General features: G+C 37.1%; 100 protein-coding genes, 1 tRNA gene, 1 other RNA gene and 1 pseudogene. 58 read left to right on the top strand and 45 right to left on the bottom strand.

From position 1 onward, the window contains the following. On the bottom strand, positions 1–501 hold a 501-nt coding region (locus DET49_RS07935; protein ID WP_133547558.1), incomplete at its 3' end, for a VIT1/CCC1 transporter family protein. 625 nt (positions 502–1,126) lie between these two features. Here DET49_RS07935 and DET49_RS07930 point away from each other — a divergent pair. Beyond that, positions 1,127–2,362: an APC family permease gene (locus DET49_RS07930; protein WP_133547557.1), complete on the top strand. Its 1,236-nt coding sequence runs from the start codon at positions 1,127–1,129 to the stop codon at positions 2,360–2,362. A gap of 711 nt (positions 2,363–3,073) precedes the next feature. On the opposite strand, the gene DET49_RS07925 is transcribed toward DET49_RS07930, so the two are convergent. Both DET49_RS07925 and DET49_RS18885 read right to left on the bottom strand, forming a co-directional pair. Next, on the bottom strand, positions 3,074–3,826 hold the full coding sequence (locus DET49_RS07925) for a DUF5995 family protein (protein WP_133547556.1): 753 nt from the start codon (positions 3,824–3,826) through the stop codon (positions 3,074–3,076). A 32-nt stretch (positions 3,827–3,858) separates the two neighbouring features. Beyond that, positions 3,859–4,527, bottom strand: a complete 669-nt coding sequence (locus DET49_RS18885) for a TIGR02594 family protein (protein ID WP_133547555.1) — start codon at positions 4,525–4,527, stop codon at positions 3,859–3,861. A gap of 163 nt (positions 4,528–4,690) precedes the next feature. On the opposite strand from DET49_RS18885, the gene DET49_RS07915 reads away from it, so the two are divergent. The 7 genes from DET49_RS07915 to DET49_RS07885 all read left to right on the top strand — a co-directional run bounded on the left by DET49_RS07915 (position 4,691) and on the right by DET49_RS07885 (position 13,833). Beyond that, positions 4,691–5,362 (top strand): hypothetical protein, encoded by a 672-nt coding sequence (locus tag DET49_RS07915; RefSeq protein WP_133547554.1) that lies wholly within the window; start codon positions 4,691–4,693, stop codon positions 5,360–5,362. Continuing rightward, positions 5,362–5,658 (top strand): hypothetical protein, encoded by a 297-nt coding sequence (locus tag DET49_RS07910; protein ID WP_133547553.1) that lies wholly within the window; start codon positions 5,362–5,364, stop codon positions 5,656–5,658. Before DET49_RS07915 ends, DET49_RS07910 begins: the two co-directional genes overlap by 1 nt. A gap of 1 nt (position 5,659) precedes the next feature. Beyond that, positions 5,660–6,883: a patatin-like phospholipase family protein gene (locus DET49_RS07905; RefSeq protein ID WP_133547552.1), complete on the top strand. Its 1,224-nt coding sequence runs from the start codon at positions 5,660–5,662 to the stop codon at positions 6,881–6,883. A 681-nt stretch (positions 6,884–7,564) separates the two neighbouring features. Continuing rightward, the gene (locus tag DET49_RS07900) at positions 7,565–11,632 is read left to right on the top strand and encodes a LamG-like jellyroll fold domain-containing protein (protein ID WP_133547551.1); all 4,068 of its coding nucleotides are present in this window, start codon (positions 7,565–7,567) and stop codon (positions 11,630–11,632) included. A gap of 379 nt (positions 11,633–12,011) precedes the next feature. Further along, positions 12,012–12,269, top strand: a complete 258-nt coding sequence (locus tag DET49_RS07895) for a hypothetical protein (RefSeq protein ID WP_133547550.1) — start codon at positions 12,012–12,014, stop codon at positions 12,267–12,269. A 428-nt stretch (positions 12,270–12,697) separates the two neighbouring features. After that, entirely contained in the window at positions 12,698–13,243 is a 546-nt protein-coding gene (locus DET49_RS07890) for a DUF3347 domain-containing protein (protein WP_133547549.1), read from the top strand. A gap of 98 nt (positions 13,244–13,341) precedes the next feature. Further along, on the top strand, positions 13,342–13,833 hold the full coding sequence (locus DET49_RS07885; RefSeq protein ID WP_133547548.1) for a DUF305 domain-containing protein: 492 nt from the start codon (positions 13,342–13,344) through the stop codon (positions 13,831–13,833). 533 nt (positions 13,834–14,366) lie between these two features. Here the strand turns inward: DET49_RS07885 and DET49_RS07880 are convergent. Continuing rightward, complete coding sequence (locus DET49_RS07880; RefSeq protein WP_133547547.1) at positions 14,367–15,161, bottom strand: GLPGLI family protein; 795 nt, start codon at positions 15,159–15,161, stop codon at positions 14,367–14,369. A gap of 306 nt (positions 15,162–15,467) precedes the next feature. Next, positions 15,468–15,686: pseudogene (locus tag DET49_RS07875) on the bottom strand (transposase); the annotation flags it as partial. 149 nt (positions 15,687–15,835) lie between these two features. On the opposite strand from DET49_RS07875, the gene DET49_RS18675 reads away from it, so the two are divergent. Then, positions 15,836–15,928, top strand: coding sequence for a hypothetical protein (locus tag DET49_RS18675; protein ID WP_243729576.1), 93 nt, complete (start codon positions 15,836–15,838; stop codon positions 15,926–15,928). Between the two features lie 94 nt (positions 15,929–16,022). On the opposite strand, the gene DET49_RS07865 is transcribed toward DET49_RS18675, so the two are convergent. Further along, positions 16,023–16,107 (bottom strand) — tRNA-Ser (locus tag DET49_RS07865). A gap of 255 nt (positions 16,108–16,362) precedes the next feature. Between DET49_RS07865 and DET49_RS07860 the strand changes: the two genes are divergently transcribed. The 3 genes from DET49_RS07860 (at position 16,363) to DET49_RS07850 (ending at position 18,869) form a co-directional block, all read left to right on the top strand. After that, the gene (locus DET49_RS07860; RefSeq protein ID WP_133547546.1) at positions 16,363–16,932 is read left to right on the top strand and encodes a hypothetical protein; all 570 of its coding nucleotides are present in this window, start codon (positions 16,363–16,365) and stop codon (positions 16,930–16,932) included. Positions 16,933–17,039: 107 nt separating this feature from the next. Then, positions 17,040–17,744 (top strand): SGNH/GDSL hydrolase family protein, encoded by a 705-nt coding sequence (locus DET49_RS07855; RefSeq protein WP_133547545.1) that lies wholly within the window; start codon positions 17,040–17,042, stop codon positions 17,742–17,744. Between the two features lie 120 nt (positions 17,745–17,864). Beyond that, a complete protein-coding gene (locus tag DET49_RS07850; RefSeq protein WP_133547544.1) occupies positions 17,865–18,869 on the top strand; it encodes a M28 family metallopeptidase in 1,005 nt (334 codons plus the stop codon). 206 nt (positions 18,870–19,075) lie between these two features. Here DET49_RS07850 and DET49_RS07845 read toward each other — a convergent pair whose 3' ends face one another. After that, positions 19,076–20,926, bottom strand: a complete 1,851-nt coding sequence (locus DET49_RS07845; RefSeq protein ID WP_133547543.1) for a fasciclin domain-containing protein — start codon at positions 20,924–20,926, stop codon at positions 19,076–19,078. Between the two features lie 230 nt (positions 20,927–21,156). On the opposite strand from DET49_RS07845, the gene DET49_RS07840 reads away from it, so the two are divergent. From DET49_RS07840 to DET49_RS07830, 3 genes are all read left to right on the top strand, one after another. Then, the gene (locus tag DET49_RS07840; protein WP_133547542.1) at positions 21,157–21,558 is read left to right on the top strand and encodes a lipocalin family protein; all 402 of its coding nucleotides are present in this window, start codon (positions 21,157–21,159) and stop codon (positions 21,556–21,558) included. 158 nt (positions 21,559–21,716) lie between these two features. Next, on the top strand, positions 21,717–22,907 hold the full coding sequence (gene mnmA, locus DET49_RS07835; protein ID WP_133547541.1) for a tRNA 2-thiouridine(34) synthase MnmA: 1,191 nt from the start codon (positions 21,717–21,719) through the stop codon (positions 22,905–22,907). Between the two features lie 20 nt (positions 22,908–22,927). Further along, positions 22,928–23,872 (top strand): NAD(P)H-dependent flavin oxidoreductase, encoded by a 945-nt coding sequence (locus tag DET49_RS07830; RefSeq protein WP_133547540.1) that lies wholly within the window; start codon positions 22,928–22,930, stop codon positions 23,870–23,872. A 136-nt stretch (positions 23,873–24,008) separates the two neighbouring features. Here DET49_RS07830 and DET49_RS07825 read toward each other — a convergent pair whose 3' ends face one another. From DET49_RS07825 to guaA, 3 genes are read right to left on the bottom strand one after another with little or no spacing between them, the layout of a single operon-like run. Next, positions 24,009–24,410 carry an OsmC family protein gene (locus tag DET49_RS07825; protein ID WP_133547539.1) on the bottom strand — a complete coding sequence of 134 codons (402 nt, stop codon included), beginning with the start codon at positions 24,408–24,410 and terminating at the stop codon, positions 24,009–24,011. After that, positions 24,400–26,382: a LysM peptidoglycan-binding domain-containing protein gene (locus DET49_RS07820; protein ID WP_133547538.1), complete on the bottom strand. Its 1,983-nt coding sequence runs from the start codon at positions 26,380–26,382 to the stop codon at positions 24,400–24,402. Before DET49_RS07820 ends, DET49_RS07825 begins: the two co-directional genes overlap by 11 nt. Positions 26,383–26,409: 27 nt before the next feature. After that, positions 26,410–27,942 carry a glutamine-hydrolyzing GMP synthase gene (guaA, locus tag DET49_RS07815; protein WP_133547537.1) on the bottom strand — a complete coding sequence of 511 codons (1,533 nt, stop codon included), beginning with the start codon at positions 27,940–27,942 and terminating at the stop codon, positions 26,410–26,412. A gap of 82 nt (positions 27,943–28,024) precedes the next feature. On the opposite strand from guaA, the gene DET49_RS07810 reads away from it, so the two are divergent. Beyond that, positions 28,025–28,750, top strand: a complete 726-nt coding sequence (locus DET49_RS07810) for an SIMPL domain-containing protein (protein WP_133547536.1) — start codon at positions 28,025–28,027, stop codon at positions 28,748–28,750. Positions 28,751–28,766: 16 nt separating this feature from the next. Here the strand turns inward: DET49_RS07810 and DET49_RS07805 are convergent, their stop codons facing one another. Both DET49_RS07805 and bshC read right to left on the bottom strand, forming a co-directional pair. Continuing rightward, positions 28,767–30,131, bottom strand: a complete 1,365-nt coding sequence (locus tag DET49_RS07805) for a pyridoxal phosphate-dependent decarboxylase family protein (protein ID WP_133547567.1) — start codon at positions 30,129–30,131, stop codon at positions 28,767–28,769. A 1-nt stretch (position 30,132) separates the two neighbouring features. Continuing rightward, a complete protein-coding gene (gene bshC, locus DET49_RS07800; protein WP_133547535.1) occupies positions 30,133–31,746 on the bottom strand; it encodes a bacillithiol biosynthesis cysteine-adding enzyme BshC in 1,614 nt (537 codons plus the stop codon). Positions 31,747–32,035: 289 nt separating this feature from the next. On the opposite strand from bshC, the gene DET49_RS07795 reads away from it, so the two are divergent. The 5 genes from DET49_RS07795 to DET49_RS07775 all read left to right on the top strand — a co-directional run bounded on the left by DET49_RS07795 (position 32,036) and on the right by DET49_RS07775 (position 40,045). Next, the gene (locus DET49_RS07795) at positions 32,036–34,516 is read left to right on the top strand and encodes a M14 family metallopeptidase (RefSeq protein WP_133547534.1); all 2,481 of its coding nucleotides are present in this window, start codon (positions 32,036–32,038) and stop codon (positions 34,514–34,516) included. A 316-nt stretch (positions 34,517–34,832) separates the two neighbouring features. Beyond that, the gene (locus DET49_RS07790) at positions 34,833–37,649 is read left to right on the top strand and encodes a M16 family metallopeptidase (RefSeq protein WP_133547533.1); all 2,817 of its coding nucleotides are present in this window, start codon (positions 34,833–34,835) and stop codon (positions 37,647–37,649) included. 2 nt (positions 37,650–37,651) lie between these two features. Continuing rightward, positions 37,652–38,617, top strand: coding sequence for a calcium/sodium antiporter (locus tag DET49_RS07785; RefSeq protein ID WP_133547532.1), 966 nt, complete (start codon positions 37,652–37,654; stop codon positions 38,615–38,617). A 106-nt stretch (positions 38,618–38,723) separates the two neighbouring features. After that, the gene (locus DET49_RS07780; RefSeq protein ID WP_133547531.1) at positions 38,724–39,158 is read left to right on the top strand and encodes a hypothetical protein; all 435 of its coding nucleotides are present in this window, start codon (positions 38,724–38,726) and stop codon (positions 39,156–39,158) included. Positions 39,159–39,367: 209 nt separating this feature from the next. After that, complete coding sequence (locus tag DET49_RS07775; RefSeq protein WP_133547530.1) at positions 39,368–40,045, top strand: TIGR02117 family protein; 678 nt, start codon at positions 39,368–39,370, stop codon at positions 40,043–40,045. 9 nt (positions 40,046–40,054) lie between these two features. On the opposite strand, the gene rimO is transcribed toward DET49_RS07775, so the two are convergent. After that, positions 40,055–41,404 (bottom strand): 30S ribosomal protein S12 methylthiotransferase RimO, encoded by a 1,350-nt coding sequence (gene rimO / locus DET49_RS07770; protein ID WP_133547529.1) that lies wholly within the window; start codon positions 41,402–41,404, stop codon positions 40,055–40,057. 368 nt (positions 41,405–41,772) lie between these two features. Between rimO and DET49_RS07765 the strand changes: the two genes are divergently transcribed. From DET49_RS07765 to DET49_RS07745, 5 genes are all read left to right on the top strand, one after another. Further along, entirely contained in the window at positions 41,773–42,939 is a 1,167-nt protein-coding gene (locus tag DET49_RS07765) for an IS4 family transposase (protein WP_133547528.1), read from the top strand. A 231-nt stretch (positions 42,940–43,170) separates the two neighbouring features. Further along, positions 43,171–44,310, top strand: a complete 1,140-nt coding sequence (locus tag DET49_RS07760; protein WP_133547527.1) for a P1 family peptidase — start codon at positions 43,171–43,173, stop codon at positions 44,308–44,310. Positions 44,311–44,521: 211 nt separating this feature from the next. Further along, the gene (locus tag DET49_RS07755; RefSeq protein ID WP_133547526.1) at positions 44,522–45,025 is read left to right on the top strand and encodes a YkgJ family cysteine cluster protein; all 504 of its coding nucleotides are present in this window, start codon (positions 44,522–44,524) and stop codon (positions 45,023–45,025) included. 169 nt (positions 45,026–45,194) lie between these two features. Beyond that, a complete protein-coding gene (locus DET49_RS07750; protein WP_133547525.1) occupies positions 45,195–46,037 on the top strand; it encodes an aldo/keto reductase in 843 nt (280 codons plus the stop codon). Positions 46,038–46,257: 220 nt separating this feature from the next. Beyond that, positions 46,258–47,712 carry a transporter substrate-binding domain-containing protein gene (locus DET49_RS07745; RefSeq protein ID WP_133547524.1) on the top strand — a complete coding sequence of 485 codons (1,455 nt, stop codon included), beginning with the start codon at positions 46,258–46,260 and terminating at the stop codon, positions 47,710–47,712. 86 nt (positions 47,713–47,798) lie between these two features. On the opposite strand, the gene DET49_RS07740 is transcribed toward DET49_RS07745, so the two are convergent. The 12 genes from DET49_RS07740 to DET49_RS07685 all read right to left on the bottom strand — a co-directional run bounded on the left by DET49_RS07740 (position 47,799) and on the right by DET49_RS07685 (position 56,652). After that, on the bottom strand, positions 47,799–48,659 hold the full coding sequence (locus DET49_RS07740; RefSeq protein ID WP_133547523.1) for an aminotransferase class IV: 861 nt from the start codon (positions 48,657–48,659) through the stop codon (positions 47,799–47,801). Between the two features lie 11 nt (positions 48,660–48,670). After that, positions 48,671–48,952 carry a hypothetical protein gene (locus tag DET49_RS07735; protein ID WP_133547522.1) on the bottom strand — a complete coding sequence of 94 codons (282 nt, stop codon included), beginning with the start codon at positions 48,950–48,952 and terminating at the stop codon, positions 48,671–48,673. Beyond that, the gene (locus tag DET49_RS07730; protein WP_133547521.1) at positions 48,953–50,566 is read right to left on the bottom strand and encodes an amidase family protein; all 1,614 of its coding nucleotides are present in this window, start codon (positions 50,564–50,566) and stop codon (positions 48,953–48,955) included. It lies immediately after the preceding gene. Positions 50,567–50,659: 93 nt separating this feature from the next. Beyond that, the gene (gene ftsY / locus DET49_RS07725; protein WP_133547520.1) at positions 50,660–51,613 is read right to left on the bottom strand and encodes a signal recognition particle-docking protein FtsY; all 954 of its coding nucleotides are present in this window, start codon (positions 51,611–51,613) and stop codon (positions 50,660–50,662) included. A gap of 137 nt (positions 51,614–51,750) precedes the next feature. Then, positions 51,751–51,903 carry a DUF4295 domain-containing protein gene (locus tag DET49_RS07720; protein WP_070054108.1) on the bottom strand — a complete coding sequence of 51 codons (153 nt, stop codon included), beginning with the start codon at positions 51,901–51,903 and terminating at the stop codon, positions 51,751–51,753. Positions 51,904–51,910: 7 nt separating this feature from the next. Further along, complete coding sequence (gene rpmG / locus DET49_RS07715) at positions 51,911–52,093, bottom strand: 50S ribosomal protein L33 (RefSeq protein WP_117160486.1); 183 nt, start codon at positions 52,091–52,093, stop codon at positions 51,911–51,913. A 25-nt stretch (positions 52,094–52,118) separates the two neighbouring features. After that, entirely contained in the window at positions 52,119–52,358 is a 240-nt protein-coding gene (rpmB, locus tag DET49_RS07710) for a 50S ribosomal protein L28 (protein ID WP_057480126.1), read from the bottom strand. 334 nt (positions 52,359–52,692) lie between these two features. Further along, a complete protein-coding gene (locus DET49_RS07705; RefSeq protein ID WP_133547519.1) occupies positions 52,693–53,946 on the bottom strand; it encodes a competence/damage-inducible protein A in 1,254 nt (417 codons plus the stop codon). Then, on the bottom strand, positions 53,943–54,284 hold the full coding sequence (locus tag DET49_RS07700; RefSeq protein WP_133547518.1) for an Hpt domain-containing protein: 342 nt from the start codon (positions 54,282–54,284) through the stop codon (positions 53,943–53,945). The genes DET49_RS07705 and DET49_RS07700 overlap by 4 nt, the downstream gene beginning before the upstream one ends. Before the next feature lie 4 nt (positions 54,285–54,288). Beyond that, entirely contained in the window at positions 54,289–54,903 is a 615-nt protein-coding gene (locus DET49_RS07695; RefSeq protein WP_133547517.1) for a fumarylacetoacetate hydrolase family protein, read from the bottom strand. Between the two features lie 10 nt (positions 54,904–54,913). Beyond that, the gene (locus tag DET49_RS07690) at positions 54,914–55,870 is read right to left on the bottom strand and encodes a carboxypeptidase-like regulatory domain-containing protein (protein ID WP_133547516.1); all 957 of its coding nucleotides are present in this window, start codon (positions 55,868–55,870) and stop codon (positions 54,914–54,916) included. Between the two features lie 5 nt (positions 55,871–55,875). Further along, complete coding sequence (locus DET49_RS07685) at positions 55,876–56,652, bottom strand: 3'-5' exonuclease (RefSeq protein WP_133547515.1); 777 nt, start codon at positions 56,650–56,652, stop codon at positions 55,876–55,878. Between the two features lie 133 nt (positions 56,653–56,785). Here DET49_RS07685 and DET49_RS07680 point away from each other — a divergent pair, with 133 nt between their 5' ends. Beyond that, on the top strand, positions 56,786–57,205 hold the full coding sequence (locus tag DET49_RS07680; RefSeq protein ID WP_133547514.1) for a BLUF domain-containing protein: 420 nt from the start codon (positions 56,786–56,788) through the stop codon (positions 57,203–57,205). Positions 57,206–57,327: 122 nt separating this feature from the next. Here the strand turns inward: DET49_RS07680 and DET49_RS07675 are convergent, their stop codons facing one another. Together DET49_RS07675 and recR are read right to left on the bottom strand one after the other, a co-directional pair. Continuing rightward, positions 57,328–58,665: a dihydrolipoamide acetyltransferase family protein gene (locus DET49_RS07675; protein ID WP_133547513.1), complete on the bottom strand. Its 1,338-nt coding sequence runs from the start codon at positions 58,663–58,665 to the stop codon at positions 57,328–57,330. A 261-nt stretch (positions 58,666–58,926) separates the two neighbouring features. After that, positions 58,927–59,544, bottom strand: a complete 618-nt coding sequence (gene recR, locus DET49_RS07670; RefSeq protein WP_133547512.1) for a recombination mediator RecR — start codon at positions 59,542–59,544, stop codon at positions 58,927–58,929. A 93-nt stretch (positions 59,545–59,637) separates the two neighbouring features. Here recR and DET49_RS07665 point away from each other — a divergent pair, with 93 nt between their 5' ends. After that, entirely contained in the window at positions 59,638–61,083 is a 1,446-nt protein-coding gene (locus DET49_RS07665; protein WP_133547511.1) for a sodium:solute symporter, read from the top strand. Here the strand turns inward: DET49_RS07665 and DET49_RS07660 are convergent. Beyond that, a complete protein-coding gene (locus DET49_RS07660) occupies positions 61,054–61,416 on the bottom strand; it encodes a CoA-binding protein (protein WP_133547510.1) in 363 nt (120 codons plus the stop codon). The two genes, DET49_RS07665 and DET49_RS07660, sit on opposite strands and share 30 nt — an antisense overlap. A gap of 469 nt (positions 61,417–61,885) precedes the next feature. Between DET49_RS07660 and DET49_RS07655 the strand changes: the two genes are divergently transcribed. Beyond that, positions 61,886–64,243 carry a TonB-dependent receptor domain-containing protein gene (locus DET49_RS07655; RefSeq protein ID WP_133547509.1) on the top strand — a complete coding sequence of 786 codons (2,358 nt, stop codon included), beginning with the start codon at positions 61,886–61,888 and terminating at the stop codon, positions 64,241–64,243. Positions 64,244–64,328: 85 nt separating this feature from the next. Here DET49_RS07655 and DET49_RS07650 read toward each other — a convergent pair whose 3' ends face one another. Next, positions 64,329–65,960: an ABC-F family ATP-binding cassette domain-containing protein gene (locus DET49_RS07650; protein WP_133547508.1), complete on the bottom strand. Its 1,632-nt coding sequence runs from the start codon at positions 65,958–65,960 to the stop codon at positions 64,329–64,331. A gap of 177 nt (positions 65,961–66,137) precedes the next feature. Here DET49_RS07650 and DET49_RS07645 point away from each other — a divergent pair, with 177 nt between their 5' ends. Further along, positions 66,138–67,556: a hypothetical protein gene (locus DET49_RS07645; protein ID WP_133547507.1), complete on the top strand. Its 1,419-nt coding sequence runs from the start codon at positions 66,138–66,140 to the stop codon at positions 67,554–67,556. A 339-nt stretch (positions 67,557–67,895) separates the two neighbouring features. Here the strand turns inward: DET49_RS07645 and fsa are convergent, their stop codons facing one another. The 3 genes from fsa to ffs all read right to left on the bottom strand — a co-directional run bounded on the left by fsa (position 67,896) and on the right by ffs (position 69,554). Then, a complete protein-coding gene (gene fsa, locus DET49_RS07640) occupies positions 67,896–68,552 on the bottom strand; it encodes a fructose-6-phosphate aldolase (protein ID WP_133547506.1) in 657 nt (218 codons plus the stop codon). Positions 68,553–68,590: 38 nt separating this feature from the next. Next, positions 68,591–69,412, bottom strand: coding sequence for an SDR family oxidoreductase (locus DET49_RS07635; protein ID WP_133547505.1), 822 nt, complete (start codon positions 69,410–69,412; stop codon positions 68,591–68,593). A gap of 43 nt (positions 69,413–69,455) precedes the next feature. Further along, positions 69,456–69,554, bottom strand: an RNA gene (gene ffs / locus DET49_RS07630) — signal recognition particle sRNA small type. 87 nt (positions 69,555–69,641) lie between these two features. Here ffs and DET49_RS07625 point away from each other — a divergent pair. Together DET49_RS07625 and DET49_RS07620 are read left to right on the top strand one after the other, a co-directional pair. Further along, positions 69,642–70,709 (top strand): glutaminyl-peptide cyclotransferase, encoded by a 1,068-nt coding sequence (locus DET49_RS07625; RefSeq protein ID WP_133547504.1) that lies wholly within the window; start codon positions 69,642–69,644, stop codon positions 70,707–70,709. Continuing rightward, positions 70,709–71,113, top strand: a complete 405-nt coding sequence (locus DET49_RS07620) for an acyl-CoA thioesterase (protein ID WP_133547503.1) — start codon at positions 70,709–70,711, stop codon at positions 71,111–71,113. The genes DET49_RS07625 and DET49_RS07620 overlap by 1 nt, the downstream gene beginning before the upstream one ends. Positions 71,114–71,200: 87 nt before the next feature. Here DET49_RS07620 and glyA read toward each other — a convergent pair whose 3' ends face one another. Further along, on the bottom strand, positions 71,201–72,475 hold the full coding sequence (gene glyA, locus DET49_RS07615; RefSeq protein WP_133547502.1) for a serine hydroxymethyltransferase: 1,275 nt from the start codon (positions 72,473–72,475) through the stop codon (positions 71,201–71,203). 110 nt (positions 72,476–72,585) lie between these two features. On the opposite strand from glyA, the gene fahA reads away from it, so the two are divergent. Further along, the gene (gene fahA / locus DET49_RS07610; RefSeq protein ID WP_133547501.1) at positions 72,586–73,875 is read left to right on the top strand and encodes a fumarylacetoacetase; all 1,290 of its coding nucleotides are present in this window, start codon (positions 72,586–72,588) and stop codon (positions 73,873–73,875) included. A gap of 103 nt (positions 73,876–73,978) precedes the next feature. On the opposite strand, the gene DET49_RS07605 is transcribed toward fahA, so the two are convergent. Together DET49_RS07605 and ytxJ are read right to left on the bottom strand one after the other, a co-directional pair. Beyond that, complete coding sequence (locus DET49_RS07605; protein ID WP_133547500.1) at positions 73,979–74,215, bottom strand: hypothetical protein; 237 nt, start codon at positions 74,213–74,215, stop codon at positions 73,979–73,981. 92 nt (positions 74,216–74,307) lie between these two features. Continuing rightward, positions 74,308–74,697 (bottom strand): bacillithiol system redox-active protein YtxJ, encoded by a 390-nt coding sequence (gene ytxJ, locus DET49_RS07600; RefSeq protein WP_133547499.1) that lies wholly within the window; start codon positions 74,695–74,697, stop codon positions 74,308–74,310. 183 nt (positions 74,698–74,880) lie between these two features. Between ytxJ and clpB the strand changes: the two genes are divergently transcribed. Next, the gene (gene clpB, locus DET49_RS07595) at positions 74,881–77,487 is read left to right on the top strand and encodes an ATP-dependent chaperone ClpB (RefSeq protein WP_133547498.1); all 2,607 of its coding nucleotides are present in this window, start codon (positions 74,881–74,883) and stop codon (positions 77,485–77,487) included. 76 nt (positions 77,488–77,563) lie between these two features. On the opposite strand, the gene DET49_RS07590 is transcribed toward clpB, so the two are convergent. Then, the gene (locus DET49_RS07590; RefSeq protein ID WP_133547497.1) at positions 77,564–77,749 is read right to left on the bottom strand and encodes a CsbD family protein; all 186 of its coding nucleotides are present in this window, start codon (positions 77,747–77,749) and stop codon (positions 77,564–77,566) included. 121 nt (positions 77,750–77,870) lie between these two features. Between DET49_RS07590 and DET49_RS07585 the strand changes: the two genes are divergently transcribed. Together DET49_RS07585 and DET49_RS07580 are read left to right on the top strand one after the other, a co-directional pair. Beyond that, positions 77,871–78,956 (top strand): esterase-like activity of phytase family protein, encoded by a 1,086-nt coding sequence (locus DET49_RS07585; RefSeq protein WP_133547496.1) that lies wholly within the window; start codon positions 77,871–77,873, stop codon positions 78,954–78,956. Then, positions 78,957–79,502, top strand: a complete 546-nt coding sequence (locus DET49_RS07580) for a phosphoglycerate mutase family protein (RefSeq protein WP_243729575.1) — start codon at positions 78,957–78,959, stop codon at positions 79,500–79,502. Between the two features lie 91 nt (positions 79,503–79,593). Here the strand turns inward: DET49_RS07580 and DET49_RS07575 are convergent, their stop codons facing one another. Both DET49_RS07575 and DET49_RS07570 read right to left on the bottom strand, forming a co-directional pair. Then, the gene (locus DET49_RS07575) at positions 79,594–80,979 is read right to left on the bottom strand and encodes an NAD-dependent succinate-semialdehyde dehydrogenase (protein WP_133547495.1); all 1,386 of its coding nucleotides are present in this window, start codon (positions 80,977–80,979) and stop codon (positions 79,594–79,596) included. 130 nt (positions 80,980–81,109) lie between these two features. After that, on the bottom strand, positions 81,110–81,853 hold the full coding sequence (locus DET49_RS07570; protein WP_133547494.1) for a DUF6503 family protein: 744 nt from the start codon (positions 81,851–81,853) through the stop codon (positions 81,110–81,112). Between the two features lie 490 nt (positions 81,854–82,343). Between DET49_RS07570 and smpB the strand changes: the two genes are divergently transcribed. The 3 genes from smpB (at position 82,344) to DET49_RS07555 (ending at position 86,545) form a co-directional block, all read left to right on the top strand. Continuing rightward, the gene (smpB, locus tag DET49_RS07565; RefSeq protein WP_133547493.1) at positions 82,344–82,808 is read left to right on the top strand and encodes an SsrA-binding protein SmpB; all 465 of its coding nucleotides are present in this window, start codon (positions 82,344–82,346) and stop codon (positions 82,806–82,808) included. Positions 82,809–82,815: 7 nt separating this feature from the next. Further along, positions 82,816–83,982 (top strand): MFS transporter, encoded by a 1,167-nt coding sequence (locus tag DET49_RS07560; RefSeq protein WP_133547492.1) that lies wholly within the window; start codon positions 82,816–82,818, stop codon positions 83,980–83,982. Positions 83,983–84,061: 79 nt separating this feature from the next. Next, complete coding sequence (locus DET49_RS07555) at positions 84,062–86,545, top strand: DUF5686 and carboxypeptidase regulatory-like domain-containing protein (RefSeq protein ID WP_133547491.1); 2,484 nt, start codon at positions 84,062–84,064, stop codon at positions 86,543–86,545. A gap of 103 nt (positions 86,546–86,648) precedes the next feature. On the opposite strand, the gene DET49_RS07550 is transcribed toward DET49_RS07555, so the two are convergent. From DET49_RS07550 to ruvX, 3 genes are all read right to left on the bottom strand, one after another. After that, on the bottom strand, positions 86,649–87,086 hold the full coding sequence (locus DET49_RS07550; RefSeq protein ID WP_133547490.1) for a DUF5606 domain-containing protein: 438 nt from the start codon (positions 87,084–87,086) through the stop codon (positions 86,649–86,651). Positions 87,087–87,213: 127 nt separating this feature from the next. Further along, positions 87,214–87,804 carry a peptide deformylase gene (gene def / locus DET49_RS07545; protein ID WP_133547489.1) on the bottom strand — a complete coding sequence of 197 codons (591 nt, stop codon included), beginning with the start codon at positions 87,802–87,804 and terminating at the stop codon, positions 87,214–87,216. Positions 87,805–87,906: 102 nt separating this feature from the next. Further along, complete coding sequence (ruvX, locus tag DET49_RS07540) at positions 87,907–88,314, bottom strand: Holliday junction resolvase RuvX (protein ID WP_133547488.1); 408 nt, start codon at positions 88,312–88,314, stop codon at positions 87,907–87,909. An 88-nt stretch (positions 88,315–88,402) separates the two neighbouring features. Between ruvX and DET49_RS07535 the strand changes: the two genes are divergently transcribed. Genes DET49_RS07535 through DET49_RS07515 form a run of 5 tightly spaced genes read left to right on the top strand, consistent with a single transcriptional unit; the run spans position 88,403 to position 93,591 of the window. Next, complete coding sequence (locus DET49_RS07535; RefSeq protein WP_133547487.1) at positions 88,403–89,218, top strand: 2,3,4,5-tetrahydropyridine-2,6-dicarboxylate N-succinyltransferase; 816 nt, start codon at positions 88,403–88,405, stop codon at positions 89,216–89,218. Between the two features lie 44 nt (positions 89,219–89,262). Further along, on the top strand, positions 89,263–90,336 hold the full coding sequence (locus DET49_RS07530) for a glycosyltransferase family 9 protein (RefSeq protein WP_133547486.1): 1,074 nt from the start codon (positions 89,263–89,265) through the stop codon (positions 90,334–90,336). Between the two features lie 2 nt (positions 90,337–90,338). Continuing rightward, positions 90,339–91,454 (top strand): glycosyltransferase family 4 protein, encoded by a 1,116-nt coding sequence (locus tag DET49_RS07525; RefSeq protein WP_133547485.1) that lies wholly within the window; start codon positions 90,339–90,341, stop codon positions 91,452–91,454. Continuing rightward, on the top strand, positions 91,451–92,524 hold the full coding sequence (locus tag DET49_RS07520; RefSeq protein WP_133547484.1) for a glycosyltransferase: 1,074 nt from the start codon (positions 91,451–91,453) through the stop codon (positions 92,522–92,524). Before DET49_RS07525 ends, DET49_RS07520 begins: the two co-directional genes overlap by 4 nt. Continuing rightward, positions 92,521–93,591 carry a glycosyltransferase gene (locus tag DET49_RS07515; RefSeq protein WP_133547483.1) on the top strand — a complete coding sequence of 357 codons (1,071 nt, stop codon included), beginning with the start codon at positions 92,521–92,523 and terminating at the stop codon, positions 93,589–93,591. Before DET49_RS07520 ends, DET49_RS07515 begins: the two co-directional genes overlap by 4 nt. A 78-nt stretch (positions 93,592–93,669) precedes the next feature. On the opposite strand, the gene DET49_RS07510 is transcribed toward DET49_RS07515, so the two are convergent. Then, complete coding sequence (locus DET49_RS07510) at positions 93,670–94,641, bottom strand: glycosyl transferase family 90 (protein WP_133547482.1); 972 nt, start codon at positions 94,639–94,641, stop codon at positions 93,670–93,672. Between the two features lie 6 nt (positions 94,642–94,647). Continuing rightward, positions 94,648–95,415 (bottom strand): lipopolysaccharide kinase InaA family protein, encoded by a 768-nt coding sequence (locus tag DET49_RS07505; protein ID WP_133547481.1) that lies wholly within the window; start codon positions 95,413–95,415, stop codon positions 94,648–94,650. A gap of 184 nt (positions 95,416–95,599) precedes the next feature. Between DET49_RS07505 and DET49_RS07500 the strand changes: the two genes are divergently transcribed. The 6 genes from DET49_RS07500 (at position 95,600) to DET49_RS07475 (ending at position 101,850) form a co-directional block, all read left to right on the top strand. Further along, positions 95,600–96,715, top strand: a complete 1,116-nt coding sequence (locus DET49_RS07500; RefSeq protein ID WP_133547480.1) for a glycosyltransferase family 4 protein — start codon at positions 95,600–95,602, stop codon at positions 96,713–96,715. Further along, entirely contained in the window at positions 96,702–97,271 is a 570-nt protein-coding gene (locus DET49_RS07495) for an L-threonylcarbamoyladenylate synthase (protein ID WP_133547479.1), read from the top strand. Before DET49_RS07500 ends, DET49_RS07495 begins: the two co-directional genes overlap by 14 nt. Before the next feature lie 202 nt (positions 97,272–97,473). Beyond that, entirely contained in the window at positions 97,474–98,928 is a 1,455-nt protein-coding gene (locus DET49_RS07490; RefSeq protein WP_243729574.1) for a CCA tRNA nucleotidyltransferase, read from the top strand. Positions 98,929–98,969: 41 nt separating this feature from the next. Beyond that, positions 98,970–99,995 carry a COX15/CtaA family protein gene (locus tag DET49_RS07485; protein WP_133547477.1) on the top strand — a complete coding sequence of 342 codons (1,026 nt, stop codon included), beginning with the start codon at positions 98,970–98,972 and terminating at the stop codon, positions 99,993–99,995. A 23-nt stretch (positions 99,996–100,018) separates the two neighbouring features. Next, a complete protein-coding gene (locus tag DET49_RS07480; protein ID WP_133547476.1) occupies positions 100,019–100,528 on the top strand; it encodes an IS1096 element passenger TnpR family protein in 510 nt (169 codons plus the stop codon). Positions 100,529–100,791: 263 nt separating this feature from the next. After that, complete coding sequence (locus DET49_RS07475; RefSeq protein WP_133547475.1) at positions 100,792–101,850, top strand: nucleoid-associated protein; 1,059 nt, start codon at positions 100,792–100,794, stop codon at positions 101,848–101,850. A gap of 64 nt (positions 101,851–101,914) precedes the next feature. Here DET49_RS07475 and DET49_RS07470 read toward each other — a convergent pair whose 3' ends face one another. Beyond that, positions 101,915–102,985 (bottom strand): hypothetical protein, encoded by a 1,071-nt coding sequence (locus tag DET49_RS07470; RefSeq protein WP_133547565.1) that lies wholly within the window; start codon positions 102,983–102,985, stop codon positions 101,915–101,917. 94 nt (positions 102,986–103,079) lie between these two features. Here DET49_RS07470 and DET49_RS07465 point away from each other — a divergent pair, with 94 nt between their 5' ends. From DET49_RS07465 to uvrB, 4 genes are all read left to right on the top strand, one after another. After that, positions 103,080–103,985: an ABC transporter ATP-binding protein gene (locus tag DET49_RS07465; protein ID WP_133547474.1), complete on the top strand. Its 906-nt coding sequence runs from the start codon at positions 103,080–103,082 to the stop codon at positions 103,983–103,985. Next, the gene (locus DET49_RS07460) at positions 103,985–104,821 is read left to right on the top strand and encodes an ABC transporter permease (RefSeq protein ID WP_133547473.1); all 837 of its coding nucleotides are present in this window, start codon (positions 103,985–103,987) and stop codon (positions 104,819–104,821) included. Before DET49_RS07465 ends, DET49_RS07460 begins: the two co-directional genes overlap by 1 nt. Before the next feature lie 23 nt (positions 104,822–104,844). After that, a complete protein-coding gene (locus DET49_RS07455; protein WP_133547472.1) occupies positions 104,845–107,610 on the top strand; it encodes a T9SS type B sorting domain-containing protein in 2,766 nt (921 codons plus the stop codon). 69 nt (positions 107,611–107,679) lie between these two features. Next, positions 107,680–109,689, top strand: a complete 2,010-nt coding sequence (gene uvrB / locus DET49_RS07450; protein WP_133547471.1) for an excinuclease ABC subunit UvrB — start codon at positions 107,680–107,682, stop codon at positions 109,687–109,689. 165 nt (positions 109,690–109,854) lie between these two features. On the opposite strand, the gene DET49_RS07445 is transcribed toward uvrB, so the two are convergent. After that, a complete protein-coding gene (locus tag DET49_RS07445) occupies positions 109,855–110,169 on the bottom strand; it encodes a rhodanese-like domain-containing protein (RefSeq protein WP_133547470.1) in 315 nt (104 codons plus the stop codon). 195 nt (positions 110,170–110,364) lie between these two features. Between DET49_RS07445 and DET49_RS07440 the strand changes: the two genes are divergently transcribed. Genes DET49_RS07440 through DET49_RS07425 form a run of 4 tightly spaced genes read left to right on the top strand, consistent with a single transcriptional unit; the run spans position 110,365 to position 112,624 of the window. Then, entirely contained in the window at positions 110,365–110,814 is a 450-nt protein-coding gene (locus DET49_RS07440) for a MarR family winged helix-turn-helix transcriptional regulator (protein WP_133547469.1), read from the top strand. 2 nt (positions 110,815–110,816) lie between these two features. After that, positions 110,817–111,449 carry an NAD(P)H-dependent oxidoreductase gene (locus tag DET49_RS07435; protein WP_133547468.1) on the top strand — a complete coding sequence of 211 codons (633 nt, stop codon included), beginning with the start codon at positions 110,817–110,819 and terminating at the stop codon, positions 111,447–111,449. A gap of 35 nt (positions 111,450–111,484) precedes the next feature. Further along, the gene (locus DET49_RS07430; protein ID WP_133547467.1) at positions 111,485–112,063 is read left to right on the top strand and encodes a YceI family protein; all 579 of its coding nucleotides are present in this window, start codon (positions 111,485–111,487) and stop codon (positions 112,061–112,063) included. Positions 112,064–112,123: 60 nt separating this feature from the next. Further along, positions 112,124–112,624 (top strand): YceI family protein, encoded by a 501-nt coding sequence (locus tag DET49_RS07425; protein ID WP_317130304.1) that lies wholly within the window; start codon positions 112,124–112,126, stop codon positions 112,622–112,624. Positions 112,625–112,743: the final 119 nt, after the last annotated feature.

Genomic DNA, 112,743 nt, shown 5'->3' with positions numbered 1-112,743 from the left:
AAAACTGAAAAAGGTCACAGCAGCTGTTTTATAGGGTGTTTTCAATCCTTTTACCATTTCAAGTTCTTCCTTCATCATAGTGTCTACCCAAACCTTTTTATTGCTTGTTATTACCATCACTACTTCTTCCAGAAGTTTACCCGTAAACCCTTTACTTCTATAAATCTCCCTGATTTCTTCAATCTCCTGATCCTTAAGATTTTCTATTTCCCAGTATTCAATCTGTCTGTGCTTTTCAAAATTATCCCGTTCGGATTTGACAGAGAAAAAATTCCCAACTGACATTGAAAAACCATCGGCTATTAAATTGGTTAACCCCAGAATAAGCACTACAGTAATCCCCAAATTTGCACCTTCAGCACCTGCCACTATTGCAAATGTTGTTATGGCACCATCAATTCCTCCATATACAAATTCACCTATATATTCCTTTCCTCCAAAAAACCAATTCTTACCGTAATGATTATTTAGTTCCGCTATTTTTTCAGCTTTTTTTTGCATTTTATATCCTTTAAATAATTCTGCAAATGGAAAAGAGAACAGAGATGGGCTTTGCAAAATTCATATAAAATTAGATTCTTCTAGCTTAGAAAAGAATGATTGATATCATTGTATTATAAAAAAAACAAGGAATTTATTCATTTATAAAACAACTCCAAAGGCAAGTTTATAGCCTTATTATAAAATGTATTGCCTGCATACCCATAAACAATTTAGAATACGGCCTTTACCCCTTTTCGATGAATAATCGTTTGAACTTAGATTATCTGAAATCAATTTCAAATTTTTTTATGCCCAGCCTGGATTTTTTCTATAACTGAATCAGGTCCCATAAAACACCTAGTGCTACACTGGTAAATTTCATGGACAACCATCTGTTTTTTAATTGGATAAAGACGGAGAAGATCTTTAAACTAGGAAAAACCTTTCACCAGGCATCTAAAAAGAAAAGTCACAGGGGTATTTAAATTCATTCCGGATTTTAACAATTAGCACTGAATTCATTTAGAGTTCCAGTAATTCTAACAACAAATTTCCCTGTAATTAATCAAAATAGAATGTTATTTTTTTCTTACAAGTCGTTAAAAGTTTTAGCTTTTTCTCTGATAAAAATTATATTCCGATTATGGGAAAAGATAAACAGTTAAAAAGAAGCTTAGGATTATGGGATATTTTAATGTTTGGAGTAGGTGGGATAGTTGGGGCTGGAATTTATGCTATTATTGGAGAAGCGGCAGCTTTGGGTGGTAATATGCTGTGGTTAAGCTTTGTTATTGCTTCCTTGGTAGCACTTTTAACCGCGCTTTCTTATGCAGAGTTTGTTAGCAGATTTCCGGACTCAGGTGGTAGTTTTGAATATATAAAACAAAGCTTGGGTAAAAAACCGGCTTTCATCATGTCAGGTTTTATGGTCCTTACCGGGGTTGTAGCCGCTGCTGCTATTGCTATTAGTTTTGCTAGTTATCTGAATAGGTTATGGGAGATTCCAGCCTGGATAATCGTTATTGGAATCGTAGCTTTGATGGCATTTTTCAACATTATCGGAGCCAAATATAGCTCTTATTACAACTCCTTTGCTACTATTGTGACCCTAAGTGGTCTTGCAGTGGTAATAGCTGTTGCCATACCTGAAATTGGCACTGTAGATCTCACTAAATTAAATAATGCTGGCTGGAATGGAATTCTGGCCGGGGGTGCTCTAATTTTCTTTAGTTATATCGGATTTGAAGATTTAGTAAAAATGGCAGAAGAGACTAAAAATCCAGAAAAGAATATGCCAAAGGGGGTTCTTCTAAGCGGAATTGCAGTATTGGTGATCTACGTTTTAATCGCTATTAGCTCAGTGAGCGTTTTAGACTGGAATAAACTCGCACAGTCTGAAGGGCCTTTAGCAGCTGTAATAGAGACGAAATTGGGAACTATTGGTGCAACCGGTTTGGTGGTGGTTGCGTTATTTGCTACCAGCAAGACTATTTTAAGTAATATTCTTGGAACTTCCCGCCTGCTCTATGATATAGCGAGGGATAGCGAGGTGAAATGGCTAAAAAAGTTCACTACTATCTCTGGTATAGGAAATGCTCCTAACTACGCAATTATCGCTATTACAGTTCTTGCTATTGGATTCGGATTACTGGGGAATTTAAAATTGGTAGCTAGTATCAGTAACATATTTATTTTTATAGTGTTTGGAATGGTAAATTTTTCCCTTTTAATATTTCGCTATAAGAATAGAGACAAAGAAAAAGCTCCTTTTCATATCCCGTTGAATATAAAAAATATACCTATACCCACTATTTTAGCTTTAATCACCATCCTGATATTATTCGGATATAACATTTATAATTTAACTCAAGGGAGTTAAATTATAAATCGTAAAATTTCACCGCCAATGAATTTTTCTAATTTTCTGTATATTGGTATCCAATTGAACTAAAAAATTAAAGATCATTTAAGCTTGTGATATGTTATTTTATATTCCAAACAAGTCTGCTTACAAATATAAAATCGTAATAGCCACAAGTAGGAAAACCATCACCCGACTTTATTAAAGAAGCAGCTATAAGGATATTAGCAGCGGTACACCTACATTTTGTTTTTGTACTCAAATCATGAAGTCGGGAAAACTTTAGTTGAATTTGATTCCCTATCTAAATTTAAATACCTGGAAGCCTATCAGAGATACCTGCATAATTACATGATGAATTACCTGCATTGCCAAAAGAATTTAAATGGCAACTAACCTCTCAAGACATATTTTTTTTACCATAGTCATTCTGGTGATGACCAGAATTATTTCTTTTTTATGGTATACCTCAAGGACTAACTGGCAACAGCCATATCCCATTTCCTACTGACTTTTTCTCCAAAGAAATTAAAAGAACCTTAATGATTTACAAATGTCCAAAGTAACAGCAATAACAGAACTGAATTTGTATTCACAAAGATAGCGACAAGCCAGGTTCATCAATACTTGGCGTGAAAATTTTGGTTATTCCCCTGGTCTTCTTTTTTCTATATCCGGTGGAGGTATACCCTATCGAGGAAGTGTTTTTTAAACTCCGATTTTAGAATATCAGGTTTTAATGGATTTAAGCTTATAAATCTTACTTCTAACTGAACCTACTTCTCCCAGCCTAATAATTCCTAGCAATAATCTTATATCCGGTTTATGATTTGTAATTATATCCGCCACTTTAGCTACAGCAATATCTCTTTCTTTTATACACTCTTGATAGCCTTTCTCACCATGCTTATGTAAAGTTTGTACAAATCTCCATGCGCCATCCCTGGCCAGTTTCAAGCTGAAATTCGTCATTAGATTATCCAGCTGCCCGGTATGTTTTAAAACGTATCGAAGAGGGGGCCAGATAGTTGCCAAATTATACTGTACCTCTTCCACGAGGTTTGCCAGGATCTGATTAATTCTATAGAAATCATCGCTTAATTCCTCAATACTTCCTCCTTCGGAAACTTTCGCAGCAGCGATTCCCAGGTCAAGGTTTATATGGGCATTGATACCTATGAACAAATGTTGAATGGTAATGGGCCAGAAATTGGATGCCAGATTGAAAGCTTTCTGCCAGGATTTAGTTACCGGTAGGTTTTCTTGATAGTTGTAATAAGCATCGATATATCTTTCAGCGAAGATCACATCGAGCTTCTCCATTCGTTTGGCATCATCGAAATAGCCTGTTTCAATACCCTCCTTTACTTTCCAGGTCACCCGACGGTATAATACTGCGAAATATCCAAGTACACTATTGTTCTTCTCTGCTTCAAGTATTATCTCATCCAGGCTTTCTAAAACCTGTTCTATAGTTTCCATAAAATAACCGATTGGTTAATCAAAATAAGTATTTAATCAGAATTTATAACAGTAATCATATATTCCCGGCTCGCTTTATCAAAAATTCCAGTGATTGCAAGATCGAGATTAGTAGCCTGAAATTCTTTGAGAGCACCTTCTGTCTTAGGGCCAAATTTCCCGTCAGAAGTTCCGCAATCAAAACCAAGCAGTTTTAATGCATCCTGAAGATTTACCACATCTTGACCGGTATCTCCTATCTTCAATATTTTTTTACCAAAATTTATTTTTGTATTGGGCACCAGTCTTCTGAAGCCTAATAACTGGCTAACAGGATAAGCTGTTACGGAAACCTGGTTTCCCTGGTTACCACCAAGGCAGTAAATGCGAGAAGCATTTTTTGAAAAGCCCATAAAAACACCTACATGACCTTTCCAGGAATCTATACTTTCCCTCCAAAAGACAACGATATCACCAGGTTCAGGATGATTCGTAGTCACTCCTTCAAGTAACCAGGACCTTGCAGCCAAACTATTAGAGCGTTTCTTCCCTGCTTTATCTGCAACCCAATTAATAAATAAACTACACCAGGCAGTTTCATCCGAAGTATAATCTTTAAATCCGCAATCTTTAGCATATGCCAATATTTTTTCATTGGTCTTAGCTCCGGAAATTTCCTTTACTCCTATTTCACCAGTGGCGATCGCTAATAAATTTTTCATGTTTTTAATTTTAAAAATTAATTAACCGATTTTACATTTTTGTTCACGAAAAATAAACTTGTTCAAATTTGCCATATAAAAATTTATGAAAAAAGGGTGCTTTTCCCCTATCTTTAATTTACAAATTAACATAAATTTATATGAATTTATAATCTAAGCGATTATGAGAAAGTCATTTTTCCTTATTTATCCTATAATTCTGACATTTTTCCTTAATTCTTGCGCTAGTGTACCTAAAGAGGCACCCGTACTGTCACAACAACTTAAAAATGAAATTCAGGAATTGGAAAATTCCCATCTAAGCTTAGTTCATACATTTTTCGAGTTAAAAAGAAAAAATGCTAAAGAATATATAAATACTTCTTGGTTACCCTTGTTTGCCGAAAACTATTTTAAACAAAAAGATATAAGTGAGATGTGGGATTTAGTAGTTGAGCAAGGTAGCGCTAAAGACCGACTGAATTTCATCCTAGTAACAGCTCCAACCCTACTAGAGGAGATTAATCTCCGGTATGAAACCATGATAGAACCTTTAGACAAATTAGAGTACCAATTGACACAAGCACTAAAAGAAAAATACGTAAATGCAAAGAGCATCAATAATACTATCACTTCATTTCTTATGTCGGCCTCTGAAATTGATGAAAATCGCCAGCGTTACCTGGATATAGTCGGTATTACCGATGATAAAATATCAACAGCCATTAACCATACTGAAATGATTACTGGAAGAATGCTCAATACGGCTAATTCCGTGGATTTCAAGTACGATGAAATCCAGGAAAATATTGAAGAATATAAGGAACAGCTTAATATTATTCTAAATCAGTTATAATGGGAAATAGTACTAAAATAGACTGGGAGGAATTTCGTAAGAAAGCTCAAAAAGCGGCCTCCCAGGCGGCTGAAGAAACAAATGAAGAATTAGCCGGCGAAATGGCTTCTTTTACACATCTTACAAAGAAGGAAATCCAAGAAATATTTCCTGAAAAGAGCGAAATGGAAGATTTTTCCGAACTAATGGAGATTGTTAAATCCAGTACTTCAAGAAACAACAAAGTGAATAAGATTGTAGAAAACTCTGAAAAATTCGGTAAGGTCATGGTTTCACTTTTAAGCAAAATCATTTAGTATGAGTAAAAATAGATTTTTAGATAGCCAGGAAATTAAAAAACTTGTGCAGGAAGCTGTTTCTTTAAAAGAAAAGAATATACACTATTCCGATATAGTTGACGATAAAGGCAATCAATATGTAGATCTGGTTCAAGAAGGAGGTGGTGTTTTAGGAATCGCCTTAGTGGGATATACCTACATTATGGAGCAAGCAGGGATACGATTTTATAGTCTTGCAGGAACCTCAGCGGGATCCATCAATACCCTTTTAATGGCTGCAGTGGGAAAACCGGGAGAACCTACTTCTGAAAAAATAATTAAAATTATCGGAGATAAAAATTTTTTCGATTTCGTAGATGGCCCCTCAGGAATAAAAAAACTTGTACAGAAAAAAATCGAAAATGAAGGAAGTATTTTCTGGAATGTTGTCTGGAATGCTCGTAAAATATTCAAACTTTTGAAATATAAGCTAGGAGTTAATCCGGGTGACCATTTTGAAAAATGGCTAACGGAAGCTCTTCAAAAAAATGATATTCATAGCCTGGCGGATCTTGATAAATGTAGAGCAGACCTTCCTAATTTAAAAAATTTGGAGAATGACCAATATGAGTTTAAAAAACCAGGTCTCGCTATTATCACTTCAGAAATTACCACACACAGCAAAGTAGAATTTCCCAAAATGCGTGAACTCTATTGGCACGAATCCGAAAACATTCATCCGGCCAAATTTGTTAGGGCCTCCATGTCAATACCGTTCTTTTTCTATCCTTTTACGGTGAAAAATATTCCGGACGCAGGGAATACTAATGTTAAAAAATGGGAGGAATTTGTAAGCTACGGTGGTCCAGTCCCGAGTGCTGTTAAATTTGTTGATGGAGGAATGCTCTCCAACTTTCCAATCAATACTTTTCATATTCCAAAAGGTCAGCCTTCAAGGCCCACATTCGGAGTGCGTCTAAGTACCTATCGTGAATCATATGCAAGTACCGACAGTACTTTTGAATACTGTGGAGCTATGATCAGTACGATGCGACAGATCCATGACTATGATTTTATCCTTAAAAACCCTGATTACGAAAAACTTATATGTAGAATTGATGCAGATCAAGAGTATAACTGGCTAAATTTTGGAATGACAGAGGAAATGCAGGAGAAATTATTTCTGTTAGGGGCAAAAAAAGGCTTAGAATTTCTTCAGTCATTTGACTGGAAGAAATACAAAGAGATTCGTGCTAATTGCTAGAATAAAATTTTTGAGGTAAATTACTTGGAAATCATCTTCCAAGGTTTATTTATTGATTTTATCCTCACCTTTGTGGTCTGATTATTTGTTTGAAAAAAGTAATTCTCAAAAACTTATCCTGGATATATTTAGATTATTATAATAAATTGAGACTTCTCTTAGGCTTTAAGCGAATATAATTAATAATCAGATGTTTATTTCCACCTAGTCTTCATTAAAACAGAACCCTCTGTGAATAAGTACACAAATTCTTCCTGTTATTCTTTTAAACAATAATCATCTTAAGACGAATTAAACTAATGAGCAATCATTTTTTAATTTTTCAGTTCTATTAAAATTCTCCAAAAAGAACAATATATCAGCATAAAATTACTCTTATCGGTTGCTATATCACTAACGGGGGAAAATTCCCTTTTTTTCCTCCAAATAAATTATATATATTTACCTTAATATCAGACTCTTATGTATTAATATGCATTTTTGAACAATAAACAACTAGCTATTAAAATGGCAATGTTCAATCCTGCCTTTAGAATAATATGTTTTGATCCTGGACCCCACTCCTTCCCTATTATAGAGATTGCTAAAAGTTTTTGGTAGATCTCTTTATATAGTTATACCCCCGCAGAATTTGGTGCCTACACCATCAATTATCCCTATTAACTAACTTAAATTTTAACTATGAAAAATTCAAAAACTTTATTCTATCTGGGAACGGATAGAACCGGAATTTTTGACGGCTCCCTTTTAGGGCAGAAAGTCTCCAGTAATTCAAAAGTAAAAAACTTAAAAAGAGAGGGTGCAATCCAATTTAACCAGGGAGGAACTGTATCGCTGGATGGAAGCAAAGAACTTGAAAATTTGAGTTCATTTACCATAGAAACCACTATCAGACCGAAATCACTTGGACAGCGTATGAATATAACGGAAGCTCAAAAACCAGCTATTGCTTTTTTTATTGAAGATTCCGGAAAACTTGTAGGTTCCATACACACAAAAGACGGCTGGCAAAGTGTGGATAGTAATCAGGTGAAAATTTCAACAAGTAAAGAGCAACATGTTAAATTAATAAAGGACAAAACCTTATTAACCCTAGAAATCGATGGGAAGGAAGTAGGAAAGAGGAATATTGATGATCCAATAAAACCAGTTGGTGAGAAGAGTTTTTTTATTGGATCCTGGATAGATGGGAAAAGACATTCATTCTCCGGGACAATGGCTCATTTCAGAATTCAAAAAGGGGCCATTACAAACAAAACGGAAAAACAATTACTTTCAAAACAAAATCAATTACAAGCTAAGTTTAAAAACAAGTTTCGTTTACCTAATCTCAATGTCTTTATCAATCCGGATGAAAGTTATGCAAGATTACGGACGATTAAAAATATCCTGACCGCGGTTGGGGTCATACATCTTTCGGATTTGTCTTCTTTAAATATCACATCAAAGACGGTGATGACACGGGGAAAAGTACTTATTGCTCCAAAAATAAAAGATAATGAGCTAAAAATAGACTGGAGTAAGTTGGCAAAGAATATTTCTTCCATTTCTACAAAAGAAAAACAACTGGTACTAGCTAAAAATCTCCTTAATAACAATAGTGTAAAATTTATTAAAAATAAAGTTAATTTAAATAACGGTTCTGATGATAGAGGTAACATTATTAGAACTGGCAGGACTGTCAGGAATATTGGTCCTTTCGAGAGAAGAGTAATAGGGAGAGTTAGTCGGGAATCACAACCATTCATTAGAGCGGAAAACATCAATCTATCTCATGCTGTTAATCTATCGGAAAATAATTTCACTTTAAAAGACAGGAATATTTTATCCTCCTTAAAAAAAATAAAACCGGAAACCTGGCCATCCACGGCAGGAAATAGTATGAAACTACTTTCGATGACCACCCTTCCTATTGATACTGCAGTTATCATCGCAGGTACTTTTAATCTAAAAGACACGGAACTGGTAATAGAACCAGAAGTGGAAACTTTATATATCATTGCGGAAAAGATCGAATGCAGTCCCTCCTCCAAAATAACCTGGCGAAGACCTGGAGGAACCACACCTTCCAGAGCAAATAACCCAGATCTTAATGGTAGAGGATATTCAGGAGTTCACCAGAAACCAAATTCTTATGATGGTTTAGACGGAGAAAATGGTCGGTCGGGCCAATCTGGAATTAATGGGGCTGCTGGAATCTCAGCGCCAAAACTGGAAATCTGGGTCAAAGACATGAATGCTATGCCTAATCTTGACCTAAATGGAGAAGATGGAATCAAAGGTGGGCGCGGTCAGAAAGGAGGAAATGGAGGAAACGGAGCGGATGGTCGTGTCGGGAGAATTAGAGATGCATGGGTTCATAAATGGTGCTATAAAGATCCTGGCGACGGAGGTGACGGTGGAAATGGCGGTCGTGGTGGCGACGGTGGCCGCGGAGGCAGCGGTGGTGACGGAGGTAATATTACTATAGGCGTTTTAGAGGGTACTTTAGAAGCTGCGGTGACAAGTCAATCCTTCAGGATTAAAAACCAAGGAGGCCAAAAAGGTCGCGGAGGAGACGGTGGAACTCCAGGTAACGGAGGACGAGGTGGAAGAAGTGGTGTGGGACAATATTGTACAGATGCGGATGATGGACACAATGGTTCCACAGGTCAACCAGGAAACTCTGGACAAGACGGTTTTGATACGGGAGGAGATGGTAAAATAGATTTTGTGGAATTCTCTGAGGATGCCTGGGAAGATATCCTTACCCAACCTTTTATTTCAGATATAGAACCTGATTACATTTTTCCTTCTGATACTCTTAATATAAAAGGAACTCGATTCACTTCTAATGACAAAGTTTTCTTAGATAGCCATCTCCTTGCCCCTACTGTTAATGCCGATGAGAGCTTGACAATAACGGTTCCAGCTGGAATCAGCGGTGGAGAAAAAATTGTTTATATAAAACGCCAGGATGGCACCGAGAGTAATCGACTTCGAATATGGATAAAACCGCAACTTAATATCTTTACTGGAGTTTTAATGCCTGGAAATCAAATTAATATTTCCGGAAAAGCTTTTTTAAATGGAGCATTGGTAATTGTCAATGCTGAAGCTGTACCAGCAAACTACATTAATGCAAACACCCTGAGCTTTCAAATGCCTGGAACCGGAGGGGCAGGAAATACCCAAAGTCTGAAATCATTACAGGTAAAAAATCCTGATGGAATGATGAGCAATATTAGAACAGCATATAGTCCAGATATTTTGGAAATCCCATTCCAATTTCCGCTACATTCATTTGAATTTAAAAATTTTGATGATGGATCTCCTTCCTGGAATACTTATTTAAAAACTTTTGGCGAAGTAGAAGTCTGGCATGAACAATTGGATCCTATTTTCGGTCATCCTGTTTTAACAACAGCATTCTATGGGTTCTACAATTATTTCTTGAAAGGTGAATCTAATGGCGGGCTTGCTACCGGTTTCTGTACAGCACTGTCTGCAATTGTGCTGGATGAACTTTGGCAAGGAAGTACGAATACTTTTTCTAAATACGGAACAAATCCGAGCGCTGAAATGAAAAAAATGTTCACGGCAATCCATGGAAAACTTCTTAGCCGAGAGTCATTAATAGAATTTCACGATCAAGGAAGGCAGGGTAACGCCAGGGTGATTCAGACATATAGGGAAATTGAACATGTATTTTTCAATGGCTGCGATAGAAATAACGCCCCAATGTTATTTTTCATTCCTTCCGGGGCAATATGGGATGCCGGATATATAGATAAATTAGGTGAAACCCATTGTATCGTACCTATTAGATTTGTATATCCCGAAGGTCACAGCGGTCCTCGACCCGATGGCACCACAGATCCGGACAGAGTAAGACTTTATTGCTGGGATTGTAATCATCCGTATGACCCAGATCCAACTGTAAACGATTATGAAAATTGTTATGTAGAGTTTAGAAGAACAGATGGTGAAATTAGATTCGATTATTATGATGGTGGTACAACAAGAAAATTCTGCAGTGAGGAAGGAATAACTTTAGGAATTATGTCTAACGGGGATTTTCATATTGCCGATCATGATTTACCTTTCAGTGGTCCGCTTGGCTTAACCAGTTTTGTTATTGATTTCTTACTATCTCCTGCCGACCTACAGGTTACGGACGAATTTGGTTTAAGAACCGGACTATTCGGTAACCAGATAATTGCTGAAATTCCGGAAAGCAAGCCATGCTTTTTGGCAAAAGGTGCTTATCTATTACCCTCAGATACAGCCTTGACCCGTAAAATTACTGGAAATGGATCGGGCATTTACACCTATAACTCCATTACTCCTAACGGAACTTCACTGGTTATCGAAGATATGGAAACTACTATAGGTCAGGAAGATATTTTGGCAGTCAATTCAGATGGTACCCAAGTAAGGTTTACCCCAGGAGCCCATAAGAACTTCAAACTGACCGTAGCTAGAAAAGTTAATGACCAGATCAGAGCAGTTGCCATAGAAGGAATTGGCGGGGGGCCTTCTGCCGATGTTGATATTACCCTATCTCCCGAATTATCCTTATGCAGAATAGGTAATCAAAGCTCTAACAAAACAATTAACGTTAGAGCATTCACTATGAATAGTTTAACTCAGGCCCACTCAAAACTTGACCGAGGAGGTGTGGGATTACCAAGTAATCACGACCTTGTATTGGCCATAACTGACTGGGAAAATATTGAGATGTCCGTAGAGTCAGTACCTTTTGAGTAATTTTTCATTATTAAAAACTGTTCTGAATGAGTAATGCATCTGTTTTTTGCTCATTCGGAACAGTTTAATATGGAAAGTTTTTTGCCAACATATTTTAAATTCTACCCACAAAGGATGGTGGACGGATAGCACATTAAGAAAGCCTCATTTGGACAGTTTAATATTTTTGAAATGTGGATGCAGGGTGTAAAAAAAAATCTCGGTTGGAATTGAATTACTTATTAATTTTATCCAGGCCAGACCATGACAAAAAAAAGAAAAATAGAATTCGGGAAAAAAGTGATTGACAAGTTTATATCAAACAAAAGCATTTTTGATTCGGACTGAGTTTTTGCTCCAATGTTAGAAACCTAACTGAGAAAGACCTTAAGGAAGAAATGTGGGGAATAAGCCAAATGACAATGGGATAAATTATAAGTGTCCTTTTTCCTTTGATATTGGAACCCCTGAAATCGCCCAAAGCAGTTTCGACCCGGAATTGGTTATAAAGGGAAAAGCCATTCTAGTGAATAATTTTTATAAAAAAATCATCGGTCTTTATCGCCTTAAGATAAGTTATCAGGATATATTCGGTCATATCCAGAAAATGTGTGATACCGACATTTCCCATACAGGTTTAAGGCAGACCACCTATTAAATCATACCTAATATAAAGACATATTTTAAAACCGCTCTACTGTATTGCAAGTTTGATGCAATGCATTATAAGGTTAAGGTGGAGGAAAGATCACCCTTAAAACACCCTATAATTCAGGGCATTACAAAGAAAGAAAAAAGAAAGTCCCTGGTATGTCGATCTTGGGAAGCGAAGACGCTAATTTTCTGGCTAATAATTTGAAATTGTAATTCAACCGCGATTCGGTTATTACTTCGTGGAATTTGCGCAAAATACAGATAGAAAATCTTCTTTTTATTTACTGATAATTCCGGCTTGGAAATTCAGGGAGAATTTTACCGGCCTTTTTAACTTCATAAAATTTGGGCACGCTGGCTCAGCACAAATTAATTTTAATGATTAATTTTAAAGTTCAGGAACTAAATTTACAAACATTTAAAATTATAAAAATGAGAACAATTTATAAGACAAACTTTATCGTCTTGTTACTTGCCGTATTTGTGAGTTGTAAGGAAAAGCAATCGGTAGAAATAAATACTCCAGCCGAAATTAAGCAAAAAACAGAAAAGACTGCTGATATTGCAGATGTAGAATTTATGGACGGGTTAACCGGTAAGTTATGGCACAATTATCTGCAAATTAAAATGGCTTTAACTGAATCTGATTCAGATCAGGTGCAACAAACAGCCGATAGTATGACAGAAACATTAACTGAAGAACTAGTAGTATTGAAATCTCTTACCCTTGAAATTTCAGAGACTGATAACATCGAAGCTCAACGAGAATTATTTGCCCGATTGACAGAAGAAATTGGACCATTGTTTGAAGATGCTCTTTCGGGCGGTACGATCTATAAAAAGCGTTGTCCAATGGCTTTTGACAATAAAGGAGCTTTCTGGTATGCCGATATAGAAGAAATATCCAATCCGTATTTCGGTGAAAAAATGCCCAATTGCGGTTCTGTGGTAAAAACCATTTCAAAAGAACAAGAATAAACCAACGATTGATGGTTTTGTCATAAGCACTTGCTTAGTATTTTATAATTAAAAATTAGACGGACACCAAAAACATTAATCACCATAAACTTATAAATATGAATTCAGCAGCCAAAAAAACCAGCGGAGTTAAAACCGGAATGTATACCAAATTTATAATTATGCTAGCCCTTTCATTTATAGCAATGTACATAACGATGTATATGAACACTTATGAATGGGACCACGTTTGGTTTAGTCTAACAAGGTTCTATATGGTTTGTCTGGGTATTGCCGCGATGGCAGTAATTATGCTAACCACGATGTTGGGAATGTATAAAAATCGAAAAAAAAATATTGCCATATACATAGGCAGCCTGTTGCTTTTTGTTAGTGCACTGGGTTTGGTAAGGGCACAAATTCCAGTTGGTGATGTTTTGTGGATGAAAGCAATGATACCGCATCACTCCATTGCTATCTTAACCAGTAAAAGAGCAGATATCAAGGATCCCGAAGCCCAAAAACTTGCCAAAGAAATTATTGAAGCACAGAAAAGAGAAATTGCAGAAATGAAAAAAATAATTTATAGACTTGAAAACAAGGGAGACTAAAATGCTACCCTATTTATAAAATAGGAAATTGTGATTATATTTTTTAACTGTGAGTTTTCAGGAAGCTGTGGGATTTTTCTTGCGGATTTCACTGGCCGGTTCTGGGAATAAAATAAAGGATACTATTTCAGTTCGTGTAGAGGTCCTGGTTATAAAAGAGCCTTAGTAACTAATCTAGAAGAATCTTTGAAGATTAAAGAATTCCATCATTTTCAAAAGGCACATAGCAATATTTGAAATTAAATAATAGAGGTTAACGAACATTTTTGCCTTAACACAACAATTAGGCTTTAGGCCAATTAGACTAAATAATTTTTTGATATGGCGAAAAACTAAAAAGCCCAAAAACGGTAGTTTGTGGAGCTATTTGAGATATTTTAAAAGTTAACAAGCGGAGCGATTATCGCTTTGAAAACTTGTTTTTTTTTCTCCGCATAATACTAGTGAAATTTAGCTATTTTGTTCCCCAAGTAATATACTCAATCTGCTGGTTTTTTTGAATTATCCTGAGCTGAAGATAACTTTATAATTGACTAATTTTTCTCGATAGGGTTGTTTTCAGACTCTAGCATCTTGGTGAATCTTTCAACATATTTTTTATGGGTCTCAGGACTAATAGTTATGTTTGGGTTATTCACATATTTAAATGGGTCTCGCCTGTAGCGGTATCTGAGCTCAAACAGTTCATTCTTGGTGGTCTTGATATATCTATTCAATTTTAGCTTAAAAGACTGTGGAGGTTCAAGTCTTTCCAGAGAAGCAAACTTAAATTTGTAATGATTACGCCTGTCGGCAATCTCCAGGATCAGACCTGGAAGACCGTTGAACTTGAATGGCCCGTCCGAAACTGGTACGTCCTCTGTGAACCAGGCGATGTAATCTCTGCCCGCGTAGCTCGTAGTGGCTTTCTGAACCTTGTAATCCCCTATCATCTTAGTCTCATTATGGAGCTGCCATTTGAATAGATCTAATTCCTGCTCGTAATAGAAAAAGTCTTTAGCAATTCTCATTGTATAAAAGAGCTTGTTGTCCTCTGGACTCTTGATAATGGTATATGGAAAGTCAGTCTGACCTTCTTTTGCTGTGGAACCCGAGTTACCCTTAACGATAAGTTCTCCCCTGAAAAATTTCGCCCTACTTGAGAAGGCCGAATGATCATCGCCTACAAGCAATATCATCATATCCTTCTTTTTGCTATCCAGCTTGGTACTGTCCAAGGCATAGGTAAGCTCATAGGTCACCTTGTATTTAAAGTCGGCTATTATTTTTTGAGAGAAGGAATATATAGGAATCAATAAAATAAATAATTGCAAAAATCTTAAAATCATTGAAAAGAATTATTTAAGGTTAATGGCCTTCCTAAAAAGAAGGCAAGTTCGATTTGTTAGTTTAACTAGCCAAGTTGATTTTAGTCTTTCTACTGTCCTAATGTAGCGAAACTTTCTTACTCTCCGGTTTTTGATTAAATTTTCTATTTAAGAACAGTTACTAAACATATTCCAAGTTCATCCGGACTTCATTTATTTTTTAAAATTCTCCTATTCTTCAGCTATCTATTGAATTGAGCAATTTTTTGATTAAAAAAATAATAAACAAACCTATAAGCAGGTTATCACGGACTTTCGAAATTAATACAGGGTAGTGATCTCTTTTTGTTCATCGGTCATCTTTGGTTTACCCCGACCCGGAAAACTGTTCTTTCCAAAATCCTTTTGTTCTTTACGTTCGCGGTAAAGTACAGCAGGGAGAATACCTAACTCCTCTCATACTTGGGAAACACTGCCTTTAGAATAACTTAACTTTACTGTATTTTTTTAAAATTCTAAAGTGTAATATTTTGGTTTTGGTTTCATCACTGTAAATATAATAACCAACAGCTTTTAACTCAACTTACCGTCCAAGCTAATGTATTAAGTCCACAATACTATAGCTAACACCATAACCCTACAGGTCTATTCTCAATTACATTATAAATAGAAGTACGAACGCTTCAGCAGAATCCTTGAATGCAAAAATAAAAGCGTTTAGAGCTCAGTTTAGAGGAGTGAAAAATGTAGAATTCTTTCTATATAGATTAACCACAATTTTTGCCTAAACACAACAATTGGCTTAATCCATATAAACAGGCACCTCTTCTGGCACCTAAAAATATAAAACCCCGTAAACACTGGTGTTTCGGGGCTTTTCAGCGGAGGAAGAGGGATTCGAACCCCCGGACCTGTTACAGTCAACAGTTTTCAAGACTGCCGCAATCGACCACTCTGCCATTCCTCCAATAAAGAACTAAGCTTTTCTGCTTAGCGGATGCAAATATAATAAGGTTTTACAATTACACACAATCTTTCCTGGAAGTTTTTTAGTCTATTTTGAAATTACCTAATTATCAGTGACTAGCATATTAAAAAAAAATTAAGAGTTCCCCTTTCTAAAAATTAATATCTTTCTAACAATTTAGTTTTAGAAAGAATTTTTAAAATATTATCCAATTTATCGAAATGCTTTGCTGCATTCTAAAATACAAGTCCTATTATGAATAAAATCCCATTTTTTACTTATTCTTTTGGTTTCATCCTATTTTTATTAAGTTTTTCTTCTCTAATAGGCCAGGAAACAAATGAGAATTTAAATGAGAACATTAGTCCAGAGGAACAACCTGTACACTTCTATACTTCATATTCTAAGCCTCAGAATGCTATTGATGGTTTTGGTTACTATAAATTATATAACAACACATTGAACTACGAGACCAATAATTGGTATATTTCCTTGGGTGCAGGGCTTTTAGAACAGAACACAATTTTTAATAATAAAGCTCCTGCATTTTCAGGCAGCCTTAATGCTTATTTTGAGTATAAAATTAACAACACCTTCAGTTTTTATTTATCCGGGCAATATTTAACACCTTCCTTTAATGAAGAAATTAATTTGCAGGATATTTATATGCATCCTCTATTTCCCCAAACTGAATTAGGCACAGGATTAAAAGGTAATTTTAATAATGTGACTTTAGATGTGGGGGCAAGGACCATTTTTAACACACAGCTTAATTCACAAGGACCTAGCACTATATTAAATTCTAAACTTTCTATTGGATTTTAGAATATATAACAAAAAATAGTGATAATCCGCTATGAAATATTTTTTAAGCCAATACCTAATAATGAATCCAGTATGCAATCGAATCACTTTTAAAATTTTAAAACCTAATGAAAAAAATATTAGCGACTTCAATATTCATCCTTTTAAGCAACCTATTGTGTGCGCAAAAACCAGATTATAGTGAACTTATGAAACAGGATTGGGCCAATCTTAAAAAATATAATGCCGAAAATAAAAAAATAATCGAATCTCAAATTTATCCTGATGTAGTTTTTATCGGAAACTCAATTACGGAAGGCTGGGTAGCCTCACAACCAGAATTTTTTAAAAATAATAATTATGAAGGACGCGGTATTGGAGGTCAAACCACTCCTCAAATGCTCATCCGTTTTATACCAGATGTCGTTAATCTACAACCGAAAGCAGTTGTAATTCTTGCTGGTACTAATGACATTGCTGGCAACACCGGATTTTCGTCAGTAGAAATGATTACAAATAATATTCAAGCAATGGCTCAACTGGCTAGAGCAAATAATATTAAAGTAATCCTCGTCTCTATCCTACCCGTTTATGATTATCCATGGCGTCCAGGTTTGAAACCGGTTAAAAAAATTGCACAAATCAATAAATGGATAAAGGACTACGCCAGGAAGAACGCTCATACTTATCTCGATCTTTTTACTCCTCTAAAGGATAAAAACCAAGGTTTGCCCAAAAAATACTCTGACGATGGAGTTCATCCAAATCTTGCTGGATATAGGATTATGGCTCCTCTCACCAAAGAAACTATTGAAAGAATATTGCAGCTTTAAAATAAAGAAAGTTTTGCAGAATTCTCTGAAATTTAAACCTAAACTATTATCTTGCTGCGACTTTAATAAAAACTTCAAAAATATTTTAGGAAGTATTAATTGCACAAATTTAGATAAACTATGAAGAAAATGCTTTTAGTGGCCCTTTCTGCCGGCATGGTAGCCTGTGGCACACAAAAAAATGTTGAGAATGCAAACCCGATGGAGTATGCTGAAACCATTACTGTACCTGAATTAAAAGATCATCTCTATACCTTTGCCAGCGATGAATTTGAAGGACGTAATACAGGAGAACCAGGACAAAAAAAAGCAGCGCAATACATTGTTGATGAGTATGAGGAAATAGGGATTGAAGCTCCCGAAGGTTATGATGATTATTTTCAAGAAATCCCAACCGAATTCTTTGATGGAAAACTTAAAGATTCTGAAAACGTACTAGGTTTTATTAAGGGAAGCGAAAAACCAGAAGAAATATTGGTGATAACCTCTCATTATGATCACGTAGGTGTTGATGAAGAGGGTAATATATTTAACGGTGCCGATGATGGTGGTTCAGGTCCTGTTGCTATTTTGGAAATTGCAGAGGCTTTTAAAAAAGCACAAAAAGATGGTTACACCCCTAAACGATCTATCCTGTTTATTCACTTGACTGCTGAAGAAAAAGGACTTTTAGGCTCTAAATATTATGTTGAAAACCCTGTATTTCCTTTAGAAAATACCGTTGCTAATCTTAATATGGATATGATAGGCCGCATAGATAAGAAGCACAAGGGTAATGATAACTATATCTATCTTATTGGGAGCGATAAATTAAGTACCGATCTTCACGAACTTAGTGAAAATGTGAATTCGGAATATATGAATATGGATCTTGATTATACTTATAACGATGAAAATGATCCAAACCGCTTTTATTATAGAAGTGACCATTACAACTTTGCAAAGAACAACATACCTGTGATTTTTTATTTTAACGGAGTTCATCCAGATTATCATAAACCAACGGATACTGTTGAAAAGATTGAATATGAAGCCTTAATGAAAAGAGCTAAATTAGTTTTTCTCACTGCTTGGGAAATAGCTAACCGTGATGAAAGACTGGTAGTAGATAAAGCTTCAGAATAAGCGGTCGAAAATTTATTTATTTCTCCGCTGATCTTTTAGTTTCTATTTTGTAGGATACCACTTAAATCCTAAAATAAGTAGTCCATTAAATAAATGGGAACACGCTCCGATTGAAACCATTATAGCTGTGCATAAAGCTAATTTTGAAATAAAACAAAAAATCCCCGGAACTTGCCGGGGATTTTTACATTTATAATAAATACTTATTATTCTGGAAGCAATACGCTATCTATTGCGTGAATCACTCCGTTCACAGCTTGCACATCAGCAGCTATAACGGTAGAAGTTCTACCATTTGCATCGGTAATTATTACACTTCCATCTACAATATTAACAACAAATTCCCCTCCTTGTAAAGTTTCAACTACAAGATCATCAGACAAATCTTCTGATCTTACGTTATCTCCGGCAACTACGTGATAACCTAAGGTCGCTTCTAAAGTTTCAGCAGGAATATCGGCAAGGGCATCTAATTCCAGTTCATCCAGCAGAGCTACAAAAGCTTCGTTGGTTGGAGCAAATACCGTAAATGGTGCTGGATCTTCTGTCATCATTAAAGTTTCTACAAAAGTAAAAGAATCCTCCCTGGTAAGTGCCTGTACAAGAACGTCAAAATTTGGGTCGGCAGTTGCAAAAGTTGTTATATCCGGCAAACCTATTACAGTATCTACCGCGTGGATAATACCATTATCTACTTCTATATCAGCCGAAGTTACTGTAGACATTCCATTAATGCTAACTCCATCATCAGTATTAATATACAGGCTCAAAGGTTCTTCAGAAACTCCCCATACAGCCATACTAGGTATATAACCTGTACTTAAATCCGTGGACATAATTTCTCCCGTTTGAACATGATTTAATAGAACCTGGGTTAATAAATCTACTGGAACATCATCGAGGGTATTGAACCCATTGTCATTTAAAAAAGCAGTAAAAGCAGCATTATTAGGGGCAAACACCGTGTAATTATCGGTTCCGGTAAATGTTGAAGTCAAACCGGTAGCTTCTAAAGCAGCCAATAAAGCAGAATAATCTTCGTTTCCAGCTACAAAATCGGCTATTGTATTTGTTTCAATTTCAATTGCTTCATTTTCCGGAAGAAGTACCGTATCTATTGCATGGATTACCCCATTATTTGCCTGAACATCGGTTGCTACTATTGTGGCAGTTCTTCCATTTTCATCTGTAATTGTCACATTTTCTCCAATATTAATCGTGAAACTTCCGGTTTCAAGAGTTTCTACTACCATTTCATCAGTGAGTTCCCCAGAGCGAACATTAGCCCCAGTCACCACGTGATAACTTAAAATACTCGATAAAAGATCGGCGGGAATTTCGCCAAGGCCAGCTAATTCAAGCTCTTCAAGGACACTTTGAAAAGCCGCATTTGTTGGTGCGAATACTGTAAATGGAGCTGGAGCATCTGTCATCATTAAGGTTTCAACAAAAGCAAAAGATTCATCTGCAGTAAGTGCCTGTACTAAAATATCAAAATTAGGGTCGGCGGTTGCGAAAGTAGTTATATTAGGCAAGCCTATAACTGCGTCTACTGCGTGAATTACACCGTTATCTACCTCAACATCGGCGGTAGTAACTGAAGAAACTCCATTAATAGTTACTCCATCCGATGTATTAACATATAAGCTTAATGGAGCTTCAGATGCCATTCCAGTGGCCATACTTTCAATATAACCAGTGGTTAGAGCACTAGACATAATTTCACCCTCTTGAACGTGGTTAAGAAGAATTTGAGTTAAAATATCTACAGGAACTTCTTCAAGACTGCTGAATCCGTTAGATGACAAGAAAGTATTAAACGCGGCATTATTAGGAGCAAATACCGTGAAATTTGCAGAACTGTTTAAAGTCTCATCTAATCCGGTTACTTCTAAGGCAGCTTCCAGAGAGGAATAATCATCGTTTTCTGCTACAAAATCAACAATGGTATTACTAGGCATTATTACATCACCTCCATCATCGTCATCACTGCAGGAAAATAGGCCCAGAACCATAAAGGTCAATAAGGCTAGTTTAGTAAATTTAAAAGTTTTCATAATTCTAAGTTTTTGTTACGGGTTAAAAGTAAATCAGAAGTAGTATATTTTTTGTTTATTGTTTGTTAATTATTTTCAAACAATAGTTAATTGTTTAATTTTATTTAATTACTATTAAACAATAAATTGTAATTCACCTACCCGCCAACACAATAAATAATGCGTCTCTACGCTTTATTACAGTACCTATTTAAAATTGAATATATTTACAACAAATTAATATACACGTTATGAAAAAACTTTTTTTAATGCTTTTCAGTATTGCACTACTAGTATCTTGTAGTGAGGATGATGATGCAAATGGTGAGGATGATATTTTAGGAACATGGTATGCTGTAGAAATCACAAACCCCCCAATTGAAGGATTTGTGCTTAGTGAATGCAATCAAAATTCAAATATAACTTTTAATCCAGATTTTTCTACTTACTCTGAGTTTTACTCTGAAACTGATGGAAGCTGTGAAATAGAAGACAGCTCTGAAAGTACCTGGAGTAAAGATGGTGAAATATACACCTTCACAATTCCGTTTGAAGGTATTGGTCAGTTGAATGGTAGAGCCGATTTCAATGGCGACACTTTTATTTTCACACCTATAGCTTCTCCTGAAACCAGTATTGTTTTTGAAAAATAATTAAAATTTATTCTTTTACAAAAAAGCGATCCAGGATTTAACTTCTGGATCGCTTACTTTTTATACTCCATCCTCTTAATTCAAGCTTTCTTATAAAATTTCGTAATTTCGCAAGCGCTTTTCCGACTTTAAACGGAGAGGATTTCAATTTTATTTTTATGAGCAAGAAAGTAGTTGTGGGTTTGTCAGGTGGAGTAGATTCGAGTGTTTCAGCATATCTTTTGCAGAAACAGGGCTATGATGTAATTGGACTTTTTATGAAAAACTGGCATGACGATTCGGTAACCATTTCGGATGAATGCCCCTGGCTGGATGACAGCAACGATGCAATGATGGTAGCTGATAATCTTGGGATTCCTTTTCAAACAGTGGATCTTAGTGAGCAGTATAAAGAGCGTATCGTAGATTACATGTTCAACGAATATGAACGTGGTCGTACCCCAAATCCGGATGTGCTTTGCAACCGGGAAATAAAGTTTGATGTTTTTATGAAAATTGCGCTTTCCTTGGGAGCCGATTACGTAGCTACGGGACATTATTGTCGAAAAGATGAAATCCAAAAAGACAAGGAGACTATCTATAGGTTACTTTCGGGAAAAGACAATAATAAAGACCAATCTTATTTTTTATGCCAGCTTACTCAAAAGCAGCTTTCTAAAACCTTGTTCCCAATTGGTGAATTGCAAAAATCCGAAGTGCGTAAAATTGCAGCGGAACAAAAATTAGTAACGGCAGAAAAAAAAGATTCACAAGGTCTTTGCTTTATAGGGAAAGTAAGATTACCAGATTTTCTTCAACAGAAATTACAACCTAAAGAAGGCGAAATCATTGAGATTCAAGCCGAAAAGCATATATTTTCTACTGATATTCCCAAGTTTAGTAATAAGAAAGAGGAGCTGGATTTTCTTGCAAGAAAATATGAATATTCAACTAATGATGGAAAAGTTGTTGGAAAACATCAAGGCGCTCATTACTTTACAAAAGGTCAGCGCAAAGGTCTTGCTGTTGGTGGTACGCCGGAACCATTATTTGTTATTGATACCGATGTTGTAGAAAATATCATTTATACCGGACAAGGAAAAAATCACCCAGGAATTTATAGGAAGGCGCTGTTTATTAATAAAGACGAAGTTCATTGGGTCAGAAAGGATCTTACAATACATACAGATGAAACCTTAGAAGTAAAAGCTAGAATCCGATATCGCCAACCTCTACAGGATGCAACCTTGCACCAAACTGAAAATGGAATGTACGTGGTTTTTAAGGAAGCGCAAGCCTCAATTACTGAAGGACAATTTGTTGCTTGGTATGATAATGAAGAATTATTAGGTTCAGGCGTTATTTCTTAAATTGGGAAAAATAGAAGCAAATGTCCAAAAATAAGATCACTCAGCTCTTTAAAATTAATTATCCCATTATCCAGGCCGGAATGGTTTGGGCTAGCGGTTGGAAACTCGCTAGTGCTGTAAGTAATGCCGGAGGACTCGGTATTATAGGAGCAGGCTCTATGTATCCAGAAATTTTAAAAGAGCATATTGAAAAGTGTAAAAAAGCAACGAATAATCCTTTTGCAGTAAATGTACCCCTTCTCTATCCTGATATCGATAAAATCATGGAAATTATTATTCAGGAAAAAGTTGAGATCGTTTTTACTTCTGCCGGAAATCCTAAAACCTGGACAAAATATTTACAGAAACACAATATTAAGGTGGTGCACGTAGTGAGTGGTGTAAAGTTTGCTCTGAAGTCTCAGGAAGCCGGTGTGGATGCTGTTGTTGCTGAAGGATTTGAAGCAGGTGGACATAATGGTAGAGATGAAACCACCACTTTTACCCTAATACCGATGGTCAAGGAAAAGATTACCATACCATTAATTGCTGCAGGTGGAATTGCCACAGGCCATGGAATGCTTGCCGCAATGGTTTTAGGGGCTGATGCAGTACAGGTAGGTAGTCGTTTTGTAGCCTCTTCTGAAGCTTCATCACATAAGAATTTTAAAGAAATGATAATAAAGGCACAGGAAGGAGATACTCAGTTAACCTTAAAAGAATTAGCCCCAGTAAGATTGTTGAAAAATAAATTTTTTGAGGAGGTCCAAAAATTATATGCTAAAAATCCGTCTAGAGAACAGCTTATTGAACTTTTGGGCCGTGCACGGGCTAAAAAAGGCATGTTTGAGGGAGATCTTGAAAATGGTGAATTAGAAATCGGACAGATTTCCGGATTAATTCATGAGATTAAACCTGCTGCTGAAATTGTAAAAGAAATGATGGAAGAATTTGAAATTGCCAGGAAAGAAGTTTTAGATTTTTAACCAGGGAATATATTGCTATTAGTACGCCCTTATAAATCGTACCAGCTTAGAGAATTATTTTGAATCCAGTTTATTTTTTCAATTTCCAGACCCAAACCTGAACAGCAAAACAAAAATTCACAAAAAAACAAGCGGTTTATAAATATTTAAAATGAATAACCTTCTCCATTTCCGGATGAAGACTCTCCAGTACAGGACAGGTTCTTGCAGTATGTTCCAGAATTTTTTGTGATTTTCCTGAATAAGCTTCAGGAAAAGTAATGGTGATCTCCACTCTAGAAATCCGTCTCGGATTGGCAGCCATAGTTTTGGTTACCTCGGCTGAAGTGCCCTTTAAATTCAACTGAAGATCTTTAGCCTTAATTCCCATCACAGTAAGCATACAACTTGCTAGAGCCGTTGCCACCGTATCGGTTGGGGAAAATGCCTCACCTTTGCCATGGTTATCAATGGGAGCATCTGTAATTATTGTAGAGCCACTTTTAAGATGCATGGCTTCGGTTCTTAAACTTCCGGTATAAATTACTTTACTGGTCATTAGCCACTTCTAAATTAAGTTCTTCATCTAAACTCATAATATAGACTGCGTTATTATAAAAACCTCCATCCCGCTTGGGTGTATAATGAAACTTATTCTCGTGATATTCCGTAAAACCTGAATATTTTTCAAAAGAATCATAGAGATTTTCAGCCGAAGCCAATCGCAATAATACATCTAAAGTAAGATCATAGCCTCTTACTACATATTGATTAGGGATCATTCCAAATTCTTCGGTATATTCTGCAATAAACTCTTCTGAAGAGGCAGTATCATACTCTTTATCTACAGAGGGATAATGAAAATTAAGACGGCCCAAATGCTCATTATCCACAATATCATCCTCAAAAGCGCTATTTTTGTTAGTTGTGAATAATTTAATTTGATGTTCTCTTGCTAAACGGTTTAATGCCGAAGTTGCACTACTTATCAAACCTATATTTGAAGACTCAAGAATCACCCAGTTTTCCTTAGTTTTAGAAAGGTGTGCTTTAATTTTTTCTGCACTTATATAGGCATCAGTAGGAAGAATTGTTTTGGAATTTGGAATTAATTGGATGAGTTCATTTTTCACCTGATTACTAGCGCCATCGGCAATAATAATTACATTTTTACCTAAGGCATTTTTTTCTAAATAATCGAACATTGCGCTTTTTAAAATCTCATCGGTGGGACGTGATTGAAACAGATTAGAATAAGATCGCATCTCTCGATTAGACAAGGGACTTATAACAGGAATATTATATCTGCTTAATTTTGAAGCAGCGGTTTCAATGGTATTTTGTACCAATGGACCAATTACAGCATCTACATTACTAAAATCATTGGTATTGATAATATTGATAACCTCCTGCACGTTTCGGCGTGTATCATAAGTTCTAACTCGGGTTGAAATTCCCATTTCCTGTGCATCTTCTATCGCCATAAGTACTCCTCTATAAAAATCTAAGGAAATACGCATAACACGATTATCCAAAATGGCATCTTTATAAGCTGAAAGAGAATCCTGCTTGATGTCATTGAGATGATAAGGCAACAGAACCACGAGTTCTTTGGTTTGGTAATTGCTTATTTTATTAGAAAGATCTAATTTATTATTTGTATTTGCGCCTTGCGTAGCACTGGTCATTTCTTCATATTCACCTTCCGAAAAGTTGCCCTCATTTAAGTCCGTATTAGGAACTTTTAGGACCATTCCTATCTTTAACCCATCTTCCAAAGCCGGATTTAAAGATAATAATGAATCCTGTGGAACGTCAAACTTCCGGGAAAGACCGAATAAGGTTTCTTTTGGTTTTACTTCATAAAATTGAAAAACCTCGTCTGTTAAAATAACAGGTTCATCTAGAACATTGGTTCCCACACGGATCATTACACCAGGATGTAAAACGTCCACTTTTGGATTTAATTCTTCAAGTTCTTTAACGGTTAGTCCATATTTACGGGCAATCCCATATTTGGTTTCTTTTGGTAAAACTACGTGCTCTCGAGTATCAGGGGTTTGTTGGTTTGAAGGAATAGATGCCTGAGAATCTACAGCAGAAGATACTTCCGCAATAATATTAGATGCTTTTTGCTTTTGGGGAATTAAAATATCTTCTCCTAATTGTAATTCCTCAGCATAAAGATGTTTATTAAACCTTTTAATTTCATCAATTTCAACATTGTAATCCTTTGAAAGTCGGTACAAAGTTTCCTTTCGTTTTACCTTATGAGTAATAAACTGAATATCTTCACTTACTGAGGGAAGCTCTTCTTTTTCACTTATCGGGATCACCAATTTCGAAGATATCTCTAATTTGCCTTTGGCATCTGGATTGTATTTATAAATCGCTTCTTCTGAAACATTGTAGGATTTGGCGATACTATATACAGTTTCCCCTGCTTTCACCGTATGGTATTTAAATTCCTGAGCCGAGGCTGCCAGGCTTGACAACTGAAATAAAAAGCAAAATATTAAAAGGTATTTCATATTCTTTGGTTTAATTAAGCGCAAAAATTATTCCCATTCAATAGTAGCCGGTGGTTTTGAACTTATATCATACACTACTCTATTAACGCCTTTAACCCGATTTATTATAGTATTCGAAGTTTTTTGCAGAAACTCGTAGGGCAAATTAACCCAGTCTGCAGTCATCCCGTCGGTAGATTCTACGGCTCTTAAAGCTACAACTTTTTCGTAAGTGCGCTCATCTCCCATAACTCCAACAGAACTTACCGGAAGTAAAATAGCTCCTGCTTGCCATACTTTATCATATAACATCCAGTCTCTTAGTCCCTGGATAAAAATATGGTCTACTTCCTGAAGGATTCTCACCTTTTCCGCGGTAATATCTCCAAGAATTCTGATAGCCAATCCCGGACCTGGAAAAGGATGCCTTCCTAATAATTCTTTATCAATTCCCATTTCGGCACCCACTCTGCGCACTTCATCTTTAAACAGCATTTTTAAAGGCTCTACAATTTTCAGCTTCATAAAATCTGGTAACCCCCCCACATTGTGGTGTGATTTTATCGTTGCCGAAGGTCCTCCATTGACCGAAACTGATTCAATTACATCAGGATAAATAGTTCCCTGTGCTAAATAAGTGACATCTTTTATCTGGTGAGCCTCATCATCAAATACTTCTATAAAGGCATTACCAATTGCCTTCCTTTTTTCTTCAGGATCGCTTATTCCAGCTAAGGCATCCAGAAATCGTGCCGAAGCATCAACCCCCTTAACGTTTAGGCCCATATCTTTATATTGATGCAAAACACTTTCAAATTCTCCTTTCCGAAGTAACCCGTTATTCACAAAAATACAATAGAGGTTTTTTCCGATAGCCTTATGCAATAAAACAGCAGCTACACTGGAATCAACACCTCCACTTAAACCTAGAACTACTTTATCATCACCTATTTTTTCTTTTAGTTCTGAAACCGTTAAATCAACAAATTTACCCGGGGTCCAGGTTTGCGCCACTCCTGCTATATTTACCAAAAAATTTTCTAACAGCTGCTTACCATCAGTAGAATGATAAACTTCAGGATGAAACTGTATTGCAAAGGTTTGTTCTCCTTCAATTCTATAAGCTGCGTTTAAAACATCCGTAGTACTAGCTATTCTCACACTATTTGTTGGTAACTCTTTGATAGTATCACTGTGGCTCATCCAAACCTGAGAATTCTCCATGATTCCTTCAAAAAGCGGTTCGGCATCCTTAATTACTGAAAGATTTGCCCTTCCATACTCACGGGTTTCCGAGGCTTCTACTTTTCCGCCATGGAAATGGGCAAAATATTGTGCACCGTAACAAACTGCTAAAATTGGAAGTTTACCGCGAATTTTGGATAGATCGGGATGCGGTGCATCCTCTCCTCTAACAGAAAACGGGCTCCCAGAGAGGATGACCGCCTTAAAACTTGAAATATCCTCTGGGATTTTGTTGAAAGGATAAATTTCGCAGTAAATATTGAGCTCTCTTACACGCCTTGCGATTAGTTGCGTGTACTGCGAACCAAAGTCTAAAATGAGTACGTTTTTTTGCATAGACAAAAGTAAGAATTTGAGGCAAAAATAAAATAACCAGCGGGTTTATTTTCTATCTTTATTCAGAACAAACTTTTTATATATGAAATATTTGAGTGCCATAATTTTTGCCATTGCAATTGTATTAGCTGCCTGGTTTCTGGGAGAGTCTTATGTCAGTAGAGCTAATCCAGACGGAGTAATCTCTGTAACCGGTTCTGGAAGCGAGAACTTCATATCAGACCTAATTGTATGGGAAGGCAGTTTTAGTCGTATGAGTCCAAACCTAGAACAAGCTTATAAAGATTTAAACCGTGACAAGGAAACTGTAAGTAAATATCTGATTGAAAAAGGAATCGACCACGAAAACATTGTATTTAATTCGGTACAAACTACAGAGCAAAGGGAAAATCAATATCAGAACGGAAATTATATTGGAAGTATCTTTCAGGGTTATCAACTTACCCAAAATGTAAAAATCGAGTCCAGCGAGGTGGAACTAGCAGAATCCGTAGCCCGTGAAATTACTGAATTGCTTAATAAAGGCGTGCAATTTAATTCGACGCCACCAAGATATTATTACACCAAACTCGCTGATTTAAAGATTGAGATGATTTCCAAAGCTACGGAGGATGCTAGATTAAGAGCAGAGCGAATTGCCGTAAATAGCGGTGGCAATTTAGGTGAATTGAAAAATGCGAATATGGGTGTTTTCCAGATCACCGGCCAAAATAGCGGAGAAGATTATAGCTGGAGTGGTGCCTACAATACAGCCGATAAAAGAAAAACCGCATCTATTACAATGCGGTTGGATTATGAGATTGATTAATAAAATTGCTGAAATTTTAATTCAAAGTATCCAAAATAATATCAATATCTTCATCGGTAGTATCCGGATTTATAAAGCAAAACCTCACTACCGTTTCCTTTTTCCAGGTGGTAGGAGTAACCAGTGCCAAACCATCACGATGATTTTTATAAGTCCAGTCCCTGTATTGTTCCGGACTCCAACCTTTTCTTCGGAATAAAACCACTGATAAACTCGCGGGTCTTACCAGTTCGAGGTTCTCCCGTTTTTCAATCTTACGGGCAGCAATTTGGGCCAGGGAAATTCCGGTCTCGATTGCCTGACGGTATTTATTGGTCCCGTGCATTGCCAAGGAAAACCAAAGAGGCATTCCTCGAATTCTTCGTGTTAACTGAATTTGATAATCGGCTGGATTAAATCCCTGGGCTCCTTCGTCTTTAAAAATTTCGAGGTAGGCACCCTTTTGAGAATGAGCATTTTTAGCCAACTCTAAATCCTTATAAATCACCGCCCCACAATCATAAGGAGAAAACAGCCATTTATGGGGGTCAATGGTAATACTATCCGCTTTTTCAATCCCATTGAATAAATGCCTTACGGATGGTGCAGCCAAGGCTCCACCTCCATAGGCGCAATCAACGTGAAACCATACCTTTTCCTTTTCACAAACTTCGGCAATAGTATCTAACTGATCAATAATGCCGGCATTGGTAGTTCCTCCTGTAGCTACTACTGCAAAGAGCCGGTTCCTGTCTTTGGCTTCAAGTTCGTTTATGCCGTTTTGCAATTCCTGGCCAGTAAGGTTTTCTTTCTGGCAATCTATCATAACCACATCAGCATCAATTACTTTGGCCATGGCCTGTATGGAACTATGTGCACCATTGGAAGTAAGCAGCAGAGCTTTTTTTCCTACGTTCTGGCTATCACGGTTACGCCATTCTTCACGTGCTGCAACCATTGCCGAAAGATTTGCCGCCGTACCACCACTTGTAAAAACACCAAAAGCGCCTTCAGGTAAACCAGTAAGTGAAACCAACCATTTCATTGCCTGATTTTCACAAAAAATACCACCTGCACCTTCCATCCAGTAAGCACCATGAATGCTGGAAGCCGAAGTTACCAAATCGAACATAATTGCAGCCCGGGTTGGTGCAGCAGGTACGAAAGCCAAATGTCTGGGATGATCAATTGGCACGGTTGCCTTTACAAGGACATCACGAAACAATTGAAAGGCATTTTCGCCCCCAATTCCTTCCGGGGTTACCGTTTCACCAACAATTCGAAATAATTCGTCCTCCTTTTTAGGAGCTCCCATTTCAGGTGTAATATTCGAGATACGGTCTATGGTATACTTCATAACATCTAAAGTCATTTCAACCAAATCCATATCTATGGTATGCATTTTATTCTTTTCCAAAAGTCAAAATTTTAAAATCCGCCTCTAGCGGGTTTAATTCTTTTAATAATACTGTAAATAATTCCTTACCATATTCGGCATAAATCTCCGAAAAATTGGTTTGTCTTTCCTGCAAACTTTTATTCGGAAAAAGCTCATTCTGCAGCTCGGCAATTCTATTTACCTCATCTTCCAGTTTTCGTTTTTGTGCTTTTAAAAGGCGCTTTTCCAAATTATCGAGGCCCTTTAACTGTTTAACTTCCTGAGCTTTTACTGCACCGAGAAAAGATTTATCGGTGTGCTCAGCCAGCTCGTACATTTGCTGAAATTGCTGGACTAAATGTTCTTTCTGCCTAGAAAAATCGATATCAATATTGGAAATTTGTCGAACTTTTCTATTGATAAGTTCGTGCTGTTTTAAAAACAGTTCTTTTTTTGAAATATTAAGCCTGGCACATTTTTTTTCTAATTTTTTCGACTGAATCAATACCGAATTCCGAAGTAACAGAACCGGAAAAACTACCTGTTCGGACTCGAAATATTCTTTCAGTTCCAACCAGTAAGCCAATTCCCCGCCGCCCCCTATGTAACATAGATTAGGCAAAATCACCTCCTGGTATAAAGGTCGCAACACCACGTTCGGACTGAATCGTTCAGGGAAATTCATTAATTCCTTCTGTATATCGGCCCTACTCCAATGAATTTCCGTTTCGTGAACAAAATATTCATCATCCCGTTCCAGAATCCGTTCCCGAAGGCCGTTTTTTAAATAAAACAAATTGATCTCCCGTGGATTCACCTGGACTTTATAACCAAGCTGGTTTAGTTTTTCTGCTGTGGTCTTGGTTGTCTTATGTGAAATTTGCTTTAAAAGTTCATTTTTCGCATATGGGATAAATAATTCTTTTAGTTCTTTCTGCTGTGCATCCAGAATAACCAAACCTTCTTCTCTAAATAGCTTATTTGCAAGATGCAAAGTAGCTTCTGTTAGATTATCGTGCTCCAGGTAAGAACTTTTAAATAATTCCCTTAAAAAATCTGAATTTTTTCCTCCACCAATTTCAGCCGAAAAAAGTTTGAATACATCCTTAAGACCTGCCGTAGATAGTTTTCCCACTGCAGCATTACCGGCATCCCTGGGTGCATTGGCCCACTGAAACTTTTTTCCATTCAGATTGAAGAAATTAATTTCCTCAAAATCGTGATCTTCCGTGGCCATCCAGTAGACAGGAACAAAGTCATTTTCAGGATATTTTTTCTTTAAATTTCGGGTAAGGTTTATCGTAGAAACAATTTTATATAAAAAATAAAGCGGCCCGGTAAACAGATTAAGCTGATGCCCTGTTACCACCGTAAAAGTTTTAGTCCTTCCAAGCGCTTCAATATTCTTTCGTGTAGCCTCGGAAGTATCCAGCCCTGAATATTGCTCTTTTAATACTTTCACTAGAATTTCCCTATTTTTCCTAGGAAAAGAAGATTTTTCTTCCATTTGTGCCTTGAAATTCTCCAGTTTAGGAAAACGATTATAAAAGGCTTTTAATTCCTCTTTTTCGGAGAGATAATCTAAAATAAGATCGGTAAAATAATTGGTTTCTTTGTACGGAATACAGTCGGTTGGCATTAGCAATTTTTTGGATGGTAAAGATACCGAAGTTAGAAATTTTATTCACTAAATTTTAGTTAATTTGCCCCTAGACACTATTTTTACTCATAAAGCAGGATTTTCATAATTCTAATCTAAAATTCCTTCTACATTAATATGGTTATTAGATAAGTCATTGTGTATCTTTTTTGGGAGCAAAGATTTTGGTTATTGACAGCCATTAGATGCTAAAACATGTGCTACTCGATAAAGAAAGAACTTTTAAGGCATTTTACCTCAATTCATATTCAACCTTTAAAATCAATTAATGAAATCAATTTTACTTTCTGTCATATTTCTATTTTTAGGTTTACAAATCCATGCACAATTACAAAGCCCGGAAGAATTTCTTGGTTATGAAATTGGCCAACAGTTCTCTAGGCATGCCGATGTGGTGAATTATTTTGAACACCTGGCAAACAATTCTTCATTGGTAAATTACATTAACTATGGTGAAACCAATGAACGACGTCCGCTTACCTATGCTGTTATATCTTCCGAGGAAAACTTAAAAAAATTGGAAGAAATTAGAAATAAGCATCTAAGTAACACCAGAATTACGGAAGCTACAGGAGAAAGTGATAAAGCCATTGTATGGCTGAGTTATAATGTTCACGGAAATGAGGCATCAGGCACCGAGGCGGCAATGAAAACCATATTTAAATTGATTACCGAAAAAAAGGATTGGCTGGAAAATACAGTGGTAATTATAGATCCCTGTGTTAATCCTGATGGCAGAGATCGTTACGTTAACTGGTACAACCAGGTAAAGGCAGAACCTTACAATCCGCTTTCGGCTGCAGCAGAACATCACGAACCATGGCCGGGGGGAAGACCAAATCATTACCTTTTCGATCTTAATCGTGATTGGGCCTGGGCGACACAAGTTGAGACACAGCAACGACTTAAAGTTTATAATAAGTGGATGCCACATATTCACGTAGATTTTCATGAACAGGGCATTAATGAACCATATTATTTTGCTCCGGCCGCAGAACCTTTCCACGAAATTATCACTCCATTTCAAAGGAAATTTCAAACCCAGATCGGAAAAAACCATGCTGAATATTTTGATAAGGAAGGCTGGTTATTTTTCACTAAAGAACGTTTTGATTTGTTATATCCGAGTTACGGCGACACATATCCAACCTATATGGGAGCCATTGGAATGACTTACGAACAGGCAGGCCATGGCCGTGCAGGATTGGGTATTTATACCGAGGAAGGCTATGAACTCACTTTAAAAGACCGTGTGGCCCATCATTATACTACGGGACTCTCCACTATTGAAGTTGCAATGAAAAATGTCGCTGCCTTGAATTCAGAATTCAAAAAATACTTTAATAACTCAGATTTAGAATATAAATCTTATGTCTTAAAGGGAAATCCTGATAAAATCGCGTCGCTAAAAAAACTACTCGATCTGCATGAAATTCAGTTTGAAAAGGCGGTCTCAGAAAATGTGAAAGGATATAATTATACTGAAGGAAAAAAAGGTGATCTCCACGTTGATGAAAATACGCTTGTCGTCCATACAAGCCAACCTAAAGGGAAGATGGTAAAAGTACTTTTTGAGCCTTCCACGTCTCTAACCGATTCTTTAACTTATGATATTACCGCCTGGAGTTTACCCTATGCCTACGGTTTGGAAGCCATAGCAAGTAAAGGTAGAGTTGATTCTGAAGAATCAATAGTTGCTTCAGAAATTAAAAATACAGCAAACCCCTCAGGCGCTGGTTATGTCATGAAATGGAATGCCTTAATTGACGCCCGGTTTTTAGTAGCATTATTAAAAGCAAATATCAAAGTTCGTTTCACTGAAATTCCTTTTAAAATTGAAGGAAAACATTTTGATCGTGGAAGTTTAGTCATTACAAAAAGCGATAATATTCATATTAAAGATTTTGATCAAATCGTAATCAAAATCGGTAATAAATACCAACGTCAACTAATTGCGGCTCATTCTAGTTTTGCAGGAAGCGGACCTGATTTTGGTTCTCCAGAGGTAAAACTTATCAACCCGCCAAAAGTGGCTGTCTTAAAAGGAGAAAGCACTTCTTCTTTAAACTATGGAGAAATCTGGTACTTTTTTGAGCAGGATCTCCATTATCCCCTGACCTCCCTAAATGTGAATTATTTTAAAAATGTAGATTTATCGCAGTTCGATGTTTTAATATTACCTGAAGGTGATTATTCTAATATTCTGGATGAAGATACCTGGAAGAAGGTGAAAAACTGGGTGCGTAGTGGCGGGAAACTTATCGCAATAGGCAGCGCTGTTGGAACTTTTGCTGGTAAAAAGGATTTCAATCTTAAAGAAAACAAATCAGAAACCACAGATTCCACCACAGTCGGAAATTTAATTCCTTATGCCCAAAGAGAGCGTGAAAGGGCTAAAGATATGATCACTGGGAGTATCTTAAAAACTAAGCTTGACCACACCCACCCGATGGCTTTTGGATACGGCGACACCTATTACAGCCTAAAATTGAGCAGTGACAGTTATAAGCTATTGGAAGAAGACTACAATATTTCCTACATTCAAAAACCGGAAATAGTAGCGGGTTTTGCCGGCAGTTCCGCTATAAAGAACCTTGAAAACTCACTGGTTTTTGGGGAAGAAAGAATGGATAAGGGAAGTATTATCTATATGGTAGATAATCCATTATTCCGTGCTTTTTGGGAAAATGGGAAGTTGTTCTTTGCGAATTCGATTTTCTTTGTAAACAATGACAAATACAGGATGTAATTTGCTTTGTAATTAATAAAAAGCCGCAAATCATTTACACAGAAGCCAAACTGTCTTAATTTCTCCTTGTTTAAGCATTTCAATAATAACAGATTTCGCGAATTGGAAGAGAATTAAGAAAAAATTTAAAACAGTTACCAAAATCCTACCACTCCCTGATAATGCAATTCTTAAAAAAATAGACCTTTTAATTTTGCGTCAGTAATTTTTAAAACCCTTTAAGTATCGTTTGGTGTCCAGCTTTAGCTTGTGTGCAGTATTAATTCTGAAATAATCGAAATAAACACTAATTTTGGATAGTTAAAAAATTAGCTTGATGAAATTCAGAATAATACTTTTACTGCTTTGCAGTTTTGCAAGTTCTCAGAATATCCAATCTCAGGAATCCACTGACTTCAATGTGGATTTTGAAACTTTCACCTTACAAAATGGCTTAAACGTTATTTTTCATTTGGATAAATCTGATCCTGTGGTTGCAGTGGCCTTAACTGCTCACGTTGGCTCTGCACGTGAAAAGGAAGGCCGTACCGGTTTCGCGCATCTTTTTGAGCATCTATTGTTTCTGGAATCGGAAAATCTTGGAAAGGGCGGTCTCGATAAACTGAGTGCGAAAATAGGTGGCTCTGGGGCTAACGGCTCTACCAGCCGCGATCGTACGAATTATTTTCAAACAATTCCCAAAGATGCGCTGGAGAAAATGATCTGGGCCGAAGCCGATAAACTAGGTTATTTCATCAATACGGTCACCAAACCCGTACTTGCTAAAGAGAAACAAGTCGTTAAAAATGAAAAAAGACAAGCTGTTGATAACCGTCCATATGGTCATACAATGTATGTTATCGATAAAAACCTTTATCCCGAAGATCATCCCTATAATTGGCAGGTCATTGGCTCCCTGGAAGATCTCCAGAATGCAACCCTGGAAGATGTAAAGGAATTTTATAACAACTGGTATGTTCCCAACAACGTCACCCTCACAATCTCAGGCGATTTTAATAAGGAACAAGCCAAAGAATGGGTGCATAAATATTTTGATGAAATTCCACGTGGGCCGGAAATTAAGCGACAAGAAAAGCAACTTGTAGATCTTTCTGAAACAAAAAAATTGGTTTATGAAGATAATTTCGCCCAACTCCCCGAATTAACTATAGCCTGGCCATCAGTCTATTCTTACCATGAAGACACCTATGCTTTAGAGGTACTAGCCAGGTATTTAAGTGAAGGAAAAAATGCTCCTTTATACCAAAATTTAGTTGCAGAAAAAGAGCTTACCGGCAATGTACAAATGTTCAATTACACTTCTGAACTAGCGGGTCAATTGATGCTTCAGGTTAGAGCATATAATGAAATCGATCTGGATTCCGTAGAAGCAGAAATCTTTAAAACCTTTGAAGAATTCGAAGCTAAAGGTATTCCTAAGAGCGATTTAAAACGTATTAAAGCACAACAGGAAACCGAATTTTATAACAGTCTTTCCAGTGTTTTAGGCAAAGGATTTCAATTGGCACAATATCAAATTTTCGCCAACGATCCGAATTACATTAATAGAGATGTCGAAAAAATACTTGCAGTGACCCCTAAGGATGTAAACCGTGTTTACGATAAATACATAAAAGGCAAACATTTTGTGGCGACCAGTTTTGTACCCCAAGGCCAAACCGAACTCGCCTTAGCACATTCTCAGGAGGCCGAAGTATTTGAAGAAAAGATTGTAGAAAATGCGGAAGAAGAAATTTTTTCTTCCGGAGAAGCTTCTTACCAAAAAACACCTTCGAGTTTTGACCGTAGTGTGGAACCGCCTTATAGTAGTGCACCAGAATTAAAATTACCAAAAATTTGGATGGATACACTTCCCTCGGGTCTGCAGGTTTATGGAATAACCAATAAAGAAGTTCCCTTGATTAAATTCAGTTTAGAGATGCAGGGTGGCCTAATGTTAGAGGATCCCGATAAAGTTGGGGTTTCCAACCTTCTTACGGAACTGATGACAAAAGGAACAAAAAACAAAACTCCTCAGGAATTGGAAGAAGCCATACAATTATTGGGTGTTGATATTCGTATAAATGCAGGCGAGGAAAAAATTGTTTTAAGCGGAAGTACGCTGGCAAAAAATTATAGCCAAACTATAGACTTGGTTCAGGAAATATTACTGGAACCTCGGTGGGATTCTACCGAATTTAGATTGGCAAAACAACAAGTCCTTAGCCGAATCCAGCAGCAAAAGGCCGATCCTAATACTATTGCAAACAACGAATTCAGAAAGCTGATTTATGGCCAAGATCATATTTTAGGACAAAATAAGTTAGGAACCAAAAAATCGGTTACTAACATTACATTAAAAGATCTTAAGGACTATTACTCAAAAAACCTTAGTCCCAAAAGAAGTGCTTTTCATGTAGTTGGCGCCATAGAAAAACAAGAAGCCTTGAAGGGAATTCGCGGTCTATCGGTTGATTGGCCACCAAAATCGGTAGAAATGCCGGAAATTGCACAGCCCCAGCTCCCAGAGGAATCACAACTGTTTTTTTATGATGTCCCTGGTGCCAAACAATCGGTCTTACGATTTGGGACTCCAGCCCTCTCGGCTACCAATAATGATTTTTATCCGGCAGAAGTCATGAATTACCGTTTAGGCGGTGGTGGATTTGCATCACAACTTACACAGGAATTACGGGAAGGAAAAGGATATACATACGGAATTCGTTCCGGATTTGAAGGAGGAATAAATAAAGGATCTTTTCTAATTTCCAGCGGGGTTAGAACAAATATCACTTACGATGCTGTAAGGCTTATAAAAGAAATCATTGAAAATTATTCTAAGAATTTTGACGGGGAAGATATGGAAATTACCCGCGGATTTATGGTGAAAAGTAACGCCAGAAAATTCGAAACACTGAATTCCAAACTGGAGATGCTTAGTGAAATTAGCTCCTTTGATCGGGACCAGGATTATATAAAACAACGGGAAGAAATGGTTAACGAACTAACTGTGATGGACATAAGGGAACTTGCTGAAAAATACATAAATCCTAATAAGATGTATTATTTAATTGTAGGAGATGCAGCAACCCAATTGGAAAAACTGGAAGATCTCGAGTTGGGAAAACCTATTTTATTAAACGAAACTAAATAGTCATGATACTGGCATCTTCCCTTCTGGTTTTAGGTTTAATAGTCCTAATTTTTGGCGCAAATTATATGGTTGAAGGCGCTTCAGCCCTTGCTAAAAAGTTTAATATTTCTAATCTCGCCATTGGATTAACCATTGTAGCTTTCGGAACTTCCGCACCGGAATTGGTAGTAAATACATTTGCTGCGGCTGATGGTTATTCCGATATAGTTTTTGGAAATGTCATTGGCAGCAATAACTTTAACCTGTTCATTATTCTTGGTATAACGGGACTTATCACTCCATTAGCAGTGCAATCCAGCACCGCATGGAAAGAAATTCCTATTTCGCTTCTTGCTGTCATTATTCTTTATATGATGGTAAACGACCAGGTGATCTTCACAGAGCAACCAAGTATCCTGAGTACTCTAGACGGGTTTCTACTACTATTGTGTTTTCTGGCCTTCCTGTTCTACGTCTACAAACAGCTCAAGAGTGATGAAGAAGTAATCGAAGATGATAACGTCCAGCTACTTTCTCCCTTAAAAACAACGCTTTTTATTATCGGAGGTTTAATAGGATTGGTTTGGGGAGGTCAATTAGTGGTCAACAATGCCATAGAAATTGCAGAAAGTATGGGTATTAGTCAGAAAATTATCGGACTTACCGTGGTGGCAGCGGGGACATCCTTACCGGAACTTGCAACTTCTGTGGTAGCCGCTGCAAAAAAGAATGCTGATATCGCTGTGGGCAATATCATTGGATCCAATATATTTAATATTTTCCTTATATTATCTGCCGCTTCACTTATTAAACCGATAGATTTTAATCTGAATTTCAATCAGGATTTATATATTCTTGCTGGAGGAACCATTTTTCTACTTCTGGCTATGTTTACAGGCAAAAGAAAACGTCTAGACCGCTGGGAAGCTTTAATTCTATTATTGGCTTATCTTGGATACACAACCTATCTGGTGATGCAGGAATTATAATTATTTAATCAAATGCTATCGGATCGAGCCCAGTTCAGAGCCGGTAAAATTTGACTTTATTTCTTATATTTTTATATTCTGTAGTAAATTCTTTTAATTTAAGTGAATGAAAAAGAAATACCTGATCCCTGTTCTAGCCCTTTTGTTAGGTTGTACTAGCGATATTGAAAAGAAAAAATTGGATTTGCGCATCGATCATCTTGAGGCTGATCTAAAACGGATAAAATTTGAAAACGATTCGCTGAAAAAAGAGTTGCAATTGTTAGAGAACAAGAGTTCGGTGGTTTTTACACCCGAAATTGATTCCCTAAATAATCCTGAAAAATTTATATTGGAGTCTTTGGAACGAAATCAGGAGCTTATTCCTTTAAAATCTGTGTTGGGCGGCACAATGCGATTTGTAGATACCGAAATTTTAAACGAGCGATTTATTTGGGCAGCATATGAAGATGGCCACGTAGGTGGTGAGGCAATTTTTCAATATAAATTAACTAAAACCGACAGTATTGAATTCCACCTTATTTCAAAAATAAAGAATTAATCAAGAGACTTTTCGACAAATTTACCTCGAAGTAATTCCACATCTTCTTTTGTGAACTTTTGAATCCTGAAGAAATTAAAATACGGTTCCCTTTTTTCGAATAAAATCGCTTTTATCCAAAATTGGATGTCCTGGACCTTTCCTCGATAGGATGTTTTTCAGCTATCCCTTCGAAATCCTACTGATGAAAAAATCAATATCTTGAACTTATGAAACAAGGTTTACGCTATTTTCTGATGATTTTCCTAATCCTGGGTGCATTGCCCTTAGTCTATCTGGGCCTGGCTTTAATTGGGTCTGTAATCCCAGTTAATATTAAGCCAGAAACGGAAAACGCTGAAATTGAAATTTATCTTTCGAAGCAGGGTATGCACACCGATATTGTACTGCCCGTTTATTCTGAAATTATTTTTTGGGATAGCATCTTTAAACCTGAGCACGCTATAGCACCACCAGAAAATTTAAAGTTTATCGGGTTTGGTTGGGGAGATCTTAATTTTTATAGGAATACACCGCAATGGGAGGATCTCAAACCAGACGTAGCATTTAAAGCCCTTTTTCTGAAATCGCAAAGTGCCCTCCATACGCAGTTTTACCAAAAAATACCAATTTCTAATAAACTTATAAAACTTTCAATCACTAAAAAGCAATATAATAAGCTTAGTGAATATATTTTAGAAACTGTAAATGCGGAAAATACAGGAAAAATTAAGCCAGTACCAGATTTACATTATTATCGCAACGATGCCTTCTATTTAGCCGAGTCTTCCTTTCATCTTTTTAAAACCTGTAATACCTGGACCAATTCGGCACTAAAAGTCTCCGGACTTAGAGGCTGTTGGTGGACACCTTTTCCACAGGGAATATTTTATCATTACAGCTATTGATCTCCGCCATTACATACTTTTAACTTTCAACTCTTTCCTTACCGGTTTTGGAGCTGCCTCTATTGGTTCAGCATATAGGTCGAAATCGGCAGCATCGGTTACTTTTATTTGATAGAATTCTCCAGTTTTCAGATAAATCGAAGTAGCATCGATTAGCACTTCATTATCTACATCGGGGGAATCAAATTCGGTTCTACCCACAAAATAATTCCCTTCTTTTCTATCGATTACAACTTTAAAAATCTTTCCAATTTTCTCCTGGTTCAATTCCCAGGAAATCTGGCTCTGTATTTCCATAATCTGGTTGGCGCGATCTTGTTTTACTTCCTGCGGTACGTTATCCTCTAGATGATAAGCGTGTGTATTTTCCTCGTGAGAATAAGTAAAACAACCCAAACGTTCAAAACGCATCTCCTCAACCCAGGTCTTTAATTCCTGAAATTGCTCTTCGGTCTCGCCCGGATAACCCACTATTAATGTTGTTCTAATAGTCATTTCGGGGACAAATTTTCTAAAATCCCTAAGAAGTTTTGTTGTTTTTTCGTGAGTGGTTCCACGGCGCATTGATTTCAATAATTCGGTATTGATATGTTGCAGCGGAATGTCGATATAATTACAAACTTTAGGTTCACGATTCATCACCTCCAGTACATCCATAGGGAAACCCGTTGGGAAGGCGTAATGCAAACGTATCCACTCGATACCTTCAACCTTAGCAAGATTTTCCAGCAATTCAGCAAGATTTCGTTTTTTATATAGGTCAAGTCCATAATAGGTTAAATCCTGCGCGATAAGTATCAATTCCTTGACACCATTGGCAGCAAGGTTTTTCGCCTCTTTTACCAAATCTTCGATTGGAGTTGACTTATGCCCTCCCCGCATTAAAGGGATAGCACAAAAAGAACAGGGACGATCGCAACCTTCAGCAATTTTAAGGTATGCGTAATTTTTCGGAGTCGTTGTTAAACGTTCTCCCAGCAATTCGTGCTTATAATCGGCTTCCAGGGCTTTTAATAATCCGGGGAGTTCTGTAGTTCCAAAATACTGGTCAACATCAGGAATTTCCTTTTGAAGGTCGGGTTTGTAGCGCTCACTCAGACAACCAGTTACAAAAACCTTATCAACTTCGCCCTGCTGCTTTTGCTCTACATATTCCAAAATGGTATTCACCGATTCTTCCTTAGCATTGTCTATGAATCCGCAGGTATTGATCACCACAATATTCCCGTCCTGCTCGTGCACCACGTCTTTATTGTTGCCCTTGAGCTGGCCCATCAACACTTCACTGTCATACACATTCTTGCTGCAGCCCAGGGTTACCACATTAATACGGTTCTTCTTTATCGACTTTGTCCTCATATAATTCTATTTTTCAAAGCAATACCTAAATATCTTCTTTTGGTCAAGCTGAACAGGGCTTAGGTTATTTTTTTAAGATCCATATTACACATAACATAGATCCGGAAACAAACTTAGTGATGACGCTTTACAAAAATTAGACAGCTTCTTAAAATCGGGTGCAAAGATACAATCTATAATTTGAACTACAGCAGGTTAATGCAGAAAGGACTAACATCTTCAAGCGCATTTATTTCATATCAAGCCTTACTAGTGATGCGTTTATTTTTTAAAAAATCTTATAATTAACTGATATTAAAATACTTATACACGTTCTTTGATTTTTTGATTTGAATTGATATGTAGCTTTGCCCTTTTTAAGGCAAGCTATGAATACAGGTAAATATATTTTCGCTCAACTTTTGCAGTTTATCAACCGCTATGAGTTTGAAAAGTGCGTTTCCAAATACAATGGAGACCACGGAACAAGGGAGTTTAATTGTTGGAACCAATTTATTCAATTATTCTTTGGTCAACTAACAGCACGAAATTCCTTACGTGATATTTGTACTTGCCTGAAAGCCCATCAAAACAAACTGTACCACCTCGGAATCAGAAAGCGAGTGAATCAATCAAGTATATCACGAGCCAATGAGCGCAGGGATTGGAAAATATTTGCAGACTTTGGTCAATATTTGATAGAGCAAGTCCGGCCAATGTACGCTGATTTTCCAATTCCTAACATCGATCTTAAAAATGAGGTATTTGCATTAGATTCAACGACAATCTCCTTGAGCTTAAAACTTTTTAGCTGGGCTCCAGGAAAATATTCTCGAGGTGCTATAAAAATGCACACCTTATTGGATCTAAGAGGCAGTATTCCCTCTTTTATAATGATTACCGATGGTAAATATCACGATAGCAACATATTGGATGTATTAGTTCCTGTAACTGGAGCAATATATCTTATGGATAAAGCTTATATAGATTTTGCAGCATTATACCATATGCATGAAATGGGTTCCTTTTTCGTTTCCAGAGCCAAGACTACGATGGATTATACTGTTATTGAACATAATTACAACATCGATCTAAGATTTGGATTGAGAAGCGATAAGACGATCCTTTTAGCCGGCTATAAATCAAGTAAACTTTATCCAGACCCGCTAAGGTTAGTTGAATACTATGATGATCAAAACGATATCCTGCTTACTTTTGTGTCCAACAATCATGAAGTATCAGCTTTAGAAATAGCCAAACTTTACCGTAACAGATGGCAAATAGAGACTTTCTTCAAATGGATAAAACAGAATTTAACCATAAAAAAATTATGGGGACAGTCTGAAAATGCAGTCAATATCCACATCTGGGTTGCTATATGTACCTACCTTATTGTGGCGCGGGTCAAACATGAAATGAAAAGCAACCTCTCAATTTATGAAATCGTGCAAATATTAGGGATCTCAGTATTCGATAAAACACCTTTGAACGAGATCTTAACCGAATATCAAACAAATCAAAATGACAAAGAACAACTGGACTTATTTAACAACTAAAAATTAACGCATCAGTACTAATCAAGCCTTATAAATAATTTACTATAATTTTAAATTGACCTTCCCTTATTGTGCTCCTCCAAAGGTAAACAAACTAAAAAAGACGCCTTTATCAAGAAATAATTTGAATAGCCTCGAAATCGAAATAAAATTAGAACGTACTACGGATGAAATGTCATTAAAACTATTTTGTAACTTCCCATTTTCCAATACTCAAGAAACTTTTTATCTATGAAAGAATCCTTCCTCTTTGCTTCGTTTTTATTTTTTCTTTTGAATACGCTAAACGCACAGCAAGGCTTATCTGAATTACCCCTGAAAATTGGTGTGATACCAAGAGGTGAATTGAATGCGATTACCGATGTAAAAGGTGTGAAAGTGGGACATACTACTCTGATAAAAGGAGATTCCATTCGAACGGGTGTTACTGCTGTTCTTCCACATGGAGGGAATATATTTCAACAGAAAGTACCCGCGGCGGTTTTTGTAGGAAATGGATTCGGAAAATTAGCCGGTAGCACCCAGATTAATGAACTCGGTAATATTGAAACTCCTATAATTCTCACTAATACCCTGAATGTTCCAACAGCAATGGATGCGGTAATAAAATATACTCTTAAACTACCAGGAAATGAAAACGTTCGTTCGGTCAATGCGGTGGTAGGGGAAACCAATGATGGTTATTTAAATGATATCCGAGGACAACATGTGAAAATCCAAGATGTACTTTCCGCAATAAAAAAAGCGAAAACAGGTAAAGTTGCAGAAGGAAATATTGGTGCCGGTACAGGCACGATTGCTTTCGGTTATAAAGGTGGGATTGGTACTTCTTCCCGAAAATTACCCAAAAGCCTGGGTGGCTACACAGTAGGGGTTTTGGTGCAAAGTAATTTTGGTGGGGTATTGCAGATAAACGGTGTTCCGGTTGGGCAAAAGCTGGGAAATTATAGTTTTAACAATGATCTTTTGAACAATGTGGATGGGTCTTGTATGATGGTGGTGGCTACTGATGCCCCGCTAAACAACCGGAACCTGGAACGACTGGCAAAACGGGCCTTTCTGGGACTTGCTAAAACCGGCGGAATTGCTTCTAACGGCAGTGGCGATTACGTGATCGCTTTTTCTACTGCGGAAGGGATTAGGGTTCCGTATAAAATAGAAACCGAGACCTTACAGCAGGAAGTTGTTCCCAACGATTTAATGTCACCGCTGTTTATGGCTGCCATTGAAGCTACTGAAGAAGCGATCTTAAACTCGCTCTTTATGGCTGAAACTACGACGGGCTTTAAAGGCCGAACTATAAAAGCTTTACCTAGAGAAGAAGTATTAAAGCACTTAAAAGATGCTGGGGTTTTAGAAGATAAGCACTAAGACTATTTTAATTATTCCAGCCTTCCCAACTTAATTCCTGGTTTTATTAATAAAAAAGTTAAAAACCTGTTGGCAAATAGTCCGAAATTCACGGTTTTCCGCAGTTTTAAGCCTTGACAATAATTTATATTTGAAAAGCTTAAGAATATCCCGGGGGCCTTTTATGATATTAAAAAGAAATTTATATTAAACACCTTAAAATTCAGGAAACATGAGTGAACCAATAAATATCTGTTTGTCTTGTGGTTTATGTTGTGATGGTACTTTAATTGGTTTTGTACAGCTCGATAATGAAGAGCTGTCACCATTAAGGCAGTTGATGGATATTCAAGAAACGGATGGAAATGGAATGTTTTTTCTACCCTGTAATAAATTTGGCTGCAATGGTTGTAATATTTATTCTCAAAGACCGAATGCATGTAGCAATTTTGAGTGTGGCGTTTTGAAATCTTTCGAAAAAAAGGAGTTGAGTTTTGATAAGGCCACTGAAGTGATTGATATAGTTAAACAAAAAAAGATAGCCATTGAAAAACACGTAGCAACCCTACAGATTGAACTACAATCCAAATCATTTCACTTTAAAATGCTCGAATTGAAAAAGTTGCTTCGGAAAGATAAGTCTCAATTATCCTTATCACAACTCCAACAGGAATTAATAGTGGAGCTCAAGGAACTTGAGAAGTTATTATCAAAGAGTTTTGGTGTTTCGTTTTAGTAAACCACTACGGAGCAAGCTCACGAAGCATTATTATTAGAAAATATCACTTGATTTCGAGGCATCCCGATGCTTTGGGATGGAACATTTAATCTCGATTATCGAGTAAAATAACCAGTGGTAACATCGGCTTATTAAAAAACACGTTTAAGAATTTAATGAAAGAATTATGAAGAAATTAAACTTAAATGATGGACAAAAAATACCAAATGTAGGCTTTGGCACCTACAAAGCTACAGATCAGGAGGGAATTGAAGCAGTCTCCACTGCTATTTCCAGTGGCTATTCGCTAATAGATACGGCCGCCATTTATGGAAATGAAGAGGCTGTTGGAAAAGGAATAAAAGCTAGCGGAGTTGCAAGAGAAGACTTTTGTGTAACTACAAAATTATGGCGTGAAAGTTTAGGTTATGAATCAACCAAAAAAGAATTTGAGAAATCCCTAAAAAGACTTGACCTAGACTACATTGATCTTTATTTGATTCACTGGCCTGCTAATGCTAAAAATTATACCAATTGGCAAAAAACCAATGCTGATACCTGGCGGGCAATGGAAGAATTACAAGCTGAAGGCAAAATAAAATCGATAGGTGTAAGTAATTTTTTTCAGGAACATTTAGAAGCTTTATTTCAAACAGCCAATATTATTCCGGCAATTAACCAAATAGAATTTCATCCAGGCTATTGGCAACAGGAATTAACGGAATACTGTAAAAAACAAAATATAGTAGTTGAGTCCTGGTCCCCCTTGGCAAGAGGAAAGGTATTTGAAAATGAAGTCCTGAAAGCAATCGCCAAAAAGCACGACAAATCTGTTTCACAAGTTTGTTTGCGATGGATTATTCAACACGATGTAATTGCGATCCCAAAATCTACATCGCCCAGGAGAATTCAAGAAAATATAGATCTATTCGATTTTGAACTGACTTCAGTAGAAATGGAAAAAATTAATAAACTTCCTCAAATGGGCTTTAGTGGAGAATTGCCTAACATCTGGCCAGACAGAGTTTAAGAAAAAATTGGCTTAGCTCTAAGCAAAGCCAAAGTAAACACCAACTTACGGCCTAAAATCGCAAATAATTGTTTTTTCCAGTAACAATTGTTAACAGAGACCATTAAGGGTTTTGCTAATGGTCATTACAGGAAACAACTCACCTATATAGAGGTATCGAATATTTAACTATTTAACAAAGATTTGTATAGTTCATCTGTTTATTTGTATTTTGTAGGCTATGAATTTAAAAAGGAGCGCTTTTTTCATTGTTGCTTTAATAATTTTTTCAAGTTGTTCTAAAGGGGATAGGGATTCCGGTGATGGAATGATTGGAGCCAAACTGGATACTAAACCTTATAAAACTTTTAAAGATTTAGAAGCCATAAAAGAAGATGGCGTTTTACATGCGATAACCATATACAATTCCACGAGCTATTTTTTGTACAAAGGAGTGCCTATGGGCTTTGAGTATGAATTATTATCCCGCCTGGCCAAAAACTTAGACTTAAAACTGAAAATCACAATAGCTGAAGATATCGATGACCTATTTGAGATGCTCAACAATGGTAAAGGTGATCTAATTGCCTATGGTTTGACAATTACTGAACCCAGAAAAAAACTCGTAAGTTTTACAAAAAACCATTACGTAACACACCAGGCTCTTGTACAGCGAATGCCTGATAATTGGCGCTCACTACCCGGCTACAAAATCGATAAACAATTAATTTCAAATACACTTGAATTAATAAACGATACCGTGTGGGTTAGAGAGAATTCATCCTATGCTGAAAGACTTAAAAACTTACAGGATGAGATTGGTGCCGACATTCCGATAGAACATATTAAAGGAAATGTTCCTACAGATGAAATAATTAGAATGGTAGTGGATGGGGAAATTGAAAGGACCATTGCTGATTACAATATAGCCTCCATAAATAAAACTTACTATCCCATACTAAACATTGAAACCAGAGTTTCGTTTTCTCAACGTATAGCCTGGGCAGTAAGAAAGAATTCACCGGACTTACTTAAGGCGATAAACAAATGGATAGAAAAAGAAAAAAATCTCGACGATTATTATGTTATTTATAATAAATATTTTAAAAACACCAGATCTAACAGGAGCAGGATTAAAAGCGATTTTTATAGCAAAAACAGTAATAAAATAAGTAAATACGATGGTATTATTAAAGAAAATGCCTCTAAAATAGGATGGGATTGGCGTTTTCTTTCTTCCCAGGTATATCAGGAATCCAGATTTGATCCCAATGCGGAGTCCTGGGCGGGTGCCTCCGGACTTATACAACTGATGCCTGATACGGCAAAAGAAGTTAAGGTTAGCAACAATTACAATCCGGCGGAGAATTTAAGGGGAGGCGTAAAGTATTTAGATAAAATGCGTGATAATTTTGAAGCCGTAAAAGATTCAATCCAAAAAGTAAAATTCACTTTAGCGGCATTCAACTGCGGCGCCGGTCATGTGTTTGATGCTATGCGATTGGCCGAAAAGAATGGTAAAAACCCGAATATTTGGGATGGCAATGTAGAAGAATATATACTGAAATTAAAAGATAAGAAATACTATCTTGATGAGGTGGTTAAATATGGTTTTGTGAGAGGCACAGAACCATACAACTACGTAAAAGATATATTTTTACGCTACGAGCATTACAAAAAATTTATTAAAGAATAATTTCAAAAAAACACATAGTAGCACACACTGCCTTAAGAAAGCAATTTTATTAAATTATATAGTTTTTATACCGATAAGTAAGATTTTTAGCCCCTCGTTCTCTTAATAAAAACCTCTTGTAATTTTTTGGTGACGCTGTCTTTTCGGGCGGAGTAAACTTTTTTATCCTGATGGGTCACGGAGCTTATAGGAATAATTTGCGTAGTGGTGCCTGTGACAAAAATTTCTTCTACTTCTACCAGTTCATCTATATGGACGGCTTTTTCAACAAGCTTGATCTTTAAATCAGCACAGATGTTGATCACTTCGGTCCGGGTAATTCCAGAGAGGATCTTATGGCCTTCAGGATGAGTATGTACCACACCATATTTGACAAAAAACAGGCTGGAATGAGAACCTTCGGTAAAATAACCTTTGCGCACCAGGAGGTTTTCAGCAAAACCTGCAGCTATAGCCTCTTCGTTTGCCATAACATTGGCTAAAAGCGCTGTCGATTTAATATCGCAACGATGCCAGCGCTTATCTTCCGTGGCAATTACTTTCCAGGTTTTCTTTTCAAAACCTTCTAAGGTCACTGGAAAGGCATACAGCAAGACAGTAGTTTGTATATTTTCGGGAACAAAATGGCTCCTTGCTGCAACTCCCCTGCTGACCTGGATATAAACCGCCGCATCAGCATCATTCAATTTAGTGCGGTCTATGGCCTCGTACATCAATTGTTCCAGGGTAAATGCATCAAAAGCAACCTGTATCTGGTCCAGACAATACTGTAAGCGCTTGAGGTGTTCTTTCTGTTTGAAAGCTTTTCCTTTATAAAATGGAGTTACTTCATAAATTCCGTCACCGAACATAAATGCCCGGTCAAATACTGAAATAAAAGCCTCATCGGGTTTTAGCCATTTTCCATTTAAATAAACTTCCGAAGGATACTTTTTTTCAGGTTTCATAACAGCAAAATTTAACTAAAATACTGGTGCAATTGCTGCACCCACTGCATTTCAAAATAGCGAACAATACTTATTACAATTACCCCGGCGCCCACATAAATCCAGGAATAGGTATCTTGTTTAAGCATTATGCCACCAATCACAGCAAAGATCACGAACGGAATGGCCAAAATAAGATTAGGCAAGGCCCAGGCATCCTGAAATAATACGGCAATGATCTTCATCGCGCCGTAAAATATGCTGTAAAAGAAAATGATCTTGCTTATGAGGGCTTTCAAATTCCGTTGTTTCATTTACTTATATTTTTTTGGAGATTTTCGGCGGATAGAAGCTTGCTCATAGACATAGGCCCATTGATAAAGTTTATCTTCTTGAGAGGATTTTGCGAAGAAAGTCAAGCCCTTTGGTGCGCCTTGATCATCATATCCCATAGGCACGGTAATCGCAGGGTAATGGGCCACCGCCGCAAAACCGGCATGATAATTATTAATAGATAAAATCCCATCTAATTGATACTCCCGCATAGGTAGGTCAAAATACGCCTTTCCTTTTTCCCTTAAGTTGCTTTTTAAGGAAGCTAGGTAGCTGGAGTCAGCAGATTCCCGTAAAATTCCTTCAAAAAGGGCCTGGCCGTAAGGCATTCTGGTAATAGAATCTTCAATATTGAAATTCACAATATCCTTTACAGAAGTAAATCGGGTTTCGTCTCCATAATTTTCAAAATATTCCGGCAGATCATTTTTCATATCCAGGCTTAACAAACGCAGAAAATTCTCCAGCTGAATGTCCGCGGCTTCAAACTCCACGATTTCGGCTCCGGCATTTTTAAGATCATTTATTGCGCGCTTGTATAAAGAATCAGCTTCCATCAATTGCTTAAAGGCACCAAAGCGTTTTCCTACCAGGTTTGTACTTTCAAAATTAAAGTCAGTATTCTTTACTTCTACGGAAAGTGGATCTTCAGGATCCTCACCGGTCATTGCCGAATATAAGATCGCGTTGTCGATCACCGATTTTGTAATAGGCCCGGGGGTATCGAGAAAACTCGAAATGGGAACTATTCCACCCCGGCTTAAATTCCCGATAGTTGGTTTTAATCCCACTACCGAGTTCTGACTGGAAGGAGAAAGAATGGAACCTGAGGTCTCTGAACCTACCGCTACCGGAGCAAGATTAGCCGCCACGGCAACCGCACTACCGGAACTGGAACCGCCAGTATCAAAAATCATTCTTCCGTAAGGATTTAAGGTTTGCCCGCCAATGGCCGAATATCCGCTGGGGCATTCGCTGCAAAAGAAATAGGCCCATTCGCTGAGATTGGCCTTACCTAATATTAACGCGCCGTTTTCTTTTAATTTCTCAACGATAAAAGCATCCTCAGTTCGATTGTTCTGCAAGGCAATCGCGCCGGCGGTAGTCGCCATATTTTGCGTGTTGATATTATCCTTTAGCAAAACAGGAATTCCAGTGATCAAATGGTTCTCTTCGAAATTATTTATTCGCTCATCTTTTTCCCGAGCTTCTTTTAGTAAGTTTGGATTGAGAGAAATGACCGAATTTAGCGAGAGTTCATTTTCACGATCAAATTCCTTGATGCGGTAAAGGTAAAACAAGGAAAGTTCCTCGTAAGTAAGATCGCCACTTTTTATGACTTTTTGGATTTCAGGAATATTTTTATCGAAAATAAGCGGTTTTATTGCTTCGTATTTTTTTTCAGAAAACTCGGCCAAATCCCTTTCAAAAGGAGCCCAAAGAGAATCTTGCGAGATATTTTCAGAATCTAAAACTTTAAACTTTTCTTCTGTTTTAAGAGAATCAAGGGTTCCAGTATTTTTTTCTTTAGAATTTTTATCATTCCCACAGGAAAATATAGCAGGAAGTAAGAAAAGTAAAAAAAATCTTTTCATTTATCTATATATTTTAAGCTATAGTGTACTATATCGCTAACTATAAATCTTAACCAGCATCTTACAAATTCTTATTTCCGTGATTCGGCCAGTTTATTGTTTAAAGAAAGAATCTACAAATTCGTATTTATTGAATACCTGCAAATCTTCTACGCCCTCACCTACTCCTATATATTTTACAGGAATTTTAAATTGATCGCTGATGCCAATGACCACCCCTCCTTTGGCGGTACCGTCAAGTTTTGTCACGGCAAGTGAAGTTACTTCTGTAGCCGCAGTAAACTGTTTGGCTTGCTCAAAAGCATTTTGACCGGTAGAACCATCCAGTACCAGCAAAACCTCATGAGGAGCACCAGGAATCACCTTTTGCATTACGCGCTTCACTTTTGTCAGTTCGTTCATTAAATTCACTTTGTTATGCAATCTTCCTGCAGTATCGATTAGTACAACATCAGCCTCTTGCTTTACAGCACTTTGCACGGTATCAAAAGCAACGGAAGCAGGATCACTACCCATACTTTGCCTTACAATCGGCACATCGGTTCTATCGGCCCAAATCTGTAATTGATCTATAGCTGCAGCCCTAAAAGTATCGGCCGCACCTAAAACCACCTTTTTTCCGGCGTTTTTGAACTGGTGAGCTAGTTTCCCAATAGTTGTGGTTTTACCCACACCATTTACGCCAACTACCATTATAACGTATGGTTTTACATCCGGCAATTGAATATTTGCTGCTTCACCTGTTTCAGACTCAGATAATAGTCCGGCAATCTCTTCGCGAAGTATCCTATTAAGCTCATCAGTACCCAGGTATTTATCGCGGGCAACTCGATCTTCAATTCGATTAATAATTTTAATGGTTGTTGCCACTCCCACATCGCTACTAACCAGCACGTTTTCAAGATCATCTAAAACCTCTTCATCTACTTTGGTTTTTCCGGCTACAGCCTTACTCATTTTAGACATAAAGCTGGTTGTGGTTTTCTCCAGCCCTTTATCAAGGTTTTCCTTTTTGTCTTTTGAAAATATCTTTTTAAATAAACTCATTTATTGGAAGGTTTAAAATCAACAAATTCCGGAACTGTTTATCCGAAATTTTCAGTTGTAAATATACATAAAAAGAAAAAGCCGTCCAGAGGTTATCCAGACGGCTTCGTAAATGTTTTCAAGGAAGTTTGTTCGAATTACTTTTTCTTCAAAAAGTCATTCACGTCTTCCGGAGCCATTATTTGTTCAACAAAAGTATAGGCACCAGACTTTGGAGATTTAACCATTTTTATTGCTTTGGTCAATCTCTTAGACCCTGTTTGTATCGATGCTACTGATTTCTTAGCCATAACTTAATTATTTTATCTCTTTATGAACCGTCATTTTCTTAAGGATTGGATTAAATTTCTTTAGCTCCAATCTATCCGGTGTATTCTTTTTATTCTTGGTAGATATGTAACGTGAAGTTCCCGGTTTTCCGGTTGCTTTATGCTCTGTACACTCTAGTATAACCTGTACCCTGTTTCCTTTCTTTGCCATTGTAATGTGTTTTTATGCTTAAGGATTACTTCTTCAAAAATCCTTTTTCTCTTGCTTCTTTAATTACAGCAGAGATGCCTTTTTTATTAATATCTTTAAGTGCAGATGTAGATACCTTTAAAGTGACCCATTTATCTTCCTCAGGAATAAAAAAACGTTTCTTTACCAAATTGGCATTAAATCTACGTTTGGTTTTGTTCATAGCGTGAGAAACATTGTTCCCAACCATTGCTCTTTTACCAGTAAGTTCACAAACTCTTGACATTGCTCTATTCTTTTCTCGTTATTTCAAAACAGGCTGCAAATTAACGATTTTTTCACCTAACAAACAATATAAATTTAGAAAAATATTCAGGGTTTTTTTAATTTTAATACCTAAGTTGCTTTTTAGCAGAAAACTCAGTGTTTTCCTTTAATAATAATGCTGCCGGGTCATATTTATAAGGAAATTAAAAGGATTGCAATTGATAAAATATTGGAACTTCTGAAATTCAAAACTTCAAAAAAGCACGGTTAACCTCTTAGAAATAAATTTTAAGGCATTAAAAATAGCCTTTCTAAACGAAATGACCAGATATTGTCAGATCTTTCCTCCAAGCTTATTTATTTCGTCGAAACAGTTCTTCTCGAATCAATTCCATACTTTTATTCACTGCTTTGCCAATAACTTTCTCGCGATGGTTCCCAAAAATAAATTTTTTAGCATAAACTCCATCCGGAGTTGCAACTCCAATAAATACCGTCCCAATCTCAGCCTCGCTATCTCCTTTTGAAGGACCGGCATTTCCCGTTGTGGAAATTGCATAATCGCTTTTAAAAAGATCTTTTACATTTTTAGCCATCGCAATGGCCACTTCTTCACTTACCACTGAATGTTCTTCGATAAGTTTTTTATCTATTTTTAGAATCTCCTCCTTAGAAGTGGTAGCGTAGCTCACCACACTTCCCTTAAAATAGGTGGAAGCACCCGGAGGAGTTGCAAATAAACTGGCTATTTTACCCCCGGTACAACTCTCCGCCGTAGCAATAGTTGCATTCTGTTGTTTTAGCATTCGGGAAATTTGAACTTCTATAGGATCCTCATCCTCAAAACCCACAATAATATCACCTATAAGTCCGTGAAGATCCGTTATTAGACTTTCCACGCTGTTTTTAAGATGCTCTTCATTATCACCTTTGGCTGTTAAACGCAAACGTACGCGCCCAAGATTCGGTAAATAAGCAAGCCTAATATATGGTGGCAACGCATTTTCCCAATCTTCAATTTTATCTGCAATGGCACTTTCACCCATTCCATAAGTCAGCACGGTCTTATGTAAAATAACCGGCCTTTTAAAACTTTGCTGAAGCCTTGGCACTACCTCGTCCTGAATTAAAGCTTTCATTTCATAAGGAACCCCGGGAAGAGAAACATAAACTTTAGCATCGCTTTTAAACCACATTCCCGAGGCGGTACCGTATTTGTTCTTTAGCGCAAGAGCTTTAGAAGGAAGCATGGCCTGCTTTCGGTTTAAATCGGAAATAGGCGTGTCTATATATTTTTCAAAAAGAAATTCTATATGTTGAAGTACACTCTGATTCATAACGAGCTTATCTCCAAAAAATTCACATAGGCACTCTTTGGTGATATCATCTTTGGTAGGACCCAGACCGCCTGTGATAATAATAATATCCGCGCGATTTTTCGCTTCACTTAAAGCTGCCAGGACATGGCTTTTTTCATCTTCAACCGTGGATATCTGTTTTACCGAAATACCGATCTTATTCAATTCCTTGGCGATAAATGCCGAATTGGTATCTATAATTTGGCCGATCAGGATCTCATCTCCAATGGTAATTATTTCTGCTTTCATTCCAATTCAAAATCTCTTTTCAGGGCTATACTGGCCACATTCACCTTCTTGGTGATTTTAGAAGCTGCCTGCGGCACCTCATCTTTCCTCTTTCCTGCCTTGGCCCAGGCTTCTATTACTTTTACCTCATCCATAAGTTCTAATCCGAATAATTGTAAATTGGGCTTCATTTTATGGGCATATTGATAAGCCAAGTCAGGATTGTCGTTAGAAATTGCATCGTTCATCGCTTCTACATCCGGCGGAATTTCCTCTAAAAAGGTCTGTACCACTATTTTCATGAAATCTTCGTCGCCCCCGGCCATTTCTTTAACTTCATTTAAATTGTAGTTGCTCATAGTTCTATTTTATTTGAATTGAAAAGATTTGTTTATCTTCTATAAATCCGGTTAATTTATCTTCAGGCATTACTCTACCTACTCCCGATGGAGTTCCGGTAAAAATAATATCCCCAATTTTTAAAGTAAAAAACTGTGAAACATAGGCAATTAACTCGTCTATTTTCCACAGCATCATCCCTGTATCTCCCTTTTGGACGGTTTCCCCGTTTTTTTCCAACCTAAAGTTAAGCATATTTATATCGCTTACCTCATCTATGGATAACCATTTTTCGCCTATTACAGCGGCGCCATCAAAAGCTTTAGCTTTTTCCCAAGGCAAGGCTTTTTCTTTTAATTTTTGTTGAAGATCTCTGGCCGTAAAATCTATCCCCAGGCCGATTTGATCGTAATATTTATAGGCAAATTTCTCCTGAATATGTTTCCCTACTTTTTTTATCTTAACCAGTACCTCAACTTCATAATGCACCTGATCAGAAAAGTCGGGGATAAAAAAAGGCTGGTTTTTAAGTAAAATAGAAGTATCCGGCTTTAAAAAAATCACCGGGTCTTCGGGCTTTTCGTTTTGTAGTTCAGAGATATGATCGGTATAATTTCTGCCAATGCAAATTATTTTCATCTTTTAACTATTAATCGGTTAAGGTGATTTTAAAGGCCGGTGAAGGAATCTCTCCTTTGAACACTGGATTGGAATTATCTAGATCCGTGATTTTTTTCCAGGCTTCTGTATCCTTGAAATAAGAAATAAAGTTTGAACTCTCATCTACAAGAACTCCTTTGAAAACCGGTAAATACTTCACTTGCCGCACATCTTTATACAATAGGGTATCTGTCTTTTTGAAAAGTCTATAATCATTCTCTTCAAGATACTCATTCTCTTTTATAAACAGATGTTCCACTGCTACGAAAAAACCTTCTTCAGGAATTGAAATCCGGTACTTAAGAAGTGAGATTTTAGTTTTAAAGCTATTGTTTCCCCTCTCGATAATTAAATTAGACCTTAATAAGTCTCCAGCCGGCTTTCCATTCTCACCAACTCCCAATATCCTTAACCGGAATTTTGAACTTCTATCGGGAACAATAGTTGTGGAAAAGAATCTAACCTCTACTTCTTCCAAAAAATACCCTTCTTTAAAATCTACAGGCCTTGCATAGTAACGGGCCACTATACTTGGAAACTGCCCCCCGCTAAAATTTCCTAAACCTATACTTTCCTTTCCGCGAAAATCATTGATTATTTCGGATTTATTTTCGGTTATATGGTATAACTGAACCTCAGCTAGTGTGTTTATATCCGGTTGCATTTTAACGACTCTGTTTTTAAGCGCTTTAATTTTTAGTCGTTTGGTTTTAAACCCCACAAAACTAAATTTTAATGAAGCTGAAGTATCTACCCCCTTTAGTTTAAAAGAAAACCTCCCGAGGAAATCAGTAGAAGTGCCCCTATGTTGATCTTCTAAAACGATATTTACATAAGGTAAGGGGTTTGAAGTAACAGAATTTACCACCTGACCTACCACAAGGTTTTCCTGAGCCAACAAAATATTGCAGCCCAATGAAAATAATACGATAAGTACTGATTTCATTTTGATCAGGAAAGTTTGTTATTTAGCTTTCTTAATTTTATTGCCGTCAGAACTTTTTTTGTGTATAGCGGGAAATCTGCATTTTGGATCCACCCAAAATAGCCAGGTTCGTCTTCCAATACCTTTTCTACATTTTTACCTCTAAATTTTCCGAAGGCAAAAACTTCATTACCTTTTTTATCATAGGCAATAAACCCCGCGAAATCTGCAAATTTATTTCTTGATGAATAATCGGCCAGATATTTCATATCGTTTTGCAAATCCTCATAGCGATCCAACTGCGATTTCAGCACTTCGTAAGTCGCCGTAGTATCGGCTTCTGCGCTATGGGCATCAATAAGGTCTTTCCCGCAGTAAAACTGGTAGGCGGCTGCTAAAGTTCGTTGCTCTTTTTTATGAAAAATAGTTTGTACATCTACAGCCACCACGTTTTTCATCTCAAAATCGACCCCGGCTCTTAAAAGTTCTTCTACCAGTAATGGAATATCAAAACGATTGGAATTATAACCTCCCAAATCACAGCCTTTTATCATCTCGTAAACCTGTGAAGCAAGTTCTTTGAACGTTGGCTCATTAGCCACTTTTTCATCTGAAATTCCATGAATGGCCACCACCTCTTTTGGGATAGGCATTTCTGGATTTACAAGCCAGGTCTTGCTCTCCTTATTTCCATTAGGATAAACTTTAAGGATGGCAATTTCTACAATACGGTCTTTGGCCACATTTGTTCCGGTGGTTTCCAGGTCAAAAAAACAAATGGGTCTGGTTAGATTTAATTCCATAAAAAGGAGCTTGATTTTGGTGGCAAAGATACTATAATTTATGGGCTTTGTTTTTAACACCTTCCATTTTTGAACGCTAATAAACAATAGTTGATTACATTTTTTATCTTTGAAATGAATAAAATGATCTGAAATGCTTAAATACCTGACTTATATTAGCAGACAAAGTCACGTGATCACCGATAAAAATTTAAAAGAATTACTCAGGATATCCCGAAGTAATAATAGTGCTATTGCAGTAACGGGAATGCTGATTTATTTCCAGGGAAGTTTTATACAGTACATTGAAGGAAGAGAGGATAATATTGACTGGTTATATAATAAAATTTCCCAGGACAAACGCCACCAAAGTATCACCCAAATTAGCTCTGGTTTTAGTAAAGAACGTGCCTTTTCGGATTGGTCCATGGCATTTAAAAAACTTCAGAGCAACGAGGCTACTGCTATTCTGGGTTATAAGAATCTGGAAACAGAACAACTTTTTGATGATGAAAAAAAACTTGAAGTTCATCCAGCATTGCGTCTTTTAAATAATTACATAAGGAACCTTTGATAAAAAAAAGGAGCAAAAACACTAGGTTTCTACTCCTTTTTACTCATCTTAATTCAATTTCTTGAAGGACTTTTTCAGTGCCCTCCATTTTAGGCAGCCTATTTTTCTGAACAATTCATCAGCTATATTTCGCGATTTTTATCAAAACCTTCTAAATACTGGGCTACTCGTTGTACAAACTGCCCCCCAAGTGCACCATTTACTACCCTGTGGTCATAACTGTGAGATAAGAACATTTTGTAACGAATTCCTATAAAATCACCATCAGGAGTTTCAATTACCGCAGGTACTTTCCTAATAGCCCCCAGTGCTAAAATAGCAACCTGTGGTTGATTAATTAACGGTGTACCCATTATACTACCAAAAGTCCCAACATTGGTAACGGTATATGTACCTCCTTGAATATCATCGGGCTTTAATTTGTTTTGACGTGCTCGGTTAGCAAGGTCGTTCACTTTTTTGGCAAGCCCTACCAAATTAAGTTGATCGGCATTCCTAATTACCGGCACAATTAAGTTACCATCTGGAAGCGCTGCGGCCATCCCGAGATTTATATTTTTTTTCTTAATAATTTTATCGCCATCCACCGAAATGTTGATCATCGGAAAATCACGAATCGCTTTGGCTACGGCTTCCATAAAAATTGGGGTAAACGTAAGTTTTTCACCTTCCTTTTTCTGAAAATCATTTTTATTTTTATTTCTCCAGTTCCAGATGTTGGTCACATCCACCTCAATAAATGACTGTACATGGGCAGAAGTCTGTGTACTTTCGATCATATGATGGGCAATCATTTTACCCATTCGGCTCATCTCTATAATTTCATCTTCCCCTGATGGTATTACTGTTTCAGATTTTGCTTTGGCTTCTGCCATTTTACCAGTATTCGCTGAAGCTGCCGTGGTAGCTTTTGGTGCCTGGTTAGCTGAAATTCCTGTGTCCCGGTTTTCAACGTAGCTAAGAATATCATCTTTGGTAACGCGACCATCTTTCCCCGTTCCTTCTATAGATTCCAGTTCATCAAGGCTGATGCCCTCCTCCTTGGCAATATTTTTCACCAAGGGTGAATAGAACCTGGAAGCCTCAGAAAAATCTTTGCTACCCGCAGTTTCTTTAGCGTTCTCCACTATTGTTGCTGCTTCATCAGCATATTCATCCTTCCTATCATCCTCATCGAGGTCAAGATCCAGTTCATCATCATTGTCAGCAGGAAGCTCGCCTTCGATTTCAATAATAGCTATAGTTTGACCTACCTGCACTACATCATCGGCTTCAAAGAGTCGCTCCACCAATGTCCCTTCTACTTCACTGGGAACCTCACTATCAACCTTGTCGGTAGCGATTTCAAGGACCGGTTCGTCGGCCTCAATGGTATCTCCAACTTCTTTTAACCAGTTGGTAATTGTTGCTTCGGCGACACTTTCGCCCATTTTTGGTAGCTTAAGTTCAAACTTTGCCATATCTATAATTGAAAGCTTATTTTCAGGTTTATGCTTGCGAATTTAATGAAAATTCAACTTCAGTAGTATTAAAAAATCAATAAAATGAATTTTTTATCTAATTTTTATGTTTCAGAAAGGAAATTCGCTTTCGGGTAAAATTACAATTTCAAATGCTGAAACTAAATTTTTGAATAGAAATATTATTGATTTCCCGGAAGTTTACCTGAATACTGAACTAAAAAAAGTCATAGCGTTTTAGGGTAAAAAAGTATTGAGATTTCAACTCTTTGTAGAATCCTCAAATGGAACCCGGTTAGTTATACTTCTTCCCAAGGTCACCTCATCGGCATATTCCAACTCGTCTCCCACTGAAATCCCACGTGCTATAGTGGAAGTTTTTACACCTGTGCCTTCCAATTGCCGGTAAATGTAAAAATTAGTAGTATCCCCCTCTAGTGTACTACTGAGAGCAAAAATGATTTCCTCTACTTTTCCAGCCTGTACTTTTTCAATTAAAGGTTTAATACTTAGCTGTGAAGGTCCAATTCCATCCATCGGGCTTATCTTCCCCCCTAAAACGTGGTAATGTCCACGGTACTGATCAGTATTTTCAATGGCCATCACATCCCTAATATCTTCAACTACACAAACAATTTCTGAATTTCGAGAAGTGTTGCTACAAATAGCACAAAGATCGGTATCGCTAATATTATAACAGTTCTTACAAAGTTTTATTTCAGTTCTAAGTTTAGTGAGGGCCTCTGCCAGCTGTTTGGTTTGAGATTCGGGCTGTTTAAGCATATGCAGGACCAACCTTAATGCTGTGCGTTTACCTATGCCGGGAAGTTGAGACATTTCATCTACGGCCTGTTCCAATAGTTTTGAAGAAAAATCCATAGAGCGAATTTAGGACTTTTAGCGCTCATTTCAAGGAAGCCAGTTAAAGTTTAAGCTTAATTTGTAAATTCGTCAATCAAGAAAATTAACTCCATGCAACCATACCAGATTTTAATTTTAATCGCCGCATATTTCGGACTATTATTTCTAGTTTCTTTCTTTTCAAGCAGGGCCGGCAGTAATGCTGAATTTTTTCGTGCCAATCGTGAGTCGCCCTGGTACATTGTAGCTTTCGGAATGATTGGCGCCTCGCTTAGCGGGGTAACCTTTATTTCATTACCAGGAACAGTGGCCACAGACAGTTTCAGTTATTTCCAGGTAGTTCTGGGGTATACTGTAGGTTATGCCGTAATAGGGCTCATTTTACTTCCACTCTATTACAGGTTGAACCTTACTTCTATTTATTCTTATCTGGAATCACGTTTCGGAACATATTCTTATAAAACAGGAGCTTCGTTTTTTTTACTTTCAAGAATAGTCGGCTCCAGCTTCAGACTTTTTCTAGTGGCGAATGTTTTACAACTTATTCTTTTTGATGAATTAGGAGTTCCCTATTATGTTACTGTTTCAGCCACTATTTTCCTTATCTGGCTATACACTTTTAGAAGTGGAATTAAAACTGTCGTATGGACTGATACCCTGCAAACGTTTTTTATGTTGTTGGCACTCGGAGTCACCTTAGTGGTCCTTTCAGATGAATTAGGCATTACTGCAGGGGGGATGATCAATCATCTATCCGAAAGCGGTTTGACTAAAATTTTCTTTTTCGAAGACTGGAAAAGCAGCGATCATTTTATAAAGCAGTTCGTAAGCGGGGCCTTTATCGCTATTGTAATGACGGGACTGGACCAGGATATGATGCAAAAAAACCTTACCTGTCGAAACCTAAAGGATGCTCAAAAAAATATGTTTTCCTTTACCATAGTACTCACCCTGGTAAATATGATGTTTCTAATCCTGGGAGTATTGCTCACCCAATACGCAGATTTGAGTGGAATTGACGCCATTAAAGATGAACTTTTTCCTGCTATCGCAACCGGCGGAGAATTGGGAATTGGGGTGGCGATTCTTTTTATTCTTGGACTTATTGCAGCAGCATATTCAAGCGCCGATGGCACTTTAACCGCACTTACTACTTCCTTCAGTATTGACATCCTGAATATCGAAAAGCGCTATGAAGAAACCAAACAAATGAGAATTAGGAAACAAATTCATATTATTATTTCTATTTTGTTTATTGCAGTAATGTTGATTTTTAAATATGCAATAGCTGATAAAAGTGTGATCAATAAACTTTTTGAATTTGCAGGATATACGTACGGTCCATTGCTTGGCCTATATACCTTAGGGCTATTTACCAATATTAAGGTAAAGGATAAATTCGTACCTATAGTCGCGATTTTAGCGCCAATTTTATCCTATATAATAAGTATAAACAGCCTAGTTTGGTTTGGCTTTGAATTCGGGTTCTTTATTTTAATCCTCAATGGATTTTTAACCCTATTGGGATTAATATTGATTCGTACCAAGCATCACTAAAGTGCAGGCAATTTCGACTTCAATATTCTCATCCCTGAGGATTTGATATAATTCTGGATTTTTTGTACCGGGATTGAAGATTACCCGAACAGGATGTAAGGATACAATATAATCATAATATTCTTGCTGCCTAGGTGGTCCGAGGTAGAGTGTGACGGTATCAATATTCTCAAAAGGGATTTTTTCGGTTTCTATTTTTATTCCTTCCACTTCTCCCTTTCTTAAACCAATGGCCACGGTAGGCTGATTATATCTCATCAGTCTTTTGATAGCAATATTCGAATATCGAGCTGGGTTTAACGAGGCTCCAAGGACCAAAGTTTTCTTCTCCATAACACAAATTTAGGTTTTCAACACAAGTGTAACAAAAATACTTTTAGTTAGTCTTTAGGGTAGCTATTGTTACGGGAATATAGATGTGATGGTTAGTAAACCCGAATCATAGCTTGAGGCTGTCTGAGAGGTTTTATTTTGTCAAATTGTACCTTCTTCCGAGTTTGGTTCAAAGATGATGATTGATAATACTCTTGGATGGCTTTTTCAAAAAAATCTTTTAGAATAATGTAACAATTCATTTTTATACTCGTCTATTATAGTAGAGGAAGGATCAAAATTAGTGAAAAACAGCTTTATCTATTATGCAATACAAAGTATAATGCATAACATTTTACAAGGGTCGTTCATCAATCAAAACCGGTAAATTCTAATCATCAACACTATGAATTTACCAAAAAAAAGATTCATGTATTATGTAATACAAGGATTTATTTTAAACATACTAATCATCAAAATCAATCAAAAAATGAAACAGTTATTTTTATTCTTAGCTTTATTTATAAGCAGTTTTGCTGCACAGGCAACAGAACCCGTAGGCAAAATTTCGGGTTTAGTTATAGACGCCGAACTGCAAGAGCCTATTCCCTACGCTACTATTAGCATTTTCGATATGGAAACCAAGTTGGTTTCTGGAAACACCTCTGCTATAGACGGGACTTTTACCATTGAGAAAATCCCTACTGGAACTTACCTATTTAAGATTCAGTTTATGGGTTACAAACCTTTTTCCAAAGAAATTGAAATTACCAAAAACCACAACACTCTCAATTTTGGAACTATTGAATTAGAGGCTGATGTAGCAATGCTGGATGGAGTTACAGTTATAGCTGAACGTACAACGATTGAACAAAGAATAGATCGAAAGGTAATCAATGTCGGAAAAGACCTTACCACCACCGGAGCCAGCGCTTCAGAAATAATGAACAATGTACCCTCTGTAAATGTAGACCAGAATGGAAATATTTCGCTACGTGGAAATTCCAATGTACGCATTCTTATAGACGGGAAACCAACCAGTATGGATGCTGCACAACTGCTAAAACAAATCCCTTCAACTTCGATTAAAACCATTGAATTAATCACAAATCCCTCAGCCAAATACAATCCTGAAGGGATGAGCGGGATCATCAATATTATACTCCATAAAAATGCCAATGACGGTTTCAACGGAAATCTGAATACCGGGGTAACAATCGGCGAAAATACCAGGTATAATGGTAGTTTAGATATGAACTACCGGAAAGGTAAACTGAATTTTTACGGAAATTTTGGTGCACAATTTGGCAAGCGTAAAAATCTTGGAAGAATCTATTTCACCGAAGATAATTACAGACAGGCTTTTGATATCATCAATTCCAGAGCTTCTTTTTTATACAAGCTTGGGGTAGATTTATATTTGAATGATAAGAATACATTTTCATTTTACACCAATCAAAATCATTATAACGGGGGGCCTTTAGGAGCCTTAAGAATTATTTACCCAAATAACCCTGAACTCAACCTTGCACAAATTATAGATGCTAACTACGATAATATCAACAGTACTTATAATTTTGCTTACGACCGGAAGTTTAATAAAGAAGGGCATAAAGTATTATTCGAATTAGATTATAACACCTTTGATGAAGATGAAAATTCGGTATTTAATTTCGAAGGAAACACCGAAGAACTTACAGATTACCGTGACCATGTTAAGGAAACCCGGGAAAATTTTATTGCCAATGTGGATTATGAAAATCCGCTCTCTGAAAACAGTAAACTGGAAGTTGGCGCCGAAGCCCGGCTTCTGGATACCGATAATCATTACAATACTACCAGCGACTTTCTAAACAATGCTACCTACCAGTATAAAAGAGATATCTATTCGTTTTATACCACATACGGACAAAATTTCGAAAGATGGTCATATCAGTTGGGTGCTCGTTTAGAGAATTTCAAGGTAAATGCTGTGTATAATGGCGAAAAAATCTTTACCGATGAATATTTCAATATATATCCAAGTGGTTTTCTAAACTATACCCCAAGCCAAGCGAATTCTTACCAGATTAGTTACAGTAGACGGGTTGACCGCCCAGGTTTTGGACAGGTAAGCCCTATTCGGGAGATAAGCACACCGAGGTTAACTGTTTCCGGAAATCCGGAATTAGACCCGCAATTCACCAATTCCTTAGAGTTTAATTATACGCGAAATATCAAAAAGAAGGGAAGTGTAACTGCCGGAATATTTTTCAGAAATATTAATGATGAGATCAGTCAGGTTTTTATAGAAGATCCCAATGAAGAAGGTTCGCTTCTGTTACAATTTGCCAATTTTGAAGATAATAATGCTTATGGTCTGGAGCTTGGCACCAATTATAAATTTACCGACTGGTGGAGTACCAATACCAATTTTGAACTCTACAGTCAGAAATTAAAAGGGGTAGTTGGAACATCATATTTAGAAACCAACAACACTGCCTGGACCTTTAGATCTAACCATACTTTTAAGGCCACCGATAAACTGACCTTTCAGTTATTCGGATTCTATAGAAGTGAAGCTAAAAACCTTCAAATGGATATGAACCCCATGTACTTTATGAATATTGGAGGGCGCTATTCATTTCTTGATGACAAGGCTACCCTTAGCCTTAATTTTAATGATGTATTTAATACCCAGGAATTTAGTTTTACCAACGGAAGGCCTTTACCACAAAACGGAAGGTTTAAAGGGGAAACCCAGAACGTGTACATCGGTTTCTCTTATCGATTTGGCGGTGGAAAAAACAGGGCTCTTAAAAGAAAACAAAGAGATGACAATGAAGCCGAAGGTGGCGGAATGTTTTAAGGAATTTTTTAGTTTGTAGTTTAGTTAGCCAAAAACCCGGTAATTGCTTACCGGGTTTTTATTTTATTTTATAAAGAACTAAGGCTTAAGCTTCTACTGCATACATCTTATCACGCTGTTCCTTTATTTTATTATCACTCATATACTCATCGAAAGTAGCATAACGGTCAATAGCTCCGCCAGGGGTTAATTCGATAACACGGTTTGCAACGGTTTGTGCAAATTCATGATCATGGGTAGTAAACATCACCGTTCCCTTAAAATTTTTCAATGAATTGTTAAATGCCGTGATGGATTCCAGATCGAGATGGTTGGTAGGTTCATCCAGCATCACTACGTTAGCTCTCATCATCATCATTCGGCTTAACATGCAACGCACTTTTTCACCTCCGGAAAGCACTCTTGAAGTTTTTAAAGCTTCTTCGCCACTGAACAACATTTTACCCAGGAAACCCCGAATATAAACCTCTTCCCTTTCTTCGTCGGTTTTAGCCCACTGTCTTAGCCAATCCACCAAAGTAAGATCGTTATCAAAATACTCTGAATTATCCAGGGGAAGATAAGATTGCGAAGTAGTTACCCCCCAAAAATATTTGCCAGAAACAGACTCCTGGTTACCATTTATAATTTCATAAAAAGCAGTTGTAGCCCTCGAATCACGAGAATAAACCACAACCTTATCTCCTTTAGCTAAGTTGATATTTACATTTTTAAATAATGTTTCCCCTTCAATGGAAGCTTCCAGTTTTTCTATATTCAAAATCTGGTCTCCCGCTTCACGCTCACGTTCAAAAATAATGGCAGGATACCTTCTACTGGAAGGTCTTATATCTTCAATATTAAGCTTATCGATCATCTTTTTACGCGAAGTAGCCTGCTTAGATTTAGCCACGTTTGCGCTAAAACGCTGAATAAATTCCTGTAATTCCTTTTTCTTTTCTTCAGATTTCTTGTTTTGCTGGGCACGTTGCCTGGCAGCAAGTTGAGAAGACTCATACCAGAAAGTATAGTTCCCGCTATAATGATTTATTTTTCCGAAATCAATATCTGAGATATGAGTACATACAGCATCAAGAAAGTGACGGTCGTGAGAAACCACAATTACGGTGTTATCGTAATTTGCCAAAAAATGTTCCAGCCAGGAAATGGTTTCATAATCCAAATCGTTGGTGGGTTCATCCATAATTAGCACATCTGGATTTCCAAAAAGCGCCTGAGCCAAAAGTACCCTTACTTTTTGTGTACCATCCAGATCTTTCATTAAAGTAGCATGATACTGCTCTTTTATCCCTAAGTTGGAAAGCAGAGAAGCAGCATCGCTTTCGGCATTCCAACCATTCATTTCTTCAAATTCTACCTGCAATACACCTACTCTTTCACCATCGGCATCACTAAAGTCTTCTTTGGAGTAGATCTCATCCATTTCTTTTTTGATCTTCGCTAAAGGTTGGTTTCCTAAAATCACGGTATCCAAAACAGGTGTATCGTCGTACAAATTGTGATTTTGCTCCAGTACAGACATTCGCTTACCCGGTTCCAGGTGCACACGGCCAGAAGTTGGCTCAGATTTGCCGGAGAGGATATTTAAGAAGGTAGATTTTCCGGCGCCATTGGCTCCAATTATTCCGTAGCAGTTGCCCTGGGTAAAAGTCGTGTTCACCTCATCAAACAAAACACGCTTGCCAAATTGAACCGAAAGATTAGATACTGAAAGCATAAAAATAGAATTTGTAAATTTTTGCAAAAATAGCCAAACTTAAAGACATATCTAAAGATTAACGTTTTTATTATTCTTTTAACTCCCGATTAACATTCAAGGTATTTGGCTCGGGCTATATTTGCTCATGCTGCTTGAAATAGTAGCATTACAAGTCCCTAGTTCCTAAATTTTTGCATGAAATATTATTTACTTTTTTTTCTTATCGGAGTGCTACTTTTTACCGGTTGTACAGGCTCTCAAAAAGACCAGGAAGGAACTTTTATTGGAGGGCAAATTATGAATCCCTACAACCCTTATTTTATTCTCTCTAAAGATAATAAAACCATTGATACATTATTTTTAGATAAAAACAATCAGTTTGGGAGAAAGTTTAAAAATTTAGAACCCGGAATTTACACCTTTAAGCATCCCCCTGAGAACCAAATTATGTATTTGGAACCCGGAGATAGTGTATTGATCTGGTTAAATACTATGCAATTTGATGAATCGTTAAATTTTAGCGGTACCGGTGCTTCCAAAAGCAGCTTCCTTCTCGATTTGTTCCTTAACAATGAAAGGAGTAATAATATGATGCTTTCCTACTATAAAATCAATCCAGAGCAATTTGCCAGCTTAACAGATTCCATAAGGAAAACAAGAAAGAATAAGCTTAAAGCCTTAAACAAGGATGAAAAATTTTCTGAATCGTTTTTAGAACTCGCCAGTAATAGCATAGATTATGATTTCTATCATTTACGGGAACGCTATACTTTCCTGGTAAAAAAATATTATAACGAACTTGCTAAGCAAATCCCTGAAAATTTTCATAATTATCGTGAAGACCTCAACTTTAATAATGTTGAGTTGAAAGAATATTACGGGTACCTTAATTTTATCGAAGATTACTTAAGAACTCGATCTATTGAAAGATGTTTTGAAGAATTAAATACTAAATCCGATTGTTTTGAACTTCATTCAGTAGCTAATATTGGCTACCGGATTAATCTAGCCGATTCTTTAATCGAAAAAGATGAAATAAAAAATCTTTTTATTAACCGGCTTGCAGTCCAGGGTTTAATATTCTCTAATACGGTCACCAAAATTGACAGTGTGATTGGTATTTTAGAAAATATCGGATATAAAGGAAAAAATCTTCCAGATCTAAAGCAAATGGCAGCCATTCAAAAGAGCTTGTTGCCTGGAAACAATATTGGGGATTTAGACCTGGTAACCCTAGAAGACAAAATAGTCCGGTTAAAGGATATATCAAAGAAACCTATGGTGACCTATCACTGGTCTATGGAAGCACCTGAACATTACAAATGGCAACAAGCCATTATTTCTGACCTGCGGAAAAAATATCCTGAGCTGGAATTTGTAGGGATTAATATTGATGAAAATTCCAAACAGTCCTGGAAAAATACTGTAGAAATCTATGATATGGACAAAACAAGTGAATACAAATTGAACACCCCGAAAATCAATATGAATTTACTCAAAAATTACCTTAACAAATTGATATTCCTTGATTCTGATGGCAAAATAATAAACGGGGAAGCACAACTCAACACCCCTAATTTTGAAAGACAGATTCTAGAATTTCTAAATAAGTAAAAAAAGCTAAACTTTTAAAGAGTTTCATCCTAGCTGATTCTAACGGATAAGATACAGATTAAAATTCAAAGGGCATCTAGGCTCATCTTAATTATACCGGAACATATACACATAACCTGGTTTACCTGTAGCCCGGCTAAAGGTCCCCCTTCTTTAAATAGCATACATTGGGCTAGGGAATCAGCTGATGCTTTGTTATTTGCATACATAAAAATAGTATCTGAGCCCAGGATTTTGTGGTCATACCCTAAAAAAGTGAGGCGCTCTCATCTGGTGAATCTGCGAACTCAAAGTCCCACCCATCAGCAGAGGCCACGGGTGGGTATATTCACAAAAAATTTACTGGTTCCCTTTCTTATAATCGGCCAGGAATTTCTCTAAACCACTATCGGTCAGGGGATGTTTCAATAAGCCTTCAATAGAAGAAAGTGGTCCCGTCATTACGTCGGCTCCAAGTTTTGCACATTCCAATACATGCATCGTGTGACGTATAGAAGCGGCAAGGATTTCAGTTTCAAAACCGTAGTTATCATAAATCAGCCTAATATCTGCAATGAGATTTAAACCATCGGTAGAAATATCATCCAACCGACCGATGAAGGGCGAAACATAAGTTGCTCCTGCTTTAGCAGCCAGCAAAGCCTGACCAGCAGAAAAAACTAAAGTACAGTTGGTTTTAATTCCGTTATCACTAAAATATTTAATCGCTTTTATACCTTCTTTAATCATAGGAACTTTCACGATAATTTGTTCGTGCAGTTCTGCCAGTTCCTCACCCTCTCGGATAATTCCGTCAAAATCGGTAGCGATAACCTCAGCGCTCACATCTCCATCGACAATATCACAAATCGCTCTGTAATGTTTATAAATATTATCTTTCCCGGTAATACCTTCTTTGGCCATTAAAGACGGGTTAGTGGTTACGCCATCTAAAACACCAAGCTCCTGGGCTTCTCTAATCTGATCTAAATTGGCAGTATCAATAAAAAATTTCATATCCTTAAGTTGTTTGTTAATTTATGTGGGTAGCAAATTTATAATTTATAATGCTTTAGAAGCATTTTTTCATAGACTTTATCAGGTAATATTCGCTTTAAACCTACCGAGAATTTCTGAAGCGCCTCCCCGACTTTGTAATGTCCGCGGGGTTCTTTTTCCAGAATAATCCTATGGACGGCTTTGGCCATTAACAAGGGATCCTTCCCGGCATCAACATCTTGATCCATGAGCTTCAAAGTATTCCCATAGGGTTCCTTATAGGGTGAATCATCACGTACAGGTGCATGATAACGCCCAGCCGCAATATTTGTAGCAAAATCCCCAGGTGCCACATTTGTCATTTTAATATTAAAATCTTTTAATTCCATCCGAAAGGCTTCGGTTGTGAGTTCCAAAGCTCCCTTGGAAGCCGAATAAATTCCTCTGTATGGAAGCCCCATATAACCGGCGATAGAGGTAATATTTATGATTAAGCCTTTCTTTTGTTTCCTCATCTCTGGTAATACCGCTTTAATCACCTTTATCGGGCCAAAATAATTGGTTTCAAAAGCCTTAGCTATTTCTTCATCTGGAGTTTCTTCTATAGGCCCTGTTATACCCACGCCTGCATTATTGATTAGCACATCAATTTTACCTTCTTCAGTAATAACCTGTGCTATTGCAGCAGCAATAGTTTCTTTTTTGGTCACATCCAAAGCAAGCATTTTAAAAGGAGGATGTGTTATTTTGGAGGGGTTCCGACTGGTACCGTAAACTTTATAATTCTGTTCAGAAAGATACTCGCCTATAGATTTTCCAATTCCGGAAGAAGCTCCGGTAATAAGCACTATCTTTTGAGAGGAAGCATTTGTTTTCATAGGCTACAAAGATGCGATTATTTTAGAACCTTTTAGAAACAAAAAATGGCAAGCTCCCCACATCACACCGCTACGACCGCCTACCCTTGCTGCGTTCCCGCCCTGGGGGATTCAGCAGGAGCTGGTTGTGTGGGACTTGCCGCTGCAAATATACAATCTTTCCTACTTTGCGCAAGTATTTTTTAAAGTGAATTAAGTATTTTAGCCTAGTATTTAATGTGAAAAATCAATGAATAAATTTAAGTACCTGTTTCTGTTTGTATTAGGATTTTTATTTTTTTCCTGTGGCAGTAATTCTGATAAAAAATCTTCTTATTTTAAGTTAAAGACTGCTGGTAATAAGACCGAGTTTCAACTCGGTGAATCCATTGAAGGTTCAATTGAGAACCTGAAAGAACTTCAAATCGATTCCATTCAGCTTTATTTTCAGCAAGAATATCTTAAGACCTTAAAGGCGGAAACTTCTTTTTCGGTTCCTTTAAAAAACACAAAACTAGGACGTCAAAAATTAGAAGCTATCATATTTTACGAAGGAGAAACCGATACCATAAGTGACGATCTTAAAATCTACAACCATACAGCACCAAAAGCTTACACCTATAAAGTCGTCCAGGAATATCCACACGATAGTAAAGCTTACACCCAAGGCCTGGAGTTTTACAAAGACACTTTATATGAAAGTACCGGACAATACGGTAATTCTTCCCTGAGAAAACTCAACCTTGAAACTGGAGAAGTGCTCAATAAAATCAACCTGGAAGACACCTATTTTGGAGAGGGGCTTACCATTCTTAATGATAAGCTTTACCTGTTGACCTGGAGAGAAAAAGAAGGTTTGATCTATAATCTGGATACTTTTGAACAAATAGGCACATTTAGTTACAACCAGAGTAAAGAAGGATGGGGATTAACTAATGATGGTGAGTATCTTTATAAAAGTGACGGCACTGAAAAAATTTGGATTTTGGATGCAGAAACTCTTGCGGAAAAGGGCTTTATACAGGTAGCTACTAATAAGTCTATCAAAACAAAATTCAATGAATTGGAATGGGTTGAAGGAAAAATTTATGCCAATACATATCAGTTTCCCAGTGTAGCTATAATTAATCCAAACAATGGTGCGTTGGAAGGCGTTATTGATTTTAGAGGATTACGGGAACGCTTAACAAATCTTCCAGCTCTGGATACCCAAAACCACGTTTTAAACGGAATCGCTTATAACCCTCTTACCAAAAAACTCTATGTTACCGGAAAAAACTGGGATAAGATTTTTGAGGTAGAAATAATTGAAAAATAATGGCTTCCACTCCGGAAATATTTCAACAGAGTTTTTTAGTGCAACAGCGGCATTTAGATCAGCAAAACCACGTGAACAACGTACAGTATGTACAATGGGTTCAAGATGTTGCCAAAGCGCATTGGGAGGCCAGGGCAACCAAAAAACAAAACGAGCAGTACTTCTGGATAGTGGTAAAACACGAAATCAGTTATAAACAGCAGGCGTTTTTAGGTGACAAAATTTTATTGCAAACCTATGTGGGTGAAACTTCTCATGTAAAGTCTGTTCGACACGTTATCATTAAAAATGAAGAAACCGAAAAAGTATTGGTGGAAGCAAAAACCACCTGGGCTCTAATGGATCAGGTCACCAAAAAACCTACCAAGATTTCAGAGGAATTAAAACAGGTTTTCACACAATAATCAGAATTTACATCCTCTTTCAAAAAAAAAGCTTATTTGCAGTTTCCTACAAATAAGCTTTTAAAATAATGTTCCACATTTTCAGCATTACATTTTAAAAAGTGGTCTTCCTTTCATCATTGTTTTAACCTCCTGCTTTATGGTTTCGAGTTCGCTGTCATTATCAATATTGGTTATTACGCTTTCAATAAAGTCAACGATTTTCGGCATATCAGCCTCTAGAAGTCCGCGAGTGGTAATTGCAGCGGTTCCTATTCTAATTCCTGAGGTTACAAATGGTGATTTATCATCGAAAGGCACCATATTCTTATTTACCGTGATTTGAGCTTTACCTAAGGCCTCTTCGGCATCTTTTCCACTTACGTTTTTATTTCGAAGATCGATAAGCATCATATGATTATCGGTTCCACCGGAAATGACCTTATACCCTTTTTCTACAAAAGCCTCTGCCAGTTTAGCGGCATTCTTTTTCACCTGTACGGTATAATGCAAAAACTCATCGCTCAATGCCTCTCCAAAAGCAACCGCTTTTGCAGCGATAATATGTTCTAAAGGCCCTCCTTGATTTCCTGGGAAAATTCCACTATTGAGCAAGGTGGACATCTTTTTAAGCTTTCCATTTTTGAGCTTTTCTCCAAAAGGATTTTCAAAATCTTTGCCCATCATTATAATCCCACCCCTTGGTCCACGAAGGGTTTTATGGGTTGTGGAAGTCACAATATGGCAATAAGGCATGGGATCACTTATTAATCCTTTGGCGATAAGACCGGCGGGATGTGCGATATCTGCCATCAGGATTGCTCCAACATGATCAGCAATTTCTCTAAATCTCTTATAATCTATTTCCCTTGAATATGCCGATGCTCCGGCAATAATCATTTTAGGCTTTTCCTTTTCTGCAATTTCCGCAACCTGATCATAATCTATAAGCCCGGTTTCCTTATCTACCCCGTAAAAAACAGGATTGTAAAGTTTTCCCGAGAAATTCACCGGGGAACCATGAGTTAAATGACCTCCGTGGGAAAGATCAAATCCTAAAAATTTATCTCCAGGATTCAAACAGGTATGAAAAACAGCCGTATTGGCCTGTGAACCTGAATGGGGTTGCACATTAGCATATTCTGCATTAAACAATTCCTTAAGGCGGTCTATGGCCAGTTGTTCCACTTTATCTACCACCTCACATCCTCCGTAATAGCGCTTGCCAGGGTAACCCTCAGCATATTTATTGGTGAGGACAGAGCCTGCAGCTTGCAGTACTTGTTCACTTACAAAGTTTTCACTGGCAATTAACTCAAGTCCATTGAGTTGGCGTTCTTTTTCTTCCGCAATTAAATTAAAAATTTCGGTGTCTCGTTGCATTTCAAAAGTTTACGTTAAATATTCATCAAAAGTAAGAAATACATTCGGTTAATAACAGGAAAATAATATATTTGGATTCATTAGATTTCTTAATAAAAACAAAAATTCATATGCCTATTACAGCTAACGACCCAAATAGAAAAACCTGGTTGGAAACTTCGGAAAACACCGATTTCCCTATTCAGAATATTCCTTTTGGGGTATTCCTTACCCGGGACGATGTAATCACCATAGGTTCCCGTATTGGAGACTTTGCGATAGACCTTGGCGCATTGCACCAATTGGGCTATTTTGAAGGAATTCCGTTAACCGATGATATATTTTTACAGGATACCCTAAACGATTTTATTTCTGACGGAAAAAAGACCTGGCGTCTGGTTCGTAATCGAATTGCTGATATTTTCGATGTAAAGAATGCCAAATTAAGGGATAATGAAGAGCACAGAAGTCGTGTGCTTTTCACCCTGGATGAGATTGAGATGCAAATGCCGGTTCAGGTTGGGGATTATACCGATTTCTATTCGAGCAAGGAACACGCAACCAATGTAGGTACGATGTTTCGAGATCCTGATAACGCGCTCTTGCCAAACTGGCTGCACATCCCTGTTGGTTACCATGGAAGAAGTTCTTCGATAATTCCTAGTGGCATCCCGGTTCATCGCCCTCAGGGTCAAACAAAACCAAAAGATGCGGACACTCCTGTTTTTGGTCCATCTCAAAGAGTAGATTTTGAAGTTGAAATGGCTTTTATCACCACAGATGCAAATGTTTTAGGAGAGCCGATTCCAATTGAAGAGGCTGAAGAATATATCTTTGGGATGGTATTGTTTAATGACTGGAGTGCCAGAGATATCCAGACCTGGGAATATGTACCATTAGGACCTTTTTTAGCCAAGAATTTTGCTTCTTCTATTTCTCCCTGGATCGTTACTTTAGACGCCTTGGAACCTTTTAGAACTGAAAGCCCGAAACCTGAAATAGAATTATTGCCCTACCTTAGGAGCACCGGTAAGAAAAGCTTCGACATTCATCTTGAAGTTTCTCTTCAACCAGAAAACTCGGAAGAAACCCCGCTGGCAAAAACCAATTTCAAAAATATGTACTGGAATATGAGTCAGCAACTAGCCCATCATACGGTAAATGGATGTCCTGTTAATTCAGGGGATATGATGGCTTCGGGAACTATTTCAGGCAAAACTCCGGACAGCTATGGTTCTATGTTAGAACTTTCCTGGAAAGGAGAAAAGCCCATTAAACTCAAAGACGGTAGCCAGCGCAAATTTATTGAAGATTACGACACGGTAATTATGAGGGGCTATTGCCAAAGCAAAGGCAGAAGGATCGGTTTTGGTGAAGTAAGCAGCCAGTTACTGCCGGTTTTTGAACCTAAAAAGAAATAAAGCTATATTTTTATCAAAAAAAAAGGTTTTACTTTAATAAAAGCCTCACATATTTGAAATTGTGAGGCTTTTATTTTTTAGCGACAAGGTCAGGTACTTATTTTTACCTGCCTTTCTTATTGGTCTTCTCCTTCTGGGTCTGGTCCATAAATTCTCGCTCTTCCCGGGCTGAGGCTTTATCGCTTTTTGAAAGTTTTTTTTTATCTTTTTGTCTTCGTTTTCCTGCCTCTTCTTCCTTTTGTTTCAGATCACGAAACTCCTCTTTCTCCCTGTCTTTATCTTCCTGTTTTAAAGACTCCCAGTTTTCCTCAAGTTTTTTAATATCTTCCTTCTTAGCCATCACTATTTAGTTTATTGATTTTCTCACTTAAAAGATACAAAGGCAAATCCATCCTCCTTAAGCCGAGGTGTATTTTAACAGGAATTTATCTACTACCTGAGTTCCTTCAAATTAGCCGCGTCTATATCCTGATGGGATGCGTGATGCACTACCTTGTTATCCCTTAAAACGATTAATTGCGGACTTTCGTGTCTTACCCCTAGTTCATCGGCCACCGCATTAGATATATCCCGATACTTTACCAAATCCAGAAAATAGAGCTTGGTATTTTCACTATCCTCATATTGCTTTTCAAAATTTTTAAGTACCATGCGGCTAATACCACACCGGGTAGAATGCTTGAAAATACCAATTAACCTATCCTTTGATTCTTCTTTTGCAATGGTTATTTGATCTTTATCGGTTAAATCCGTCCACGGAAATTCAGTTGTTTCTTTGGTATCATCTCCATCACTCTTAAATATTTTATCTAATAATCCCATAGTTTATTTTCTTTCGTATAAAATTAATTCTTAATAAATTTAATATGCACCGCAATTCAAAACTAATTTTAAAAACTTTAACCCAAATGTCAATTTGACGTTAATTTTGAAGTAAAATCGGTCATTTTGTCTTAATTTTTTAATGGTATATCAATTGCTTTATTCTTTAAAAAATAATCGACTATGAATTTCAACAACTTTACCATAAAATCACAAGAGGCAATTCAGCAGGCACAACAACTTGCACAGGAACTGGGCCATCAGCAAATTGAGAACGAACATATTTTTAAGGCAATTAGTATTGTCGATGAAAATGTAGCTCCATTTTTGCTAAAAAAATTAAATATTAACGTTAATCTCTTTAACGATATTCTAGATAAAACCTTACAGAGTTTTCCAAAAGTTAGTGGTGGTGATATTATTCTTTCCCGTGAAGCAGGAAAAATGGTTAATGAGGCTTCAACGATTGCCAAAAAAATGAAAGATGAATATGTATCCATTGAACATCTTATTCTGGCTATTTTTAAATCCTCGAGTAAAGTCGCGCAAATATTAAAAGATCAGGGTGCCACTGAAAATTCACTGAAAGCTGCAATAGAAGAATTGCGCAAGGGGGACCGTGTTACTTCACAAAGTGCCGAAGAAACTTATAACGCCCTGGATAAATATGCCATCAATCTAAATCGGATGGCCGAAGAAGGAAAAATGGATCCTGTAATTGGCCGGGATGAGGAAATCAGGAGAATTCTACAAATTCTTTCTAGAAGAACAAAAAACAACCCTATGTTAGTTGGGGAACCCGGAACGGGGAAAACAGCGATCGCTGAAGGTTTGGCCCATAGGATTATTGCCGGTGATATTCCGGATAACCTCAAGAATAAAGTGATTTATAACCTGGATATGGGAGCACTTATTGCCGGGGCTAAATATAAAGGTGAGTTTGAGGAACGCCTTAAAGCGGTAATAAAAGAAGTAACCTCCAGCGATGGCAATATTGTTTTGTTTATAGATGAAATCCACACCCTGGTAGGCGCTGGTGGAGGACAGGGTGCCATGGATGCTGCCAATATTTTAAAACCGGCTCTGGCTCGTGGTGAACTGCGTGCAATTGGCGCCACTACTTTAGATGAGTATCAAAAATATTTTGAAAAAGATAAGGCCCTAGAAAGACGTTTTCAAAAAGTAATAGTGAATGAACCCGATACCGAAAGCGCAATTTCCATTCTAAGGGGAATTAAGGAAAAATATGAAACTCATCATAAGGTCCGAATCAAAGATGAAGCTATTATTGCTGCCGTAGAATTATCACAACGTTATATCACCAATCGTTTTTTACCTGATAAAGCTATAGACTTAATGGATGAAGCGGCTTCTAAACTACGAATGGAGATCAATTCAAAACCGGAAGAACTCGATGTTCTGGATAGAAGAATTATGCAGTTGGAGATCGAAATTGAAGCTATAAAACGGGAAAAAGACGAGAGCAAACTAAAAATGCTTCGTGCCGACCTGGCAAATATAAAAGAAGAAAGAAATGAACTACACGCACGCTGGCAGAATGAAAAAGGGGTAGTAGATAGTATTCAGAATTTAAAATCTGATATCGAAAACTTTAAACTGGAAGCCGAGCGAGCCGAACGTGAAGGTGACTATGGGAAAGTAGCAGAAATTCGTTATGGAAAAATAAAAGAAGCCCAGGAAAAACTTGAAGAATTACAAAAGACCGTTGCGGAAAATCAGAATGAAAAATCCCTTATTCAGGAAGAAGTTACCAACGAAGATATCGCAGACGTAGTAGCTAAATGGACCGGGATTCCGGTAACCAAGATGCTACAAAGTGATCGTGAGAAATTATTAATACTGGAAGACGAACTTCACAAACGAGTTGTTGGGCAGGAAGAAGCTATAATTGCCGTAAGTGATGCCGTAAGAAGAAGTCGGGCAGGTCTGCAGGATCAAAAAAGACCTATCGGTACATTCCTATTCCTGGGGACAACAGGCGTTGGAAAAACCGAGCTTGCAAAAGCACTGGCCGAATATTTATTCGATGATGAAGCCGCTATGACGCGTATTGATATGAGTGAATATCAAGAACGACATGCGGTGAGCCGTTTAGTCGGAGCACCTCCGGGATATGTTGGATATGATGAAGGAGGTCAGCTTACCGAAGCCGTGCGTAGAAAACCTTATTCGGTAATTCTTTTAGATGAAATTGAAAAGGCTCATCCTGATACGTTCAACATTTTACTACAGGTGCTGGATGAAGGAAGATTAACGGACAATAAAGGGCGTTTAGCAGATTTTAAAAATACCATTATCATTATGACCTCCAATATGGGAAGCCATATTATTCAGGATAAATATGAAAATGTGAAGGATCCTGATACGGCAATGGATTCAGCTAAAACTGAAGTTCTCGCCTTATTAAAACAAAGTGTAAGGCCGGAATTTATAAACAGGATAGATGATATTATCATGTTTAGTCCGTTAACCCAAAAAGATATCAAGAAAATAGTATCTCTTCAGCTCAAAGACGTGAAGAAAATGCTAGAGAAACAACATATTGTGCTGGATGCCACTGAGGAAGCAATCAGTTATCTGGCCGGTCGCGGATTTGATCCCCAATTCGGCGCAAGACCGGTAAAAAGAGTGGTTCAACGGGAGGTTTTAAATAAACTTTCCAAAGAAATTCTGGCCGGAACTATCAAAACCGATCATATTATTCTATTAGATGAGTTTGATGATGAATTGGTTTTCAGAAATGAAACCAACCCGGTAGAAACAGAATAAATTTAAATTTTCTTATAAAAAAGAGGCCGTCTAAAAATTAATTTAGACGGCCTTTTCTCTTTTTCACAGATAAGCATTACATCCTATCGATTTCCTTTTTTAGTTCTTCTTTGGTCTTCCCAGTTTTTTCCTGTAAACGACCTAGCATTTCATCAAACTTTCCTTCAGAATAAGTAGTATCATCATCGGTCACATCGCCATATTTCTGCTTAAATTGACCTTTTACTTGATTCCACTTTCCTTCTAACTGATCATTATTCATAATTATTGGTTTTAGGTGTTAATTATAAAGACCAAATTACAATATGACATCGGCTTAAACTCTCAATAAACTCCCATAATTCTCTTAAGGATTTGTTATTTTTGAACTTTAAAATCGGTTAATGAAAAAAATCTTAATATCGCTACTTTCTATTGGAATTTTAGGCTGTGCTACCACCAAAAAAATAGATGAATCAAATCTTGAACTCCGTTATTTGGACGATGTTATTATTCCCCAAAACTTAAAAATTGAAGGCACTAAAATCGGCGGACTATCAGCAATAGATTATCATAAAGGAATGTATTACCTGGTTTGTGACCAGGCCTCCCAGCCAAGAATTTACAAGGCTGAAATTCCATTGATTAATCGGTCCATAGATACGGTCATTATAAAGGATGTTATTGTGTTAAAGGACAATAATTTTTATACCCATCACACTCCGGATCTAGAAGGCATTCGAATTAATAAAAATGAACTGGTTATTTCTGCTGAAGGTTCCATACATAACAACAAACACCCATCGGTTTTCACTATTTCATCCGAAGGAGCTTTTCTTTCAGCTTATCAAATCCCGGAGTACTTTAAAGCCTCAGGAACACAAAAACCAAGGAATAACGGTGTGTTTGAAGGTTTGTCTGAAAGTTTTGACAAATCTGGCTACTGGGTCGCGACGGAACTTCCACTGGAACTGGACGGACCTAAACCAAAAATTTATCCTACAAAATCTCCGCTTAGGTTTACAAAACTTAATAAAAACACCCAAACTGCCCAAAGGCAATTCGTTTATACCCCGGATGGGATTTCAAAATTTCCTATCAACTGGTTTGCTATCAATGGGGTCACCGAAATTCTAGAATATGCCGAAGATAAATTCCTGGTTTTAGAACGCGCATACTCCGCTGGCTATGGTTCTAACGGAAATACTGTAAAGATTTTTGATGTAGATGCTTCCAAGGCCACCAATACCTTAAAAATGGAAAATCTAAGCAAAAACGAATATCAAAAGGCTTCTAAGCGATTGGTTTTCAACTTTAAATCGGTTAAGGAATTTCTTACCAAAAAAACCATAGATAATATTGAAGGAATGACATTTGGCCCTGATTTACCGAACGGAAAAAAATCTTTAATCCTCGTATCGGACGATAATTTTAGTAGCTTTAGCGATCAAATTACACAATTTATTCTCTTAGAACTGGAAATAAAGTAGATGATGAAGCCTTACTTTTTATTATTGAGCCTTATCCTTTTAACCTCTTGCAATTTTGGAGATCAGGAGCCAGAACAGATTATGAAAGACGCTAAGGATCCTGATAAAGACATTACCACCTATTACTTTATTCGACACGCTGAAAAAGATACCACAGATAAAATGGACAAAGATCCTGAATTAACTGATGTAGGAATTAAACGTGCAGAAAACTGGGTTAAAACCTTTAGAGATATCGATTTTGACCTTATTTATAGTTCGGATTATAAACGAACTATAAATACCGCTAAACCTATTGCCCGGGCCCAAAACAAAGAGATTAAATTTTACAATACCGAAAAGCTTAATGATAAAGATTTTCAAGAAAATACAAAAAATAAAACAGTGCTGATAGTGGGTCACAGCAACCTTAACCCGGAATGGGTGAACTATATTATAGGAAGGAAAAAATACGATGATTTGGATGAAAGCATTTACGGAAGTCTATTTATAGTGACTATTCATCCCGATAATTCCAGAACTTCAAAAGTTTTATATTTTGATTAAAAAAAGGTAGATCAAAAACTTAGTTGCTATTATAAATCATCAACCAAGTTTTCAAAATACCTCTTTAACTTAATCCTTGAATAAAAGCCTCCTATCCGTTGAGAATATTAATTGCTTTAGCGTTTACAAATTCTTTGAGTCCGAACCCACCATGTTCACGACCATAGCCTGAATTTTTCACTCCACCAAAAGGCATATTTGGTTGTGCTAAACCGAAAGAATTTATAAATACCATACCGGTATCAAAATGCTGGCTGGCAAGTTGTACAGCTTTATCCACATCCTCAGAGAAAATTCCCCCACCAAGGCCAAAGCGACTATCATTAGCAATTCTCATCGCATCTGTATCATCTTTAGCCTTTATTAAAGAAGCTACCGGGCCAAAAAGCTCATCATCGTAAGCAGGTTGTCCGGGCTTTACATTGGCCAAAACTGTAGCTGGATAATAAAACCCTTCTCCTTCCGGAATTTCACCACCACATAGAACAGCTGCACCTTTTTTAACACTGTCTTCCACCTGCTGGTGCAATTCTTCTCTTAAATCTTTTCTGGCCATAGGCCCTAGATCATTATCACTGTTGGTTGGGTCACCGGCTTTCAGGCTTTTCATTTTTTCAACAAAAGCTTCTTTAAACTGATCGTACAATTTTTCTACCACAATAAATCTTTTGGCAGCCACACAGGTTTCCCCATTGTTGTAAATTCTTCCCTGCACACACCATTTTACAGCTTTCTCCACATCAGCATCTTCTAAAACCATATAAGCATCATTAGAACCAAGTTCCAGCACTGTTTTTTTCAAATTTGCACCAGCTTTTTCACCAATAATTTTCCCAGCTCCGGGACTACCAGTTAAGGTTACACCACGAACCAACTCGTGTTCAATTATCGCATCCGATTGTTCGTGGTCTATTATAAGAACTTTAAAAAGGTCTTTCGGCAAACCTGCTTCCTGGAATATCTTTTCAATTAATAATCCTGAGCCGGTCACATTCGCAGCATGCTTTAAAAGAATACCGTTACCAGCCATAAGGTTAGCAATTGCATATCTTATAACTTGATATGCAGGAAAATTCCAGGGTTGGATACCGTAAATTACACCAAGTGGAGAATAAGTGATGATTCCGCGACCTCCGTCAGGCAACTCTCGTTCTTCATTTTTTAGATTTTCGGGACCATGGGCTGCCGTCCATTCACATATACCTGCGCAAAGATCAACTTCCTGTTCCCCTTGTTGAAGTAGTTTTCCCATTTCCGCAGTCATTAGCTTCACCAATGCATCTTTGTGCTCGGTTAGCTTCTGGCCAATTGCTTTAATAACTTCCGCTCTTTGTTCTGGGGATTTTTCGCGCCATTTTAAAAAGGCCTGGTGGCAGGCTTCCACGGCGTCTTTTGATTCCTGGTCCGTAAAATAATTATAAGTCTCTAAATCTTTACCCGTTGCTGGGTTCACTGTCTTCATTGTCTTTTCTTTCATAACTGTTTTTTTTTTGAAAATTAAAGTTATGAACTGATGCAGGAAATAAGGATTAAGGCCCTGTTAAAGCTTTTAAAAGACCGCGTTAATTATGAGGAATTAACAGATTAACCTAAGATTATTACGGGTTTTATTCTGGAATAGTTACTTCTATATTTTTATTTTCAATTTTTGAAAGTAATTCCAGTTGCCTGGCCTGGTAAAGATCGTCCAACTCCTGTAATGGAGTATCGAGGTTTTCGGTAAAATAATTTTCATAATCTACAAACCTGATTCCCTGAATTGTCCTTGGATTATAAGCTTTTCTAAAACGCAGCCCTCCCTCATTTACTTCAAAACTATAGGCCAGATAATCGACCTTGTAATTTCGTGTATTAATCCAGTATACATATACATCTTCGTGATCTGTCCCACCTCCTTTGGTATCAAAGGTCACTTTTATTTCATAATATTCCTGATTGTATATGCTGTCTATCCCTATTAATTTTTTGTTCACTGCGGCATCATTTAAACCAAAGGGCAAGTGGACAAAGTAATGTACTGAATTTACCGAATTCTTATAAAGGGTTTTTAAAGAATCAGGAAGTTGAACTATACTATCTCCGTAGTACCGTTTAAATCCCTGGTTACTTATCAAATCGCGGTACTGCTTTCCTGATGAATCTGCAAGAATTCGTTCTAACTCAAATTTTCCCTCTTTACGCCTACTCCTATAGTTCCCTTTTCTGAAGTCAAAACTAATTTCAGCATTTTCATAGCGTTCCCCTCCGGCATTTTCAATAGCCTTATCGATAATGTGCTGTGCGTTTTCTTGCTCTGTATTACAGGCAAAGATCAGCATTGTAATTAAAACTCCTAAAATGTAATTCTTCATCTAAATAATCAATATTAAAAGATTGCAAAGGTAGTTAAAAACCTAAATAAGCAATACCCACAAAACTCTTGACATTTTTAATCGATCCTATTTTAGCATAGGGCAATCAAAATAAAATTCGACCAGGAAAATACAAATTTGACCGCTATACTTTTTAAGATTTACGTACACGGATACGATAGTCAACACCAGGGTAAGTCACAAAACAATTGAGCACTCCGCACCTGGAAAGTCACTTTAGAACCTCTAAAAAACAATACTATTACCTTTTCTGAAAATCAAATGATTTAGATGAAAATGGCTCTTCTAATTTCTAAGGACTTTTTTGGTTGAAAGCCTGCTGGGAATGGATAAAAATGGAGAGGATGAAGAAATGGACCAAGGCTTTTCCCGGGAATAAATAAGAATTACTAAAAAAATAACCGCTAAATTGTTACGAATTCTGTAAATACAAAGGAAATCTCTATAAAGCTTCCTATTTTTGTTTCTTATGAAAAAGACCAGTAATACTATAAATATAAAGAATCGAAAGGCTCGGTTTGAATATGAAATCCTAGATAAGTACGTGGCTGGAATTAAACTGGCCGGTACCGAAATAAAAGCGATAAGGCAAGGAAAAGCTTCTATAGCCGAGAGTTTTTGTGAATTCCAGAATCACGAATTATTTGTGATCAACATGCACGTTGAAGAATATTCACACGCTACTCATTTCAATCATAATCCAAAAAGTGAACGTAAACTTTTACTTCAGCGCCGTGAATTGCGTAAACTGGAGAAAGAGGTAAAGAATTCGGGGCTTACAATTATCCCCTTACGCCTTTTTATCAATGACCGCGGACTGGCAAAAATGCAAATTTCACTTGCAAAGGGTAAAAAACTCTACGATAAACGGGATACTATTAAAGATCGCGAGAGCAAAAGAAAATTAGACAGGATCAAAAAAGAATACAAATAGTTCCTGGATGCAGCCGGCAAAACAGATTTTACCTTTAATAGTTTTTTCCCAATTTTGCTGCACCTCCCTTTGGTTTGCCGGGAATGCCGTAATGCCAGAATTAATCCTTAACTTTGATTTGAATGATAAAGCCATTGCGCATTTAACCTCGGCTGTTCAGTTCGGATTTATTTCAGGTACCCTAATCTTTGCTTTTTTAAGTCTCGCTGATAGAATTTCCCCATCCAAACTCTTTTTTATATCTGCTATTTTTGGGGCGATTTGTAATCTGGGAATTATTCTCGGAAACAACGACTTAAATACCTTACTCCTGCTACGTTTTCTTACCGGATTTTCCCTGGCCGGAATTTACCCGGTAGGCATGAAGATCGCTGCGGATTATTATGACAAAGGCCTAGGAAAATCACTGGGCTTTTTGGTAGGCGCCCTGGTGTTAGGCACTGCATTTCCCCATTTATTAAAAACTTTAACCGGGACAGAAGACCTGCCCTGGCGCTTTGTGATCATCGCAACGTCCATCTTTGCATGTATGGGCGGGCTTTTAATTTTTATATTTATTCCCGATGGGCCTTTTAGACAAGCAAAAACAAAGTTTAAAAGCATTGCTGTTTTTAGCGTTTTTAAAAATAAAAGTCTTCGTAGCGCAGCCTTTGGGTATTTTGGCCATATGTGGGAGTTGTACACTTTCTGGGCTTTTGTTCCCCTGATCCTAGCTGCTTATAAATTTTCTTTACCTCAAAGCAATTTTACTGTTCCATTTTGGTCATTCCTTATTATAGGGATCGGTGGTCTTTCCTGTATTATGGGCGGTTATATCTCTGAAATTGCAGGGGTAAAAAAAACCGCTGCGACAGCTTTATTGCTATCAGGTGTTTGTTGTATGATTTTTCCTTTTATCTTTCTACAGGATTCGACCGCGGTATTCCTTGCATTTATGAGTTTCTGGGGAATTATGGTCGTTGCAGATTCACCATTGTTTTCAACACTGGTTGCCATAAATGCACCCCCGAAAATTAAAGGCACGGCACTTACCATAGTAAATTCCATAGGTTTTGCTATTACTATTGGAAGTATTCAATTGACTACTTATTTGCATCAATTACAACCGGTTTATAGCCTGAGTTTACTGGCCATTGGACCAGCTTTGGGGTTATGGGGATTATTTCGGAAGTAATCATCAATAGGTTCTTCCTTTCTTAAAGCCATTACCTTTATTTTTTTGTCTATTTTGGAAACTTCTTAAATTCATCATCATGCATCAAAAACTTTTTATCCTTTTTCTCATTTTTTCATCGATTAATTTAACTGCACAAATTACCGGAACTGTTACTGATTCGGAAAACAAAACACTTCCTTATGTAAATATTTATACAGAAGATGGAAGGTTTGGAACCACTTCTAACGAAAACGGGATTTATGAATTAAAAATAAATAATCCAGGAGTATACAATTTAGTTTTTCAATTTCTGGGTTACCAAACCCAGAAAAAAACTATTTCCGTAAAAGAATTTCCTTACCAGTTAGACATAAGTTTGAAACCGGAAACCACTAGTTTAGCTGCAGTAAATCTTACAGGAGAAAACCGGGCAAATGCGATTATTAAAAAAGCCATTGCCAATAGAAAACGAAATGCTCAAAAGCTCAAGGCCTACACCGCTGATTATTATTCCCGCGGATTATGGCGGATCGAAAATGCCCCAGAAAAAATACTTGGGCAGGAGATTGGCGATCTTGGCGGCGGACTGGATTCCACTCGAAGTGGTATCGTTTACCTTAGTGAGACTATTTCCGAAATATCCTATAGACGCCCTGATGATTTCAAAGAAAAGATTATCGCCTCCAAAGTCAGTGGTAACGACAATGGTTTTAGTTTGAATTCAGCCCAGGAATCTTATTTTTCCTTCTACGAGAACACCGTTGAAATTAACAGTGAAATGGTTTCTCCAATTGCTGAATATGCTTTTAATTATTACCATTACGAACTGGATGGGGTTTTTTACGATGAAAATGGAAATCTCATCAATAAAATAAAAGTGATCCCAAAACGGGAAAAAGATCGCGTTTTTTCAGGCTATATCTATATTGTGGAAGACCTTTGGCAAATCTTTGGAGTAGAACTACAAACCACTGGTCAGGCGATTCAGGTACCGCCAATTGAAACTTTGGATTTTAAACAAAATTACCGCTTTTCTGAAGAAAATGGGTTTTATGTTCAGCTCTCTCAAACTGTTGATTTTAGATTTGCAATGTTCGGCATTTCAGGTGATGGCAGGTTTACTGCGGTTTACAGCAATTATAATTTTAAGCCTGAATTCGATAAAAATAGCTTCGGAAATGAAATTATGAGCTTTGCAGAGGCTGCAAATAAAAAAGATTCCACATACTGGAAAAAGTTACGCCCTGTGCCTTTAACTAAGGAGGAAATTAATGATTATGTAAAAAAGGATAGCATTCAAACTATTCGCAGTTCCAGGCCCTATTTAGATTCTATAGACAGGGTACGAAATAAATTCAGTCTCACTAGCCCCGTTTTTGGCTATTCCTGGCAAAATTCACATAAAAACAGGTATTTTAACATCAGTTCCCCATTAATGGGAACCCATTTTAACACGGTTCAGGGATGGAATTCCTCTACTACAATTTCTTACAGACAAAATGAATCAGATGAAAATTCAGGGGAGTTCTGGCGATTGTATGCCAGGCTTAATTATGGTTTTAGTGAGGAGCGTGTTAGGGTCTCGGGAGGATTTCAGAAAGAATTTAATGATTCCAGCCGGCCGGTCTTAAGTATCTCCGGCGGCATGGAAACCACCCAGATTAACAAGCGCAAACCAATTTCCGAAAGGCTCAACGATATAAGCACGATATTTTTTGAGAGAAATTACCTAAAGCTCTACCAACGCACTTTTGCTGAGCTCTCTTATCAACAGGAGATGCTAAACGGGCTTTATTTTTCTGGAGAATTTAGTTACGAAAACCGGGATCCTTTAATTAACCATACAGACCAGGTGATAATTGATAATGAGGACGTTCAATATACTTCTAATAACCCCCTGCAACCAGATAATTTTGGATCAGTGCCTTTCAATAAACACGATATTTTTAAACTAAGGCTAAATACGCGTATAAGATTTGGACAGAAATATATGAGTTACCCAAATAGAAAAATCAATATTAACAATGAAAAATATCCTACATTATATTTAGGCTATGAAAAAGGTTTCGGGGCTAGCATAGAGGCATACAATTTCGATCAATTTAAAGCTTCTATAACACAAACCTTCAATATGGCAAATAAAGGGGAATTTGGCTACAATTTAAACGGGGGCGCTTTTTTAAATGCCCAGAATATGGCCTATATTGATTTCAGGCATTTTATAGGAAATCAAACCCGTGTATATGATGGTTTTAGTAACCTATCCAGATTTAACCTGTTGCCTTATTACGCTTTGAGTACCAACAAGACTTACGCTGAAGCCCATATTGAACACGATTTCAAAGGCTGGATATTAGGGAAAATACCATTTATAAACCAGCTTAATTACAACCTGGTCGTTGGAGCCCACGGCTTATATACGCAGCACAACAAACCCTATTCTGAATATTCGGTTGGAATTGATAATCTTGGCTTTGGAAAATATAGGCTATTGCGTTTAGACTATGTAATTGCAAATCGGGATGGACATCGCGAAGGAGCGTTTGTTTTTGGATTGAAATTTTTAGGTATACTTGATTAAAACAATACGTCTCACAGCTCAAGTTGAAAGCTGTGAGACGGGTAATTTTAGAATGTTACTGTCGAAAACTGATTATCGAACTCGTAACTGCAAAAATTTTTCCTTACTCCTCTTGGCCGTCATTATTTTTATCGGCTTGTTTTTCTTCCTCGGTGGTAGCAAAATCTGTAATGCCGTTTTTAACTAATAGATTATACCACTGAAATATTTTTTTCATATCACTGGCATAAACCCTGTCTACATCGTAATCGGGTAAAATTTCCGCAAAATAATTTTCTAATTCAGCTTTAGAAGCTTTGTGACTTATGGCTTCTCCCCCATCTTCCTTTTCTTTAATCTTTTCAAAGATTTCAGCCAGTGGAACTTCTTCTGTATATGTATAGATTGCAATTTCACTTAATAAACTAACATTATTCCGGATGTTCACGGCCATTTTTTTTCCCTCGGGAATTGATTTTACAATAAATCCGCCGCGGCTTTGTGCGGTTAATTCGTATAAACCGGGCTTCCCCGAAATCGCTAATATTTTATCTAATCCCATAGTAATTTTTTAATCCCCCCGAGGCATCCCCCGAGATTATAAAATAGTTTTAATTCTTAGCCCATAAACCGAGCCCGTTAATTTTTGGCTGGCAAATATCAGTTGCCAGAACTAATTATCAAAGTGATTAACGCCCTTTCTTCATTTCAGGAAAACGCATTTTATATTCCATCTTTATTTTCCCCTTTGATATATTGGCAAGTTTTCCTTTAAGCAAACGCTTTTTTAAGCTGGAAAGTTTATCTGTAAACAAAATTCCTTCAATATGGTCATATTCATGCTGAATTACCCTGGCAGACAAACCTCTAAAGGTATCTCGATGGAATTCAAAATTCTCATCCTGGTATTCGATCACTATTTGTGGTTTTCTAAATACATCCTCTCTTACTTCCGGAATACTCAGACAGCCTTCGTTGAAAGCCCATTGCTCTCCTTCCTCCTCGACAATTTTTGGGTTTATAAAAACTTTTTTCAACTTTTTAAGCTCTTCCCTTTCCTGTAGCTCTAATTCTTCGTCCTCTGCAAACGGACTGGAATCTACAAGGAATAAACGAATAGGGCGGCCAACTTGTGGTGCTGCTAAACCCACTCCAAAGGCGTTATACATGGTTTCCCACATATTTTCTATCAACTCATCCAATTTTGGATAATCTTCCGGAATTTCTTTACATTTTTTTCGTAAGACCGGATCTCCGTAAGCTACAATTGGTAAAATCATTCTTTTGATTGTATATTTTATAATGACTTTTAAAAAAGTCTTTTTTACTTAAGTTGAAATAGATTCAAAGATTATTCCGAATTTACTTCGGGCTTAAATCAGTTATTCATACAAATAAGTCTGCAGGATTATAGTGGCGCTTATTTCGTCAATAAGTGCTTTATTCCTGCGTTTTTTCTTTTTGAGCCCACTATCAATCATAGACTGAAAAGCCATTTTTGAAGTGAACCTCTCATCCACTCTTTTAAAGGGCATCTCAGGAAATTTTTTGATAAAAACCTTTAAAAATTCCTGAATATAGACTTCACTCCCTGAGGCTGAATCGTCTTTTTGTTTGGGTTCTCCCACCAATACTAATTCTACATTTTCCTCTTTGAAATAAGTATCCAAAAAATCCAGAAGCTCAGCGGTATTAACCGTGGTAAGTCCCGAGGCGATCATTTTGAGTTCATCGCTAACCGCGATCCCGGTGCGTTTAGTCCCAAAATCTAATGCCATTATTCTTGCCATCTTCAAAATTTGCGCAAAGGTAAGGTTTATATTGCTTTACCACCAAAAATTAGCCTTAAGCTATTATATTTGCTAAAAATCGAAAACAATGGATCATTTAGAAACCAAGATTAATGAAGCCTGGGAAAACCGGGATTTACTAAAAGATACAGAAACCATAAAAGCCATCCGCGAGGTTATTGCCTTATTAGATGCAGGGAAATTAAGAACAGCGGAGCCCACTGAAAACGGCTGGCAGGTAAATGAGTGGGTAAAAAAAGGGGTAGTGCTTTATTTCCCTATCCAAAAGATGGAAACTTTAGAAGCGGGGATATTTGAATACCACGATAAAATTCCGCTGAAAAAAGGCTATAAAGAAAAAGGAATTCGCGTGGTTCCTAATGCTGTTGCCAGACATGGTGCGTACATTTCCAGTGGGGTAATTATGATGCCGAGTTATGTCAACATTGGCGCCTATGTAGACGAAGGAACAATGGTAGACACCTGGGCCACAGTTGGAAGTTGTGCTCAAATCGGGAAAAACGTACACCTGAGTGGTGGAGTTGGAATAGGTGGAGTTTTAGAACCTCTGCAAGCTTCTCCGGTAATCATCGAAGATAATGCGTTTCTTGGCTCCAGAAGTATAGTGGTTGAAGGAGTTAGGGTTGAAAAAGAAGCTGTTTTAGGAGCCAACGTGGTGCTTACGGCTTCAACCAAAATTATCGATGTTACCGGGGATGAACCTAAAGAAATGAAAGGTATTGTTCCGGCAAGATCGGTGGTAATTCCTGGGAGTTATACTAAAGAATTTCCTGCTGGAGCATATAATGTACCCTGTGCCTTAATTATTGGAAAACGAAAGGAATCTACCAACAAAAAGACTTCCCTCAATGATGCTTTGAGAGAATACAATGTAGCGGTTTAGAAGATAAGCTTGAATCCATTTCTTTGGGAATCCGATCGGAACCTATGAAAATACTTGTAATTCAGCAGAAAATGATTGGGGATGTACTTACATCCTCAATCTTATTTGAAGCACTTCGGAAAAATTACCCCGAGTCAGAATTACATTACCTGATTTATCCACATACAAAACCGGTAGTCGAGCACAATCCATTTATAGATAAAATAATTGAATATGATTCCGAAATTGGAAAAGATGCAATTAAATTTCTGAAATTCTTAAAGCTTATTCGAAAGGAATCCTATTCAGCGGTAATTGACATTTATTCCAAAATTAGTTCCGCGATAATTGCAAAATATTCCGGCGCCCCACTCCGACTTGGTTTTCATAAACATTATACCCAACCATTTTATACCCGAACTTTTAATTATAAGGATGTTCCTGAGACAAAAGCAGGACTGGCCATTGAAAACAGAATGCAGCTTTTAAAAGCATTTGGGAAAAACTTTCCAAGGGAACTAAAACCTAAACTGTATATATCTTCTAAAGAAAAAGGGAGTTTCAGAAAAAAACTGGTAAAACAAGGTGTGGATTTCGACCAACCTTTGATTATGTGTGGAGTTTTAGGAAGTTCCTCAATAAAAACCTATCCAAAAAATTATATGGCCTCCTTGTTGGATACATTGATTAAAGAAAAAACCAACGGACAAATTCTTTTCAATTATTTGCCCTGGCAGAAAACTCAGGCGCAGGACATTTATAATCAGTGTAATTCCAAAACCCAATCCCGGATTTTCATTGATATTTACGAAAAATCTTTGAAAGGGTTTATTATGAATTGTGCTAACTGTGACCTTTACTTTGGCAATGAAGGTGGAGCAGCAAATATTATGAAGGCATTAAACAAACCAACATTTTCTATACATTCTCCTCAAATTAAAAAAAATTATTGGGCTATCTATGAAAATGGGAAAAATAACAGGTCGGTTCATCTGGAAGATTACAGCTCCATTGTGTTTAAAAAGACCACAAATAATGTAGATCTGAAACCAGAATATTTTTCAAAAGAACTGCTGAAATTTATGCACTTTAATTTAAAAAACCCTAACCAGAGGGGGGCTAACAAAGAAATTTCATAACTATGAATATAGGTTACGAAGCTAAGAGGATTTTTCACAATACCACAGGCTTGGGAAATTACAGTCGTGATTTAATTACTATCCTAAGTAATTTTCATCCGGAAAATAAATATTTTTTATACAATCCCAGACCGACCGAAAAACAGCTTTATCAACCTAAGAATCCTGTAGAGGAAAAACTACCCGTAAGTCGGATAGACAGGTTTTTTAACAATTTGTGGAGAAGGAAAAATGTAATTAAAGACCTTAAGAAAGATCATCTGGATATTTTTCATGGACTCTCCGGGGAGATCCCCTTGGGTCTGGATAAAACAAATATAAAAAGTGTAGTCACCATACACGATTTAATTTTTTTACGCTATCCTGAATTTTATTCATTCCTGGATAAAATAATTTACAAACAAAAATTTCAGCATGCCGTTTCAACCGCTGATGCAATTATTGCCGTAAGTGAACAGACAAAGGAGGATATCATTAAATTTTTAAAGGTAGATGCCTCCAAGATTAGCGTTATTTATCAAGGCTGTCAGAAAGAATACAAAACCACTTGCACTCCGGATGTCCTTGAAAAGCTTACCCAAAAGTACAAATTACCAAAAAATTATTTACTTAACGTAGGCACTGTCGAGAGTAGAAAAAATATTTTCAGCGTTGTTAAAGCCATTAAAAATATAGATACACATCTTGTTATAGTGGGTTCCCTAACTTCTTATGCTGAAGAAATAAAAACTTACATAGACAAGGAAGGATTACAAAATAAGGTGACCTTTTTACACGGGCTTACCACCTCTGAACTTGCCGCACTTTATCAGGGAGCTGAAATTTTTATTTATCCATCAATTTTTGAAGGGTTTGGGATTCCAATCATAGAAGCTCTTTATTCAAAAACTCCAGTCATTACAACAAATTACGGCTGTTTTCCGGAAGCCGGCGGGCCGGATAGCGCATATATTGATCCGCAAAATATTTCAGAGATTTCAACAAGTATTTCCCGGCTGCTTGCAGATCCGGAGAAACGCCGAGATATGGCCGAAAAATCTTTTATTTATGCCCAAAAATTCTCAGATGAAAATATTGCTTCCAGCGTAATTAGTCTATACAAAAAGCTTCTGGTATGAAGGTAATTCACATCAACCTGGCATCAACCTGGAGAGGTGGGGAGCGGCAGGTAGCTTTGCTCTTTAAAGGATTAAACCAACTGGGGGTTGATCAACTTTTGGTGTGTTTAAAAAATAGTGCGCTGGAAGAACTCGCTAAAAAAGAGGCCTGGAATTACCTTGCCATATCAAAGAATCCTATCCATCTTTTTACCCAGGCTAAAATTTTAAAGAATTTAGAAAAACAGGGCTATCAAATTATTCATTGCCATGAATCCAGAGCCCATACGCTGGGTATTTTGACCCGGTTACTCTGTAGAAGCAGGCAGCGCCTAATAATTCATCGGAGAGTTATTTTTCCAATAAAAAATAAAATTTCTACTCCAATCAAGTACTCAGAAAAACATATTTCAAAAATAATTTGTATTTCTAAAGCTGTAGAAAAGAGTGTAAAGCAAAGTATTGGCTTCAAAAACACAGTATTTATACCCAGTATGATTAGTTTTGATAAACCTCAGACCTATCTATCAGTACTGCGTGGGGACTTTAGCATTACCGCCAGGTTTATAATTGGTTACATTGCTGCATTGACCAAGGAGAAAGATCATATTACCTTTCTTGAAACCGCGAAAAAAATTTTAGAAAGTGAAACAAATATTCATTTTGTCATTATTGGAGACGGGCCTTTAAAAGATAACTTACTAGCCTATTCAAAGAGCTTAGGAATTTCAAAACATATTACCTTTACTGGTTTTATAAAAGACATCCCAAGTGCTATTCAAGAAATCGACCTTCTTCTTTTTACCTCTGTTTCCGAAGGGCTGGGCTCCACTATTTTAGATTTTTTTGTCGCTAAAAAGCCGGTTGTAGCTACAAGAAGTGGAGGAGTTGAGGAACTTATAATAGACGGGGAAACCGGTTACCTGTGTGCTGTTGGTGATAGCGAAGCCTTAAAGGAACAGGTGATGTTTTTATTAGGAAATCCTGATAAAACCCAACAAATTGTAAATAAAGCATTTAAATTTGCTTTGAATTTTAGTGTGCCAACAATATCTTCAAAGACCCTGGAAACCTATAAAAACGTCTTATGACAAGCAAATCTATTTTAGTAACAGGTAAGGATATTGATATCAATTATAATAGAACACTGGTCATTCTAAGCGGGCTAAAAAAGCTTGGCTATTCTATACTGGTTTTTGATTTTAAGGAATTTAATGCTGCAAATGCCAAGGAAATTAAGCGTTTAAGCAAAGGATGTTATTTTGCTTATATTCCAAGTTTTGGCCATAAAGCCGTGAAGTTTGTAAAAAAGAATGCTTCATGTGATGTTATTTTTGATCCTTTAATTTCTAAATATATGACTAACGTAAAAGATTATAATCATTACGGAAGTTTTAGTTATGAAGCGGCACGTTGTAAATACAGAGATCAAACTTCTATAAGTAAGGCAGACTTTGTGATTTTTGATACCAGGGTGCACCGAGATTATTTTCTAAACAAATATAAAATTAAGAAAGATAAAACCGGGATCGTATATGTAGGGGCAAATCATACAGACTTCAGACCACAAATTCCCAAAACTGCAGCTGTTGGGGAAAAATTTAAAGTAGGATTTGTTGGTAATTTTATTCCCCTGCAGGGAGTACTTGAAATTCTTAAAACTGCTAATCTTTTAAAAAATAACCCGGCTATTGAATTTGTTTTAATCGGCAAAGGTTTTGAGTTTGAAAAAGCGCTTCATTATGCGAAGGAAAATGAGCTAAAAAACGTTGATTTTATAGGTAGTATTGAATATTCAGAATTAGACTCTTTCATTAATACTTTTGATTTATGTCTGGGAATATTTGGCAATACTTTTAAATCACAGGTAGTTATACCGAATAAAATTTTTAATTATGCTCCCTGCTTCAAACCCATTCTAACGATGACCTCTAATGCCATAAAGGAAATATTTATACATAAAGAGCATATCTACCTATGTGAACCAAATCCTAAAGCTATGGCAGAGAGTATATTAGAACTAAAAGAAAACACAGCACTCAGAGATAAAATTGCCTGTAATATCGGAAAACTTGTTAGTAATGAGTTTAGTGAAAAAAACATAGCTTTATCGCTTATTGAACAGTACGAAGAATACAGAGGTGTAAAGGCAAATTAATACCATAGATACATTTCTTCAATAATTTATAAGATCCCTTAATTTCAAAAGCATTTTTCTATTGATTAAAACGCAAAATTAAATTTGGGCGGTTTTTTTCAGGTATTTATCCATCACTCCTAATCCAATTAAGTGTTCCCGTTCCTTGTCAAAAAACTGAGATACAAATTCATTAGCATTATTTACAATCTCCTGGGCCTCTTTAGTATGGTGTATATAATAATCCAGCTTTTCTTCCAAATCTGAATAATTACTTTTAATCTCTATATAATGATAGTCTGGAATTAATTTTCCCTCCATAAACCAGGTTTCATAGGTAGGTTTTGGCATAACTGCAATCGAGTTCGAAGACATGATCCATTTTAAATTACTGGCCACATCATTGCCCTCCAGGGCAAGGATAAATTTATACTGAAGATGATCATATAAAGAACATTTTTCAACCTTCCACGCAGCTGGCAAAACATCCTTCTTAGTAATATTACCAAGATCACATAAAGGATGGCCAAAATATTTCTCCAAAAAATCTATCCGATTAGGTTTGTCATCAACTTTACCCCTAAAGATCAATTTATTTTCTTTTTCAGTGAGCGATAGCTTATCCTTCACAAAAATAAAATGGCGCACTTTCACGAGCTTCAATAAAACGGAATTTCTATTATCCCCCTCAATGGGCCTGCTTTTGACAATGGAAGGAATTTCTGGAATATAAGTGACATCACCGGGTATATAATTCCACTTGAAGCTTCCTTTGAACCAGGAAACAATGCGATAAGCATCCAGAAAATAGACTGATTTAACCCTTTTACTTTTCTTGAGATCGGCCAATCGTTCTGTTGATTGTGGTAATTGCTTAATGCTGTCAAGCTTATTGTAGTAATCTATTCTTGATGTCAAATATCCCGCATCAGCTCTGGTAGGTATATCTGCCAGTTTCTTTGATAAACTTCGTTGGAATAAATATTTCGGAAGAATTACCCTGGAATAATTTTTAATATAGTAAGGCAATTTTGCATTCTTACCGGAGGCAAACAAAAATTTTAAATTCATACCGAATTAGTTTAAGCCTAAAAAGTTTTTAAACCTATTTTTCATCTTTCTTTTCTTGACACGTTTGCTAAAAAAGGAATTTGAAAAAAACCACATTTTTTCAAAAACTTCATTCTCCGGCTTATTTAAATATTTGGCATACTCATTTGCCATAATCTTCATCTTTTCCTTGTCAGAAGTCAGCCGCTGAAAATTTTTCATTCTTTCGGTAAAATTGAGCGACTTGAACATCATTCGATTTAAGTCAACAAGATAGAATTGGTAATTTCCATCATGTCGTTGAATTAATGTATTCCCGGGACTATGATCCAAAAATTGAACTTTTTTTTCGTGTAGGTCAAAAGTGAATTTTGTAAACGAGCGCAAAATATTTTCGTGCCCTGGCTTAGCCAAATCCAAATCTCTAAAGGTAAGATCATAATCAAGTTGCTCACTTATATAATAACTCTTAGTAAGAGCCCCTTTACTGGTTTCTTCGGCAAAAGCAATAGGTTTAGGTGTTCCAATTTCCCTTTTTATCAGTTTCTCTGCAAATTCAAATGAGCGCTCTGCTTTAGATTTTCTAAACAGAACATATACGTATCTATTAAAGTAATTTGGCTGCTTAAAAGATTTTATATTGAATTTCTGTCCATCCTTTTCAACTACTTTAATTTCGTTTCTACGCCCTTTATCTTCACTAAAAAGCTGCTTTCCAACGGCATTGAAATTCAACAGGAATTCTTCAATGCTTTTTTTGGATAACTTATGATATTTTGAAATGAATATCTTCATCAACTTATAAAATTAAAGCTTTTTACTGAAAAAACCTGGTTCGGGAATAAGTCCTTTATATATTTCAAAAATAGCGCTGTAAATAACTATTTTTGCACATATTTACCGTTATTTTTTGCCAAATTCAGGTTTAGAACAATTGGCAAATATAGCCATATCAATAACGATAATAGATAAACACCTTATGAAAATCCTTCATGTATCAGCAGTCAAGTCCTGGGGTGGTGGGGAAAACCAAATTGAACTGCTGTGTGAGGAATTCAAAAAAAATCATCCCGAAATCACGAACACTATTCTCTGTGTTAAGGAAGGATTATTTCACAAAAAACTCAAAAGAAGTAATTTAAATTTCAAAACGAGCTGGCTTAGTTTTAATCTGGATATTCGATACTGTTTAAGAATCGGTGAAATTTGTAAAAATGAAAAAATAGATCTTATTCATATCCATGATCCCAAAGCACTCTCCCTGGTGGTTTTAGCCGATAAATTTTACGTTTTACCGCCAATGGTTTTTAGCAAAAAAACCTCCTTCCCAATTAAAAGCCGAAAACAAACTCTTTTTAAATACAATTATCCAAAATTGAAAAGAATTTTTTGTGTTTCTCTAAAAACCAAAGCAATCACTGCAGCAACTTTGAAAAATCATAACCGCTTTAAAACGATCTACCACGGGGTAAACCTTTCTAAACTAAGTACTGTCGATCCGGAAATCAATCTTCGCAAGCAACTTGGATTAACCAAGGATGTGGTGCTTGTAGGTAATATTGGAAACCATATTCCGGCTAAAGACCTGAGTACTTTTATTAAAACAGCCGAAAAAGTACATAAGCAGCGGGAAAACCTCAGCTTTCATTTTGTTCAAATTGGACAATTTACTTCGGAGACTCCCCATTTACTGAGGCAGCTAAAGGCAACTAATTTGGAAACGCAAATTAGCTTTCTGGGTTTTATTGAAAATGCATCGGCACTTATTCCCCAGCTGGATTTTTTACTTTTAACCTCAAAATCTGAGGGAATTGCCAATGTGATTTTTGAAGCTTTCTATCATAAAACTCCGGTTATTGCAACAAATGTGGGGGGAATTCCCGAAATTGTGACCCATATGGAAAATGGGCTTTTATCTGATGCTTTTGATGCTGAAAAGTTAGCGAAACATATCTTGTTTTTAAAAAATCACAAGGAGCTGATTTCTGAGTTTACCAAAAATGGCCATCAGAAAGTGGTAGAAAATTTCACCTCAGCCCAAATGGCTCAAGAAACACTTCAAGAATACAAAAATGTCCTATATGGAAGATATTAAAACTGAAATGCAAAATGCTTTAGCCACTTTAAAACGTGGCGGGCTCATACTATACCCTACCGATACGGTATGGGGAATTGGCTGCGATGCCACCAACGCTGAAGCGGTAGAAAAAGTTTATGCGCTCAAAAAAAGAAAGGAAAGTCAGGCCTTAATTTGCCTGGTTTCTGATTATAAAATGCTGAACCAATTTATTGAAGATATCCCGGAGGTGGCCTATGATATTTTAAAATTTGCCCGTAAACCAACCACAATTATTTATGACGATCCAATTCGTGTGGCTGAGAATCTTATCGCAGCTGATAATTCTTTAGCTATTCGAGTTTCAAAAGATAAATTTAGTAATGATCTGGCAAAAAGATTTCGCAAACCCATCGTTTCAACTTCGGCCAATATCAGCGGTGAAAAAACTCCGGAATCCTTTGCTGAAATAAGCTCCGAAATTTTAGAAGGTGTAGACTATGTAGTAAATTTGCAAAAAAATAAAAAATCAGCTAAACCTTCCGCTATTATTAAATTAAGCAATGACGGAAAGGTAAAAGTGATTAGGAAATAAAAAAGATTAAGATGCATTGACCATTAGTCAATACTTTTTAACCTAAGGCTGAACTTATTTTCGGCCGATACCATCTTAAAATAACCCATTAGATCTGCGAATAAATTCCGGTGCAAGCTCTAGGATAAATTTAGGATGACCTTAATTATATAGCTTCTTTTTAAGCTGTATGGCAATTAAGCTAAAAATAATAGCCTATTAATTGGAAGTTTCAAAAGAAATTAAAGTAGTGAAGAATTATAAAGGAGCCTTATCCCACAATATATTTAGGATTATCTCACAGGCCTCAGAAGAACTCGAGCTAGAAAGTTATGTGATTGGAGGCTATGTCCGGGATCATATTTTAAAGCGAGGAGCACCTAAAGACATCGATATTGTGGCTGTAGGAAGTGGTATAGAATTAGCAAAGAAAGTTGCAGAAATTCTACCTCACAAACCTAAAGTTCAGGTTTTTAAAAATTACGGTACAGCGATGCTGCGCGCCTACGAAATGGAAATTGAATTTGTAGGTGCCCGTAAAGAAAGCTATCGTAAGGACAGCAGGAACCCCATTGTAGAAGACGGAAGTTTGGATGACGATCAGAATCGTCGAGATTTCACGATAAACGCGCTGGCGCTAGGTTTAAATGAAAATAACTTCGGGAACCTATTAGACCCATTTGATGGAATTGAGGATTTAGATTCAAAAATCATCAAAACCCCTTTGGATCCCGACCTTACTTATTCCGATGATCCCCTGCGAATGCTTCGGGCCATTAGATTTGCCACCCAACTTAATTTTAAGATTGAGAAAGAATCTTTAAATTCGATTACCCGAAATAAAAGCCGAATAAAGATAATTTCAAAGGAAAGGATCACAGAGGAATTGCATAAAATTATGCTGGCAGAAAAACCTTCCAAAGGATTCTCCCTACTTCACAAAACCGGCTTACTTGCTATTGTTTTACCCGAACTTACTGACCTGGAAGGAATAGATGAAATTGAAGGGCAAAAGCACAAAGATAATTTTTGGCATACCCTGGAAGTAGTAGATAATATTTCTAAAAATACGGATGATCTTTGGCTGCGTTGGGCCGCTCTTTTACACGATATTGGTAAGGCTCCAACAAAAAAATTCCATAAAAAAATCGGCTGGACTTTTCATGGTCACGAGTTTGTAGGTGCTAAAATGGTTTATAAACTCTTTAAACGTCTTCGCCTCCCTCTTAATGAAAAGATGAAATACGTGCAGAAGCTGGTACTAATGAGCTCCCGCCCTATCGCCATTGTGGATAACGACGTCACCGATTCTGCGGTGCGCCGCCTTATTTTTGACGCTGGGGAGGATATTGAAGATCTCATGACCCTTTGCGAAGCTGATATCACTACCAAAAACCCTAATCGTTTTAAAAAATATCATAACAATTTTAAGGTGGTCCGCACAAAAATGAAAGAGGTAGAAGAACGCGATCATGTCCGCCAGTTTCAACCTCCCGTTAGTGGTGAAGAAATTATGGAAACCTTCAATATTAAACCTTCAAGGGAGATTGGAATTATAAAAGAAACTATAAAAGAAGCGATTCTGGAAGGTGAAATTCCCAATGAACACCAGGCTGCCAGGGAATTGATGTTGAAAAAAGGGAAAGAACTGGGATTGGAAGTCAAGGTTAAGCTGTAGGGTATTCCCCGGGGGCCAGTAGACAAATAAAATTTTAAAAAATGTATAGAAAATCGGTTAAAGTTTCCCTGATCCTTGTATATCTGGTTATAGTTGCCGGCGCTGTGGTAAGGATGACGGGTTCCGGAATGGGGTGCCCGGACTGGCCAAAATGTTTCGGATATTATATTCCTCCTACCGAGATTTCAGAACTAAGGTTTCAAGCCAATCGCGAATATGAAAAAGGTCAGGTGATTATCGTTGATAAAACCTTAAAAGTTGCAGCAACTGACTTTACTTCTTCAAAAAAATATTCTCCAGAGAATTGGGAAACCTACACCAAACATGATTACGCAATTTTTAATCCTGCTCATACCTGGGTTGAATATATCAATAGGCTAGCAGGCGCTATAGCCGGTTTTGCGGTGTTAATTATGGCATTTCTCTCCTTAAAAAAATGGAAAAAAAGAAAACGCATTACGGTACTTTCCTGGCTTAGCGTTTTGCTAATGGGCTTTCAGGCCTGGTTAGGTGCCACCGTAGTTTATTCCGTTCTATCACCCCTGAGGATAACGATTCACATGGTAATGGCCCTAGTCATCGTTGCTTTGCTTCTTTACTTGTTGTTTATCGCTGAAGAGAAAGCAAAAAACAAAGTTCCCGATAGAAGTTTTAGGAACCTGATGATATTAGCCGTTGCTTTTACCTTAATTCAGGTTGTATTAGGGACCCAGGTCAGGCAATTAGTTGATGAGCAAGTAAAACTGTTAGGCTACCAAGCCAAAGATTTATGGCTGGCCCATCCCGATCTTAATTTTTATATCCATCGGAGTTTTTCCATTCTGGTACTTATTGTAAATGTAGCCCTGTGGTGGAAGAACAAAAAACTTCAGCTCCAGTTCGACAAGATAAACTGGGTTTTATTGCTTATTTTTCTGGAAATAATCACCGGAATTGCGATGTATAATTTCGAATTTCCGTTCGCTTCCCAGCCACTTCATTTAGTGATTGCTTCAGTATTGTTCGGATTTCAATTTTATTTATTATTGGAAAGCTTTGCGGCAGGAAGAAAGTTGAAAACTTTGTAACTTCGCCCCTTAAAATTGATATTATGGTTTACCGATTTAGAGTAATTCTTGATGCCAAGGAAGATGTATTCAGAGATATAGAAATACTACAGGAAAACACCCTGGAAGACCTCCATAACACCATTCTACAATCTTTTGGTTTTGATGGAACAGAAATGGCGTCCTTTTATTTAAGTGATGATAACTGGCAGCAGGGCGAGGAATTTTCACAGTTTGATATGGGTGGTGAAGTGCGTTTAATGAACGAAACCAGCCTCGAGTCTATTTTAGATGAAGACAACACAAAAATAATCTATATTTATGACTTTTTGAAAATGTGGACCTTTTTGATTGAACTTGCCCAGGTTGGTGAAATTGAGGCCGGAAGAGATTACCCAAACCTAATGTTTGTTCACGGTCAACTTCCGGATGAAGCTCCAGACAAAGATTTTGTGGGGGAAGATGATGAGAATGCAGGCGGGGGTGATATTTTTGACCAGGGATTTAACACCAACGATTACGATGATCTTTCCTTTGACGAGAATTGGAATTGATTGCTAAGTTGTCCTCCCGATCCCCATTAAAAACCTGGCTTTATAATATGTCAAATTTATTGCAGGACCAGGCTCTTGATAGTTCACTGAAATAAAAACAAAAAATCATTCCCACTAGCAAACCAAAGGAAGAAACCGCTAAGCTGATTTTAAAAAACTATCGGTTGACCTAAATCTCTCAAGAGGTTAAAATATTAGATTTAAGCAAAGTGTTTAACAAACTTAGATTTCCGCCTTGGCGGAATTGACAAAACTATTAATTAATGATCAACCTTTTTAATGCGCAGATTGAGTCCCTTTCCATCCACAGGGTGGGGAACAAAAGCCGAAATGAGAATATATTCCTCTCTTCGGCTCCTTATCAGTTAAACGATGAGATTACTCCTTTAATCAAAGAATATTTTCTAAAACCATTTCGAGAAAAGGAAGAAAATTATTTCCAGTTCTCTCACGACACCGATCTGGATTTCAACGAACTATACAATATTACCAATACTGTTTTCGATAATCCGGGAAGTATCCATGAAGCTTCAAAAAAAATCACCACTTTGTTATTTGAGCAGTCTTCCCATCCGCATATTAAAAGCGGGGAAGTCTATGTAGTGTATTTTGAAAACCTGCAAATAGACAATGAAAAGGTTTCCGGGATTGGTATTTTTAAATCTGAATTAAAGCACGACTTTCTTCAGTTTGAAGAAAATGGCAGCATTTTGGAAATGATCGTTCAACAGGGAATTAATCTCAATAAACTGGATAAAGGAGCATTGATTTTCAATAAAAATCGCGAAGAAGGATATAAAATTCTTTCCGTGGATTCTAATAAGTATGACACCAAATACTGGCTGGAGAACTTCCTGGGTGTGGAGGTGATGCGCGATGAGAACTACAACACTAAAAGCTATCTGAATTTTTGTAAAAATTTCGCCAAGGATGTGGTTTTACCTGCGGAAGACAAAAAAGAAGAAGTCATGTTTATGAATAGAAGTATGGACTACTTTGCCAAAAATGATGATTTTGAAGAAAGTAACTTCCTGAATTCGGTAATTGATAATCCCGAGTTATTACCGGAATTTCAGCATTATAAAACTGAAAAAGCACCAAAATATAAAATTGAGGATCTTACTAATTTTCCCATCGCCAATAAAGCAGTAACTGATGCTCGGAAGAAAATCAAAAGCGTAATTAATCTGGACACCCATATTCAGATTAAGATGGATTTTGTAAATGCTGAATCCGCAGATAAGTTTGTGGAAAAAGGTTGGGACGAAGAAAAACAAATGTATTATTACCTGGTTTACTTTAATAAGGAAGAAAAAAGTTAAGCTAATTATAATTCCTAATCTAAAATGAAGATTTCACAGCCTTAAAAAAGGTTGTGAAATTTTTTTACGAGCTTTCTAGTAAACGCTTCATATTGACATCTTCATAATTACGACGCACAAAATCGAGAGCAGTTCTTAGAATCTGTCCCATGGTACTGGCACGTTTAAATTTCATATCATTGGTATACTGGTACAAATCTCGTCTAAGGTTTTTTACATTGGCCTGGGTGGAAACATGATCGTTGATCATACAACGCAATAATTCTTTATACCTTGGACGGGTATTGATGATCCTTTTAGCCAGCAGGGAACGTTCTTCTTTCCTGTATTGCTCTATAGAAGACTCCTGGAGTTTCTCCTGGACCAGCTGCACCATCTTAAGGTTCTCTTTAAAAAACTGCGGACGATACACTTTCAAACTACCTTCAAAACATTGCTGGTCAAAATCAATCGCTCTAATTTGATATTCCACGTGATCAAAATCGTGGGTAGGTATCACCACATAATTATAAGACCGCATATCCCCTAAGAGTCGTACGGTACACCTTTCGTTAAACTTTACAAATTGCTTGGCTATTTGTGTTTGCGCGCGGTTATTGCAGGTTGGCAAATGGTCTTCAATAAAGACGTCTCCCGGAATTCCCGCGATATGTTCTTCAATTAAGGTGTCTTTATAGACCAGAAAATTAATTCGGTGTGGAGAAAGTAAATGTTCCAGTTCAAGTCCGTAAATCCGGGAAGCATCAGCTTTTTTTACATAGAAATAGGTGAAACTATCATTGAGGATATTTCGCACTTTTATACGGAATGGTTTCGAATTTCCGAAAGTGCAGTAATCAATTGCATCAACATTTAAAAATTCCAGAGAGTCATCACTTCCATCCGAATGCATAATGGTATAAACCTGTTTCAGGCTATTATCAATTTCCTGACGTTCAAAATCTGGATAATAACAACGCACCCAGAAGGTATCTTCTTCATGCTGATCGTATACCACTACCGAGCCCGAAAAGCGCAACAAATCGTCATAGAAGACCGGAATTTTAGTATTGCGGTTATGTTTGGCCAGATATCGGTTTAACCTTTCATTTACGGCAAATGAAGGTTTTTTTCTTGACATCAGCTTTTCTTCCATATTATCCTTGCTTTTCATCAAAAATAAGCTTTCTAAAGCGAATTCTGTAACATTTCCCTAACTTCGTCGTCATACTTTAAACTTTTCTTCAATTTTGGAAACAATTCTAAGTCTTAAAGACCTTACGAAAAAATATGGAACGCTAACCGCGGTAGACAAGCTGTCTTTTACCATAGAAAAAGGCAATGTATATGGCATTTTAGGTCCTAATGGAAGTGGTAAATCCACAACTCTTGGAATGGTGCTAAACGTAGTTAACAAAACCTCGGGGGAATTTGCCTGGTTTAATGGAAATATGGATACCCACGAAGCCCTAAAAAAAGTAGGCGCCATTATCGAGCATCCCAATTTTTATCCATATATGACCGCCGCCCAAAACCTGGCTTTGGTATGTAAAATTAAAGATGTACCTAAAACGAAAATTGAGGAGAAGCTGCAAATTGTAGGTTTACTAGATAGAAAAGACAGTAAATTCCGAACTTTTTCCCTGGGTATGAAACAACGTTTAGCCATAGCCTCTGCTTTGCTCAATGACCCTAAGATTTTAATTTTAGATGAACCAACTAATGGGTTGGATCCACAAGGAATTCATCAAATTCGGGAGATCATAAGAAAGATCGCTGCCGGGGGTACTACTATTCTACTTGCTTCTCATTTACTTGATGAGGTAGAGAAGGTTTGCTCTCACGTGGTCATTATAAGAAATGGAAAGAAACTCTATAGCGGGCCCGTAGATGCCATTAATGCCAGTCACGGTTTCTTTGAACTGCAGGCAAAAAATATGCAGTTACTGCAAGAATTGCTAGTTGCACATCCGGGAATAGATAATGTTTCAGAAAAGGAAAATATAGTTACCGCCATCTTGAAAGAACCTATGGAAGCCGAAACCATCAACGAATATTTGTTTGAGAAAGGACTTTCTCTTTCTTACCTGGTCAAACGTAAAGAAAGCCTGGAAGAGCAATTCCTTCAATTAACCAATCAAACTACTACTGCATAATGCTACGACTTTTAGAGATAGAATATCATAAATTGCGCTACAGCCGCTCGGCAAAAATCCTTGTTTTAACCTATTTTATATTAATAACATTTATCGCCTTAATTGCTTCTATTGAATTCAATTTAGGTGCGATCAATTTCCGGGTAGCCGATCAGGGGATCTTTAATTTTCCATATATCTGGCATTTTAATTCGTATGTAGCCGCATTATTGAAGCTTTTTCTGGCCATCGTAATTGTGTCGATGATGTCTAATGAATACAGCCATCGAACACTAAAACAAAACCTGATTGATGGGCTGAGCAAAAAAGAATTCATTGCTTCAAAATTTTTAACAGTCATCGTATTTTCTCTGATTTCCACGGTATTTCTATTTATCGTGACCATGATTTTAGGACTTTCATTTTCAGATTTCAATGAAGCTTCCATCATCTTTTCAGATATGGAATATTTACTGGCTTATTTCTTAAAGCTTACTGGCTTTTTTGCTTTTTGCATGTTCCTGGGAATCCTCATTAAACGGTCTGCCTTTGCACTGGGCTTCCTGTTTATCTGGTGGATTCTGGAAAGTATTGTGTATGGAGTTTTAAAGTGGAAAATTTTCAGAGACTCTGAAATTGCTGATAATATCGCCAGGTTCTTTCCCTTAGAAGCTATGAGCAATCTTATAAAAGAACCCTTTTCACGATTATCTGCAGTACAAACTGCAGCTACTCAAATAGGTTCTGAGTTTGACAAGGACTATGGAATTCACTGGTATCAATTAATTATTGTGATAATTTGGACGGGCATTTTCGTATTTTTATCCTACAGACTCTTAAAAAAGAGAGATTTGTAGTATAATTCTATGGAAGGAGTCTAATGAAATTATTATATGCATTTCTAATAACTATACTGGTTGGAAGCACACACCTTAATGCCCAACAGGAGGCCGCCCATTGGTATTTTGGTGCCGGAGCCGGGCTTTATTTTCCGGAAGATGAGGAAGACCCTATTAGTTTAAACAATGGTCAATTAAGGACTCTTGAAGGTTCAACCGCAATCTCTGATCAAAATGGGAATTTGCTTTTCTATACGGATGGATCTATTGTTTATGACCGCAATCATAACGTGATGCAAAATGGTGGTGCGTTAAAAGGAGATGTTTCTTCCACACAATCTGCGATTATTGTCCCGCGCCCGGCGCATCCCGGAAGATACTATATTTTTACCGTGGACAAACCCGATTACTATTTAACGCCTGGCGATCCTATTGAAGGCGTGAACTTTTCTGAAGTCGATATGAGCCTCAATAATGGAAACGGAGCAATTATATCCGGAGAAAAAAATATTCATTTAATTACATACGATCCAGAAAATTCTTTACAAAACGAATTTAAAAGTTCTGAAAAAATTACCGCCGTTATTGCCGGAGACTGCACTTCTTATTGGGTGGTCACCCAATTTATGGATAATTTTTATTCCTTCAGAGTCAGTTCTTCGGGTGTGGATCGTAACCCGGTGGTTTCTAATATTGCCAATAATTTCCCTCCCCTTCTCGACGATGAAGAAATTAATATTACTTCAAGAGGATACTTAAAAATCTCTCCAGATGGTAAAAAAATTGCGGCTGCCTATTCGGGGACTTCTCTGGGAAGTCCAAGAACTGGGGGAACCAAGGAGACTGGAAAACTTTTTATTTACGATTTTAACGATGAAACAGGAAAGGTTTCCAACGAAGAACTACTTTTGCTGAGCACCTACCCGTATGGGGTGGAATTTTCTGCTGAGAGTACTAAACTATACGTAACTTCAAATGTATACGGAGGGGATGATATTCTGGATGAAAGTACTCTTTATCAATTTGATTTGGAGAGTTCAAATATTATCAATTCAAAAAAATTAGTGGACGCTTCCAGTAATGTTGCCGGAGCACTCCAATTAGCACCAAATGGAAAGATTTACCGGGCAGGCTATCCCAAGGACGGGGGTGGCTATCAAACCCACAAATTTTTATCTGTGATCAATAATCCTGAAAACGCTGCTCCAGGTGTAGGTTACAGGCACAATTTCGTAGATGTTTCTCCAAATGATGTTAAACTGGGTCTTCCGCCTTTTGTTCAGTCTTTATTCCAAAATAGTTTCCAGGTCGATGATCTTTGTTCAGGTGCTTCCACAGAATTCCATATTACGGGCGAAAAGAACTATGATTCAGTGATTTGGGATTTTGGTGATGGCCAGACTTCCACTACTGAAAATCCACAGCACACCTTCTCCACACCTGGGACCTATACGGTGAGTTTAACCAAAATAGTTTCGGGCATTCCCCTGGATCCTGTTTGTAAAGAGGTTACGATCACAAAGCTCCCGGAGATATCCAATGATTTTACCCTTACCCAGTGTGATGTCGGAGATAATGATCCTGGGGATGGAATCACCGATTTTAATCTTCAACTTGCCAGTCAGGCCCTCTTAGAAGAAGGTTCTAATCTACAATTATATTTTTACGAAAACCAGATCGATGCTCAGAATGACCCTGAAAACCAAAATGCGCTTGAAAATATTTATCGCAATAACGTACAGGATCAGGAATTAACGGTGAAAGTTATTGGTTTTAATTCAGATTGCTTTGAAATTGCTACGATTAAATTGCATACCACCAGCAGCGTTATTCTCCAACCTGAGGCTGCTATTGGATGCGAATTATCCGATGGGGAGGCAGAATTTAATTTACAGATCATCGAGCAAAATATCATTGACGAGTTAGCTCTTGACAATACAGTAAACCTTAGCTTTCATGAAACTGAAACAGATGCCCAAACCGGTCAAAATCCCCTGCAGGACACCTACATTTCAGAAGCTAAAACTATTTATATCAGAGCCGAAAATGCTAATATCTGCTATGGTTTTGGGTCCATTGACCTTAAACTTTCCAGTTTCCCAAGAATCAAGAACCTAATCGAACTACAGGTCTGCACTTCAGATTTTCCAATTACCCTAGGGAATGACCTAAATATAACCAATACTGAAAATTATGATTTTTCCTGGAATACAGGTGAAAATACATTGAGTATTGAGGTATTTCAAGCAGGTAGCTACAGCCTTAAGCTTACCGATCCTAATTTAGGTTGTGGACAGATTATAGATTTTGTGGTCCAGGAATTCCCAAACCCTGAAATTCTAGGATTGGAAATTGATAATCAAGGTCAAAACAGTGATGTTACACTTCTTACCAATGATGTTGAAGGTTTAAGCTTCGCCATTGATAATCCCAACGGCCAATACCAGGAAAGTCCTGTTTTCAGAAATATTCCCGGGGGCCCTCATACCTTCTATGCGCAAACTAATAATTCATGCAAAATAGCCCAATTTCAGGAAGTGATTTTCGGTTTTCCGGCCTTTTTCACTCCCAACGCTGACGGGTATAACGATTACTGGCTACCCTATGAAACTAATACTCCCGATTTTCAGGTAGAATATATTTATATTTTTGACCGCTATGGCAAATTATTAAAAGAACTACCTCGAAATTCATCTGGATGGAATGGTATTTATAATGGGAAACCCATGCCTTCTGATGATTACTGGTTTAAAGGTAAACTGGCAAATGGTCAGGAATTTAGTGGCCATTTCAGCCTGAAACGTTAAGGAAAAGTTGACAGCTTTGAAAAGGCAAGATTATTGATTGAGTAGTTGACCAATAAGTCAGCAATACGCATGAAATTTCATATAGAATCAGACTACAAACCCACTGGCGATCAGCCTAAAGCCATAGACCAACTGGTAAAGGGGATTAATAATAACGAACAGTACCAGACCCTTCTAGGGGTCACTGGTTCGGGTAAAACCTTTTCCGTTGCCAATGTAATCCAGGAGGTACAAAAACCAACCTTGGTTTTAGCACACAATAAAACACTCGCAGCCCAGCTTTATTCAGAATTCAAGCAGTTTTTTCCCAATAATGCCGTGGAGTATTTCGTGAGTTATTACGACTATTACCAGCCGGAAGCTTTCATTCCCACCTCTGGAACTTACATAGAAAAAGATCTTTCCATCAATGAGGAAATAGAAAAATTGCGACTCAGCACCACTTCTTCCCTTTTAAGCGGAAGAAGGGATGTAATTGTGGTGGCTTCGGTTTCTTGTTTATACGGAATTGGTAACCCGGTAGAATTTCGTAAAAATGTGGTATCGATAGAAAGGGATATGCGACTTTCCAGAACTAAATTCTTACATCAACTGGTCCAGAGTTTGTATTCCAGGACCGAAGCTGAATTCTCCCATGGAAATTTTAGAATTAAAGGAGATACAGTAGATGTATTCCCGAGTTACGCGGATAATGCGTTCAGAATTCATTTTTTCGGTGATGAAATTGAAGAAATTGAAGCTTTTCATCCTGGTACCAATGATATTATAGAAAAATATGAACGCCTTAATATTTACCCTGCCAATATGTTCGTGACATCGCCTGATGTAATGCAAAATGCAATTCATCATATTCAGGATGATCTTGTAAAACAGGTAGATTATTTCAGAGATATAGGCAAGCATCTTGAGGCAAAACGCCTGGGCGAACGCACCAATTTCGACCTGGAAATGATTCGGGAATTGGGCTATTGCTCAGGTATTGAGAACTACTCCCGATATCTTGATGGCAGGCAACCGGGTACCCGTCCTTTCTGTCTTTTAGATTATTTTCCAGACGATTTTCTGATGGTGGTAGACGAAAGTCACGTGACCATTCCACAGGTACACGCTATGTATGGTGGTGACAGATCAAGAAAGGAAACCCTGGTAGAATATGGTTTTAGGCTACCCGCTGCTATGGATAACAGACCCCTTAAATTTGAAGAGTTTGAGGCCCTGCAAAACCAGGTTATTTATGTAAGTGCTACACCTGCAGATTATGAATTACAAAAATCTGAAGGTGTTTACGTAGAACAGGTTATAAGACCAACCGGACTTTTAGATCCAGTAATTGAGGTACGTCCCAGTATAAATCAAATCGATGATCTTATTGAGGAAATTCACACAAGAAATGATAAAGATCAAAGAACTTTGGTAACCACCCTTACCAAACGAATGGCTGAAGAACTTACAAAATATCTCACGCGAATTGATATAAGGTGCCGTTATATTCACTCTGATGTGGATACCCTGGAACGGGTGGAGATCATGCAGGATCTACGCCGCGGTTTGTTTGATGTACTTATTGGTGTAAACCTGTTAAGAGAAGGTCTGGATCTTCCAGAAGTTTCCCTGGTTGCAGTAATTGATGCCGATAAAGAGGGGTTTTTAAGGAGTAATCGTTCCCTCACACAAACTATCGGACGAGCAGCACGTCATGTAGAAGGTAAAGCTATTTTATATGCTGATAAGATTACCGACAGTATGCAAAAAACCATAGACCAAACCAATTATCGACGCACCAAACAGATAAATTACAACAAAGAGCATAACATGCAGCCTACTCCACTTGTTAAGAAACTTGAGAATAGTACCCTAATTAAAGAAAAACTGGATGTTTATGATGCTGAAAAACCTTTGACTACCAAAGCCGCCGAAGCTGAAGTTGCATTTATGAGCAAACCCGACCTGGAAAAACGAATCAGGGAGAAAAGAAAAGCTATGGAAAAAGCGGCAAAAGATTTAGATTTTATGGCAGCGGCAAAACACCGGGATGAAATAAAAATGCTTCAGAATAAGGTGAAAGAAATACAGGATTAGAGAAATTCCTTTTTGATAAAAGACTGCCTGTAAAAAGTTTATCAGAAAACACATCTAACAACAAGGCCACAATATGCCAAAAAAATAACCGGTCAGTTGATCGGTTATTTTAACTAAAAAGCACCGCTCTGGCAGTGCTTTTTTCCAATTATTTTTTACTGAAATTTAATCTTCTGTCTTTTCACCTTCCCATTCCATAAAACCCCCTTCAAGGTTATAGGTGTTAGCAAAACCCATTTGATCTAAAATAGTACAGGCCTGCGCGCTCCTTTTACCGGAACGGCAGTAGATATAATAATTCTTATCCTTATCCAGTTTTTCAACTTCATTTACAAAATCCTGGCCTTTATAGATGTCAAGGTTTTTAGCATTGGGGATATACCCTTCTTCCACCTCTTCTTCAGTTCTAACATCTAAAATCACTGCATTCTCATCTTTTTCCATTTGAGACTGCCATTGTTCCTGACTTAGTTCTTTCATAAATCCTATGTTTTTTAAATTCCTTCCGTAAAGAAACCGGTTAATATTACCATTTATTACAGTGTAAAGATATTGAAAGTTTTAAAAAACTACACTTTCAATCCACTTGATTATATCTTGAAAAATTTAACATATCATTTTGATTTAATTTCCAAAACTAACCTATATTTGTATATACAAATGTTGTTTAGACAAATGAAAATCGAAGACCAATTAAAGACAAAAAATTTGCCGCCTGCCAGAAAGCTTAGTCTAAGTATTTTGGTAACTGCAAATCTTATTGATGAACAGGTAGCCGCTGCGCTCAAACCTTTCGATATTTCGATTCAACAATTTAATGTACTACGTATTTTAAGAGGCCAAAAAGGAAAACCGGCAAACCTTAGCACCATTCAGGAACGCATGGTCAGCAAAATGAGTAATACGACCAGACTTGTTGATAAGCTTATTGCCAAAGAACTTACTCAAAGAATTGTCTGCGAAGCTAATCGTAGGAAAGTTGAAATCAGTATCACTGAGAAAGGCCTGAAACTATTAAAAGAGATCGACCCTAAAGTAGATGCAGTTGAACAACAAATGATTGAGGATCTCAATTATGAAGAAATAGAATTGATTACAAATTGTTTAAATAAAATAAGAAAATAACTATGGAAAATTATATAGAAAATTTAAACTGGCGCTATGCTACTAAAAAGTTTGATGTAGAAAAACCTTTAAGTAAACTGGACGTAGAGAATCTGCAGAAAAGCATCCAGCTTTCGGCTTCCTCTTATGGACTTCAGCCTTACGAAGTTTTTGTGATTTCCGATAAAGAAACGAAAGAAAAACTAAAAGCAGCTGCCTGGAACCAGTCACAACTAACAGATGCATCCCATGTATTTGTTTTCGCTGGACTTAAAAAACTCAACGAGGCATATATCGATGCATATTTAAAGAATATTAGTAAAATTCGCGATGTTCAGGTACAGGATTTAAGCGGGTTAAAAGATATGCTGACTTCCAATATTTTAGGAAAAACTGAAGACCAGCAATCCATATGGGCACAAAAACAGGCGTATATCGCCCTTGGAAATTTACTTTCAGCTGCTGCCCATTTAAAAATTGACACTTGTCCCATGGAAGGCTTTGATGCGAAAAAATTTGATGAGATCCTGGGGATATCAGGTACAAATTTAACAACAGCAGTGATTGCCACTGCCGGCTACAGAAGTAAGGAGGATCCCTTGCAGTATGCTAAAAAAGTCAGAAAACAAGAAGAAGAATTATTCCATTTAATTTAAACTAAAGTCCAATTAATTAAAATTTTAAAATTGTTATGAAAAAGAATCTATTTAAAGTTGCATTTGTTTCAGCTATGGTAATGTCCTTGCTATCATTCACCACCCTAAGCGCACAGGAGAAAAAAATTGATATAAAGGACAGTAATATTACCTGGGAAGGGGAAAAAGTAACCGGTTCCCACCAAGGAACTATTGATTTAAAAGACGGCTATTTCCTGGTAGAGGATGGCGAGCTTAAAGGAGGTGAATTTGTAATGGATATGAGCTCAATTACAGCTACCGATCTCCAAGGGGAGGATAAGGGCAAATTAGAAGGCCACTTAAAATCTGATGACTTTTTTGGGGTAAACACTTACCCAAATTCTAAACTAGTGATCACTAGTGTAGCCAAGAAAAATGATGGCACTTATGGTATAGTGGCAGACCTTAGCATAAAAGACCATACCAATGAGGTAACTTTTGATTTGGATTGGGAAGAGAATTCAGCTTCTACAGAATTAACTATAGACCGCACCAAATACGACGTACGTTACGGCTCGGGAAGTTTCTTTGATAATCTTGGAGACAAAACCATCTACGACAATTTTGAACTAGACGTGGCGCTGGAATTCTAAATCACTTGGGGAAGAAATTGCTATTAAAAATCAATGTTGAAAAGAAAAATTAATATAACTATGGAAAAACAAATAAACACACAAGCAAGTAATATCGCCTGGAAAGGGAAAAAAGTATTGGGTTCACACTCTGGAACTATCGATTTAAAAGAAGGAAAATTCCTGTTTGAAAACGATGAAATAATCGGGGGTGAATTTATAATGGATATGACAACAATAACTGTAACCGACCTTAAAGGAGACGATAAAGCAGGATTGGAAGGTCATTTGAACTCAGACGATTTCTTTGGTGTGGATAATCACCCGACTTCAAAACTGGTAATTACAAGCCTTGCAAAGAAAGACGACGGTACTTATGGTGTTGTGGGCGACCTTACAATTAAAGATAACACCCATCCGGTAACATTTGATCTAGATCATAGAAACGATACTGCAACTACAAAACTCAGTATTGACCGTTCTAAATACAATGTAAAATATAATTCAGGAAGTTTCTTTAGCGGACTTGGGGACCAGACGATTTACGATAATTTCGATTTGAATATTGAGTTAAAATTTTAATTAGTGGAATTGCACAATTCCAGCCGGAAAAGTTAAAATTGCTTTTCCGGCTTTCTTTTTAGAAATTTCACTTGTTTATTTAAATATGCTTCCTATCTTTGGACTAATGAAAAACAGAA

It is taken from the genome of Salegentibacter sp. 24, from assembly GCF_004362395.1.
Taxonomy (GTDB): domain Bacteria; phylum Bacteroidota; class Bacteroidia; order Flavobacteriales; family Flavobacteriaceae; genus Salegentibacter.
This window is presented reverse-complemented; position numbering and strand designations above follow the sequence as displayed.

Coding starts and splice junctions, on each gene's coding strand:
- DET49_RS07515 (WP_133547483.1), top strand. CDS start 92,521: ATGACAAGCAAATCTATTTTAGTAACAGGTAAGGATATTGATATCAAT.
- def (WP_133547489.1), bottom strand. CDS start 87,804: ATGATTTTACCAATTGTAGCTTACGGAGATCCGGTCTTACGAAAAAAA.
- DET49_RS07810 (WP_133547536.1), top strand. CDS start 28,025: ATGAAATATTTGAGTGCCATAATTTTTGCCATTGCAATTGTATTAGCT.
- clpB (WP_133547498.1), top strand. CDS start 74,881: ATGAATTTCAACAACTTTACCATAAAATCACAAGAGGCAATTCAGCAG.
- DET49_RS07930 (WP_133547557.1), top strand. CDS start 1,127: ATGGGAAAAGATAAACAGTTAAAAAGAAGCTTAGGATTATGGGATATT.
- guaA (WP_133547537.1), bottom strand. CDS start 27,942: ATGCAAAAAAACGTACTCATTTTAGACTTTGGTTCGCAGTACACGCAA.
- DET49_RS07820 (WP_133547538.1), bottom strand. CDS start 26,382: ATGAAATACCTTTTAATATTTTGCTTTTTATTTCAGTTGTCAAGCCTG.
- DET49_RS07635 (WP_133547505.1), bottom strand. CDS start 69,412: ATGAAAACAAATGCTTCCTCTCAAAAGATAGTGCTTATTACCGGAGCT.
- DET49_RS07535 (WP_133547487.1), top strand. CDS start 88,403: ATGGATCATTTAGAAACCAAGATTAATGAAGCCTGGGAAAACCGGGAT.
- DET49_RS07590 (WP_133547497.1), bottom strand. CDS start 77,749: ATGAATAATGATCAGTTAGAAGGAAAGTGGAATCAAGTAAAAGGTCAA.
- DET49_RS07470 (WP_133547565.1), bottom strand. CDS start 102,985: ATGGAAGAAAAGCTGATGTCAAGAAAAAAACCTTCATTTGCCGTAAAT.
- DET49_RS07860 (WP_133547546.1), top strand. CDS start 16,363: ATGAATAAAATCCCATTTTTTACTTATTCTTTTGGTTTCATCCTATTT.
- DET49_RS07740 (WP_133547523.1), bottom strand. CDS start 48,659: ATGAAACCTGAAAAAAAGTATCCTTCGGAAGTTTATTTAAATGGAAAA.
- DET49_RS07685 (WP_133547515.1), bottom strand. CDS start 56,652: ATGGAATTAAATCTAACCAGACCCATTTGTTTTTTTGACCTGGAAACC.
- DET49_RS07915 (WP_133547554.1), top strand. CDS start 4,691: ATGAGAAAGTCATTTTTCCTTATTTATCCTATAATTCTGACATTTTTC.
- DET49_RS07445 (WP_133547470.1), bottom strand. CDS start 110,169: ATGAAAGAACTAAGTCAGGAACAATGGCAGTCTCAAATGGAAAAAGAT.
- DET49_RS07840 (WP_133547542.1), top strand. CDS start 21,157: ATGAAAAAACTTTTTTTAATGCTTTTCAGTATTGCACTACTAGTATCT.
- DET49_RS07520 (WP_133547484.1), top strand. CDS start 91,451: ATGAAGGTAATTCACATCAACCTGGCATCAACCTGGAGAGGTGGGGAG.
- DET49_RS07650 (WP_133547508.1), bottom strand. CDS start 65,960: ATGCTTTCAGTATCTAATCTTTCGGTTCAATTTGGCAAGCGTGTTTTG.
- DET49_RS07735 (WP_133547522.1), bottom strand. CDS start 48,952: ATGAAACAACGGAATTTGAAAGCCCTCATAAGCAAGATCATTTTCTTT.
- bshC (WP_133547535.1), bottom strand. CDS start 31,746: ATGCCAACCGACTGTATTCCGTACAAAGAAACCAATTATTTTACCGAT.
- DET49_RS07655 (WP_133547509.1), top strand. CDS start 61,886: ATGAAACAGTTATTTTTATTCTTAGCTTTATTTATAAGCAGTTTTGCT.
- DET49_RS07480 (WP_133547476.1), top strand. CDS start 100,019: ATGGTTTACCGATTTAGAGTAATTCTTGATGCCAAGGAAGATGTATTC.
- DET49_RS07850 (WP_133547544.1), top strand. CDS start 17,865: ATGAAGAAAATGCTTTTAGTGGCCCTTTCTGCCGGCATGGTAGCCTGT.
- DET49_RS07550 (WP_133547490.1), bottom strand. CDS start 87,086: ATGGGATTAGATAAAATATTAGCGATTTCGGGGAAGCCCGGTTTATAC.
- DET49_RS07845 (WP_133547543.1), bottom strand. CDS start 20,926: ATGAAAACTTTTAAATTTACTAAACTAGCCTTATTGACCTTTATGGTT.
- DET49_RS07455 (WP_133547472.1), top strand. CDS start 104,845: ATGAAATTATTATATGCATTTCTAATAACTATACTGGTTGGAAGCACA.
- DET49_RS07430 (WP_133547467.1), top strand. CDS start 111,485: ATGAAAAAGAATCTATTTAAAGTTGCATTTGTTTCAGCTATGGTAATG.
- DET49_RS07805 (WP_133547567.1), bottom strand. CDS start 30,131: ATGCATACCATAGATATGGATTTGGTTGAAATGACTTTAGATGTTATG.
- rpmB (WP_057480126.1), bottom strand. CDS start 52,358: ATGTCAAGAGTTTGTGAACTTACTGGTAAAAGAGCAATGGTTGGGAAC.
- DET49_RS07530 (WP_133547486.1), top strand. CDS start 89,263: ATGAAAATACTTGTAATTCAGCAGAAAATGATTGGGGATGTACTTACA.
- DET49_RS07495 (WP_133547479.1), top strand. CDS start 96,702: ATGGAAGATATTAAAACTGAAATGCAAAATGCTTTAGCCACTTTAAAA.
- DET49_RS07675 (WP_133547513.1), bottom strand. CDS start 58,665: ATGGCAAAGTTTGAACTTAAGCTACCAAAAATGGGCGAAAGTGTCGCC.
- glyA (WP_133547502.1), bottom strand. CDS start 72,475: ATGCAACGAGACACCGAAATTTTTAATTTAATTGCGGAAGAAAAAGAA.
- DET49_RS07620 (WP_133547503.1), top strand. CDS start 70,709: ATGGCTTCCACTCCGGAAATATTTCAACAGAGTTTTTTAGTGCAACAG.
- ytxJ (WP_133547499.1), bottom strand. CDS start 74,697: ATGGGATTATTAGATAAAATATTTAAGAGTGATGGAGATGATACCAAA.
- ruvX (WP_133547488.1), bottom strand. CDS start 88,314: ATGGCAAGAATAATGGCATTAGATTTTGGGACTAAACGCACCGGGATC.
- DET49_RS07665 (WP_133547511.1), top strand. CDS start 59,638: ATGCAACCATACCAGATTTTAATTTTAATCGCCGCATATTTCGGACTA.
- DET49_RS07855 (WP_133547545.1), top strand. CDS start 17,040: ATGAAAAAAATATTAGCGACTTCAATATTCATCCTTTTAAGCAACCTA.
- DET49_RS07760 (WP_133547527.1), top strand. CDS start 43,171: ATGAAAGAATCCTTCCTCTTTGCTTCGTTTTTATTTTTTCTTTTGAAT.
- DET49_RS07750 (WP_133547525.1), top strand. CDS start 45,195: ATGAAGAAATTAAACTTAAATGATGGACAAAAAATACCAAATGTAGGC.
- DET49_RS07645 (WP_133547507.1), top strand. CDS start 66,138: ATGAAATATTATTTACTTTTTTTTCTTATCGGAGTGCTACTTTTTACC.
- DET49_RS07825 (WP_133547539.1), bottom strand. CDS start 24,410: ATGACCAGTAAAGTAATTTATACCGGAAGTTTAAGAACCGAAGCCATG.
- rpmG (WP_117160486.1), bottom strand. CDS start 52,093: ATGGCAAAGAAAGGAAACAGGGTACAGGTTATACTAGAGTGTACAGAG.
- DET49_RS18885 (WP_133547555.1), bottom strand. CDS start 4,527: ATGAAAAATTTATTAGCGATCGCCACTGGTGAAATAGGAGTAAAGGAA.
- DET49_RS07780 (WP_133547531.1), top strand. CDS start 38,724: ATGAAAAAGAAATACCTGATCCCTGTTCTAGCCCTTTTGTTAGGTTGT.
- smpB (WP_133547493.1), top strand. CDS start 82,344: ATGAAAAAGACCAGTAATACTATAAATATAAAGAATCGAAAGGCTCGG.
- DET49_RS07460 (WP_133547473.1), top strand. CDS start 103,985: ATGCTACGACTTTTAGAGATAGAATATCATAAATTGCGCTACAGCCGC.
- DET49_RS07510 (WP_133547482.1), bottom strand. CDS start 94,641: ATGAATTTAAAATTTTTGTTTGCCTCCGGTAAGAATGCAAAATTGCCT.
- fsa (WP_133547506.1), bottom strand. CDS start 68,552: ATGAAATTTTTTATTGATACTGCCAATTTAGATCAGATTAGAGAAGCC.
- DET49_RS07705 (WP_133547519.1), bottom strand. CDS start 53,946: ATGAAAGCAGAAATAATTACCATTGGAGATGAGATCCTGATCGGCCAA.
- DET49_RS07700 (WP_133547518.1), bottom strand. CDS start 54,284: ATGAGCAACTACAATTTAAATGAAGTTAAAGAAATGGCCGGGGGCGAC.
- DET49_RS07785 (WP_133547532.1), top strand. CDS start 37,652: ATGATACTGGCATCTTCCCTTCTGGTTTTAGGTTTAATAGTCCTAATT.
- DET49_RS07910 (WP_133547553.1), top strand. CDS start 5,362: ATGGGAAATAGTACTAAAATAGACTGGGAGGAATTTCGTAAGAAAGCT.
- DET49_RS07745 (WP_133547524.1), top strand. CDS start 46,258: ATGAATTTAAAAAGGAGCGCTTTTTTCATTGTTGCTTTAATAATTTTT.
- DET49_RS07625 (WP_133547504.1), top strand. CDS start 69,642: ATGAATAAATTTAAGTACCTGTTTCTGTTTGTATTAGGATTTTTATTT.
- DET49_RS07775 (WP_133547530.1), top strand. CDS start 39,368: ATGAAACAAGGTTTACGCTATTTTCTGATGATTTTCCTAATCCTGGGT.
- DET49_RS07570 (WP_133547494.1), bottom strand. CDS start 81,853: ATGAAGAATTACATTTTAGGAGTTTTAATTACAATGCTGATCTTTGCC.
- DET49_RS07680 (WP_133547514.1), top strand. CDS start 56,786: ATGCTTAAATACCTGACTTATATTAGCAGACAAAGTCACGTGATCACC.
- DET49_RS07880 (WP_133547547.1), bottom strand. CDS start 15,161: ATGATTTTAAGATTTTTGCAATTATTTATTTTATTGATTCCTATATAT.
- DET49_RS07585 (WP_133547496.1), top strand. CDS start 77,871: ATGAAAAAAATCTTAATATCGCTACTTTCTATTGGAATTTTAGGCTGT.
- rimO (WP_133547529.1), bottom strand. CDS start 41,404: ATGAGGACAAAGTCGATAAAGAAGAACCGTATTAATGTGGTAACCCTG.
- DET49_RS07890 (WP_133547549.1), top strand. CDS start 12,698: ATGAGAACAATTTATAAGACAAACTTTATCGTCTTGTTACTTGCCGTA.
- DET49_RS07790 (WP_133547533.1), top strand. CDS start 34,833: ATGAAATTCAGAATAATACTTTTACTGCTTTGCAGTTTTGCAAGTTCT.
- recR (WP_133547512.1), bottom strand. CDS start 59,544: ATGGATTTTTCTTCAAAACTATTGGAACAGGCCGTAGATGAAATGTCT.
- mnmA (WP_133547541.1), top strand. CDS start 21,717: ATGAGCAAGAAAGTAGTTGTGGGTTTGTCAGGTGGAGTAGATTCGAGT.
- DET49_RS07695 (WP_133547517.1), bottom strand. CDS start 54,903: ATGAAAATAATTTGCATTGGCAGAAATTATACCGATCATATCTCTGAA.
- DET49_RS07925 (WP_133547556.1), bottom strand. CDS start 3,826: ATGGAAACTATAGAACAGGTTTTAGAAAGCCTGGATGAGATAATACTT.
- DET49_RS07795 (WP_133547534.1), top strand. CDS start 32,036: ATGAAATCAATTTTACTTTCTGTCATATTTCTATTTTTAGGTTTACAA.
- DET49_RS07525 (WP_133547485.1), top strand. CDS start 90,339: ATGAATATAGGTTACGAAGCTAAGAGGATTTTTCACAATACCACAGGC.
- DET49_RS07885 (WP_133547548.1), top strand. CDS start 13,342: ATGAATTCAGCAGCCAAAAAAACCAGCGGAGTTAAAACCGGAATGTAT.
- DET49_RS07555 (WP_133547491.1), top strand. CDS start 84,062: ATGCATCAAAAACTTTTTATCCTTTTTCTCATTTTTTCATCGATTAAT.
- DET49_RS07765 (WP_133547528.1), top strand. CDS start 41,773: ATGAATACAGGTAAATATATTTTCGCTCAACTTTTGCAGTTTATCAAC.
- DET49_RS07500 (WP_133547480.1), top strand. CDS start 95,600: ATGAAAATCCTTCATGTATCAGCAGTCAAGTCCTGGGGTGGTGGGGAA.
- uvrB (WP_133547471.1), top strand. CDS start 107,680: ATGAAATTTCATATAGAATCAGACTACAAACCCACTGGCGATCAGCCT.
- DET49_RS07580 (WP_243729575.1), top strand. CDS start 78,957: ATGATGAAGCCTTACTTTTTATTATTGAGCCTTATCCTTTTAACCTCT.
- DET49_RS07475 (WP_133547475.1), top strand. CDS start 100,792: ATGATCAACCTTTTTAATGCGCAGATTGAGTCCCTTTCCATCCACAGG.
- DET49_RS07900 (WP_133547551.1), top strand. CDS start 7,565: ATGAAAAATTCAAAAACTTTATTCTATCTGGGAACGGATAGAACCGGA.
- DET49_RS07560 (WP_133547492.1), top strand. CDS start 82,816: ATGCAGCCGGCAAAACAGATTTTACCTTTAATAGTTTTTTCCCAATTT.
- DET49_RS07425 (WP_317130304.1), top strand. CDS start 112,124: ATGGAAAAACAAATAAACACACAAGCAAGTAATATCGCCTGGAAAGGG.
- DET49_RS07690 (WP_133547516.1), bottom strand. CDS start 55,870: ATGAAATCAGTACTTATCGTATTATTTTCATTGGGCTGCAATATTTTG.
- DET49_RS07505 (WP_133547481.1), bottom strand. CDS start 95,415: ATGAAGATATTCATTTCAAAATATCATAAGTTATCCAAAAAAAGCATT.
- DET49_RS07730 (WP_133547521.1), bottom strand. CDS start 50,566: ATGAAAAGATTTTTTTTACTTTTCTTACTTCCTGCTATATTTTCCTGT.
- DET49_RS07435 (WP_133547468.1), top strand. CDS start 110,817: ATGGAAAATTATATAGAAAATTTAAACTGGCGCTATGCTACTAAAAAG.
- DET49_RS07485 (WP_133547477.1), top strand. CDS start 98,970: ATGTATAGAAAATCGGTTAAAGTTTCCCTGATCCTTGTATATCTGGTT.
- DET49_RS07720 (WP_070054108.1), bottom strand. CDS start 51,903: ATGGCTAAGAAATCAGTAGCATCGATACAAACAGGGTCTAAGAGATTG.
- DET49_RS07755 (WP_133547526.1), top strand. CDS start 44,522: ATGAGTGAACCAATAAATATCTGTTTGTCTTGTGGTTTATGTTGTGAT.
- fahA (WP_133547501.1), top strand. CDS start 72,586: ATGCCTATTACAGCTAACGACCCAAATAGAAAAACCTGGTTGGAAACT.
- DET49_RS07830 (WP_133547540.1), top strand. CDS start 22,928: ATGTCCAAAAATAAGATCACTCAGCTCTTTAAAATTAATTATCCCATT.
- DET49_RS07440 (WP_133547469.1), top strand. CDS start 110,365: ATGAAAATCGAAGACCAATTAAAGACAAAAAATTTGCCGCCTGCCAGA.
- DET49_RS07660 (WP_133547510.1), bottom strand. CDS start 61,416: ATGGAGAAGAAAACTTTGGTCCTTGGAGCCTCGTTAAACCCAGCTCGA.
- DET49_RS07605 (WP_133547500.1), bottom strand. CDS start 74,215: ATGGCTAAGAAGGAAGATATTAAAAAACTTGAGGAAAACTGGGAGTCT.
- DET49_RS07575 (WP_133547495.1), bottom strand. CDS start 80,979: ATGAAAGAAAAGACAATGAAGACAGTGAACCCAGCAACGGGTAAAGAT.
- DET49_RS07905 (WP_133547552.1), top strand. CDS start 5,660: ATGAGTAAAAATAGATTTTTAGATAGCCAGGAAATTAAAAAACTTGTG.
- ftsY (WP_133547520.1), bottom strand. CDS start 51,613: ATGAGTTTATTTAAAAAGATATTTTCAAAAGACAAAAAGGAAAACCTT.